This window comes from Oscillospiraceae bacterium (assembly GCA_034925865.1).
GTDB lineage: Bacteria > Bacillota > Clostridia > Oscillospirales > SIG627 > SIG704.
In genome coordinates, this window is record JAYFRN010000027.1 from 1 (window position 1) to 93,581 (window position 93,581).

The following is a 93,581-nucleotide window of genomic DNA, read 5'->3' on the forward strand; positions in this document are numbered from 1 at the left end:
TGTATCACTTCTGCTCCGCTTTGTCAAGCACTTTTTTAAGATTCTTTTCATCTTTTTTCGTGCCTATCAGCCCCTTGCTTCCGTGCGCCGCTCCGTTTTCGGCGGCTTTTGTATTGTAACATGCACGTATGCTTTTGTCAAGCCCTTTTTTGATATTAATTCATTTTTTTGTTTATTTTAATGTTATTCGCGCTTTTCTTACTCGTGTATTCCTTTTCAGTAATGTAATAAGACCGTTAATCGTTTTAAATAGCAGTCCATGTCCCTCTTTCTATATATAAAGAAGCAGATTTACGAATAAGAGATATCATTCTGTAATTTTCAAGCTCCGATGGTTTTAATAAATAAAAAGCTCAAAAAAACGGTAAAGCCGACGATATTACCCGTCACTCCACCGTTAATACTGATATATTTTTTGTTATTACTTTAAAGCTGTTATTTTTCAAATTTCGGTATACCATCCAGCCGCTTCATGAGCAAAGCAAATTGCTCCGGAGTCAATGCCTGAGCTCCGTCACATTTTGCGCATTCAGGCGATATATGAACCTCTATTATTAATCCGTCCGCTCCGATTGCTTTCGCAGCCGCGGCAAAAGGAGCGACAAAATCTGATTTTCCAGCGGCGTGGCTCGGATCTATTATTACCGGAAGATGCGTCATTTCCTTTAATATCGGAACTGCGCATAAATCAAGAGTAAAGCGCGTTTCAGTTTCAAATGTGCGTATTCCTCTTTCGCATAATATTACATTCGGATTTCCGCCTGCAAGAATGTATTCCGCACTGTAAAGCAGCTCTGATACGGTATTCGCAAACCCGCGCTTAAGCAGAACAGGCTTTTTTATCTTTCCAAGCGCTCTTAAAAGTTCATAATTCTGCATATTACGCGCTCCTATCTGAAGCACATCAATGCTTTCAAACGATTCAAGCTGAGATACATCGGTTATTTCAGAAACAACCGGCAGTCCTGTCAGTGCGCGTGCTGAAGCAAGGAACTTGATTCCCTTTTCTCTCAGCCCGCTGAAAGCATAAGGCGAGGTACGCGGCTTGAATGCTCCTCCGCGTAAAATACGAGCGCCGGCTTCTTTTACTTTCTCAGCTGTCAGCAACAGCGTTTCGCGATCATCAACGGTACATGGACCGGCAATGACGGTAAAACCACCATCGCCGATAGCTGTATTCCCGATTCGCACAACGGTATCCTGAGGGTGGTTATCACGCTTTGACAGTATCAGTTCATTTTCTATGATCATTTTATAATGAAATGCTTCGGCATTCCGTTTACATATTCCAGATTTACTTCTCCGGCAATCAAAGGAAGCAGATATTTAACGCATGTATCGGTTACATTGCTTCCATCCGGTGTTATAAATTCGGCGGGTACTTTTTTTATTTTGTTTGCGACCTCTTCAATTCCAATTAGCTTTGTAACGCATGAATATTTATCTCCCTGCGTTCTGACTAATGCAACAAATTTGCCTGTTTCGCCTTTTATTCCCGCGGCGGCCGCCGTGCGTCCGACCAGGACAGCCTCGGTTATATCGGTAAGCGACGCTATATGAGAAGCGCAGCGCTGCAAAAGGTTGAATTCTATGGATCTTACTTTACAGCCGATACGTTCCCGTACAATCATTTCAAGCGTTTTTCCGGTGCCTGAAAGATATTTGTGCCCGAAAGCATCCTTCATTTCACCGCGTTCCTGTGCGGAAATATACTTGCCGTCTTTATCGCGTATTCCTTCGGAAACCGCGATGAGAACCGAATTTTTCTGTTTTAAAAGCAGCTCTGTCCTGTTTATGAAATTCTCCGTATCAAACGAAACCTCGGGAAGATAAACCAAATCGGGTGCATCAAGCGGATTTATCGCGCGAGGAAGCGCGGCGGCGGCGGTGAGCCATCCGGCGTCTCTTCCCATGATCTCGCAGATCACGACGGATTTAAGATCGTAAACCGGCAGGTCGCGGGCGATTTCTGAAATAGATGCGGCGATGAATTTAGCGGCCGAACCGTAACCGGGCGTATGATCCGTTCCGACAAGGTCGTTATCTATAGTCTTCGGAACTCCTACCGCATATAATTCTTTATGGTTTGCTTTGGCATATAACGAAAGCTTATATACCGTGTCCATCGAATCGTTTCCGCCGATATAAAACAAATATTTAATATCCAGCTCTTCAAAAATATCAAAAATCTTTTCATATAGAGGTCTTGATGCGGAGTCATGCGGATCGGGCAGCTTTTTACGGCACGAACCGAGCGCGGCCGATGGCGTCATTTCTAATTCATGAAGCTCTTTATCTGATGGCAGAATATCAAAAAGCGACGCGAAACGTCTGGCGAGTATACCGTCGATTCCGTTTTTAGCTCCGTATAGCATCCCGATCCTGCCGCTTTCGATGCAACCGCGTATTACCCCAGAAAGTGTCGCGTTAATTGCGGCAGTTGGTCCACCCGATTGTCCGACAACGGCATTGTGTTTTATTATATTATCCATGTCTGCTCCTGCTTTTACCTGTTGGACGAGTATATGTTGTCATTGTTCCTGCACTATCTGAGCCAGGTCATAAGGCGTTTCCTGATATACGAAATAATTCAGCCAATTGGCAAAGAGAAGGTGTGCATGTGATCTCCATCTGTTCAAAGGACGTTTTGCGGGATCGTCATCGGGAAAATAATTATATGGCATTTCTATGTCAAGCCCCTTATCTCTGTCGCGAAAGTATTCTTTCATAAGAGTGTCATAATCATACTCCACATGACCGGTAATGAAAACGTTCCTTCGGCTCTTTGAAGCCACAAGAAAAACGCCGGCCTTATCCGAATAGCTCAACAGCTCCACCTTCGGGCAATTGAGAATATCTTCGGCGGAAACAAATGAATGGCGCGAATGCGGCGCAAGGAACACCTCGTCAAAGCCCTTTACAAGATCGTGAGAAGGATTTACCAAAGCGTGTTCAAATACACCGAACACCTTCTTTTCCGCCGGATATTTATTTATGCCGTAGTTGAAATACAACCCGGCCTGAGCACCCCAGCATATATACATCGTAGAATGAACGTTCTTCTTTGACCAGCGCATCATATCACAAAGCTCGTCCCAATAATCAACTTGCTCAAATTCAAGATTTTCAACCGGAGCGCCTGTTATTATCATGCCGTCAAATTTTTCGTTTTTTATATCGTCAAAGCTCTTATAAAAGCTGTCAAGATGAGAAGAAGGTGTATTTTTCGATATATGAGTATTCATTTTCAACAGAGTGATGTCGATCTGAATCGGTGTGTTCGATAAAAGCCGGAACAGCTGAGTCTCTGTCACGACCTTTGTCGGCATCAAGTTTAAAATCACAATACGCAGAGGACGGATATCCTGATGCTGCGCACGGTTTTCATTCATTGTAAATATATTTTCGTGTTCAAGAATCTCACGCGCGGGAAGCGCGTTTGGAATTTTAATCGGCATTATCGTTATTCTCCATTTTCGCTTTTATCTCGCCGTCATTTTTTAATGCTTTTATTATTGCGTCGAGCTCGTCCGGTTCAAACACATATTTAGCGCCGCAGAAATAACACTCCGCGGTCTGCGGCTTGTTTTCCGCACGCATTTCAAGAAGCTCGTCATTTCCCAATGAACCGAGAGCGGCGGCATATCTTTCTTTTGAACAATCACAAATATAATCGACTTCTATTTCGTCGAATATGTCGAACTCCATTCCTGCAAGGGCAAGCTCTGCTATTTCCGTATTCGTCTTTCCCTCTGAGATCAGCTGAGTCACAGGCTTAAGCGATGAAATATTTTTTTCCACTATATCGGCAGTAGAATCGTCTGCGCCGGGTAAGAGCTGAATGATAAATCCTCCGGCGGCGGCGACGCTTCTGTCACGTCCGACAAGCACGCCGAGAGCGCAGACCGACGGGGTTTGTTCGCTTGAAGCAAAATACTGGGTGATATCCTCTGCGATTTCTCCAGATACAAGCCGCGACATACCGATATACGGCTCTCCGAAGCCCATATCCTTTATAACATACATGGTTCCGGATCCAACAGCTCCGCCAACATCAAGCTTTCCGTTCTGTTTTAAAGGGAGATCGACATTCGGATTAATTATATATCCTTTGACATTTCCCATGTAATCGCCGACGCATACGATTTTTCCGGCAGGACCGTCGCCGTTTATTTGCAGAGTAAGCGTGTTTTCTTTGTCTTTTAAAAGGCAGCTCATCAGAGCGCAGCCAGAAAGCGCACGTCCAAGCGCCGCGCAGGCTGTCGGTGTGAGAGAATGTATCTGCCTTGCTTTTTCCGCTATTCCTGTTGAATTAATAATAAGAATTCTTACGGCTCCGTCACGAGTAACGGCTCTTGTGAGTTTGTTCATGTTTTTATTGCAGCCTTGTCTGTTTTTTTGCGACGAAAATAAGTCTTTCGGGTTTTTCTTCTCCGCGGAGAGGAAATATATCCGCGTCGCTCTTTATATGTGTAATTTCAAATCCGGTTTCGGAAAGAAGCTTCTCAACTGTTTTCGGGCTGTGATACTTCTGCCTGTGCGATTCGGTCATTTTTTTATAAATGCCGTCTCCGCATTTTGCAAATATAGTAAGGTCAAATGTGCAGGTACGTCTTTTCGGCCGGAAATTATTTTCCCATACGCAGTATACATCTCCATAATCGAGAGCAAACACATTGTTTCCGTATATGCTTTCATATCTGTAGAGAGTATTGATGTCGAAAATAAAAATGCCTCCGGGGCAAAGCGCGGAATTCACGCATTGGAAAGCGGAGCGAAGCTCTTTATATGAGGTTAAGTAATTCAGTGAATCATAACAACAGACAGCCGCTTCATACCTGCGTGATGTGCAAAAGGAGCGCATATCCTGCTTTGTAAAGAATATCCCCTCGTCTTCCGTTTTTGCGGAAGCGACAGCAAGCATATCTTCGGATATATCTATTCCGAGTACGGAAAAGCCCTCTGAACGCAGTCTCAGCGTCATTTCGCCTGTTCCGCACGCAAGATCGAGCAATCCGCATCCGGGAATATCGCCGAATTCCTCGCGAAACATATGGCAAATAAATTTTATGTAAGAATTATATTCCGCTCCGTCATTAAGAACATCATAGCAGGAGGCAAGAGTCGTGTATTGATTATAAACAGCCATTTTATTCTTTATCACCGTTTTTGCTTTGACTGTTATCGTTTCCGCAGTTATCTTCTTCAGAAAGGCGTTCTAAAACAGTGCGGTATCCGTCGCTTCCGTATTTAAGGCAACGGTTTACGCGGCTTATTGTGGCGGAGGAAAGACCGGTTTGTAAAGCAATATCGCTGTATATCACGTTTTCACTGAGCATTTTCGCCGCTTTCAACCGTTTTGACATTTCCTTAATTTCGGCGACGGTGCATAAATCCTCAAAAAAATTATAACATTCCTCGATGTTGTCAAGAGTGAGAATTGCCTTGAACATACAGTCGACATCGCTGTCTTTAATCTTTGAATTCATCTTTCAAACGCGCCTTTCCGATTTATATAAATATCTGTTATATATTTGCCGTTTAAAATAACGCGGCCGCCGCCGGAAAAAGGCGGCGGCCGATAATTTTAAAATCTTGCCCTGTCGGCCCAAAGCCCGAGCGCGGGATTGGAGATATAGTATATTCTCTCGCCGTTTTCCAGAGTGTTATATCCGTCCGTAAGCTTTTCGGGATCGTACATTCTGATTGCTTCTTCATACGGAATATAGTCAAAGCAGGCTCCGCGCACTTCTTTTTCGGTCAGATACCGCGTGCAGTAGGTAATGGAAAAACGGCCATCAGAGGAACCGTGTATAAGATGAGCGGCAGCGGAAAGATTACCGCGTAAGTCCTCGTTTTCTTCAACGAGCGTAAGTATTTTTTCGCGTCCGCAATAGCCGTATTTCCGGATCAGTTTATCAATATTAGCGTCTTCGCCGAATTTATCGACTCCGGGAGCGAGAACGATAAGCTCTCCTCCGTCAGCTATCGCCATACGGGTACGGTATACGCTCTTGTTTCCGAGCCATGTGCTTTTAAATTCCTTATCGTCGAGCATTACCACCACTTTTTTAAACGGCTCGTCGACGAATTTCAGATTCTTGCGCTGGCTGAGAGCGACAGCTTCTTCAAAATATTTTCTTTCACGTCCGACGAACAGACCATGAATTTTTATATTGCCTTCAGGCGCCGTGGTCACGGTCAAAACATACTTCAGCGGAATTTCGGACAGAAAATGTTCTTCCGCATAATCGAAAACCTTTCTTACAGGGGAATGATCCTTTCCCATTATACGCTCCATGCCGTAAAAGGCCCCAAGCATATGAGAGGAATTGATCATATCGCTTCCGCCTATTCCGACAAAGATATTCTTGTTACGGTTGGCCATTCCGACAACCTCGTGAGGTACGACCTGTCCGATAGACAGGATGAGATCGTATGAACTGTCTAAAAGACGGCGGTTCACCTCGACAGCTATCGGAGTTTTAATAAGCCCTTCAGAAACTTCTTCGATAAACTTGCCGGGGACTTCTCCGATTTTGGCAATATCGGTGTGCCAGTTGTGATATATAAATTTTTCGAAAGGAATGTCTCCGTACATAGCGCAGACCTCATCCCTCGTCATTGCTACATGCGTTCCGAGAGCGGGAAGAATGTCTATATCACAGCTGTCCTTCAGCAAATCGTAATATATTTTTGTAATTTTTCCGGCTCCGGAATGAAAACGGGTATAATCCGGCGGAATAATCAGTACTTTCTTAAGTTCACCTTTTGACGATGAAAGCGAACGGGCAAGCTCATTTTTCAGCTGTGTGTCGCTTATGCCATCGTCGGTTTCCGCATACACGGAAAAGCCGAAGCTTGACAAATCCATTTTACTATTTCCTTTTCTTTTCTTGAAAAACACGGATGAGTCCGTCAGACAACATATGTGGAAGCGGAGGTATTTCCGCCTTCTCCGGTCCAGTTGGTATGATAGAATTCGCCTCTTTTGCGGTCGGTGCGTTCATAAGTATGAGCGCCAAAATAGTCGCGTTGCGCCTGAAGCAGGTTAGCGGGAAGCCTTTCCGTGCGGTAACCGTCGTAATAATTAAGCGCTGTCATCATAGCCGGAACCGGTATGCCGTTCATAACCGCAGCAGCGCATACGCGGCGCCATCCGTCTTGGGAAGCATCGATAATATTCTTGAAGTACGGATCAAGCAGAAGATTTGTAAGCTCCGGATTCTTGTCAAACGCTTTCTTTATTTCGCCGAGGAAAACGCTTCTGATAATGCATCCGCCTCTCCACATGAGAGCTATGCCGCCGTAATTAAGATTCCAGCCGTATGTCTTGGCAGCGGCGCGCATAAGGGTATATCCCTGGGCATATGAAACAATTTTCGCGGCGAAAAGCGCGCGGCGAATATCATTAATGAACGCGGCTCTGTCGCCTTTGAATGCGGGCTTTGGACCGGTGAGAATTTTAGAAGCGGCGACTCTTTCTTCTTTGAGCGCGGACAGGCAGCGGGCAAATACAGCTTCTCCGATAAGAGTCAGCGGGATACCTTCATCAAGAGCGGCGATTGCAGTCCACTTGCCGGTGCCCTTTTGTCCGGCGGTGTCAAGTATATAATTTACAACATATTCGCCGTTTTCATCCTTTAAAGCGAGTATGTCGCGCGTGATTTCGATCAGATAGCTGTCAAGCTCCGCCTTGTTCCATTCGGCAAAAACATCATGCATTTCGTCAGGGGTCATTCCGAGATAATCACGCATGAGCTGATATGCCTCGCATATGAGCTGCATATCGCCATACTCGATTCCGTTATGAACCATTTTTACAAAATGTCCTGCTCCGCCTTCTCCTACCCAGTCGCAGCACGGAGAACCGTCTTCAACTTTGGCACAGATCGCCTGTAATATCGGCTTTACATAAGGCCATGCGGCGGGAGATCCGCCGGGCATCATGCTCGGGCCCTTGAGAGCGCCCTCTTCTCCTCCGGATACTCCGGTGCCTATATAAAGCATTCCTTTTGATTCAACATATTGACAGCGGCGTATTGTATCCGGAAAATGGCTGTTTCCGCCGTCTATTATGATATCTCCGGCTTCGAGATGCGGGATGAGCTTTTCAATAAAATCGTCAACGGGCTGTCCGGCCTTGACCATAATCATGACTTTCCGCGGCTTTGCAAGGTTTTCACAAAGCTCTTCGATCGAATATGCTCCGATTATGTTCTTGCCTTTTGCGCGGCCTTCGACGAAATTAGTGACTTTTTCCGTTGTGCGGTTATATACCGCGACCGTAAAGCCCTTAGATTCCATATTCATTACGAGGTTTTCGCCCATTACCGCGAGTCCAATGAGTCCGATATCAGCTTTTTTCATATATTATAACTCCTGTTATTATTAACTTTTGTATTGAATCCGGGATCACAGCTCGTGAATGAGCTTGAGCGCGTTTTTATAATAAAGCTTGTCAAGAATTTCTTTATTGAGTCTTCCCTTTATCGTTTCAATAAATTCCTGATGAACATTGTCAAAATAATCGCGGGCATAACATATCCTGTCCTGATATTGCGTCAGGAATTCGACTGCGAAATCCGGATCTCTGGCAAGAGCGTTGCATCCGCTTCCGGCAGACCAGTCACAATAAAGGTTGGGGTATTTATCGAGCATTTGAATAAGCTTTCCGCCGGGAGAGACTTTTCCATTAGGATACGCTCCGTCCTTTGCCGGGTCATATCCGCCGGATATATGAGCCCAAAAGCCGGGCGCATGGCCGAGGAAGTTGGTGTCCGGGCATGCGGCAACCGCGCGCTCAAACGCTTCAATTCCGCCGCCGTACCAGTAATTCGGGCGGGGATACTTTACGGAGCAGTTAAATTCGTAGTCGATGTGTACGGTAACGGGAAGCCCCTTCTCACCGCAGAAACGATACATTCTTATCGCGTCGCAGTTGTCATACATCATTCTGATTTTTAATTCGCCGTAAGCCTTGACTCCGTAAAGATTGATTGCGGAATTAAGAGAGTCTATCGCATCCGGGCGGCGCGGATCCGGCGCATATCCGAGGATAAAACGGTCGGGATATGTTTTCTTATAATATCTGCATCTCTCAAACGCGATCGGTCCGTATTCGATCATGGAATTGACATTTACATTTTTATTATACGACGGATCGTATTCGCTCGACGGGCATTCCCAAGTAAGGATCCATGTTTTGTCGATCCCGTATTTGTCCATATTCTCAACGGTTTTATGTACGTTATAGCCGTACCAATCCGCGTGATTATGTACATCGATAATCATTGTTTTATTACCAATACCTTTCCGAACAAAATTTTTCAAGTTATATTATATTATCAAACGGCCGGTATGTCAAGGGGTTTGAAATTTGTTGTCAAGTCACTTCGCCGATTATTTCATCCGTCATCTTTGGGGGGCTGTCCGAAAATTCAAGCGCGTTTAAAAATTCATCGCCTGCTTCCTTCAAAGTTTCGGGACGGCATGTATGTAAATAAGCGACTGGTTCGCCTTGCTTTACCCGATCGCACGTCTTTTTAGTTAGAATGATTCCGGCGGAATAATCGATTTTATCTTCTTTTTTAACTCGTCCCGCTCCGAGCATCATCGCGGCAGTGCCGATTTTTTCAGTATCCATTTTTTTTATATACCCACAGCTCTTTGAACGAAGCTGATATACAACACCGGCATGAGGCATAAGAGAATAATCGTTTAATACGCGCGCGTCTCCCCCCTGTGCGGATATCATCTCCGCGAATTTTTTCGCTGCGCTTCCGTTTTCCACGGCTCTTCCGGCTTTCCGACGCGCGTCCGAAAGCGATATATTCAAGGACAGAGCAATCATTCTCGCGGCAAGTTCCAATGACACATCGTAAAGCTCCCCCTTAAGTCTGTTGTTCAGTACCTCGCACGCTTCTATAACTTCAAGCGAATTGCCTATCGCATATCCGAGAGGCTTGTCCATATCCGTTATAATGGCGATCGTTTTTCTGCCCGCGCCCTTCCCGATTTCAACCATTTGTTCGGCAAGAAGGCGCGCTTGGGCGGCGGTCTTCATGAATGCACCGCTCCCGGCCTTTACATCAAGCACAATGCTATTGCTGCCGGCGGCAAGCTTTTTGCTCATGATGCTCGACGCAATAAGAGGTATACAGCTGACTGTCGCGGTTACATCGCGCAAAGCATACAGCTTTTTATCGGCCGGTGCAAAATCGCCGCTTTGCCCTGTGACGCATAATCCGATCTTTCTTACACAGCTATAAAATTCGTCAGCGGACAGAGAGGTGGAAAAGCCGGGGATAGAATCGAGCTTGTCAACTGTGCCGCCGGTATGCCCGAGTCCTCTTCCTGACATCTTTGCCACGGTCGTTCCGCAGGCGGCCGCAACAGGTGCCGCGATAAGCGTCGTTTTATCTCCGACGCCGCCGGTACTGTGCTTGTCAACCGTATTTTCAAACATGCTCAGATCAACCTTGTCCCCTGAGTCGGCCATTTCCATCGTCAGGCGTAAAGTCTCTTTTTTCGTCATTGAACGTATATAAATCGCCATCAAAAGAGCGGACGCCTGATAATCCGGTATCTCACCGGACGTATAACCGTGTACAAAATAGCTTATTTCATCGTCGGAAAGCTCTCCGCCGTCACGTTTTTTTGCAATTATATCATACATTCTCATTTTAACAAGCCTCCGTTGAAGCTTTCGGGCATAAGCTCCCCGAGCGTAAAACTTTTAAACTTCGAGCCGTCATATAGATAAAATAAAAAATCCGGACTGCAGAATTCTGTAAACGCCTGTCGGCACATACCGCAGGGAGCGCAAAAGTCGGTTATTATCCCGTTTATGCCTCCTACGACCGATGCAGCCATGAATTTTTTTCGGCCTTCGCTGACGGCCTTATATAAAGCCACTCTCTCGGCACATACCGTAACGGGATAAGACGCATTTTCTATATTGCAGCCTGTTATTATTTCTCCGTCGGAGCAGATAATAGCCGCTCCGACATTAAAGCCGGAATACGGAGCATATGATTTTTTTAATGCATCAACCGCCGCGCGAACAAGTGTTTCGGCTGAAAACTCTTTTTTTAGCATATATTCATAAACACCTTCTGTTATTAAAAAGCAATTAAATAATCCTTGTTTTATAAGAAATAATAGCACACATACAGAACCTTTTTTCTCTTTAACGGTAATTATTTAATTGCTGAGTTAACTATTATTTTAACGCATTAACATTCAGTGCATTCCCAAAGCGTCAGCGGCGATTATACCTATTTTATCAAAACCATATATGGTTTCCAAGTTAACGGAAGCGAGATTTTCGGCATAAACAAGAAGCGGAACTGCCTCGCGCGAGTGATCGGTGCTGGGCGTTTTTGGATCGCATCCATGGTCTGCGGTAATTATCAACAAGTCGCCGCTTTTAAGCTCAGACATAAATTTTCCAAGCCATAAATCAAAATTTGAAAGAGCGGATGCGTATCCGTCCGCGTCGTTTCTATGTCCGTAAAGCATATCAAAATCCACAAAATTAGCAAAGCATAATCCGTGAAAGCTGCGCTTGGCTATTTCCGATACGGCTTCCGCAACGCTTTTGTTACCTTTGACCGGGTAGCTTTGAGTTATTCCCTCGCCGGCGAATATATCGCCGATTTTTCCGACGCCTATGACGTCATAACCTGCCGCCGCGAGTTTGTCAAGCAAATATCCGCGCGTAGGTTTAACAGAATAATCATGCCTGTTCTGTGTGCGGACATAATCGGGATATTCACCGGTAAAAGGCCGTGCAATAACCCTCGCCACACGGTTTTCGCCGTCAAGATGAGCGCGTGCGATGCGGCATAGCTCATAAAGCCTTTCCGTACTGATCACGCTTTCGTGTGCGGCGATCTGAAAAACGCTGTCCGCGGATGTATATACTATCGGTTTTCCCGTTTCTATATGTTCTTTTCCGTATTCTTTTATAACTTCTGTTCCTGAATATGGGCGGTTGCACAGATAGCCGATTCCCCACTCGTCGGTTATTTTCTTCATTAACTCCTCGGGAAAACCGTTTGGATAAGTAGGAAACGGACGTTCTGAGATAATCCCGGCTATTTCAAAATGACCGACTGTCGTATCCTTGCCCTTTGAAAGCTCGAAGCATCTGCCGTATGACGCGACCGGTACCACAGCCCGGCGGCACCATCCGGCTCCTTCTATGTTGAATAAACCAAGTTTTCTTAAATTAGGGGCTTTTAGTATACCCGTTTCAGCAACGCTTTTCAGCGTATTGCTCCCTTCGTCGCCGAAATCCGCAGCGTCCGGCGCGTTCCCGATGCCAAGGCTGTCAAGCACAAATAAAAACACTCTTTCGTATTTCATATTATTTCCTTCCGTTTGTTTTTTAACGTTCTCGTATTAATATTTTAACATCAATATAATTACATAACATATTATCTTCCGCTTTAAATGGAAACAGCCGTATTCAAAGCTATAGTGATCATTTGGGTAAAGGTTTTCTGACGTTCCTCCGGAGTACATTCCTCGCCTGTAAACGGGCAGTCAGAAACTGTGCATATTGTCAGAGCACGTTTTCCGAAGCGCGAAGCCGTCATATAAAGTGCCGCACATTCCATTTCCACAGCCAATACTCCCATTTTGCGCCACTCTGACAGCTTTCCGGAATCGTCATAAAAGGTGTCGGACGAGAGAACACTTCCAACTGCGGGAGCTATTCCTTCCTCTTCCGCACATTTTACCGCGGCAGAAAGCAAGCCATAATCCGCGACAGGCGCAAATACGCCGGGAAGACTATACTGTGAACCGAACGATGAATTCGTACACGCTCCCATTGCGAATATAATATCCCTCAGCTTCAATGAATCAGAAAGGGCACCGGCCGATCCTACTCGGATAATATTATCAACTCCGTAATAATTATACAGCTCGTATGAATATATCCCGATAGACGGCATTCCCATTCCGCTCGCCATCACTGATACTTTTTTACCCTTGTATTCACCTGTATATCCCCTTACTCCCCTTATATCGTTGACTAGACGTGGCAATGTTAAAAATGTTTTAGCGATAAATTCGGAACGAAGCGGATCACCCGGCATGAGCACGGTCTTCGCGAAATCACCGATCTCGGCGGAAATATGAGGCGTTGACATTTATATACTTCCTTTCAAATATTATTTAGCGTCTATATCCAAATCTATATTCAGTTCCTTCACCGCTTTGACTATTCTGCTCGTTCCGAGCCTTGACGCGCCCAGAGCGATCATATCGCGCGCATCGTCAATGGATGATATGCCGCCGGCAGCTTTTATTTTTAAATGAGGCGCGACATGTGCTTTCATCAGCGCGATATCATCTCTAGTCGCTCCTCCTGTTGAAAATCCAGTCGAGGTTTTTATGAAATCAGCTCCGGATTGAGAAACAACCTCGCACATATTTATTTTTTCTTCTTCCGTAAGCAGGCATGTTTCAATTATTATTTTTAATATTCTTTCGCCGCATACAGATTTAATTTCTTTTATTTCTGTTATTATTTTATCATATTGGCGATTCTTTATCCAACCGATGTTCACTACGGAATCAATCTCATTTGCACCTTCGCGTATTGAAGCCTCCGCTTCGAAGCATTTTGACGATGAAAATGAATAACCGTTGGGGAATCCGATTACCGTACATACCGCGATCCTTCCGCAAAGGCACTCTTCGGCATATGAAACATATGACTGAGGAATACACACTGACGCGGTTTTATATTTAACCGCATCCAAACAGAGAGCTTTAATCTGATATGAAGTGGCAGCAGGTGAAAGCAGCGTATGATCCACCTTCGATAATATTGATTTTATTTCATTGTTGTTTATATTCATATTTTACAATACCTTTCGTTATACTGTTATTATTTTACAGATCCGCTTTAATTATAAAAATGTAATACTCACCGTTTAAAGAGAGAAAAGACTTTGATATATGTGCTTTTCTCTCTTATAAAACATGAATTATTAAATTGCCGTTTTAATAACAGCTCTTTTTGTTTATAAGACACGGTATTATCTGATGCTATAAAATATACTTCGTCGCTTATCTTTAAAATTTAATAACATATAAGTAATCAATACTTCATTTATAGTATATCAAATTTTAATATCAATATCAAGTATTAAATATTTCCCGACAATTATTATAATGGCATTAAATATGCTGTGTCATATTATTAAGAAAAGTCAATAATAAGTGTTTCTTCTCTTTATTAGCTGTAACTAAAGTTATTCAGCTATTTTGTTTTTAGCTCTAAGCTTTAGCTGACGATTTAATACTCATCTTTAAGAAAAGCGTTTTTGACCAGCCATTTTGCAACGCCATCATCTGTATTGCCTGATATTACATCGGTCGAATGAGCCTTGAGTTCTGTCACCGCATTTGCCACGGCATAACATTCATCCCCGGCTTTAAACAGTGAAATGTCGTTGTGATTATCTCCGAAGGTAACTACTTTGTCAAATTTATATTCGTGACGAAGATATTCGACAGCACTGTATTTGGATGCTTTTGCAGAACATACCTCCATATACCACAAGCCCAGATCGTAAATATCTTTATAGTATATGATATTCATATTTCCCGCCGCTCTCAGTTCATTAACAACCGGATCAAGCTTTTCGCGTTTGTCGCATACAGAAAAATATATAATATTACGATTGCTGTCTTGAGCTTCGGCAAAGGAACCAAGCTTTTCAAATGGTTTGGCGTATTTTCTGACGCGTTCGTCATAAAACGTTCTTGATTGAGGAGTACTCAATTTTGTATAACAAGCAGATAGCATTTCGTTCTTTAAAGAATATATAAATCCCGACAGATCATATTTCACTGCTGCATTTATAAGCTTTTCAAGCGAATCTCCTATAATTGAATGCGAATAAACATATTTATTCGATCTCATATCGTAGAGACATGCTCCGTTCATTAATACGGCAGGAACATTTACTTCAGCACCGGCGAAAATGATCTTTACGGTTTCACGCGTTCTCGCAGTGGCTATACTGAAATAACCTCCTGAGTCCATGAGATTGTTTATTACGCTTTTTGTATATTCCGACAATTCGGCATTATTGTTCAAAAGCGTTCCGTCAAGATCGGATATAAACAGGGTTTTCATATTCACTCCTTATTAGCTCATTATAAAACCGCAATTAATTATGTTTAACAGATTAAATGTTTATTATATTAAAAGCTATTTTAAATATATGCGATGTATATTTCATTGCGGATTTAAGTATTTATACAAAAAAACACCAATCTGGTTTACGACCAAAAGGCTCTGATTGCCCGAGGTGGTTCAAACCAATAATTGATGCTTATTTATTATAGATCATAATGTATAATAAGTCAATAATAATTATATGACATATTAAAAAGAAATAGGTTCTTGACAAAATTTCATTGGATAGAAATCTACAGAAGAGAAAGAAAGATACCTGATGCGGGAAAAAGATCGTCTATGGTTACGCTGACAAAAGAAATCCGAACAAATACCCGTATGGGTCTAAGTTCGGATTTAATGGTGGGCCTTCAGGGACTCGAACCCCGGACCAACCGGTTATGAGCCGGTAGCTCTAACCAACTGAGCTAAAGGCCCTTCTTTATTAAGAAGGTGCTGTATAAGACAGCTTTGATATTATACCAACTGACGCACAATTTGTCAATAGTAAATTTTAATTTTTCTATATTTGCCGTCCGGATATCCGGGCGGCAAATATTACGATAATCAATATTACTTGAGTTCGACTTCTGCGCCTGCAGCAGTAAGCTTTGCTTTGATGTCTTCTGCTTCGTTCTTCGGAATGTTTTCCTTAACGCTCTTCGGAGCGCCTTCGACAAGATCCTTCGCTTCCTTAAGGCCGAGACCGGTGATCTCACGGATTACTTTGATAACATCAAGCTTTTTAGCGCCGAATGCTTTGAGTATTACAGTGAATTCCGTCTTTTCTTCAGCAGCGGGAGCAGCAGCTCCAGCAGCGGCAGAAGCGCCGACAGCGGCAACAGGAGCGGCAGAAACGCCGAATTCAGCTTCAAGAGCTTTTACGAGTTCGGAAAGTTCAAGAATGGTAAGTGTTTTGATTTCATCTAAGATGTTAGTGATTTTTTCGGATGCCATTTTAATTTCCTCCATTGCATTGTGTTTAATAATTTTTCTTTTGGCTTATTTCAGCTAAAAGACGGCATATAATTTATTAATTTATGCCGGTGTTTTTTGTTTTGAGTTATGCTTGCGCTTCTGCGGGCGCAGCTTCTGCAGGAGCAGCTTCGGCCGAAGCCGATGCTTCATTTTCTTTATCAATCTTAGCCTGAAGAACATAGGCAAGACCATAGAGAGAAGACTGTAGACTGCCGAGCAATTTTGCGATAAGCATTTCCTTGGGCGGGATAGCTGCAAGTTCCTTTACGCCGTCGGCGTCGATGACTTCGCCTTCAACATAACCTGCTTTGATTTCATAATCCTTGTGACTATCAGCGAATTTTGAAATAATCTTCGCGGCAATAACAGGATCTTTTTCCGATATTGCGATTGCCGTCATTCCGTTAAGCTGAGAATCCATTGCTTCATATCCGACATTGTTAAAAGCAAAACGAAGCATCGTGTTCTTTATTACTTTATAATCCACACCTGCTTCACGAAGCTCCTTGCGAAGCTTTGTGTCGTCTTCAACAGTTGTTTTGTAATAGTTAACAACAACGCCCGCCGGGGATGCTTTCAGCTGTTCTGTCAGCTTTGAAAGAACTTCCTGCTTATTGGCGAGAATTTTTGCACTTGGCATTTTGTGGTTCACCTCCGGGTTGTTTTTTAGGTAAAAAAAGTCCCTTTGCCATACCGACAAAGGGACACAATTAACCGATAGTTAAATGAGCTCTTCCTCGGCAGGCTGTTTAAAAAAGCGGAACGCTTTTACCTGCTGTCTTAGGTAACTTAAATATTGTAACACGATTATTCCATCGTGTCAATAGTTGATATCAACAATCAACCAAGTTTAGCATAATTAATTTTTATGCCAGGACCCATCGTCGAAGCGATGACGCAACTTTTTATATACTGACCTTTTGATGACGCAGGCTTCGCTTTGATTATCGCGCCTAAAAGCATATCAAAATTTTCTGAGAGCTTGTTAGCGCCGAATGAAGCTTTTCCAATCGGGCAGTGAATAATATTTGTTTTATCAAGACGATATTCGATCTTACCGGCTTTGGCTTCTTTTACAGCCTTCGCGACATCCGGTGTGACTGTTCCGGCCTTAGGGTTCGGCATGAGTCCCTTCGGACCGAGAATTTTACCAAGGCGTCCAATAACGCCCATCATGTCCGGAGAAGCGATGACTACGTCAAACTCGAACCAGTTTTCCTGTTGGATCTTTGCGACCATATCTTCAGCACCGACATAATCAGCTCCTGCTTCCGCCGCGGCGGTAGCTTTGTCGCCTTTTGCGAAAACGAGAGTACGAACCTTTTTACCTGTTCCGTTGGGAAGGACAACAGCGCCTCTGACTTGTTGATCAGCATGACGTGAATCCACTCCGAGACGAACATGAACTTCAATTGTCTCGTCAAATTTAGCCTTTGCCGTTTTGCATACGGTATCAAATGCTTCAGTCGTGTCGTAAAGCTTTGTTTTATCGAAAGATTCTGCGCTTGCTTTATACTTTTTGCCTCTTTGCATCTTCTTACTCCTCCCCTAATTATTCTTCGACGGTCACGCCCATGCTGCGGGCAGTACCGGCGACCATGCTCATTGCAGTTTCAAGAGACGCGGCGTTAAGGTCGGGCATTTTCTGCTCGGCGATCTTCTTGAGCTGTTCTTTTGTGAGTTTTGCGACCTTTGTCTTATTAGGAGTAGCGGATGCGGTTTCGATTCCGCAAGCCTTCTTTATAAGAACGGCGGCAGGCGGGGTTTTGGTAATGAAAGAGAAAGTTCTGTCAGCGTAAATTGTAATGACAACAGGAATTATAAGCCCGATGTCAGCCTTAGTGCGCTCATTGAATTCTTTTGTAAAATTGGGGATGCTCACGCCATGTTGGCCAAGAGCGGGACCGACGGGTGGTCCAGGCATTGCCTTGCCGGCCGGGAGCTGCAGCTTTACGAAAGCCGTAATTTTCTTTGCCATTTTGTTTTCCTCCGTGTGGTATTGATTTCGGGATTTCTCCCTCCCACTTTGCGTTACGTTCAATATTTTATAAACGCATACGCTTTATTGAACGCGAAATTTCGCGGCAATAAACTTATCTGTTAATCATAATTGTCGATTTTCTCGACCCATGATGTATCAAGCTCTATCGGCGTATTGCGCCCATGGAGCGATGCGGTGACTTTAACTCGTTTGAAATCAGGCGATATCTCATCGACCACAGCACTGGTGATATGAGCGGCAAGCGGTCCCTGTATTACGCGAACAAAATCTCCGACTTTGAAACTCAAGCTGACTGAAGTCGTGTCAACTCCGAGTGCCTCCACTTCATCATCGCGAAGCATAACCGGCTGTGATCCTGGACCGACGAAACCGGTGACACCGCTTGTGTTCCGCACAACGTGCCAGCTTTCGTCGTTCATTATCATCTTCACGAGAACATAGCTCGGAAAGAGCTTCCGTTCTTCAACTTTATCTATCGAGGGATCGACTATCTTCTCGATCGGAATTTTAACCGATTGGATCAAATGAGACAATTTTCTGTTTTCAACAATCTTTTCGAGATTTGCCGCCACTCGATTCTCATAACCGGAATAAGTATGAACGACATACCAATGCGGTGTTTCGTTATCTTGAAGCATTTTTATCTCCTGTAATCAGCTAATCTTCCCAAGTAACAGAATAAGCTCGGTCAAGCCTAAATCGAGAAGGCCGACAACGAGTCCAACTCCAACTATTGCAACCAGTACGACACCAGTACTTTTAATGACATCTTTTTTCGGATACCATACGACCTTTTTCATTTCGCTCTTATAATCTCTGAAAAAGCCGGATATCCTTTTGCCTAGTTTCTTCCAGAACGCGGAGAACTTGTTTCCTTGAGCATCACTTTTTTTAACAGATTTTTTATCAGCTTTTTTTTCAGAAACGCTTGTAACAACTCCGGTTGTGTCTTCTGTCGGAATCTTTTCGTCTGCCATAATCATTATCCTTTCATATATTATAATAATCGGTTCGTATAATGCGCGGTAGATTACTTGGATTCCTTATGCATTGTGTGTTTGCGGCAGAAACGGCAGTATTTATTCATTTCGATTCTGTCAGGTGTGTTTTTCTTATTCTTTGTTGTGTCATAATTCCTCTGTTTGCACTCCGAGCATACAAGAGTGATTTTGACTCTGTTTTCAGCAGCCATTTTCGGCACCTCCGTTTATTTCAATACAATTCGTACCTTCCTCAATAAAGGCAAAGATAAATACAAGCTAAAACGACAAATATAATTTGCCATAAAAAAAGACCTTCAAGAGGTAAATATAATATAACACAATATAATAACTTTGTCAATATTTATTTATAAAAAATTCCCGCCATTTATATCGGCGGGAATTTTCTTCTTACAATAATATGTTATTTTGATTTTTTAGCGGCAATAATGCCTGCGCAGGATGCAAAAGCGAGAAGCGCAAATATAACAAGCCCGGTATCACCGGTTTTGGGTGTTTCAGTGGAAGTGTCGTCAGGCTTTTCAATAGCCTTGGAAGCATCGGCAAAAACATAATTTGTAGCACCGTCAACTGTAGAGAAAAAAGCGCCGTCAGAAACAGTCGTCCAATACGAAATTTCTGTCGCTTTTCCGTTGACTACAGCAAAAAGTTTAGAGCCTGCGGAAGGATTGGCAACGCGGATAGGTGAGTTTACTGCCGCGCCGGCAACCTTATATTCCTTGTCTACTTTATTGAAAAGAGTGGCATTTTCATTTACTTCAACAGGTTTAAAAGCATAATCGGTAGCTTTAAAATTGGTTGCGTCTGCGTGATTGATTGCAACTGAATAAGCAGGTTCAACCACTGTGCCTTTGGCGTCAAGGGCGGCAATGGTCGCGCCCTGATCTATAAGAGTTAATGTTCCTGTAAACGCGGAAGCCTGTCCGGTTCCGGCTATTTTATTAATAGTTGCGCCTTCTTTAGCGATTATAGTCAAGTTATTGCTTACATTTCCCAATCCGCCCCATATGGTGCCAGGATTGAAGTTCTTTCCTACAACAAATACTGTTTCGACATCTTGAGCGACTCCGCTATTGCCATTATAGGAAACAAACGAGTGCGCAAACGCGCCGGTTGCATACATTTCCATCGTTCCGGTGCAGTAAATATAGGAACCGGAGCAATTTGAGAAAGTAACAGTGTCTTCAGCAACAAAATTACCTTGGAACGCGTCGAACATCACACGGATTCCGCCGCAATCAATTTCAAGATTTCTGTATATTGTGCTGTCATAATTATTGAATTGAATGGAATTTGCAAAAGTTATTTTCCCGCCGTCGCCGGTGACTATTATGGTATTATCATGACGCGGAAGGTTGATAGTGGTTTTCAACCATTCATCTGTGTAAATGGTTTTTCCTGATTCGTCCGTTTTTACTGTTCCGTCGTCGTTTTTTTCGGCAACTTTATCAGTAAAGACTGCATCGCCGGCGACATCTCCGGTTATTGTAATGGTACCGCCAGTTTTTGATAGCGCATTATATGCGCTGACAAGATTGTTGAATGGTTTTGCTTTGGTACCATCTCCGTCTGTTCCGGCTGTTCCGTCTACATATACAATTTGATCAGCCGCAAAAGCATTGATGGAAGCTATCGCACAAAAACTAATGATCAAAGCAAACGCAAGAAACATTGATAAAACTTTTTTCATAATTTCCTCCAATTATTAGATTGTGGTAATTATAACACATTATTAAATGATATTCAATACTTAATTTTATTTAAATAAAATTTTCGTATATTTATCTTTTATTTGATATTTGGAATTATGAGCTTCCGTGATTAACACTCCAATACATTATAAGTTTTATTATTTCGCAACTGATCTTTGCAGACAATCAGTCTTTCCAATACATTCCGGTCTATAATAAACAGCTTTTTAAATAATAATATCAACTCGCTTTTTACTTTATCGCCGCAGATACGTTCACCCGCGTCATCCGCGATCCTGTAATTTGATTCCGGTGTCACGCCAAGCAATTCCCATATCTTCCAGCATAGATCATGAAATAGAAAATACTGTTTCGCGGATTCCAGGAATAGTTCTTTTACAACGATATCATCCGTTTTGCAATATAAATCTGAAGCAAAAGCTTCCGCGGTATGCCAGCGGCTTTCCACTGTGTAACCGGCAAGGCAGTTTATCCATTCAGCAGTCTGATGTTTATCTGATCCGCCGTCGTCAAGCGCGTCCACGATTTCCCTTTCAAGCTTTATACCACCGCTATTTTCAAGCATAAATATCATATGTTCAATCAGCGCAGGTAAATCTAATTTTGGTTTCTCACTTGTGATAATAATAGCGCATATAAGAGAATCATACCACTTCCCGGTATAAAACAAGCCCGAGTCTGTATATCCGTCCGGTGTATGAGAAGGCTTTACTGACCAATGGTCGTGAGAATCTATACCATACAGAACATCGCCGTCTGTATCATATCCGGTTACAACATGCCAGTCCTCACCTATGCCATGCTTCATCAGAACAGGCATGCCGCAGTCAACCGAATATGAGATGCGTTTAAATAATTCGGTTTTACGCTCTGCCCGATCAATAATTTCATAATTATATCCGGCGGATTTCATCGCGAAATCGAGAGTGCCTGTCGTGCTTATTTGATCGAAGCTCCATAAAAGGCCGACACCGGTAACTGCTAAATAATAATGATACCGGCTGATATGAAGCCGATTTTCCATCGATTTATTTCCGCATCCGCCGCAATTATCGCATACGGAATGATTTCTACTGCAATAAATTGGAGTGTTACCGCTTGCAATTGTGTTGTTATCTGCTTTTTGTGCCGCAAGAATCGCTGATACAAACGCACAGATGAAGCCGTCGCTTTGCGCATCCACGGGATATTTTATTATGTTCTCGTTTATTTTTTTCATAATGTCTGTTTGTTTCCTGTCTGGCTTATATAATAATTAAATTATATGAAGCTCCGAAAATCTACTTAAAATACGGAATCACTTGTTTCTGCACTGATTATGACTTAAAAAGGTTATTCTGATCATCAAAACATTATTTTGTGTAAATAATTATAGCTTTCCTATAACATGTCCTATATTCTCCGCTGCTTTTAAATCCAGTTTTCTACAATACTCAAGTATAGATACAATCTTCATTCTTGTTTCATGATCTAGTAATTTACTGTCATTATCTCCCGTGACAAGAAAATGTACTTCCCACATTTTATCATGAATCTGGCTAAAAGCCGATACCGCTTCCTGTAAAGAGTTTTTACTCAAATATTCTTCACATTCGGTAAAAAAGGCTGCGGTGTAGCATCTTCTTTCAGCAAGATCAAATTTTTCGGGATTTATATAACGCATTTTGTCCTTTTTCCTGCGATAGTTATCATCATTTTCAATACGGGAAATCCATGTGTCCCACATATATTCACCGAAGCCGTAATCGTATGTATTTTTACCATTTGAAATAAGCATCTGATATCCGCGTTCAAGTGCTCTAATAACAATTTCCCGACGAGATCTTGGTTCCTCCAATCCGTCAATAAAAACCACAGCAAACAGATCATCAGTCCAATTATCATAAATACGGCTGTTTTTCATCATATCAAACGCCTTGCATGAGTTTCCTTTTGAAAAAGGATAAGCTCTGACTTTTTGCCCATTTTCTTCATATCCCATAACAAGCAAATATTTATTATCGTTGTACAGAAATATCATCGGTAAATCATTGTTGATATGCTCAACAAGTTCTTCTGTTTTTACTGTATTCATCACCAGACGGTATTTTATACCCTCCGCATTAAAGCAATCTTTAAGAGGCTCGCCGTTCCACAGTCCTGCTTTTAATATTCCGTGAGGTAGATCAAATAATAACCCGAAGCCTTCTCCCGATACTCCCATTTGAAAAAAATAATCCAGATCGTTCTCCCATGTACGGCCATGAGCCTGTAGCTTTCCAATACGCGGAGGCAGCCCCATAAAGGTTTTCAAAGCGCTTATCATAGCAGGGAATGCCATATCATGCGGACACATCGGGTTTTTATGTTTTTTTCGGACACCGCGTTCCGATATTATATGATTCGATGTGTAATTCATTTTCCCTCCTTTTGCTTTATAGCAGTAAAATAATTCATTTGATTATAACCCAACACTTTTTGCGCATCCTTTGGCGTTATGACGTTGCCCATATCAGGACGTGAAGGATCACGTTCGAAACCGTGAGCGGAAATGAAAGCCTCCACTGCTGCCATTTCTTCATAACTGGATTGTCCGTCGATTCCTGTAACAATCGCATAAAGACCACCTTTAAAATTGATAACCTTTAAGCCATCCGGAACCTTCGTATCTTCTCTGTATATATAAAGCCAGTGAAAACCGCCGGATTCTCCCCATATACCATCCCAGAACAGGTAATCACATGGGAAAACATTATTATCTGTCTGTTCATTCAAATAAAATAAAGTTTTCACTTCCAAACTCCCCAATGCCTGAAGAAACCATCCTGCAGTCCGGAATTCGGCATATTCTTACAGATTCCATATATACTCTCCTTTATTATTGCTTTTTTACTGGTTTGGATGAAAACATCCAGTTGACAGTTCACGCGTCATAAACTATGAATGAGCATTGCGATACTCATAAGTCAGGTACGCGATAAATCCCATCCGGAGAACATCCTGCGAAAATGTTCTCCGGATTTTAAAAAGCTCTTTTCTATAATTATAGAAGCTTTATGGGATTTATTTTCGAAACCCTGCTTAAACCATAATTTATATGGTTTTTGTAAACTTACACAATTTCAGAAATTTTTGCGAAAAACTCATCTTTTGTTTCGCATACTGTGAATACGCCGTTAAGAAATCCGAATACCTTGCCTTCGAGCTCGGGGCATTTGCTTGCACATTTACCAATGCATCCGGTAGTGTAGTCCTTCGTTTTTACCTTTCCCTTGAGCTCGGTCACGTCGAAGCCGGAGCATTTTTTACATACGCGTACTTTTTTCGGTTCAGCCATTTGATTGTCCTCCTTTTTCATTCTATGTAAAAACAGATATCGAGAATTACGTTCCCTTTGTCATCCGGGGTTGTAAAACGCGGGCAGGTATAACGCTCAAAAAACCAATAAGCTCCATTGTCGCTTTGAATGGCATGACCGTTTTCCATGAGTTTTCCCGAACATCTGCCTTCCTGCATATAGACCTCGCCCTTTGTCTCGTCTCCGTAAACCCAGCAAACGCCAAGTATCGACGCGGGAAAGTCGCGGTATTCAAAGCCTTCCGGGACTTCAGTTCCTTCAGGCGTAAAAATACCTATCCAATATTGAAACGGCTCGCCGTCTTTATGCCTCATCAGACCTATATAGGCGCCGCTGTCCTTAAATGTTTCACAGGTCTTCGTTTTGCATGCGCTTTCAATACTTTCAAACCAGCCGTTTTGAAACCATTCACCCCACTTATTGCCGAATCCGCCGTTAACACGGTCAGAATCACCGTATTTTTTTCCTATAAAACGCGTCGCCGGGATTTTTTGTGTGTAACACTTGATAATTTCCGCCATTTTGATCTGCCTCCTATATTTTTTTATTAATATTTGATTGTATAATATTCAATCAATATATTGCAGAATATTAAAAAACTTGCGATAATCCATTATAATCAAACCTTATAGGCTTAATTCCTATTAAAAACCGGATCATATATGTCTTTGTAAGCTCGTCGATTTCTTCAATGACACCCTCGCCAAAAGCTTTGTGCTTTACATTCGTGCCAACAGGTAATATTTTCATTGCGGACGGCTTATGCATTACAGTCTGTAAGGCATGCTCTTCCATAATATCCTCACTGATATGACCAATCCTGGTGATATGTTCATCATTGATATCAAACAGGAATCGGGATGGCGTTTTCATATAGCCACGGAAACCGAAGCCTTCGCTTTCGGTCATGTAAAGCTGCTTTTTCGCACGGGTCATGGCGACATAACAAAGCCGTCGTTCTTCTTCCAGAGCTTCCTCCCTCCTCTCTTCAAGGGAACGGGCGGATGGAAAGATCTTTTCTGAAAGTCCGGAGATAATGACAGTATGAAATTCCAACCCTTTTGAAATATGCGATGTCATGATTTTAACACTATCTTTTTTATCATCTTCCTCGATATCCCGTTGAAGTGACACATCCTACAAAAATGCCGAAAGAGTCAGCGGTTCACCATAATCGGCTTCCAACGCGACAATGGAACGCATTAGTTCGGATACATTATCAAGCCTGTCCATTTCACCGCTTTCACGGATGTATTGTTCATATCCGGTTTCAAATAACAATTTTTGTAGCAATTCGGATACTTGCGCGGTTTTGGCATATTCTTTCATATTCTCGATAATATGTATAAATTCCTTCGCGCCTGAGCCTTTAAATACCGAATTGTCAATATACTTTTGTAAAATATCATACATGGTTACATTATCCGCATCAGCTTGCGATTTTATAAATGCAAGCTTGTTTTTACCCATCTTACGGCGGGGTACGTTCACCACGCGTTTGAAAGACAGATCATCGCTGTATTCCACAAGCCGGAGATACGACAGCACATCTTTTATCTCCCTTCGCTCATAAAATCCTACACCGCCGAATACCACATACGGGATATTTTGTTTTAAAAATCCTTGTTCAATAAACCGCGAAACATAGGCGGAACGATATAGAACCGCAATATCGGAGTATTTACCGCCTTTTTTTACATGATCTTTAATTTTACCTGCGATATAACCGATCTCATCGGTATCGTTTTTACCATGATAATGCTCGACCGCCGCACCGCTTTCATTCTGCGTATGTAATTCCTTTTCAATACGGTTCTGGTTTTTGGCAATAAGGTCATTTGAAGCTTCCAAAATTTCTGGTGTCGATCGATAATTCTGATTGAGGAATATTGTTTTAAAATCAGCCTTTAGCGCCCCGATTTCGTGATCCGCGAAATATGACGGTGCTTCTCCGGAAAAATATTTACGGATATTATCTTCAAATTCCAATAAAACTTCCATACGTGAGCCGCGCCATTCGTAAATATTCTGATCGGGATCGCCCACAACAAAGAAATTCTGATGAAGGTCTGTCAATGTGCGGATAAGCTTGAATTCCTTCATGGTAATATCCTGAAATTCGTCTACCATCACATAATGCAGCCGCTTCTGCCATTTTTGCAGGATATCCTCATGCTTCTTGAATAAATATATCGTAAAATTGATAAGATCGAAGAAGTCCAGCCCAAAATACTTTTTCTGCTTTTCCATGTAACGAAATATAACTTTTTGACGCAAATCCTTTGGTTCCACCATGCCAATTTCATTACCCGGGACAGCCATGTAATTCATGTAATCGCCCAGATTCTTTTCGTATCGAATTTGGTCGATCATAAATTCAAAGGTAGCGGTATCCATTTTTATACCGAGTTCTTCATACACTTCTTCTAAAATACTTTTTTGATCGGTATTATCCAAAACAACAAAGCTTTCAGGATAAAATAATCGCCCGATGTCCTCACGTAAAACACGGGTGCAGAAAGAATGAAGCGTAGACACGAACGAAGTATCTATGCCGTCGCCAAGCAGCCGGCGCAGCCTGACTTTCATTTCGCGTGCAGCCTTGTTTGTGAAGGTTATGCAAAGAATGCCGGCAGGAGAAACTCCCAGCTCCTCTACAATATAAGCGTATCTAGCTGTCAGAGCACGTGTTTTGCCGCTGCCTGCGCCGGCAATGACACGGACATATCCTTCGGTTTGAATAACCGCTTGTTTTTGCTGTTCATTCAGGCTTGATATGATTTCATCTATATTCATGTTATTACATCACTTCGTTCGGTGTCTATAAAAACGGCAATTATAGAAGTTTATATAAGAGAGAAAAGTCCATATACCAAAGCCTTTTCTCACTTTAAGCGGTAACTATTTAATTGCCGAGTTAATAATTGTTCTCAGGCCAGAAAGCCAGATTTGAATTCGAGCGGCCTGAATTTATATCCTTGTATGATCAATGTTCTTACTTTAATCGCCAATAAATTTATATCCGTGTACATTGCGCGTGAAAGCTGTTCCGCGCTCAGTCCTGTTTTAATCAGCTCAAGCAACTCATCTGTATCAATAAGCAGCTCTGAAGCAAAAACATTTGCCTCAAGCTCCGTTTTATTTTCTATTCTGTACAGATCATATTCATGGAGCGTATCCTTTGACGCAAGATCGCGGTGCAGCATATCATGTCCCAGCTCATGCGCGCATACGATTTTTTGCAAAGTTTCATTTAAATTTGAGTTAATAAAAATAAACCGACTTCTCTTTATGACTCTGTACATACCTTTTAGTTCAGTAAAATTGTCTCTTTTCAGAACGTGAATATTCAGAACACGGGATATCGCGAACGGATTTCTCGTTTCATATTTTCTTTGAAGTTCATTTGCGATTTCGGTGATTTCATCATAATCCATATTTTGATTATGCCTTTCTTTATTGTCATATGAATCATTTATCTTCAGTGTTCTTTTTTGGTGAATACTTTCTGCAGTCGTTTTTGGCTATCCAATAAGCCTCACTCAAGGCCTGCATCGCCGCATCCCTGTCTTCATCGGATAACTTACCGCCCGCAAATAAGCCCGCCACTTCGGATACGAGCTTTTTTATTTCTTTTTGTTCGGTATATCCTCCTTTTTCTCCGGCCTCCACTATATATCCGCCTTCTTCTCCAAGCAAATATTCAGTCGTCGTGTTCAATGCAGAGGCAAGCCTGAGGACAATATCAAGGCTGTTAGGATATCTCTTTCCGGATTCATAATTTTGAACTGAACGAAGATGAACCCCCGCGCAATTTGCGAGCTCCGTCTGGCTCAGTCCAGCCTCGATTCTTTTTTCTTTAAGTCTTTCTGATAACTGTGTCATACAGCATCCTTTCATAGGCGATACGCATTATCGTGTGCTTTTTTATTATACACAAGCACACGATGTTTGTCAATACCGTTTTATATTTATTTTTAAAGCTTATTTGATAATATCAGTTCTCGCTTAGCGGTATATATCGCGACCGATTTTTCAACCACGAAAACCCATATAAATTCCGACATACAAAAAACCGAAGGTTTAATTTCCCTCCGGCTTTAGCTTTGTAACTATTCTATTGATTTTCAAACACTGTAATCAAAAATCGCAATTTATAAAAATGGCTTTGGTATATGGACTTTTCTCACAATTACGAGCGTAAACGCAATTTCGAATGCAATTGTATGTAATGAAAATGAATAATAACCGTGCGTGGAATGAACGGTCAGGCGCTTACAGAATGACGGGCTTTCTGTATTTTTATAACTCCATCGTCCAACAGCTTAACAAATTCCATTGCAAGCTCAGGATCGAACTGCTTTCCCGCGCCGGCGCATATCTGCTGTGAAGCATATTCCAGTGTGTATTCTTTTTTATAGGATCGGATGGATGTCATCGCGTCAAACGCGTCCGCAATGGCAAGACATCTTGCTCCGACAGGTATTTCCTTGCCCTTCAGCTTCCTTGGATAACCGGTTCCGTCCCAACGCTCATGGTGACCGATAACAACAGGTATCACATAATCGAGGCTTGGAAGATGACGAACAATCGCTATTGAATGCTCAACGTGTGTTTTCATTATTTCATATTCTTCATTGTTCAGCATTCCCGGCTTACTGAGAATATGCTCCGGTATTGCGATTTTACCGATGTCATGAAGAAGCGCGGCTTCGTTTATCAATTGAATATGTTCGGGATCGAGGTTTATCGCGCGGGCAAGCGCGGTTGCGTAATAGGCGACATTCTGGCTGTGATTGAACGTATAATGATCCTTTGCGTCTATCGCGGCCGTCAAAGCGTATATCGTCGGTGCGAAGTCATCGTAATTACCAGTGACGAGTCTGTTCTCTTTTCCTTTAACATCGGATAATGTGAGCTCCTGTCTTGAATACACGACGGTCTTATCCTTGCCCGTGCGCTTGGCATTGTAAACAGCCATATCGGTGTATTGTATAAGCTCGTCTACATTCGAAGCGCTGAAAGGAATTGTACAAATGCCGCAGCTGAAAGTAAGTGTTTTAAGTCTGGCGGAGCCGTCGGCGGAATCGGTGGCGGAAATCTGTGCGCGTATCTGTTCGGCAATCGAATAAGCTCTGTGAGTATCCGCGTTGGGAAGACATACCGCAAATTCTTTCCCGCCGTAACGACCGGAAATTCCCGAAGCTCCGACTGTCGAAGATATGATTTCCGCAACGCGGACAAGCGCAAGGTCGCCTTCATGAGAGCCGTAAAGCTGATTATACAGCTTAAAATCGTCAAGATTCAGAAAAATGAGCGAAAGCAACGAGTTCTTGCATTCCTCATATTTTTCGTTCAGCTTTTCCATAAAACAGCGGCGATTAAGCAGCCCGGTGAGATAATCCGTGCACGCGTCCTTCAATGCCTGCTCATATAGCTTTGCATTTTTTATCGCGACAGAAGCAATGGACGATACGGATTCCAGGAAAGATATATCGTCATATGTGTAATCTGTTCCTTTTGTCTTTGAGCTTATCATTATAATACCGATTAGCTCGTTGTCTTTTTTTAATGACAGCATGGCGGCAATCCCGAGATCGGAAAGCAGCTTTTTCTCGCTGTCCCACATTGATTTATAAACCGAAGATCGTTTAAAGTCATGCAGGATCAATGCTTTGTCATGGTCTCTGAGCCATCCCACACATGGGTTATCCACAGAAAGCATAAAGCTTTTTATATCGAGCGGAGTGGTTGAGCATGTTGTGGCGAAAGAAGCGCGATCAGCTGTTTCCAGGCACACATAAACCTTTCTGACGTTTATTCCGTTGATAATTACACCGACCATAAGCTCGGATATTTCGGAAAGATTCAAGCTTCGGGAAACAAGCAGTGAGAAATCTCTCAGCTGTTGAGACTGAACCTGTTCGTCGCGCAGGAATAGATTGTTTAATATACGATGTAGCCCGAAATATGTCACCATTATAATTACGGCAAAGACAATCGAAATCACCAATGTCTTGTTGTTTTCAAACATCGGAAGATAGTCTGAAACAAACTTTTCCATCGGACGAATCAAATATGCGGATAGAGCGGAGCCGAGCACCATGGCCATAAGTAAAACCACACCGCGCGAAACGAGCAGAGTCATTCTAAAAAGGCGTTTGCGGTAAAGCGAATAGAACATACAGAGAGCAAAAGCCGCGCCGGAAAGGGTGTCCCAAGGGAAATAATTATTTTTGATTATCGAAAGCAGATTGCCGACGACAAGAAGCGGAAGCCCCCATATTATAGGTATGAGACTTGAAATCGTAATGTCATTTTTCTTTATTCCGTTTATGACAGTCATCACACCGCAAAATAAAATGAATATGATCAAAAGAGTCGGTACCGCGATACGCCACGTCATAGTGTATTCAAAAATTTTATTGCCGTCTTTTTCAACAAGTATGGGAACATCGAGGAAAAATTCAAAATGAGTAAACACCAGCATCAGTATTGTGCCAGAGCATAAAGTAAACCACATGAACCTGTCTTTTGATTCGACAAAATTATACATAAAGTTGAAAACAAGAAACGGAGCGGCAAACAGCGCCAGCAGCGATACCTCATACCAGAATCTATATCCAGGAGCCACAAAAAGGCGCATAAACATAGATCCGCCTATCCATAACGCAAAGCATACGAGCAGAAGGACAAATGATCTGATCAGCTTGTTCTTTTTTGCGGAAAGCAATGCTATCAGCAAGAACATATACATGGATACCGCAATAATGGGTATCCATACATACGGTATGGTATCGTTCATTAGCCTCCTCCTTTTCTTCCTGTATCATTTGATCCCAGCTTTTCAAATTCGAGCAGATCCGATATATCCAGTGAAGCCGGATTGATGCGGCGGATCGGCTTTCTGCGGTATTCGGTATATTTTTCAAATGTGCCGCATTTGATAATTGTAATCTGAAGCGGTTCGATGCCGAGCATCTTTTTGAGATCGTGGTAATCGGTATCGAAGTATTTAAAATATGTTTCGAGGTGTTCTTTTAATAATCCGGCTGAAACCGCAATAGCCGCAAGGCGTGATTCGTCAATTTCCGCATACAAATGCATAAATGGACGTTTTTGTGAATCATACTCTTTTTTAGCTGTCCAATCAGAAACGGCGACGCCTGACAGTCTTATGACATCAGATATTGATGCCTCGGTTATCCGAGTGAATCCCGCGATATCGATTACGTCGGGAACTCTGTCAATGTATACGAGCCTCGGCAGAGATGTATCCGGATCGCCCGAGCTTCCGACGCAGCGGAACATGTCGCCCACTCTGTATCTCATAAAAGCTCCGCCCTTGAGAACGGAAATAACAAGCTCATATATACCGCCCTCACAAAGCTCGTTTAATAAAACCGTGCGCGGTTCATACGATTTGTCGTCGATGTTTTTATATACCTCGGCTTCCGGTATAAACTCGTAAAAGCAGGTGTCAGGGAAAAAAACCATTCCGTTTCTCGCGGGCGTTTCCGTTCCGATTATGGACGGCTCGGTTCCGGCGAAAATTTCAAGTGGCTTCACGCCCCATTCATCAGCAAGGAAGCTCTTGTATGAAGCGGTGTCCGTACCGGCGCACACCAGTGATTTAAGGCTGAACAGATCTCTGGGCTTAATGTCACGAGATTCCTTCTGCGAAATATATTTCGCGTGTATAAATCGGAACAGCATCTTCGGAGACATTTTAGTTATTTTTTTCAGCAATCCGCTTCCTGTCGAACCGCTTTTCAACATGGATGAAAAATTAACGGTTACGTAATGAATAACGCTGGACATTCCGAAAAAAACGTCTATGCCCTTTTGCATGCCCATCTTAAAGCCGAGTCTGTTTCGTTCGCCAAATGACATTTTCAACGCCTCTGAAACCGGCGGTAAAAAATTAAACTCTATCTCTTCTTTAAATACATGAGGGAACAGTCCCGTCACATACGGCAGCGGGGCGAGACCGAACAGCACCCGGTCTCCGTTTTTCAGGCGTGTGCGCTTATTTGAATCCGCCGAGGAAATCGTCGAAACGCTCATCAGGTTGTTTTTAAAAACTTCAAGCATTGCAGCCGTGTACGGAGCAAGCTTTATCTGGTGCTTTCCGCCTTCCCATGTGGTTTGCAGCCAAATCACCGGCTCGGCCGGGAGCATATCCGAACGCTTCGCGAGGAGAATATCCGCATAATTATAATAATCGGTCAGCGGACATTTTTTCCGGAATTCATCAACGGTCATATTTTGCGTAAAAGAACCGGGAATTATCTCCTTCGCTATTCCGCTTTTCAACCATGCGGAAATCTGTTCTTCAAACAGCCTGTATTGGATACGCATGTATTCATCGATAGAAAGACCCAAAAAATTGCAATATTCGTACCATATCTCATTTTTTTGATTTTTTTGAACACGCTGACCGTAATTCATCGCGGTTTTCCCCCTCTCCGCTTAAATTGATTGTCTTTATAAAACTGTATGCACTTGCCGAGTGAAGCTTTGTTCGGTATGATAAAAGGAACCTCGACACGATATGAACCGTAATCCTCATACAGCTTTGGAAAAAAACATCTGTCCTGAACAAAAACATAAATTGTATTCAGAGCCGTAAAAGCCGCGCCGGCAATCAAAAGCGAAGGCTTTGAAAGAGAAGCTGACGTGAAAACGTAAAAGGCAAAAAGCAGAACCACCCCGGGATGGCGGCACGCGCCATATACACCGGTTCTGCATAACGCGTTCTTTGATCCGCCGACATATGCTCCCCCAAAATCGAAAGCAAAAAAAAGCGTGAATATCAAAAGCGCGAGTGAAAGCATCGCAAGAATCCCGAAGATCGCCGCAGCAGCGGGAATAAGTCCGTAATACAACGGATCTTTACCGAAAACGAGCGCCGCAGACGCAGCGGTGATGAGTATACACCCGATTAAAAAGAACGAACGTGGCAGTTTTCTGTTCTTTGTGATCTGGTTGTAATCATAAAACAGAAAAAGCGGAAACGCGAGGCATCCAAGGCATGTTATCATGGCAGTAATCACAATCATCCGGAAATATAGATATATCAATGTTTATTTTCTCTTGCAAGCAATGCGGTTCAGAGCGTCCATGGCTCAAATTATTAAAGCGAGTATAATCATCGTTTTATAGGAAATCCATTTACCAGTGTTTTTCTCTTAAAACGGTTATTGTATTATAATGTTAATAAACATCAAATAAATAACTGTGATTCTTAGATTTGCCGTGCGATGCACAATTGTCTTATTAAGCGTGATTATTCTATTGCTCATTAATAAACTAAAGCTTTGATAATACCAAAGTAATCAATTTATAATTATAACTATATGTAAATAAATTACAGGAATTGTTGTTTGGCAACAATTCGCAATTTTTCCCTATATTATATATTATAACACATTTCATACGATATTTCAACATAATTTTTAATAAGCTTGGAATAAATTTTTACATTATATTTACAATTAAAGTAGAACAGCAAATGCAAAATTATAGTATAAAAAGTCGCTTAATATCTAAAAGTTAATTTATATTACAGTATTGTTACAAACATTGACATTATTTTCAATATATGGTATATTTATCGAGGCTGTTTCTTGCATATCGTCATTCCTTTATTCAGATAACCCGGAGCATTCCTGTCGACCGGCAGAATATTTTACATTTTATGTATTATTGATTTACAGTTAAAACCATTGCGACCGCTTTTTTAAAGAAAGGCATAAGGTGAATTTTGAAAGCTTACGAAAAAATACCTAACGAGGTTATTGCATCGTTATCCGAAAAGGGCATTTCGGAAAGCGATATATTGTTGTGCGTCCGTTCCGATATGTCGCGGGACGCCTCCTATTGTGATTGTTATGCCGTTCTGACAAATGACGCAATAGCAACACTCGCGGTTTCCGAAGGAATCGCCAGAAACGATGCCGCGCCTTTTTTTACCTTAAAACGAATCAAACCTATTCTGTACGAGTACGGTTTTGAATATTATCCTCTCGATGAGCTCCGCGATCTGAAAATTACGGAATATATCTCATCCGGGCGTCTTTCCGCGCGCGCCGCCACCCCTGAAGAACGCGAAGCGTCAAGGAAAGCCAGAGAGGAAAAGATTAAATCCAAGTCTGCAGAATCCGTTAAAAAGGACCCGGACACAATTCCTCCCGTTCCCGACAAACCCGCCGAACAGGAGAAGTCCGCCTCCGCAGATAAACCCACCGAGCCGGAAAAGCCTTCCGACCGCATTTCAATACTATATTTTACAAACATAAAAAAAGATGAAATATTGACCTTTATCGCCTGTGCGGATAAAGTCAGGGAGGAAGGCTCTTTTCCGGACGAACTGGCTGAAAAAAACCGCGATCAGTTCTGTCCGAAATGCGGCAACCGTTATCCTGATCCCGATAAGAAAATATGCCCGAAATGCATGGACAAGGGCAAGCTTGTAAAAAAGCTCCTGCCGTTTTTCTCGCGTTACAGAAAACAACTACTGCTTGTATTCTTAACGATCATAATAACTACCGGAATGGAGCTTTTATCCCCGTATATCGGAGGAAAGATATTTTACGATGAGGTACTCAGTACCGAAGGCAGCATGTATGGCCAGATAGGGCTTGTCCTGATTATAATGATAGGCACAAGCTTATTATCAAGCGTATTTCAGATGATAAACGGGATAATTAACGCGCGTATTACCGCATCTGTCACATACGACCTGAAAAAAACCATATTCGCCTGCTTCGGACGTCTTTCGCTTGCGTTTTTTACAGGTCGTCAGACAGGCGGACTCATGACTCAGGTAAACGGCGACGCGAATACTCTGTATTGGTTTTTCTGCGATGGATTCCCATATTTGTGTTCAAACATTATAAAGCTGATAGGAATAATTGTGCTTTTATGCGCGATTAATTTAAAGCTGACGCTGATGACGCTGCTTCCCATTCCTATTTTTATCGCTCTTTACCGTATTATTTTAATGCTGTTTGAAAAGCTTTACGCAAGAAATTACTCAAAATACCGCGCATTTAATTCGATAGTGGCGGATGTTCTTTCCGGTATGAGAATAGTGAAGGCTTTTTCCCGCGAATCGGTTGAAATAAAGCGTTTTGATAAAAAAAGCCGTGATTATTCCGACTCTAACGTCCACATCTCGAAAATAGAATACACTGTGTTCCCTTTGCTTTACTTTCTGATGAATCTCGGCTCGTATCTTATATTTATATTCGGCGGATGGTATGTGATCAGATATTCGATAACAGCCGGCGTCGAAGGCATCTCCTATGGTACCTTTATGCTATTTCTTTCGTATATGAACATAATCTACGGTCCTCTCGGCTTTCTTTCCGAGGTGTCAGGCTGGTGGGCCCGCTGTATCAACGCAATACAGCGCCTGTTTGAAATACTCGAAGCAAAAGCCGATGTCGAAGAATCCGCTTCTCCGGCGGCCATCGACGGCGGAGTTAAAGGCAGGATTGAATTTAAAAACGTAGGATTTTCATATATAAAAAATAAAAAAACAATTGACAATGTCTCTTTTACCGTAGAACCCGGAAAAACACTCGGAATTGTAGGGCATACGGGCGCGGGAAAATCCACTCTGGCAAATCTCTTGACTCGGCTTTATGACGCTTCCGAAGGAGAGATATTAATCGACGGCGTCAATATAAAGAATCTGTCATTCAAAGAGCTTCATGACAGCATTGCCATAGTAAGCCAGGAAACATATCTCTTCAGAGGCACAATCCTCGACAATATACGCTACGCGCGTCCGGACGCGACATATGACGAGGTAATAGCCGCCTCTAAGGCTGCCGGAGCGCACGGATTCATAATAAAATATCCGGACGGGTATGACACAATGGTCGGGATGGACTATAAAGGTCTTTCCGGCGGAGAACGCCAGAGAGTCAGTATTGCCCGCGCCATCCTGAAAAATCCGACGGTCCTTATTCTTGACGAAGCGACTGCCGCAATGGATACGCAGACCGAACGTATGATACAAGCGGCTTTATCCGAAATCACCAAGGGAAAGACGACCATCATCATCGCTCACAGACTGTCCACTCTGCGTGACGCCGACAACCTGATTGTAATTGAAAACGGCAAAATGACAGAAAGCGGAACCCATACCGAGCTGTTATTAAAAAAAGGCACCTACAGCAAGCTTTATAAGCTTCAGCTCGAAGCGCTTAAGACCATCGGAATAAACGAATGAGGCGAAAGGAGCAAACACATGGAAGAAAATGACAAATCATTGAAGGATATAATAAGGCTCGGCTTTCTCGATCCCGTCAATAGCAGCTTTTCAATGTCAGAAAACGGATTTCTGATGCTCTGCAGAAAACCCACGGAAAAGCCGGAAACCGAAACTGTATCCGAATCAGGCTCAGAGCCTAAAGCGGATGTCAAAAGCAATGAAAGCACAGAGGAAAGAGTGATCCTTCACCGCGCATTCCCTTTTGACAAGCCTGACGAATATATATCCGTGCTCAATGAAAAGCAGGAGGAAATCGGATTGATAAAATCATTGGGCGATTTTAACGCAGAAACACAGGCGGTTCTCCACGCCGAGCTTGATAAAAAATACTTTGTATTTTTTATCAATTCAATCGAATCCGTCAAGGAGAGATTCGGATATTCATATTGGATATGTGAGAGCGATTGCGGGAAAATCCGTTTTACGCTCAGAGACACCTTCAGAAGCATAGTGAAGATCACTCCAGACAGGATCTTCATGCAGGATGTCGACGGCTGCAGATATGAAATAAAAAGCCTTGCAGCTCTTGACGCAAAAAGCTTTCATAAAATAGAGCTGTATATCTGACAGTCGGAGGAACATGAAGAAACCAAACAAAGCAGCCGTACATCACGGAAAGGGAAAGCCGCGTGAATCGGCGATGGACGTCCTTTCCCTTGAGGAACGCGCGGCACAGCTAATTGAGATAAAATTCAAAGCAAAATGCGCCTTCGTTCTCGCCACAGATTTAAACCATGAAAACGAGATTGGCCCCGGTTGTTTCTGTGTATGCGAAAACGCTTTATACACTGTTCGAGATGATCCGGCAGGAGGATATGAAGTAACCGAAATCGCAAAACAGCCGTTGTCCGATGTGAAATTCAATCCTTATGTCGGCTATATCGCAATAGAATGTAAAAAAGAAGGAAAGCCTTACGAGCTTTGCCGTTCTACATACCGCTGTAAACTCGCTTTTTCCGAAGCGGCAAAATGGATGAGAATCTATTTAGCAGGCGAAATACCGTTTTCACAAATTAAGTATAAAAAGCGCCGAAGCACGTGTCCGAAATGCGGAATGCCCTACGTAGGTGAAAGTGAAGTATGTTATGACTGCACGGACAAAAAGGCAACCGTTAAACAACTTTTCAAAGTCGCGAAGCCTCAGCTTCCTCTTTTCGCAGTTTCAATATTTTTATTCATTATAACTACCCTTCTCGGTGTTGTCATACCCAATATCCAGCGTGTGGGAATCGACGATTACATAAAGAGCCCTTCTCCTGAAACCGTTACTTTTTCCTCGCTGCTGTTGGTGGTGCTTTCAATTGCCGGGATAGCATTGCTTATTCAGTTATTATCAATTCTGAGAAACAATCTGCTTGCCACAGTCGGCAATAAAACGGTAATCACGCTGCGCAGCATGCTTTATCAGAAAATACAGTTGATGTCGGTGGCGAGTATTTCACGACGTTCCGCAGGAGAATTGATAAACAGAGTAACCGGAGACACGCAGCAGATAAGCGATTTCATGACGTGGAATCTGCCGAGCATTATCGAACAGACTCTCATGTTTGTAGTCGTCGGTGTTGCCATGTTTATTTACAACGCTCCACTTGCCCTGCTCATACTTATTCCTGTTCCTCTTGTTGTGCTGATGTTTAAATCAATATGGCATTATGCTCACAGAGTGTATCATCGCCAATGGATAGCCGACGCCAACGCGAGTACTGTTCTCCATGATATATTTCAAGGAGTACGCGTCGTTAAGGTGTTCGGGACCGAACAGCGCGAGATCGAAAAATATAATACTTCCATAAAAACTGTCGCGGACATTCAAATCAAAAACGAAACTATATGGAACACGATAATGCCATATGCAAATTTCTTGCTCGGCGCAGGCAGCTTTATCGTACTGTATTATGTCGGCGGCAGAATTCTGGCCGGCGAAATGACTCTCGGCGAGATGCAGATGTTTTCGTATTACACAGGCATTTTATACGGTCCTCTTCGCTGGGCAGCGCATCTCCCGAGAATGATCCAACAGGCGCTTACTTCAATTTCAAAGGTTTTCGAGATAATCAATGAAGAAACGGATGTAAAGGATACTGTCAAGCCGGTTGATTTGAAAATACGCGGCGAGGTAGAATTTGATAACGCTTCCTTCGGATATACCGAAGTAGAGGATGTTCTAAAAAACATAACCCTGAGTATCAAGCCCGGCGAAATGCTCGGAATTGTCGGAAAATCCGGCGTGGGTAAAAGCACACTGATCAATCTCGTCATGCGTCTCTACGATGTCAGAAGCGGATGCGTTAAAATCGACGGCGTGGATATACGCGATATATCCCAAAGCTCGCTCAGAAGCCAGATCGGTGTCGTACTGCAGGAGACGTTTCTTTTTACCGGATCGGTTTATGACAATATTGCATATGCAAAACCCGATGCGACACACGAAGAGGTCATTTCCGCCTCAAAGCTTGCCAATGCGCACAATTTCATAATGAAGCTGCCAGATTCATACAATACCTATGTCGGGGAAAAAGGGTATACTCTGTCAGGCGGCGAACGGCAGCGCATAGCCATTGCGCGCGCCGTTCTCCATAATCCAAAGATACTGATACTTGATGAAGCCACAAGCGCGCTCGACACAGAGACAGAAAAAATGATCCAGGACTCTCTTGCCGAGCTTACTAAAAACAGAACTACGCTTGCCATAGCGCACAGGCTGTCAACTTTGCGCAACGCAACAAAGCTCGTCGTACTTGACGAGGGACGCGTCGCCGAATTCGGCACGCATGAAGAGCTGATGCATAAAAACGGCATTTACTACAACCTTGTTATGGCCCAGAGGCAAATGAACAAGCTCTCGAAGTGACAAGATGTCTTCTGAACAATCAAAAACACATATGGCTGTAAGGAATATACGTAAAACATAATTGTTCAGAAGGGGCTGCAGCAAAACGAAATTTTTGCTACAGCCCCTTTTTAATATTATAAATGGTACGAATAAGGCGTAAAAAAAACGATTATTCACATTTGCAATCAAAAAAACACATATTTTAAAACATAACTCAAAACGAGATTACTCCATTCGGTGTGTATTCATTTTATTTATCTTTTATAAGGACGCGTATCTTCTTTACTTAAAGTGTATGCCAAATAAACCCGCATGGCATAAACCGCGCGGGTTTTAATACGGGACCTATCTCTCTTACAGAGCAAGGAATAATTACCGCATTAATATTCTACATTAAATATTAATCAGCTTCTGTAAAAGTTATATGCTCCAGAATATAAGAATAATCAGAGCTCAAGCTGTCAAATGTGTCAGCGAGATCTCCTAAAGTAATAGCAGTGACTTTGTTGTTAAGCAAGAAATAAACATATATATATTTCATCTCAAAGCTGCCGGCCTTGCAGGTGAACGATGTTTTGACAGCGTCTTTCCCGCCTATCTTTATGTACTCGTTTTCGCCGACTTTTTCAAAACCGGTAAACGTATTCCTGAATATTTCATTGGCTTCATCAACAATTCCGTCAAGAGTTTTTTTGCTGAAGGATTCTTCTTTTATTATTAGGCTTGCGGTATTTTTCATATACTGATGCTCCAGAACGGAGCCTTCAAGCTTATTCCAGCCTTCCGGCAGGGAAACAGCGATTTTTAAATTTGAATCTTCATTGCCGCTTGCAACGTCTCCGCCTGTTATCTGATCAGTGGGGTTTTCCTCTGTTTTTGCTTTCTCGCAGGAAAAAAAAGCACAGAAAATAATCAAAACAGATACTATAATTAAAAATGTTCTTTTCACTGATTTCACCTCTTATATAATTTAATCGTCGCATTGGGGAAGAACGACGTTTGCAAGACTGAATTCGGTGCAGACATAATCGAATCCGCCGCGTTCTCCGTTTGCAGATGCCTCCACCGAATACTTAAGACATACTCCTGTGTCTTTATCTATATAGAATTCTATAGTCGATGAAACTCCCCAGTCGGCGGCATTAAGAACATATTTATCGCATGTGCGTCCGCATACTGTATCGGTGCCTTTACTTGAAAGATCATCCTCATAGTCCTGATAATACGACATAAACGAAAATACAGCTTCCGCGGAGTTTTTTACTTCATCTTCAGTTAAAGTAATACCCTCTAATTTCGAGAATTTGCCGGTTTCTTCGTCCTTTGTGCACAACACATAACCGTCACCTTCCTTCAGATACATGAATTCGCCTCCGTCATTCAGCTCATAATAGTATCCGGTTTCATTCTTCTTTATAGAAACAACGGCTGTGCCTGTTTCTTCATTGTTTTCATAATATGTAAAATTGTATGTTACGGAATAATCGCTTCCGAGATGATCGGATATATATTCGTTATTGTAAGCAAATTCGCTATCTTCGTCGTTTTCGCCATTCTGGAGTGTATCTTCTTCACCATCCTGATATGTAGCTTCTCCGTTATCCTGATGCGTGTTTTCATTGGTTAAAACGCCATTTTGATCATCATTGTCTTTTGTCTTTCCGCCTCCGAAATCAATTTTGAGAGCAGAGCATCCGGCAAACATTAAAACTATAGTAATGCAAAGTAAAGCAGCAAGCAATTTTTTCATGTGTGTTCTCCTAAAATATAGTTATATCACGCGCTGATTATAAGACATTCAAACTGCTTTTTCAATTCAATAATTATAATGAGCCGTTCAAATCGCATAATTAGAACTAATGATATGTGTGTTCAGAGCGGCTTTTTGGCCTGATCGGTAGACTTCTACAGTTCTGTGGGTACAGCAACATAGGACGCCCAAAAACATGCCATAAAATATATGCTGTATCATTCGCCGCCCGAAACAATGGTTTAATATTACGATGAATGCGGCTTCTTATTAGATAAAATGTTATACAAGAGAGAAAAGCCCATATACCAGAGCTTTTCTCTTATAAAGCTGTAATTAATAAATCATTTTTTAATAAGCCGTTTTAACCGATGAACATTTGTGTCCAGTAAGATCCATCCGCAACATATCCGACACCTATCTCAGTAAACGAAGCGTTCAGAATATTCGCACGGTGTCCGCTCGAATTCATCCAGCCGTCAACCACGGCTTGAGGTGTTTTATATCCCTGAGCGATATTTTCTCCGGCTGTCCTGAATGAAATTCCGAAGTTCCTGATCATATCGAAAGGAGATCCGTAAGTCGGGCTTGTGTGTGAAAAATACTTTTTATCGTGCATATCCTGAGATTTATACCTCGCGACTCTTGACAGCTGCCAGTTTGCGGTCAGCTTTGCCAAGCCGTTTTTAACGCGTATCTGATTTACAAGATCGATCACCTGCTGTTCATATGATGTCGTCTGGGTGTTTGTCAGCGGCACATATACCTTGTCGCCGGGGTATATCAGATTAGGATTTTTAAACTGCGGGTTTGCTGATATGATCTCGCTTAATCCGACTTGATATCTCACAGATATTTTCCAAAGGCTGTCACCGCGAACTACCGTATACGTTACGGTTTCGGCGCCCACACAGAAAACGGTTGTGAATGAAGCCAGTATGAGAAAGACCGCAAATAATATTAATTTCTTCTTCATTTATATAAGTCATGCCTTTCCGCCGAACCGCATACTTTTTGACGGTTTCGGCTTGAAAAAAATGCGGTTTCAAACTTTTTTACTTTTATGGTTTATTATTAATGCGTTATTGTTAAACAGTAATTTGAATAATATTTTTAATAGAGAAAAGCCCATATGTATGAGCTTATTTCTCTTTAAACGGTAATTACTTTATGCCTTGTTAATAAATTGCGCATTATTTATAAAAGCCTGTCATAATTATCTGCAGTAATGACGATAAATATACTCCTGTAATATTTAACAGCATTTCATAATAACGCATTTAAATACAATGAATATCAAATCAATTAATGTAAATCGAGCGGTAATATATGCAAAGTGTTCGCAATTCATTGACTTGCTTTTGAATATAAATATAATAATAGTATAGCGTTGATTCACTGCATCAAGGAGGATCAAATGAACGTCAAATTGCTTGTGAGTTCTAAAAATTATAAAGAACTTGAGAAATATCTCAAGGAAAAAGGAATTCAAGTTGACGATGATGCCGAATTTATATTATCGGAATCGAAAAAGGCAATTGATAGCCTAATCGGCAAAAACAACGGAATTATCTACCGTATAGAAACAGAAGATATTATTTATATCGAAAGCTTTGGGCACGATGTCATATTACATACAAAAGATCAAAGCTTCAATCTGTCTGAAAGGCTCTATATTCTGGAAAATCTACTTGATCCTGTAAAATTCATACGAATAAGTAATTCTGTCATTATCTCCAAGAATAAAATCGTTAAGATCACTCCGACATTCTCATCCAAATTTATCTTAACTCTTGCAGACGGGAGCAATGTTGATGTCACGCGCAGTTATTACTGCTTTTTTAAAGAACATATCGGTATATAAGGAGTATTTATCATGTCGAATATTATAACTGCCTGTTTAATATTATTCGCTGTCATCCCTGTCGCTTCTGTAATATATTACTTAATTTATAAAATTGCCATAAACAGAGCGCTTATCGGGGCAGAAAACCACAGCCGGCGTCTGCCTTCCCCGCTTGCTTTTTTTGTCGCCGCCGTGATGATCGCCTTTTTAATATTGAGCGCTGTATTTATAATTTCAAAAATCAAAAGCGACAATATAAATGTCAATGAAAACAAATCATATTTTAATTTCACTCAAGTGCTAAAAAACAATGAGGATAATTACGGAAATATTTATTCGGTAGATTACAACATCGGATATGACAAAAAAACTGAGAAATCAGGAGATATTACCTTCACATATTTTATAAGCAAATCTCCATATGATACTTATCATCCGACATTTATTGTTTTTGCCGAATACAATGGGGACAAAAATATACATCACAGCGGACTGAACGGGACATTTTATAATGTAGACAATAAATTGATCGGCGGTTATGGTTGTTCCGGAGGAAATGGCGACAATTTAATCTGCATTATCGGAGATGCAACCGACGATTGTATTTTTGAATTCACCGCGGCTTTTTCTGCTACTAATAAAAAGGAGGAAAATCTGAAGGATGCTGATGTCTGTGAAACATTGCGGTTCTGTATCGGTAATTAGTACTTTTTGTTATCTCAGCATTTAAATAACTACAGTTAAAGAGAGAAAAACCTCTGGTATATGGGCTTTTCTCTCTAATAAAACAAAGCTTATTTAACGCTACAACGAACGATAGAGATTATACGGAACATTACTAACAAATCAACTTCGTAACAAGCCAAAAATCCACGTAACCCATTGCATTAAAAAGCATTTCATTAGGAACGTGCTTTTAAGGATAAAAAGAATTTGTACATACAAATTCCTGCTTGATAATGTGTGAGACATATAATAAAATTGAACTGAATTTTATCTGCGACTTACTTAACTCATTTACAATCTCCAAGTAAAATATTTTTTATATTTATGTTTATCTCATCTTCACTAATATTCTTTGATATTAGAGGTTGTATTACTTCACGGCTTTCCCTTGTGTGCGGAAGTGTAGACGCAAGTAAATTGGCCTTTTCAGTCTTTCCACACTTTAAATATAAAAAACAGAGTATAGCACGAGATGTTGATTTTTGCTTTTCATTAACAGAAATCGGAAGGCCCTTCTCCATTAAATCTATAGCTTCTTCAGTCTTTCCTTGTAATGCCAGTACTCCTGACAGACCAAGAATCATACCCGGTTTATTCGGATAAATTAGTAATGCATCGCGATAAACCTGCTCTGCTGATTGATAATCACCGCTTTGCTGAAACTCATTTGCAGTTTTATGGATATTATAACGTGTTTTTTCTGCACGAATCGTATCCATACCAACAAGTATGTCAATACTTGTTTCAAATATATTTGCCAAAGCCGGTAAAAAAGTAATGTCCGGATAGCAATCGCCTCTCTCCCACTTTGAAACGCTCTGTGGGGTAATATTGAGGTATTCAGCAACATCCTCTTGAGTTAGGTTTTTTAAAATGCGATATCTCTTTAAATTTTCAGATAAATATAACATGGTAATTCTCCTTACGGTTTTGATCACCTATATATTATCACAAACAAGTATATTTTCAATGACGCATCAGTTGTTATTAATTTCAACCCAATAACAGAGCACGCCGAAAGACCAATACTTCTTTCGGCGTGCTCTGATTCGTCCTTAGGAACGCATCGCATTTGAAGTGTTTTTTTGTGCGTTAATTATCTTCTGAAAGCGACGACTTCGTCTGTCCTTTCCATGCTGAGAATTTTCCCTGTATTATCAAACTCATAACGGTAAACATAGCTTGCTCCGCCTATTGTAAACGAGCTTGTCATCGGAGAGAAAAATGTGTCTGTTATGTTTTCCACACTCCAAATCAAATTCCCTTCATCGCTTATTGACAAAGCGGCGCCGAGGGAGCCTTTAGCAGAGTAAAATTCACGGGGGACGCCGCTTTCAATATCGCATTCAAGCAATACGGCAGTGAAATTATCCCGGACACGCTTCGTCAGCTCATCGTTAGGGATATTCAAATAATTATTGTCAAAGATATAATTCAGCACCGCCGCAATATCATACCGTCCTCCGGCTGTACCTTTACCTTCATTCAGCTTCGGCACAGAATAAGCGCTCAGATATACACTGCCGCCATATTCAATCATTCCGGTAATAAAATATTCATTATCGTCGGACGAATATGTGAAAGAATCCGAAAGAGAGCCGTCAGGATTTACTTTCATCATAATATTTCCGGTTTCATTATTATTCAGTAATATCAAATATCCGTCGCCGAGCTTTACCGCCGACTTTATTGCGGAGTTTCCAATTTCATTTTCTTTGAAACTGATAACAGATCCATTCATATCGAGCTTTGAAAAGCATATGGATTTAAAATCGCAGCGGCTGAATACAGTTATCCTGTCGCCTTCATAAATCACACTCTCGATATATTCGTTTTTTTGCGCGTTTGTAAGGGCTTTTTCCCAAAGGACTTTTCCGTCGGAATCAACCAACGCGATAAATCCGTTCGTTTTCTGTGCCGAAGAATACGTAAGATTTTGTCCAAACGCGATCGTTTTGCCGTCCGCATCAACGCATTTTCCATCCACATAAAATCCAAGCTCAGTTTTCCATACTTCACGTCCGTCGACATATTTGGTCAATATTGTTTTATCGAATACATCAAATCCGAGAACGGAATCAAATTTATTGATCTCCTCGCTTTTATATTCTATTCCTTTCCCGGTTTGCGGGGTGATGATATAATAGCCGTTGTTTTTATAATTCCAAAGATTCTCCAGATCCTCTGGCGTGGGATCTTCTCTGAATATTTCATGTCCGCCGACGTTTTTTTCAATTACTTCCGCGGTTTTGCCGTAAACGAATTTTCCGGTGGAAATATCGCGGTATACATTCTTGATATCGCTTCTCGTAAGCCCGTCCGCGTTCAGATTGTTTTCATTGAAAAACGCGACAGCCGCATTATATTCCCTTTCCTCCGCCGCCGCTGTCAATACGGAAACACCTCCGATAACAAACGTCAGAACAAGAGCTGCCAATATCGCGGCGCGGAGCCTGAATTTTCTTTTTATGGGCGCCGTATATTGCACCTCGGGTGTTTTCAATGCTTCCGGGCAAAATGACAGAATTTTATCTTTGTCCGGCATTGGAATACTGTCAAGCTTTTGTACGATGGTTTTGATCTTTTTGGTTTTCATTTCTGTTCCCTCCCGCTCACTTATATTCGGCTCTGAGTTTCTTGAGGGCGCGCTGGTATCTTTTTTGCGCCGCGGAAACGGTAAAAGACATTATTCCGGCAATTTCCTTATATGACAAGCCGGCATATAATCTGAATATCACAATCTGTTTATCGTCTTCATCAAGAGAACCCAGAATTTCAAACACTTCAAGGCTTGCTGCTTGCGCGTTGTCTTCCGATATATCGATTTCGTTTAATTCGTCCAATGGAATATCTGATTTTCTTTTTCTGACGACGTCAATCGATAGATGGCGGGTCATGGCGAGAATCCATGCCTTCGGATTGCTTCCCTGCCGGTATGTATCAGAATATTTGTATATTTCTATCATGGTATCCTGAAGGACATCCTCCGCGTCATGGTAATCTTTCAGGATTGCGTAAGCGACGGAAAAAATCATTCTTGACATACAATCATATATTACGGAAAGAGCCGTACTGTCGCCCTTCGAAAAATCAGCGATCGCTTTATCACATGTTTTTTCCATATTGCTTCCGATCCCGCTGCCGCCGAAGCCAAAACGCATCAAGTATTCACCTCCTCGTGTTCACTCTATTATATATAGCGTTTCATGATGCCGGTTTCGGACATATATGCAAATTTTTTATACATTACTTCAGAAACTCTTTTAACAAAAGAGAATATATGCGAGAGGATTCGCCCCAGGGATGATATCCAGTTCCGATATAAGCAAATCCGTATTTTTCATAATATCCGATATGATCTGTGTAGACAAATAGCCGTGAAAACCCGAAAGCAGAGAGATATGATTTTCATTTTACTGACTTCCGGTAAATTTATTTTATTATATTACAGGTTATTTTCGCCTTTTAATTGCGTTTTCTCTTGTTTTTATCAGATTCGTCGAGTGCGGCACCCAGCGCAACACCTATCGAGATACCGATACACATTCCTATTGCAATATTATCAAAGGAAGTGCCTATATACATTCCTATGCTCAGCCCAAGGCACATGTAAATACTGACAAAAGAGGATTTAGGTTTTTCAAGCTCAAAAAGCAATTCAGCTTTCTCTTCCTCGCTGCCTGTCTTAATAAATCCGCATTTAACGAGTACTTTTTTCGATGGTATATTTATCGGATCGGATTCTATTTTCGCTTGAATATAATAAACATTCTCCTGAGAAAATGCCCATTCGCACATTTTCTGCAACGCCTCGGCCGCATATCCTTGATTTCGGTATGCTTCGTCGATACCGTATCCTATCTCTGTTTCGTGTCTTTCGTTTGCCGGACCCATAAAGCCGATGCTGCCTATCGATTTGTTTTCGTCTTTTAAAATTATCTGCCAATTAGTATACCATAAATAATCCCTCGGATGAGCCTCACATGAACGGCGCATTTCATCGTAAGCCGTGTTCAAATGCTCATCTCTTATCTCTATAAATTCGTTTGATACGAGTCCAAGGACAGTTTCAAGCTTTTCTCTGCTTTGACATAACAGAGCCATTTGCTCGATCGTAAGCGGAATTATACGCAAACGCTTTGATTTTAATTCCATATATACAGCTCCTTTTCTTATTTTCTCGCTATCGCCCGGTATTGTTCAGAAGAAATATCGGAGAATCCGAGAAACTCCCATGTAGACTTCAGCGTGTCACTTTTATCGCACTTTGGCGAGCCGTTAAATTATTTTCATCTTTTAATCGCTTTCGAAATTATTTATTCATAACCTCATAGCAATCCCACTGTGTATCGTACATACTGCATTCTCCCCGTTTTACGAAACCGCATTTTTTATAAAGCGAAACCGCAGCGGGATTTGTCGGGCTTACGAGAAGAATGACGGCATCAAATCCCTTCGAAAATAAATCATCTTTTATATACCTTACAAGTGTTTCTCCGATTCGTCTGTTGTGCATATCACCGCGAACCGCCACGCGGAACAATCCGCACGGGTTTTTTATTTCCTTGCTCCAGCACCCGATATTTATATGCGCGCGTTCAACTTCGGCGCCGGCGGCCGCGATAATGCCGCCGCAATCATCCTTTATTATATAAAGCGAGTTGTTTCTGATGTTTTGCGCAATATTCTCTGAGGACGGATAATATTCATCCCATGTGCATCCTGGAGTCCCGACAAGAGATTTGTATAACGCCATTATTTCGTCCGAATTTTCGAGTGATGCAAGCATAATTTTCATATGTGTAATTGTCCTCAGCATTTTCAATAAAATTATCTTATATGACGTTAGAGTGATTCTATTAACCCGGTAATTAAATAATGACCGCTTATAGAGAGAAAAGGCTCTAGCATATAGGTTTTTTCTCTTATAAAGCAAGGATTATTTATTGTCGAATTAATAATCAATGCCGCCATTATAAAGTGATTGATTATCATAATATATTAATGATCGGAATTTGTCAATCATATTTACAGTGTCTGGATTTTAATGATATAGTAATTTGCCGTGTAATTATTGCCATTTAATAAGTGACACTTATAATCATATATAAAGCCTTGGCTGCATTTTCCGCAAATCGGACGCATATATTCTATCAGAATAAAACACAAGACATTCAATCTGCGGAGGCGAACATAAACACATCCGATGCTTTTGAATACGCGCTCAGGTTTTTGCCCGAAAACGCCGCGCGCGCGGTCTCATTATTTGAAAACAGACGCGATATATGCGAAATAAGGCTTCGAGAAATGCGTCCCGTTTCTCTTTCCATGAGTTATGGAAACATCTTTATAGATATTGAAGGACAGCGCTGCACTCCGGAAAGCGGGATAGTTTCATCTCAAACAGATATCGCCCGGACAGTAAATCTGCTATGTGAAGGCAGCGTATACCGTCATATTGAAACCATCAGGAACGGCTATATAATAACACCCGGCGGAATACGCGCCGGATTATGCGGAGAAAGCTTTCCGGATACCGAAAGCGGCCGATTTGGTATGTCTTCCTTTACCGGTATAAATATAAGAATACCTCGCTATGTACGCGGCGCGTCAGATAAGCTTGTTTCGTATTTCCGCCGCCATCAATTCGGGTCTATTCTTATATTTTCGCCTCCCGGAGCCGGCAAAACTACAGTATTACGCGATTTCGCAATCAGGCTTTCACGGGGCGATACAGGCCAAATGAAAAAGGTAGCAGTAATAGATGAACGGAAGGAGCTATTTCCGCCTGACTGCGGTTACGAACGCGGAGCGCATCTTTTGGATGTGCTTGGAGGTTATAAAAAAGCGACCGGGATAGAAATAGCTTCTCGGGTTCTGTCTCCCGACGTTATAGTATGCGATGAAATAGGCGCAGCGGAAGATCCTGAAGCTCTGATATCCGCCCACCGATGCGGTGTCAGCTTTGTTGCTTCGGCTCACGCCGTAAATATTAAGGAGCTGATTTCAAAGCCTAATATAAAATGTATGTTTGTAAGCGGAAGCTTTGAATATTACGCCTCGATAAATCATCTCCCCGGCGAAAAATTCAGATCGGAAATCAATGTTTATCCCGCAGACGATTTGAAATGGGAAAGGATATGATATGGAATGATAACGAAAGCGGTTGGGTTGTGTCTTGTATTCATAACGCCTGTTATTGCCGGCTATTATGCCTCAAATCAGGTAAGAGCCGAATGTGCACAGCTTTACGGGTTAATAAAATTAATAAAACACGCAAAGCGTAAGATATCCGGATTCATGACCAGACAGGAGGAAATTTTCGACGATTTTGATGATGTAGCACTCGAAAGGTGCGGATTCTTAGATTGTCTGCGAAATCAGAAGCTCATATCGGAGGATTCTCTTCTGCGTACCGCGGTGGTTTCCTTTGAAAACCGCCTTTCTGTAAGCCCGGCGGCAAAATCGGCGCTGTTCGAATTTTCTGAAAGCTTTGGTAAGCTTTCCGCCGAAGAACAGTCCGAAAGCTGCGATTCGTGTGCCGCGGCGTTGAATGAGCTTTATGATGAGTCAAGATCACGCGCGGATATCCGGGCTAAGTTATGCAGGACGATAGGCTTTTCGGCCGGTGCGGTCGCCGCTATCATGTTGATATGAAAGTCGTAAATCAATTAGAACGGGGATAACAATGGAAGTAGGTTTGATTTTAAAAATCGCCGGCATCGGTTTAATTGTCGCCGTCGCTTATTCGGTGCTTTCAAGAAGCGGACGGGAAGAACAGGCCGCGCTCGTTTCTCTGGCCGGCGTGGTTATTGTACTGTTTATGATAATATCCGAGATAGACCGCCTGTTTACCTCGGTAAAAGATATTTTCGGTTTATGACTGTTTTTAAAATATGCCTTGTCGCGTTATGCGCGCTTTCGATTATTCTGATTGTACGACAGTATAAGCCGGATTACGGTGTTTTCATTTCACTGTGCGCCGGAATAGCCGTACTTACATATGCGCTTTCACAGATTGTACCTATTTTCGAATTCGCATCGGCAATGGCGGAAGACACAAGCTTTTCCGATTATTTCGGAATAATGCTTAAAGCCGTCGGCATCGGCATTGTTTCGTCATTTACATGTGAGCTTTTACGCGACGCGGGAGAAACATCGCTGGCATCTAAGGTTGAGCTTTGCGCCAAAGCTGCGATTCTTTTGCTCGCCCTTCCGGTTTTCAGCGCTTTGATTAACGGCGCTATCGGCAATGTACAAACAGGTGCATAAGCTCACAGTCGTTGTCGCCGCGGTTTTTATCGTCTTATTTTTAGCGCAAGGAGCATATGCGGCAGATAATCCCGATACCGTAACGGAGCAATCGGATATAGGTGTTTCCAATGAGCTCGGCGATATGATAAGCGAGGCCGCCGGAGCGGACAAACTCAATGAATTTATTCCGGATTCGATAAAGGATTCGGCTCCGGACGCGGATGTTCTTTCAGGAGACAAGGCATACGAAACGCTTTTCTCGATGTTCCTCGGAGTTTTTGCAAATTCGCTTAGGGGAGAGCTAAAGTTTTTCGCCGGATTATGCGGATTCATAATGCTAAGTGCGCTTATATGCGCGCTTCGACGGACATATACCTCAGATATGGAGCTTTTTGAAATCGTCTCGGTGTTATGCCTGTCGGCATATGCTTACAGCATTGTCGGAACTGCATTTGATGCCGCTTCTCACTACATAAAGGAGCTTAATATCTTTATAAAGTGTATGCTCCCGGTAATGACATCTCTTTATACTCTCGGGGGCAATGCCGCATCCGCCGCCGTTCAGAACACAGGCATATTTTTAGCTTGTGAGCTTCTCGATACGCTGTGTGCTGAAGTTTTACTGCCGCTGCTAAGAATAGGATTTGCATTTTCTCTCGCTTCAGCCATATCTCCCGCTCCTCTTGCGGGAATTTCCAAATTTTTAAAAAACTTAATGAGCGGCCTTTGCGTTGCGATGATGACGCTTTTCGGAACTGTATTGTATTTTCAGACCTCTCTTGCCTCGGCTGCGGATACCGCACTTTTACGGACAGCGCGGTTTGCCGCGGGAACTTTTATTCCCGTCGTTGGTTCGCTCGTAGGCGAAGCCGCTAAAACAGTCGGAGGCGGTATATCCGTAATTAAATCAACTACAGGCTTTTTTGGCATTGCCGTTATCATTTATATACTCGCAGTCCCGATCATAGGAATTTTCACGAAAAAGCTGTCGATAGGATTCGCTTCTCTTTGCGCCGGACTTGTCGGCGCCGCCCGTGAAGAAGCATTTTTAAAAGAACTCGGAGAGCTTTTTAATATACTTTTGGCATTTTTGTTTTCGACGGGCATATATTTTATTATAGCTCTTACAATATTTATCAAAACGGGGGTATCGGTTTGATCGAAGCGATATCCGGGTGGGTCGTATCGGTGCTTACAGCCGCGTTTTTATGCGCCGTTGCTTATTACATAACACCGGAAGGTAAAACAGGTACGGCGCGTACTGTTAAATTCGTTTCATCGCTGATAGTGGCCGCAATAATCGTGATACCCGTTTCACGAGCGATATCCCATACGGATGATATATGCCGTATGGCAGAAAAATTCGCCGCCGGTCCCGCAAATGAAGCTATGCCTCTATCCACCGGTAATGCTGATAAGCTCTACGCCGAATGGACAGCTTCACAAAGCGCGCAGCTTATCGCAGACGGCGTGAGTCAAAGTGTGTATGAAAAATTCGGAAGAGAGGATTTTGAAATTAAAGTCATATCTGAAACCTCCGGGCTTCAAACAAAGATCACCAAAATTATTGTATTTTACGGCTCTGACAACTTTCCGGTGTCGCAAATCACGGAATACATAAGTGAGACATATCAAATTCCATCGGAGGCAATCAAAACAAATGAAACAGGCTGAGCATGAAACGCCCGAAAGCGCCCGCGTCCCCGGTTTAAAAGGGCTGTTCCTATCGGTAAACCGTAAGGAAGTCTGGATTTTCGTGCTGTTGTTTATTCTTGGCATCGCACTCATTCTGCTTTCACGCGGGGGAGACGAAGCTGCCGTGTCAGCGGTTCCGGAATCCAGTGAATTCAACACAGAGGAATTCACATCTCGGGTAGAGCAAAAGCTAGGCTCAATGATATCCGGAATCAAAGGAGCGGGCAGAGTCAGTGTCATGGTTACGATCGATACCGGCACAAGAAAAATATACGCAGCCCAAACAAATACAAAATCCTCCGGAGTCCAAAACGAATCAAGTGAGGAATTTGTCTGGTCTCAGGATAAAAGCGGAGCTAAAACGCCAGTATTGATCGCAGAACAGACGCCATCTGTGCGAGGAGTAGCGGTTGTTTGTGAAGGAGCCATAAATTCGGAGGTACGTAAAAAGGTCATTGAACTTGTCTCATGCGCATTGGATTTGCCAACCAATAAAATCTGTGTCACAAATTGAGTGCTTTTTGGAGGAAAATACATGGAAAAATTAGCAAAAATCAACAGGGTGCCGGAATATATAACCGAACCCGAAGCGGAGCCAGCTCTTCTGACAGCTCCGGAGGAAACAAAAGAGGAAGAAAGCGCCGAAGAACCGAAGCGCGGATTTGCGGAGACATTCCGTGCGCTCATTCCAAAAAAGCGTACAATCCCTAAGCCGTTCCCCTGGAAATCAATAAGCGCCAAAAATGTTCTTGTCGTATCATGTATCGCTTTGATTGCCGTCGCCGGATATATCAACATCAGATATTATCTCAACGATGAACCGGTCGATTCACTTAAGACAGGAGACAATCCCGCAGTGGCCACCGGTGAAAATCCATCCGATGTCGCGTCTGAAGATGAAAATTATTTTACCGTTGCCGTTATCAACCGCCAGCGTGTCCGTGACGAAGCCATTGATCTTCTTCAAACATTAATGGACAGCGAATCAACCCCCGCGGAGCGCCGCGATGAAATAATGGTCGAAATGAACCGCATAGCGGACGAGATTACATATGAAGTAAATATAGAAAATCTCGTCAGAGCAAAGGGTATTAATGAATGCGTCGCAGTAATTAACGATGGAAATGCAAATATCATTGTTAAAAGCGCCGGCCTTACCCCCGCGGAAATAGCTCAGATCAAGGAAATCGTCTATGTTCAGACAGGCATAGTGCCAAAGAATATAAAGATAATAGAAAAAAGTGTATGAAAGAAAATATCGGATATACTATCCGACATAATTCTTATTAACGCGGTAAAGAATAAGCTTTGTATATGGGCTTTTGGTCGAGACCGTATTCCCGCATATATTTATACGGGAATGCGGTCTTTTTCATGTTTCATTATGTTTAAATTATATAATCACGCTTTATAAGAGAAAAGAGTCTGGTATATTGGCTTTTATCTCTTATAAAACAAGGCATATTCAAATATTGTTTTAATAAGATCCGCTTTCACCCGCTGTAAAAAAATATTTCTGCTTATTGTAAAAATTAAAAATTTTCTGCTTTTCCTATTGACATATTATAGGTTTTATGTTATTATACTGACTGGTCAGTATAACGTGCTTTGGAGGATATATGAGCAGAGAAAGAATTATTGACGCAGCAATACGCGTATTTTCACGTGAAGGTTATTATCGTGCGAACATGGACGAGATTGCCCGCGAGGCCGATGTCGCTAAGGGAACGCTGTATTATCATTTTCCGACGAAGCTGGAGCTTTTCAAAACTCTCGTAACCGAAGGCATGACCATGATAACAGATAAAATAAAAAAAGAATTCGACGAGAATACTCCGGTCGATATACAAGTGAAAAAGGCCATTGAAGCGAATATTAATATTTATCTTGAGTATGGAGAACTGGCGAAAATATTTTTCAATGAGCTTTCAAGCGGGATCGACTCCGATGCGCTTGCGGAAATTGATTCGCTTAAAAATAATTATATAAGCTTTATCTCGGATATTTTAAAAAGCGCATCAAGTGAGGAAAATAAAAAAATTATAAATTATAACATGGTCGCCGTCGGAATGCTCGGGATGCTTGATACTGAATGCAAGTATTACCTGAAAAACAGCGATAAAACCACACCTGAGGAAATACGTGATTTCATGCTTGAGATTGTTTCCTCATGGCTTTATAAGAGATTCTGAAGCTGCAGCCCGAAAGCTGTAAATTTAATAAATCAGAAGAGGAGAACTTACCATGGAAAACTCAAACAGCAACATCGACACCGTCATAATGCCGCAATCCGCCTGCAGGGGAGATCAGGTTTCCGTTTTGGCTCGTCTTAAGAACATTGCCTCTGAGGTAAAATATGTGGTAATTGAAATCCCTCTGTACGGAATTTCACAAGTCATGAAGCTCCAGAATGACGGATCATACTCATTGTCATATTGCATCCCCTATGACGCGTATTCCGGAAGCTATAGCGTCAGGATCAATGTGACAGACCGGAATTATAACAGCATCGCTTCTTCATCCTTTGACTATATTGTAAAATAACAGAATATTTTATTTCGAAGAGATTCACGGCAACAAAGGTTAAGGACCCTTTTTACTTGATAAGCGAAGTAAAAAGGGTCCTTATAATTTTGAAATCTTTTTTGTTTCAACATCTTAATCAATTTTTATATTTAAAAAGTGGTTCTTCACAGATTATGTAAAAAATTCCGTTTCTCAAACCCGTTTTATAATATTATACGTTAATTTTAATCCTCAATTATAATATTGCTTGTTCCTATATACAACCTGAGCATATCCTTACTCTTTTCAGCATAAAAATACTATATTAAAATGCAGAAAAGAGGCCGGATATGAAGCTATCACGTATAAAACCCGGCGGCTCTGCCGTGATAAAATCAAACAATGCTCCCGGAGCTCACGGAAAGCGCCTTTTAGATATGGGATTCGTTCCGGGAGCGAAAGTGACAGTAATTAGACGCGCTCCGTTCGGTGATCCGGTTGTGGTTACGTTGTTCGGATATACAATAGGGCTAAGAATGTCCGACGCTGATATGATAGAAACAGAGATCTCGGAGGAACAACGGCACATATGATATTAAAACCCACTATACATGTATCACTTGTTGGAAACCCTAACTGCGGGAAAAGCGCGCTTTTCAATCTGTTAACCGGAGGAAATCAGCATGTGGGCTGTTTTCCCGGAGTTACGGTTGAGAAGAAGGAAGGTCGGGTAAAAAATACCGATATGACGGTTACGGATCTTCCCGGTATATATTCCCTCACCGCGTATTCCGCAGAAGAAGCCGTTACCAGAGATTATCTTTTAACAGAACATCCCGATGTGATAATAAATGTCATTGATGCGACAGCACCGATAAAAGGGCTTTATCTGACATTTTCACTGCTTACTCTCGGAATACCTATGGTTATTGTATTTAATATGATCGATGAAGCAGATAGATACGGCTTTGTTTTCGATTTTAACGGCTTGAGCAAAGATCTCAATACGCGTGCGCTGCCATTATCCGCGACCTCAGGAAGGGGCTCTGCTGAGCTTATCAAAGCGACGAAAAGCATATTTGAAATATATAATAATTCGGACATTGACACGGATTATCAGCTCATCGGCAAAAAAAGCGCTGCCGTTATGTCCTGCGGAGGAAAGATCTCACACGCGATATCACAGGTTAAGGAAATTGTATCAAAAAAAGCAAAATCGGCAAGGCTGCCCGCCGCATATGCCGCGCAGGCAGTTTTTGAAGGCGATGAAAGCATAATCGCAATGCTGTCTTTATCCACAGAGGAATCCGTCAGGATAAACGATGTGAAATCGGCAATATCCGGAACCTATACAGAAAACGCTTTTAATAGAACAGCTTCGATACTTGCGGCGGAAAGATACGCGGCGGCAGAAAAACTCGCGCGGCGTTATATAAAAATGCCCGATATGCCTTTATTGAGAAAGGGAGATATCGCGGCAGACAGAATATTAACCTCAAAGCTTCTCGCGGTTCCGTTATTTGCGGCAATAATGCTCTCGGTTTTTTATATTTCGTTTTCCTTTTCGGGCGGAATACCCGGCGCCATGATTGAAAGAGCTTTTACGGCCGCAGGAGAAGCGATATCAGGTCTTATTTCGAAAATGGGCGCGTCAGAGCTTGTCTGTTCACTTTTTACTGATGGTATTGTCAGAGGAACAGGAAGCGTCATATCGTTTCTTCCCGTAATCCTTACGTTGTTTTTCTTTTTGTCGGTTCTGGAAGACAGCGGATATATGGCACGTATCGCATTTATTACGGATGCTCCGTTGAGAAAGCTCGGTCTTTCCGGCAGATCAGTCGTTCCTCTATTGATCGGCTTCGGATGCACGGTTCCGGCGATAATGGCGTCAAGGACGCTTCCGGACAGGCGCAGCCGTGAAATGACAGCTTTTCTGCTGCCATATATGTCATGCGCGGCAAAAATGCCTGTTTATGCGATGTTCGCATTAGCTTTCTTCGGTTCTTTCGCACCCTTGTACATGCTGCTCATATATATTACCGGCATTTGCTTTGGGATAATAGCCGCGTCCATGATGAAATCCACTATTTTTAAAAAAGGTGATGCCGGATTTTTACTGGAAATGCCGCCATACAGGCTTCCGTCGGCAAGAACCGTTTTCCGCGATATGTTAAAAAGAGCCTGGGAGTTTTTAAAAAAAGCCTTTACAATTGTATTATTTACATCTGTTATTATCTGGGCGGCACGTACATATGGCTTTGATCTTCACCCGGTGGACGATATATCTGACAGTATTCTCGCACATATAGGCAAAGCCTTTGCCTATATCCTGCGCCCCACAGGCTTAGGCGACTGGCGCGCGGCAAGCGCTCTTTTGGCCGGACTCGGAGCAAAGGAGAATATAATAAGCACTCTCGGCGTCCTTTTGGGCGCAAATGGCGGAGAACAATTTTATACCGCTCTGCGGAGCATATTCTCTCCCGCCTCAGCTTATTCCTTTATATGCTTCGTGCTTTTATATTCTCCGTGCGCCGCCGCGCTTTATTCTTACCGAAAGGAGCTGTCAGGCAAAAAAGCCGTCGCCGCGATGGCGGCGCAGACCTGCGTTGCGTATATCGCGGCGACAGCGGTATTCTTCTTTGCGAATCTGTTTACATTTTGACTTTTATTTTCAAACTTAAAAAGCGAAATATTTATTTTTCTGCCTGCCGGTGCGACCGTAAAGGGCGCCGAGCGAAGCCGCCGCTTCTTTGGCGTTTTCACCGGTGATATAATCCTTCATGAGTCTTCCCTCTTCAAAACATAACTCATCGTGAAGCGGGAAAAAGTTTTCTATCAGAAATGATCCGTACTTTACAAATCTGTATTCACCCACAAGTCTGTATTCCTTGCTTAAATTATCAACAGCCACGCTGTAATAATTTTTTATCGAATCGACAAGAGCCTCGGCTTTATTTTCGGGTGAAAATACAATTGTCTTTGCAATATCGAAATTGATGTTGTTTATGGTTCCGTGGCTGTCGCTGCTGCCGACAACCGGAACGCGGATACCCTTTGAAAGAGCATCGTAATAATGCGAGGTCTGAAATCCGTTTTGTTCGAAATATCTCTCTCCGCCGAGAACCTCAAAGGCGTCAAAAATTCCGCTGGCAAGCAGATAATCCGTAACCGTTTCCGGAACATGGAACGTGAAATCTATCCAGTTCGGATGCGGGAATATCGCAAGTCCGCCGCCGCGTCTGATATGATCGCATATCCATTTACATACGGCTATCTGATATCGCGGAAAGCCCTCCGGCAGATTAAGCGTTTTTGAGGATTCTAGCATTTTTTCTGTGAATTCCGCGCTTGTCATGACATCGGGACACTTTATTTCTTTATCTTCATTTTCATTTTCATTTTCCATCGAGCGGAATTCCGCTCCGGTTCCGACCTCCTTGGCCTGAGTTCCGTCGGAAATGATGCCGTTTACGCTGTACTTGCTTCCGAAATTCACTATGTGGAACGGATTTGAAGGAAGATGGATTTCTTCTCCCGGAACAATCAGAAAATCATGTTTGATATTTTTATAGGCGTCTATCGCCTTAAGCGACGGATAATAACGGTAATGGTCTGAAATAACCGAGAAATCGTAACCGCATTTTCTGAGATTGGCAGCGACGATCGCAGGATCTTCTCTTCCGTCGGAATAACAGGAATGGACGTGAAGATCACCGATAAACGGATATCTTCCCTTCAAATCCTTTCCGACCGAAAACACCGGCAGAGACGCGATGCGGCTTTCTCCGGAATATATCATTACAAGGTGTTCCTGCTCCTCGTGAAATGTATGTGTGAATCTCAGCGCTCCGTCATCGCCGGGCTTCACATTATAACATGATGATACGGTGGGCAGAGACGAATATGCCAAATCACGCTTGTATAACGGCCATACCGCAACGCGGTATTCGCTGCCGCGGAATTTTACATGACTTCCGAGCGGCTTTATTGTTATTTCCGCCGGTTCTCCGTCAACGGTCACCTTAGGGTAAATATCGTAATACGAAAGCTCCGTTTTCATTGATAAAATGCCTCCGAAATATATTTCATGGTAAACTAAACTCATTATACATCATCAAGCGACTGAGGTCAATTGAAGTTTTGATTATTTTTTAAGTTTTCTTATTAACATGGCAATAAAACAACCGCTCTTATGATAAAAAGGTTTTATTATATGCTTTTTTCTCTTAGGATTGTTATTAAAACGGCATTTAAATAAGCCTTGTTTTATTAGAGAGAAAAGTCCATATATCAGAGCCTTTTCTCTTTTTTAACGGTAATTATTTAAATGCCGAGTTAATAATGCGCATTATCGCGCTTTGTTATAACCAAATGCCTTTCTCTCTCATTTCATTTTCTTTATGACATAAAAGCTGATGAAAAGCATAAAGAGCAATATTATGTTTCAAATAGTATTTTCCCGGTTGAAGCAGAATAAAAATAATGCTATAATATATGATATTAAATCAAAAAGGCAGCAAAACATATGTATTATTGCGATCTTCATCTTCATACGGTGCATTCCTTCGATCACGACGAAAAAGAAGACTGCTCCGTGATAAATCTCTGCAAACAGGCGATTAAAAATGGGCTTTCCGAAATTGCCATAACCGATCATTATGATATAAACGGTATAATAGACGGATTTTATCCTCCGGTAGATATAAATGCGATAAAAACCGACATAATGAACGCCAGAGAATTGTTCGGTAAAAAGCTTGAAATTGTTTTCGGAATCGAGCTCGGACAGCCCGCGCAGAAAAGCGAGGAAGCAAAGCGTTTTCTAACCGAAAACAGCTTTGATTTTGTCATAGGATCGCTTCATAACAACCGCGGGAAAGAGGATTTTTACTTCATCGATTATCCGAATACGCCGCGAAACGAGCTTGTCACACTGTGGAACAACTATCTCGAGGAAACAAAAGAACACATTGTCTGGGGCAGAGGAAAATATCATACAATGGCGCATTTGAATTATCTTCTACGTTATTATAAGCGTTCAGGCAATGACGACATAGTGAATATCCCCGAAAAAGAAGAGGTTTTCAGAGAAATATTTCGACTGCTTATTGATAACAACATCGCTCTTGAAATAAACACCTCCGGACTTCGCCAGGGTCTCGGGGATTTTATTCCTCAAAAAAGCTTGATCGCATTATATGCCGACTGCGGCGGAAGAATGTTCACAGTCGGAAGCGACTCTCACGCTCCGTCGCTGTGCGGCTTCGGCGTGCCGGAGGCATATGATTTAATAAAATCGCTCGGAATAAACCATGTCATGGTCCCGCGCGGCGGATCTCTCGTGGAGCTGACGATATGAAAGATGATTCATTAAAAACGAAATATCCGATCATGCTCGTCCACGGCATGGGATACCGCGACTATTCGCTGATCCCGTATTGGGGACGTATTCCGTCTGTCCTTGAAAAAGGAGGGGCGTCAGTATATTACGGCCATCAGGACAGCCACGGATCCGTATATCACAACGCGATACAGCTACGCCGTTCACTTTTAAATATTCTGAAAGAAACCGGAGCTGACAAAATCAACATAATCGCTCACTCAAAAGGCGGTATCGATGCACGCAGAATGATTGTTATACCTGGAATTGACGAACATATAGCTTCTCTTACAACCGTATCTACACCTCACAGAGGAAGTAAAACAGTTGACCTGCTTTTTAAGTATTTTAAACCGGCCGTTAACAGTATTTGCGCTTTATCCGATTTATGGTTCTCATTCCTGGGAGACGAATTACCCAATTCAAAGAGAGCTTATTATTCTCTTTCCAAAACATTTTCGAAAGGTTTTAATGAAAAAATACTGAACTCACCTAAGGTATATTATCAAAGCTATGCGTGTCAGATGCGAAACGCCTTTTCGGATCCCCTCTTAATGATTCCTTTTACTTTCGTCAAGCACATAGACGGAGAATGTGACGGACTGGTCGCAGTCAAAAGCGCTCGATGGGGTGAATTTAAAGGTGTCGTGTCTTCACCGGGAATCAGAGGAGTGTCTCACTGTGACGAAATTGACCTGCGCAGATCAAAAATTTTCTTCGGAAGCAGAAAATCGGATGAGAATTTTTTAACTGTAGACGATATCACGAAACTTTACATCCACATAGTGTCCGATCTTGTCAAAAAGGGATTCTGACATAACATTTACTTGAATAAGTGGTGCGACATTAGTATATACAATGAAAAATGTAAGGTATGAGCGAATAAGTTTCATTACCTTATGAGCTTTTTCGTTGTGGGAGGAAAATATGACAGTGAAAAACACGGTAGCATGGAAACTGGGTATATGCATGATAATTTCCGCTATTCTGTTTACCGGTTGTCAGAATAACAGTAAGCTGGCCATGACGGAAAGAAGCGATACAGAGCAAAGCGATACAAAGAATACACATGACAAAGAACAATATCAAAATTACAACAAACCAATTACCGCTTTACCGATTTATAATACTATAATATATCAAGGAAACGTGCTTGCAACCTCAAAGGATCTGATAATATGCAAATCGCCGGTTGACGGATATTCAATTTACGCAACTCAAAGCGGTTCTGTCGATCACCGTCTCTATACAAAAATAAATTTAAGCTTACCGTCGGAAATGCAATATGATTCCTGGAAGCTGATTCCCATGATACGCGGAGGAAGCGGAGTTGTTGTCGAAATCACGAGAAAAAGCGAAAAAAGTTATTATATATTTGAACCGAATCTGTCTGATTTTAATTCGGCAAAATTAGAATCCTGCGGCGATTGGCAGAATTTTATTTTTATAGGTGAAATTCCAAAAGATGAAATTACAGAGCTTCTATTAAAAGTCGGCGATACGCCTCTTTCGGCTTTGCCGGCAAATGAAACCGTATTATTTCAGGGAAGCGTGGCGTATACGGAAAAAAAGCTTGTAATTTGCGAATCTGACGATGGCTTATATTCAGTTTACGCGACGCAAAGCGGAAATGACGGGGACAAAGCTTACGCAAAAATGTATCCGATGATCCCGACAAATTTGAAATATGATTCATGGCGGCTGCTTCCGTTGATACGAGGCAGAGGCGAGGTCGTCGCGGAATTTACAAGCAACGGAATAAAAAGTTATTACAGCTTTGCGGTAAATATATCTGATTTTAATTACGCAAAACTGGATGAGGAGGGCAAGTGGCAGCTTTTGTCATTCAAAGGCGAAATACCTGCGGATGTGGTTGCTCAGGCTTTGGACTTAGCAATAAACGGTCCGCCTTCCTCGTTGCCGGATGGTGAAAAGGTAATATACCGCGGCGGATTTATAGGTGATCATGCAACATTGGTTTTATGCAAATCAGCAGCTGATCGTTATTCTGTTTACGCGGCAATATCTGACATCTCCGGGCGTGATTCATATATAAAAATGCGTCTGAATATTCCCGAGGATATGGAATACGACTCATGGGAGCTGCTTCCGTTTGTATATATCAATGAAAGCATCGTCATAAAATTCACCGCAAATGGCGAAAACAGCTATTATCTCTTCGATCCGAATGCTACCGATTATGATTCGGATAACCATTATACAGGCGAATGGCAGGATTTTTATATCGGAGCAGAAAAAACAGAAAAAGAAATATCCCGCATCCTGGACAGAATTGATAAAGGGCCGCTTTACGAGCTTCCGTCAGACGAGTCTATACTATTTAAAGGTCATCTGAATGTAACCTCGTATGACTTGATAATATGCGAATCCCCGTCGGAGGGATATGCGATTTATGTAACTAACAATCACATAAAGAATAAGCGAACATATATCAAAATGGATATTGACATACCGGATGAAATTCAATATGATTCGTGGCGGCCGCTGTTTTACGCGGGAGGCACCGGCGGAAGCGGCGGAGCCGGTGTAATCCTGGAATTCACACTCGGCGGTGAAAAGAGTTATTATGGATTCGAAACTTCAACATACGGCGATGATGTGTATGGGTGGCAGAGTTTTAAAGGCGCCTACAAGCTTGACAAAGACGACGAATTTCTGGCAAGCTTATTGAATCAATAAATGAATGGAAATAAACACTGTACGACATAAACTGTATAATAATATTCCAAGCATATTTACCAGACAGAAATTATTAACGGCATTTATTAAAACGGCATTTAAATAATGTCTACTGAATAATGCCGTTTTCTAACGGCATAGGTTTTGGCAGTTGAAAAACCAGCCAAAACCCTCCAAAATCATTGATTTTGGAGTTCAGCATTCATTGATTGCCGCCTGTTTTCTAAATTGGTCGGGTGTCGACCATTTTAGAAGTGCAAGGTTTTTGAGCTGTAAAGCTTAAAAACCTTGCTCCTGATCAATCATTGTTTTCATCTTTTCCTTACTGTCGTATGTGTTTCATGATTGTTCAGCAGACATTATATAAGTCGTGTTTTATAAGAGAGAAAAGCCCATATATCAGAGTCTTTTCTCTCTTTACATGGTTATTAATATGCATAATTTTTTGTTGTTCGATCATGTCAAAAAAAATTCTGATATAACTTTTACTTAATTTACTCATAAGAAATATATATTTTACTTATGGAGAAAAAGGGATATAATATTAATATAGATACGAAATACGGAGATATGAAAATTTTACTCCGCATTTCTTATGAGGAGAAATATTATATGGTACGCGTCATAGCCGGAGCCCAATGGGGCGATGAAGGTAAAGGAAAAATAATTGATATTCTCGCTTCGCAGGCGGATGTCGTCGTCCGTTCCCAGGGAGGGAACAACGCCGGCCACACTGTCGTTCACGGCGGGAATATATACAAGCTTCATTTGATACCGTCCGGTATATTATATCCGGATACGCTTTGTCTCATCGGAAGCGGTACTGTCATTGACCCAAAAGTCATCCTTTCCGAAATTGACACCCTTGAAGCATCTGGAATAAATGTAAGTAATCTCAGAATTGACAAACGCGCTCACGTCATCATGCCTTATCATATCGCGCTCGATTCCCTTCTTGAGTCGTTCCGCGGAAAAGGAGACATCGGCACGACAAAACGCGGCATCGGTCCTTGTTACACCGATAAAACAGAGAGATGCGGTATTCGCATTTGTGATATTCTCGACGCAAACATTTTCCGCGCGAAGCTTGTCGACGCATTAAAGCTTAAAAATGAAATGCTTACAAAGGTTTTCGGTTCGGAACCTTTCGACGCAGAAAAAATTATAGAAGAATATACCATTTATGCCCGCAGACTTGAGAAATATGTTGACGATGTGTCCGTTTTGACTTATAATGCAATAAAGGCAAACAAAAACGTACTGTTTGAAGGCGCACAGGGCACTCTGCTCGATCTCGATATGGGAACATATCCCTATGTCACCTCCTCTCATCCGCTTACAGGCGGCGCCTGCATCGGAACGGGCATCGGGCCGACACTTATCGATTCCTGTCTCGGAATAGCGAAAAGCTATACAACTCGTGTAGGCAAGGGTCCTTTCCCGACCGAGCTGTTTGATGAGACTGGAGAACGCATTCGTCAAGTCGGCGCCGAATTCGGAACCACCACAGGACGTCCGCGCCGCTGCGGATGGATGGATACTGTTATTCTCCGTCACGCGGTCAGAGTAAACGGGCTCACCGAGATTGCGCTCAATAAGCTCGATACTCTCACAGGAATTGAACAAATCAAGGTATGCGTTTCATACGAGCGTAATGGTAAGAACATTTCAGACTTTCCCGCGACAATAGAGGAGCTTGCCGAATGCTGTCCCCAATACATCACTCTTCCCGGCTGGAACGAAGAAATATCGGGCTTCGCCTCGTTTGACGATCTTCCCGAAAATGCAAAGAATTATGTTCTTGAAATAGAGAAACTTGCCGGATGTAAAATATCGATGGTGGGCGTCGGACCGGACAGAAAACAAAATCTGCTTCGTTAAAATTATGTTTGTTTGCCGTTTTTATTGAAAGGCAGAATATCCGATATTAATACTTATTAAAACGGCATTTAAATAAGTCGTGTTTTATAAGAGAGAAAAGCCCATATACCAGAGTCTTTTCTCTCTTTAAGCGGTAATAATTTAAATGCCGAGTTAATAATAATTAACACCGGTATGCATACTGATTATCATGAATAATAATTACGGTAGATTCGCATCGCTCCTTGCGGTTATATCAATAATAATTTCATTACTCGCCGCTTCGGTGTCCTGTTCAAAAATAATTGAACCGGATACCGATATGTCCGTTTCGGACAGCGGCGGGTATCGTCTTTATAACGGCAATTATTATAAAATAACCGCAAATGAAGACATGTCCTCAAAGGCCAATGACCTTGTAAACTTCTATAATGCCTGCGACAACGCTTCAAAAGCTATGCTGTATGTCGGCATGCCGACGAAATCAATGTTTGCCGGGTTCAAAGATGATTACTCCGCGAAAAATGAATCCGGAATGACCGCCGGAATCAATAGATATTATATGGATGCGCTGCGTCCTTCCGATTTCGAAGATATCGGGCTCGATTCCTTTATGAAAACCTGCGGTTATTACAAGCCCAAAGCCGGCTATTCAATATACAGCAAAATAATGGAGACGATCATAGAGTATTATAATTACAAAGACCGTGATCTTTCGCCTCTCAAGGCTGAAAACCATAAAGCTGTTACGGCAAGCGACTCGTTCACCGGCGAATACGCCGCTTCATATAACGCTGCGTCCGGCGAAACCGCCGAAACTATGAGCGAAGCGGAAACATATTCCGTTCTGCTTCCGGAAAATGACGACATTTTCCGTGTTAAATATAAATCAAGCAATGCTGAATATATAAGCGATTTCACCGAATACAACGGCTCGGTATACAATACCGACACGAAGTTGATGTCTGATAAACGTCTTTTACCCATTCTGTCTGATGATTATACGCAAATGATCTTGTATAATTTAAAGCTTACAAAGCCTATTATTGTTTTTCATAACCTGGAAGACCTTTCGGTAATCGGTCTTTTGTCTCAAACCTTTGGGAAGGTAATATCATATGATCTGACTAAAACCGATCTCGGCACTGCAGAAAAGCTGATCGGGGATAACACAGACGCTCCGCTCGTCCTCGTCCTGATTGATATAACGCGTCCTCTTACCGGGATGCATACAAACACTGATATAAAAAATCTTTCAATAAACGAGGACGGAACCACCACACGCTCCGTAAGGTCAAGTACACGCCGTATGGTAAACCCGCAGCCGCGTGTTTCAACCGCGCCTCATGCCAATAATCTATTAAAGCTAAAGGACAAGCTCGACGGCATGGGATGCGAATTGATGTATATTGCCGCTCCTCCGAAAATCACTCCCGATTATACTCTTTTACCGGAAGGCGCCGAGGATCACACAAGTGAGAATCTTGATGAATTTCTGAGCGCAATTGACGGCAAGGTAGATTATATAGACTGCAGAAGTTATTTCGACTCGATCGGATACGACAAAGAGAAATGGTTTTACGACACTGACCATCACTGGCATGCGGAAAGCGCCTTTATAGCTTATCAAAAATGTATAAATAAAATCAAAGATGAGTATGGATGGTATGATGTTGATCCGCAAAGCCGCAATACCGATATAAATAATTTCACATTTGATTGGCATGAAAAATATTACATCGGGTCAAACACGAGGGATTTCAATATCAATTACGCCGGAAGCGACGATTTCTGCCTGATAATTCCCAAATTTGATACATTAATTAAATATATGCGCACCTTTGAGTCCGGCGGAATTGTACGCACAGGCACATATTATCAGGCGCTAATCGATCAATTCTATCTCGACGAAGCAGATCCGGTAAGCATAAAATACGCGGCATATATCGGCGGAGATCGCAATTCCAATAAAATTGAGAATTATGATTCGACCGCGTCGGATAAAAAAATCCTCATGGTTGAGGATTCGTTCTCGCTCCCTGTCGACTGCTTCATGAGCCTGAACTTCAAGGAGCTTTATACAATTGACATAAGGTTTTATACGGCCAGAAGCATTTCGGCGTTCGTTAAAGCATATGGAATAGATATGGTTGTAATCGTTTATTCCCCGGAAACCATGTCAAATCGCGACGTTCTTTATAAATTTAATTGAGACCGTCCGTGAGCGCAGAACTAAAACCACGGTAGTAAAGCGTTTTCCTCATTTTTGTCCATTCTCGTAAATCCGAGCGGGAAATATACCGATTCCCGCTCGGATTTATCTTCGTAATACATAATTTCATGGAATTGGATTAACTTTTCATATACTGATATTGTCGTACAATGCTTGTTGCAGGCTTTAGTTATAAAAACAGCAATTAAATAATGTCTACTGAAGTTTTGGCAGCAGAAAAACCAGCCAAAACCTGCAGTATACATTGATTGCCGTCTGTACAATCATTGTTTTCATCATTTCTTACTGTTGTATTTGTTTTATGATTGTTCAGCAGACATTAAATAATCATTTACAAGAGAAAAAAGCCAATATACCAAGGCTTTTCTCTCACAAGCAGTTATTAACTAATTGCCACGATATTAAATTTAAATTGCTTTCGATATAAATTCTTTAAAAGAATTTCTTACCGCGGCCGCGTTGTCGCTGATAATCAATACGGCAAACTTGCCACTGGTAAATATTAACGCTTTGTTTACACGCTCTAATTGAGTCGGATCATACTGCTCATACAATTTGATCCGATTTTTTACATGTTCATCCAAAGATTTTTTTGCTTCTTCAATATCGGCGGAATTCTTTACGGTAATAACCGCAATTTCATCCGCTTTCCCCTCCGACGAGTACGCAAGGAAGTAATTTTCAACTTTATTATATGGCATATTGGATAAATATGTAAACATCTCGCTGGCGTCCTCCGCGCTTCCGTTAACAGAGGACATTTCCGGAAGCAAGCTGTCAGCCGCCAACATTGTTTTCTGTAAATCATAAAGACTTACCGCCGCGGTATTATCGGGAGCGCAACTAAATAAAAAGCACATTAAAATCGATGTTATGAGTAAAGACGTACATATTTTGCTTGCTTTTGCTTGTTTAATTATCATAATTCTGTTCACCAATCCTGTCGCGCTTAATTAAAAACTTCATTAATGATTTCTTGTATCTTCTGCGTTTCTTCCTCGGTAACCCCGTTATTTTCCTGTTCAAAACCGTTGACATAGATACAAAGTATGAATTGATTATTTTCTATCGGTATATATTTCCAGGTTATAGTATATTTGTTATACTCATCCGAATATGAAATTTTATCTGATATACCGTTAAGCATTGTTTCTGCTATTTGAGCATTTTCTTCGGTTATTCCCGAATTAAAGCCAATAAACGCATATGCCTTTTTTTCGTCGATAGCTTTTTTAAGTGTTGAAGCTATTTCGTGAACATCATCAATCATAGATTTGTTTTGATACCCGTAGTTATACTTTAAACCGGTTGACGTGGGGAAGAAATCAGTGTTCCAGCTTCTGTCAGAGAACATGGCGTCGTTCTGGTTGAAGCACATATAATTTCTGGTTTCGGCATCTGAATAAATATCAGTGTGATACCACTCGCCGTCCAACTTGATTAAATCCCATGAATGATATCTCTCCGAGTTATGTACAACCATACACTCAATGTTCATCATCTGCATAAACATTCGAAATGTGGTGGCGTATCCAACACAGACGGCATTATGATATTTCAGTACACCATAAGGATTGTCACAATCCGCTTGCGTCGAAGGAATAACCGTGAGAATACCTTTATCCTGGCGAAGCTTATGCGTCATCCAATCGTAAACTGCCAGTTCCTTTTCATAATCCGTCATGCCTTCTTTTATTATTTCCTTTAATATTTCAGATGCCATATCAAGGGTTTCCTTTTCCTTGTCGGTAAGAGCGGAGGCATCATGTGATATATATGCATCGGAAATTTTTTGCGTCGATTTAATCTCATATTCACCCGCTATAACAACATCATTTTCCTGAGCCACATCCTGATCCGTCGACATATTTTCGGAAATCAACGCTTTAAGCTCATCTACATTTTTCATAGTTAAAATACTCGCCGCTGTATTCAGGGATAAGCCGATCACCAATACACCGGCAATGCAAAAAATAGTAATTAATTTTGTCTTTTCTTTCATAAAACAACCCTTTAAACTTTTTATTGTGCAGACTATCGAGTATTATATATAAAACAAAATATAAAATCAAGTACAATATATTAAATTACTTTATACTTAAATTTTTACCAATCGCTAACTCGGTAATTATTAAAACGGCATTTAAATAAGTCGTGTTTTATAAGAGAGAAAAGCCCATATACCAAAGTCTTTTCTCTCTTTAAGCGGTAATTATTTAAATACCGAGTTAATAAATAATCTACTAAAAAGAAAAGGTTCTTGTATTGCTGTTTAATAAATTACGCCGAATAAAAACGAATACTCGTGACAGAGGATTCGTTTTTATTATAGAATTATTTATAATTCGTTCGCAGTTTATTTCTGTATGAGCCTGAACTTTAAGGAGCTTCAAACAATTTATATCAGATTTTATATTACGAGAAGCATTCCGCCATTCGTAAAAGAACTTAGTATTGGCGTGGCCGTGATCGCTTATTTCCGAATACAATGTCCAATCGCAACGTTCTTTATAAATTCATCTCAGTCATTCCGTGAACACAGAACGCATCCGCAACCGCGCACATCTCGTCAAGAGAAAGCGTTTCTCCCCTTCTTTTTCCGTCAATATGTGAAAATTCGAGCGACGCAGATAATGATTCCTTCGAATACCGGTCTAAAAAGTATGACCGCAAGGAATTAGAAAGAGTTTTTCTTCTTTGAGCAAAAGAAGCTCTTATTACTTCAAAAAGCAGCGAAACAGACAACGGATTTACAGGCCTCACATGATTGGGTTTTATTGATATAACAGTTGAAACAACCTTCGGCTGTGGCATAAAATTGCCGGGATTGACATCAAAAAGCTTTTTCATTACAGCATAATACGAGGCGGAGGCAGTGATCGCGCCATATTCCGGAGCTCCGGGCTTTGCGCAAAGGCGCTGTGCCGCTTCCTTTTGTATCATCAGAGTAATTGAATCGAAAAACATATCGTTTCCGAAATAGCGGTCATTTGTCTCAAGAATGTGCATGATAAGCTCGCTTGTAATTGAATAAGGAAGATTGGCGCAGACAGAGATCTTTTTCCCTTTCATTTTTTCCGAAGCAAGTTTATTTAAATCAAGTTTTGTCGCATCGCCGAATACTATCTCTATATTTGTCCTTTCGCCCATGACAACCGGTAAAATGCTTTGTAATTTCTCGTCTATTTCAACAGCGACAACGTTTTCAAATTTATCTGAAAGCTTTAACGTAAGGCTGCCGATTCCGGGTCCTATTTCGACGCACCCGCGAGCAAACGGATCAGAAGCCGCGGCGGCCTCCGCGATCCTTTCGGGAATGGCTTCATTGATCAGAAAATTCTGACCGAATTGTTTTTTAAAAGAAAAGCCCGCCGCTCCGAGCACAACCGATATTTCCTTAGGAGAATAAATATTCATATTTTGTTTTTCTTTATAATTATATATTTTTACAATTAGAATTTTCAAGAAAGATTTGCAAGTGGATTTCCGTTCTGATATAATATATATGGATTTATGAAAACGCCGTTTATCGAAACCGAATATTGAAGATATATATCATCGGAAAATCCGCTTTGTCCTAGCTTTCCGATTATCTGTGATTTATATACCGTATCGCCATCCTGAACGGAAATTGAAGCAAGGTGATAATAAATACTTTTTACACCCAGTCCGTGATCGATTATCAGCGTTTTTCCTCCAAATATCGTGTCTTCGGCGAAAACGACCTTTCCGTCGTTGGCAGCAAGTACCCCACTGCCTTCTTCGTTTACATAATCGACACCGGATTGCCTTATTTCATTGTCGGTTCCGCTGACTTTTATTACAGAGCCGAAGCGTGTCCTGATCCATGTGTCATTGCCGAAAACAGGCAGAATGAATTCCCCGTTCCACAGCTTTTCACCGACAGGAGCGTTGTTCAGTGCCTCCAACTTTGCCTGCAATGAGCCGTATGCCGAAAGATACTCATCCGACGTGCATCCGCATTTCGACGGAGTGACCGTGTTTTCATCAAACTCTTTGCTGTTTACGGTAAAGGACGCGCGTAATGACGATTTTGCTCCGATAAACTCAATAGTCTTTTCACCGGCGCTCGTTTCCGCGGGTATTGCAAGCAGGACAAGCCCGTTTGACCCATATGATATCATAACCGGCTTCCTGGACAAAGCGTCGGTATTGATATCAAACGTTTCACCGGTTGCGTTCATGACCTTAATTATTATTATTTCACCCGGATTAACAGTTAAAGCGCTTAATATCAGAGATGCCGGCTCATCGTATTGAAGAGCCACTTTAAACTTCATCCTGCCGTAGCAATCGCTTTCGCCTGTCTTTTTACTTCCGACTGAATCAACAGCCGTATCTCCTGTGACATTATTATCGGCTTTTTCGCGATACCATTCGGCTTCTATCTCAGCTGTCAGATTTCCGTCATAACCATAGTTAAAGCTGTCAAGCTCTGCTTCGTCTCCGTTAAATACAAGTTCGCCTTTTTCATTATATATTTTAACATTGAGCCAATCCGGCTTTGAGCTGAATTCAAATTTAAGCCGGATATCATCCGATATGGACATGACGCCGGAAGGGTTTTCACCTTTATAGTCGCAGGTTCTGTATTCCCCGCCTGCCGTTTTATAGCTCCAGGTTGCGTCTTCCGGATAAACACGGCTTGATGTCTCTCCGGCTGTCACCGTAAATATGGGCATGCTTGAATACTCATATACAAAAGCAGTTTCCGGAAGCAAAAGCAGCTTCAGCGCGTAATTCTTATTTATTCGGTAATACTCGCCATGCGAATCCACATATAAGCAGTCGTCAGGAGATGACGAAAGAAGAAGCGTATATGAAGAGATCCCGCTGATTTTATTGAATTCAACTCCGATCCGGCTATATTCATCGCTGTCTCTGGCCGGCGCCTTAATCTTCACGCCGGATGAAATTATTCCGGAATAAAACGATATATCCTCTTCGGAATCATATGTATGCTTTTCGTCCTGTATATTCAATATGACTTCGGATATCTGTTTGGGTGAAAGCGACGAAGATGTATAAATAATTAATATCGCCGCCACAATGACAGCCGGTATACAAAGAAGCGCCGCGATCAGCACTATAATCCTTTTTTTACCAGATTTACTTTTCATTGCAGAATTACCCGTCCGGCAACGTGAAGCTCGTCGGTGTCATATATCCTTATCGGATTATAAGCCGAATTCTCAGAAATAAGATAACAACCTCCGTTTCTATATTCAAGACGTTTGCATAAGCTCTCTCCGTTGAGAATAAAAATACCTATCTCGCCGGGTTCGAGGGTGCTTTGCTTTTTAACCCAGACAACAGCTCCGTTTTCAATTACCGGAATCATGCTGTCACCGCGTATTTTAATTCCAAAGCTCGCGTCATCCGGCGCGTTTTCCGCCCAATCCATAGCATAGTCGTCGGTAAGCAGCGGCAGCGCAGCGCCGGCGGCGGCGGGCGCGTCATATACAGGGAGGCGTTTTGGTTTAAGCTTTTGCTTGAAGGCGGATTCCTTTTGTTTCAGGCACGTATTTGATTCGTACTCGGCGGAATTCATAACGGAGCCTCTTGCGCGGTCATCAAGAGAGCGGAACAGCATAACCAATTTCCTTTCTTCATCTGACAGCTCTACCGGAGCCGGCAATATACCGTCGAACACAAGCTCCTCGACGGTAACTTCCAAAAATTCCGCGATTTTAAACACGGAGGCAAGCCTTTCAGTGTCAGATTCCCGCTTGAGCATGCTGTCGAGAGTGGTATACGGTATTCCGGCCGCTTTCGCAAGCTGAGCTTTCGTTATTCCGCGATCTTTCAATAGGACAGATATTTTCCCGCTGAAGGACATATGTATACCAGCCTTTCTTAATGTTTTATTTACATTATATCTTATAATTCAGTATATACTCATATATCATAACATAAATTACGGCCTTTGTAAACAGCATTTTACGATAATACATAATATTTTATACTCTGGTTTGTATATTCGGAGGCAATAATGCGAAAATACATAATTTCAAATGGTTCAACAAGAAAAAAACGCCCGGTATTGTTTAATATTGCGGCAATTTTTGCGGGTGCCGTGGTGCTTACCGCTTTGTCTGCAGCTTTGATGAACGTGATAGTAGTTTCATCCTCAGCTCCGCATATTATTTCATATGGTAAAATTTCTCCGGACACAGAATTATATGACAGTGAATTGATAAAGGAAACGCCGAAATATGACTGTATAATAATTCTCGGCGCAAAGGTCACGGGCACAAGGCTCAGCAACATATTGGAGGACAGGACAAAGGCAGGAATTTTGGCATATAAGGACGGTATGTCCGACAGAATAATAATGAGCGGAGATCACGGTAAAAAGGATTATGACGAAGTCAACGCGATGAGGGAGTACGCGGAACGTCTGGGCGTTTCCACTGACGATATTTTTCTCGATCACGCGGGATTCTCAACTTATGAATCGATATATCGCGCAAAAAATGTCTTCGGAGCGAAACGCGTTCTTATAATAACTCAAAAATATCACCTCTATCGTGCCGTATTTATTGCCCGCAGACTTGGACTTGACGCTGACGGCATTTCTTCCGATTTTCGTGAATATGGCGGCATGCCTATGTTCGAAGTGCGCGAAATAATAGCAAGATGCAAGGATTTTCTTATAACACTTCTGCCTGAACGAAAATATGACGGCGATGTCTATGTCCTTTCCGGCAGCGGAACCGTTACACATGACATGCAGCCCGGAAGCCATGAAGCCTGATTTATCTTCGAAGCTTTTTGTCACAAGGCGGAAATCTATCAAATTTCATATTGGTTTTTTAGCACTCGCTTTGATTTTCTGCTTTAATATGCCCATGAGCAATTGTGAAATTTATGTTAATATTCGGCACAGGTATTGATTTTTTGAGATATGAGGTATAGAATAAACACTGTTCTTGGCACTCGGACACTTCGAGTGCTAATCAATATAGAAAATATTAATACACACTATAAACAGGAGGACATTCAAATGAAATTGAAACCACTTGCAGACAGAGTTATTCTTAAAATGGTCGAGGCCGAGGAAACCACAAAAAGCGGCATTATCCTCGCGGGCGCGGCAAAAGAAAAGCCGTCCGTCGCTCAGGTCATTGAGGTCGGCCCCGGCGGAAACGTCGACGGCAAAGAAGTTGTCATGACCGTCAAAGCGGGTGACAAAGTCATTACCAGCAAATATTCCGGAACCGAAGTAAAGATTGACGGGATCGAATACGTCATCGTCAGACAGAGCGATATTCTCGCGGTCGTCGAATAATCAAACGCATATTAACAAATAATTAAGGAGTAAATATTATGGCAAAAGAAATTATTTACGGCATCGATGCCCGCAACAAGCTCATGGCCGGCATTGACAAGCTCGCCGACACTGTTAAAATTACCCTTGGCCCGAAAGGCAGAAACGTTGTTCTCGATAAAAAGTACGGCTCTCCGCTGATCACAAACGATGGCGTTACGATAGCAAAAGAAATAGAGCTTGACGACGCGTTCGAAAATATGGGCGCCCAGCTCGTAAAAGAAGTCGCAGTCAAGACAAATGATTCCGCGGGAGACGGAACGACAACCGCCACCCTGCTTGCTCAGGCCATCATCCGTGAAGGCATGAGAAACGTCACCGCAGGCGCAAACCCGATGATCATTAAAAAGGGTATCAAGAAGGCCGTGGACAAAGCCGTCGAAGCTATCAAAGCTAACTCAAAGAAGCTCAACGGCTCCGATGACATTGTCAGAGTCGGAACAATATCCGCCAGCGACGAGCTTGTCGGAAAGCTTATAGCCGATGCCATGGAAAAGGTCACATCTGACGGAGTTATTACCGTTGAAGAAAGCAAATCAGCAGACACCTTCTGTGAAGTCGTCGAAGGAATGCAGTTTGACCGCGGATACATTTCTCCCTACATGGTCACCGATACAGATAAAATGGAAGCCAACATAGATGATGCGCTTATCCTTATCACCGATAAAAAGATATCCAATATTCAGGAAATTTTGCCGCTGCTCGAACAAATCGTTCAATCCGGCAAAAAGCTCGTTATAATCGCCGAAGACGTCGAAGGCGAAGCTCTCTCCACCCTTATTGTCAACAAGCTCCGCGGCACCTTCACCTGCGTCGCGGTCAAGGCTCCCGGATTCGGCGACAGACGCAAGGAAATGCTCCGCGATATCGCCATACTCACCGGCGGCGAAGTAATATCCGAAGAACTCGGCCTTGACCTCAAGACCGCAACTCCGGAAATGCTCGGTCACGCAAAGCAGGTTAAGATCAACAAGGAAAACACCATTATCGTCGGCGGAATGGGCAGCTCTGATGAGATTAAAGCACGCATTGCCCAGATTCGTGCCGCAATAGAAATCACAACCAGCGATTTTGACCGTGAAAAGCTTCAGGAAAGACTCGCCAAGCTCTCCGGCGGAGTTGCGGTTATAAAGGTCGGCGCAGCCACAGAAGCGGAAATGAAGGACGCAAAGCTCCGTATCGAAGATGCGCTGAACGCTACTCGCGCAGCAGTTGAAGAAGGTATCATCGCAGGCGGCGGCGTCGCGCTTCTCAATGCGATACCCGCGGTTAAAGCTCTCCTTCCGACTGTTGAAGGCGACGAAAAGCTCGGCGTTTCGATCATTCTCCGCGCTCTTCAGGAGCCCACCAGACAGATCGTTGAGAACGCGGGCTTTGAATCCAGCGTGATCATCGACAAGATCATGAATTCCGGAAAGAACAGCTACGGCTTTGACGCATATACCGAAAAATACGTCGATATGTTCGAAGCCGGTATTATCGACCCGACCAAGGTCACAAAGAGCGCCCTCCTCAACGCGGCTTCCGTCGCTTCCATGGTTCTCACCACGGAAAGCCTCGTAGCCGACAAGAAGGAAGAAGCTCCGGCCGCAGCCGCTCCTAACCCCGGCATGGGCGGCATGGGCGGAATGTATTAATCCAGGAATATAATTATGTTTAACAAGGCGCCGCCGCACCGATTGTGCGGCGGCGCCTTGGGGTTTATATTAAAATAAATTATATACACTGCATAATAATGTTCACAAACTCAGCCATTTTATAGTTGTAATGATTTTGATAGAATATTATCAATTTATTTAATAATTTATATTGACAATAACGCTCAGATGTGTTATATTAATAAAACATATAATCTTCATAATAAAAACTGATCGGAGAAGAATATTATTTTGTATTATAAAAAATCGCCGCTATTGATTATCGATGTTGTGCTAGTGTTTGTAACGGTTTTTTGCTGGGGGTGTACGGTGAATAAAGTAAATAAAAACGATTTCAATATACCCAATATTACCGCAGTTGAAACTATTGATGGTACGCAGGCAAAGGCGCTTCTTTTAGGGTACTCGTGGGATGACTGTGAAGATGGTGTTCAAGCTGATAGCATATCAGCGTATAAGGCAGAATATACCAAAGAAAATACATTGATTATTGACGGAGAAATGGGAGAGAACATTATTGCTCTTTCCGCTGAAAATCCCATGACAGCGAGTTATGAAATCTATCTACCGAACGGAATGGTATACGATAATGGGAAACGAGAATTATATGATTCACTTAACACACGCCTATACTGGACAGATGATAAAACCGGAATTGGCATAATTGCGCCATTTGTGCCAGGTGTCTATATTTATAAGGTGACAATAAAATGGGAACAGAACAATTTAAATGCCATTTATGGAATTAAGGTGGTTATGACTGGTACTCGTAACGCATATGACGAGGCTATAAGCGTAATATGGAATAATTACAATGAAGCGCTTTCTGTTTCTTTTAAGGGTGTTTCAACATTACCAGGCGCCGAATATGCGGGTAATTGCTATATCTTTGAGGTTGAATTGCCAAATGGTACTGTACAAGCCGCTATGTCAAAGAAGAATGGCACATCGTTAATCTATAGCGGTGGTAACTGGCATTTAAATAATAAATCCTAAGACTAAATATGAATATCATGAGCGATAACGATTGAGATTAGAGCATATGAGCATCCGCTTTTTTATTTTTCATATTACTAACCTCATAAAATTAATATGGCAAGGCGCATATCCTATGGATCATGCAGCCTTGCCGTTTATCAATGGATTTACTCTTTTAAGTTTTACTTATTATATCATGAATTGTTTTGTTTGTCAATATGATAATTTTATTTATTCTCTCTCCCGCCGGTTTCCTTGAACAGCAATTTTTTAAAGGCGGGACCGTTAAAGGGAATCAACGGATATAAATAAGATTTCCCGTCTGTTCCTTTTGTAAGGTATAGTATTACATGATTGATTATAAACGCGCCGATAAACCCCCAGACGCCCAGCAATCCTACGCCTATTATCAAAAATATTCTCGCAAATTTAAAGCCGTATCCAAGCTCGTAATTTGTCGGTACAAAATTTGCGATAGCCGTAAACGCAGCATATAAAATAGTCTGAGGCAAAAACCATCCTGATTTTACGGCGAAATCACCGAGCAGAAGACCGCCTACTACGCTCAACGAATTTGACAGCGCGTTCGGAGTATTCAGGGATGCGAGCTTCAGGCCGTCAATGGCGATCTCAATGATTAAAAACTGCAAGAAAAGAGGGACCGTATATTCATCGAGCTTTGTTATAAATCCCATCTGCGACGGGAGAAGAGTCTTATTGCTTACAAACAAAATCCAAATCGGTATCATGTATACCGAAGCTATGAATACAAAAAGTCTAACAAACCTCATATATGTGCCTGTAAACGGAGGAAAGTAATAATCCTCAGCTTCTTCTAGGTACTCGAAAATACTCATGGGAAGGCAAATGACGCTTGGCGTGGTATCGCATATAATGAGCACCTTTCCTTCCGTAAGCATGGCGGCGGCGGTGTCCGGTCTTTCTACATATCTGACTTTAGGTAGGGGGCTAAACTTCTGAATTCCGGTATGGGGAAAAAGAGCTTCCGATAAAGTTTGCTGAGTGAGCGCCAGTGATTTCAGTGTTTTTATTGATTCAAGCTTTTGACGCATTGTATTCACCAAGGTTTCGTCTGCTCTTCCGGATATATAAGTCATCGTCACCTGCGTTGCGGTCAGCTCTCCTATGGAAAAATTCTCAAAGCAAAGCGACGGCGTTCTTATCCGTCGCCGGATAAGCACCGTATTTTCGAAAATGCTTTCCGTAAAGCCCTCATGAGGGCCACGGAGAGTTTTATTCTTTTCGGGCTCGCTGACCGCTCGTCGGGGATAGCTTTTTACGTCGATTATTATCGCCTGTTTATATCCGTCTATGAGTAATGCCGCTTTGCCTCGGAAAACCTCGTCAGCCGTGCTTATCTCGTTGTCTGAAAAACTCACATCCGGAAACGAAAGGTTTTTTATTGCGAAATCCGTCTCGTTTACACAGTTTGCCGTATTTATATCGGAGCAATCCCGCATTACGAATATAAGATCTTTTGGAGATACATATCCTTGCGTAAAATATATAATAGCGCGCCGACCGTCGGCCACAGTATCAACGCTTTTGATATCAAAGCTTTTTGCGCGATTTAACGCGTTATTCATTAAATTTATGTTTTCATCTATTGCCGCAGAGAGCATATAATCACCTTTTCACTTCTGATTTCCGTCAAAAATAATACCTGTTCTATAAAAACACTCAGTGCTTACTCTTAAAATTTTCAGACTGCATCAAGTTTTAGTATAATCCAGATTCGCGGATGACGTATTTAATTATATTCTTTCCTCATGTGCTCTAATTATTCTATATAATATCTGTTGAACAATCATAAAACACATACTTCAGTAAAAGCTTTTAGCAGACAATATAATAATATTTTACGAATGAAAACATTTCCGTGCAAAGCAAAATATTTATTATGCCCGAGAACTCTTGAATTTATTCATTACCAAAGAAAAAATATTGCAAAATATCAATATGCTTGATATAATTCTTATTATTGCATTTCCATTCTACTTTATGCTAAAGGAATAGCTCCAATGAAACGAAAACGTCTTGACAGAGATATTTGGACATCCATAACATCAAAAAGATATATTCAGAAACAGATAAAAAATAGTGACTTCAATGGAATTGTTTCTCTTTTATATATTGATGATGTTTCTACTGCTTCGCGATGGAAATATCCTGATAAAGAAATAACAGTATGCGACAAGGGAATGAAATGGCTTCAAATCATGCCCTTTGATGAATACTATGTTATAACAGCCATGATTAACGATCAAAGCAACATAAATATATGGTATATTGATATGATAGCAAATAAGGGTTTTTCCGAAGATAACGTCGCCTTTTTTGATGATCTTTATTTGGATCTGACTGTACGGCCGAACGGTGATATAGATATTGATGATATGGACGAGCTCGAAGACGCACTCAAGCAAAATGATATTACTGATGATTTATTTAATTTGGCATTAAGTACGAAGGAAAAACTTCAAAAAGGTATATTAACGGATATACCGAAATTCAACGATTTTTGCATTAAGCTCATGCTTGATATAGAAAACATCAATTTACTATAATTTCTGCAAACAAAGCTCATATTTCGACGGAACGTAATGGTCATAATAAGTTTGTATAGTTTCTGTTGAATAAGGCCAATCCATATCATGATTACCGATTTTAAAAATGAAATTAAAGTGAAGAATGTTGACCGGGCGGCATGAACAGCGTATAATAAATTTATATTTAATGCTTGCTAAAGCATAATGTTATGAGCAGTTGTGTTTGCAAACTGTTATTCAACAGGTATTTACAATTTTAAAAGGATCGGTAATATTATTATGATGGGACCTCCTCTACCACCGCCCGGCGGCGGACGCGGACGATTTGAATATAAAAAGGTTACACCGCCCAAATCGTTTAAAGATCTCTCGAGATATTTAAACGAGCTTGTCGGCGGGTTTTTCTTCCGGCTTTTCTATATATTCAGGCTTGTATGGGAAACCGGGCCATGGATATTGTTTGTAATGCTGTTTATGTCGGTTTTCAACGGCGTTATGCCGGTCATAGGTGCTCTTATATCAAAAAATATACTGAACATGTTTCAAAACGTCATGACCGACAAAACAATCGACTTCAACACGATTCTTATTATGTTTGTTTTTCTTTTCCTGTACAGAATCATCAACAATGTTATGTCAAGGTTGAATAACATTTTTACAAGTATATCAGGTGAACGGGTCGTTGATTATATAAAGAGAAAAATAATGAACAAAGCAAAAACCGTCGATCTTTCTTCCTTTGACCGTCCCGAATTCTATGAAAAGCTTGAAAATGCAAACAGAGAAGCGGGCAGCCGCCCGATAGCCATAATGAGTTCGACCTTCGGTATAGTGTCGACGCTTATCAGTATGATAAGCTTTATCGTAATTCTCGCCTCAATAAGCCCTCTTGCGACACTGGTTATAATTGCGATATCCGTTCCATCCGCTATAATCAACTTTGTATACCGCAAAAAAACATTTACTTATATGCGCCGCCGCTCTAAGGAACGGCGTCAGATGGGTTATTTTTCCGGGCTGCTTGTCGACAAGGATCTTGCAAAGGAGCTCAAGCTCTTTGATTTGTCCGACGGCTTTATCGACAGATATAAGAAAGTCTTTAAGGAATACTTCTCCGGAATTAAAAAGCTTATAATCAACGAAGGGCTTTGGCATGCCGGTCTTTCTGTCATTTCCTCTACGGTCAACTTTCTTTTTTACGTCTTTATCGGCTATAAAGTATATTTAGGCAATATTATGATTGGCGATTATTCGCTGTATACCAACGCGCTTCAGCAAGTTGCGAACGGCGTTTCTTCGCTTATATCGATAACATCGAGCATATATGAAGGCACTCTTTTCATCGACAACATGATCGAATTCATGAACGAAAAACAGACCATCGTCCCCCGTCTTATGCCTCCTGTTGTCCTTTCGCACGGAATGTCTCATACGGTTGAATTTAAAAACGTCAGCTTCAGATACCCCGGAACACAGCGGGATGTTCTTAAAAACATTTCGACCGTATTCCGTCCGGGCGAATCAGTCGTGCTGGTCGGTCTGAACGGTTCAGGCAAAACAACTCTTATAAAGCTGTTAACACGTCTTTATGATCCGACAGAGGGAGAAATCCTGCTCGACGGGCGGAATATAAAAGACTATGACCTTAAATCTCTTTATAAAACATTTGGCATCATTTTCCAGGATTTCGGAAAATATGCCGTTACCGCATCGGAAAACATAACCTTCGGTGATGTGCGCCACGAATTTGATCTTCAGGCAGTAAAAGAAGCCGCCCGCCAAAGCAACGCGGACGACTTTATAGAAAAGTTAAACAGCGGATATGAAACGCCTTTGATGAGGATCTTCGAAGCCGACGGAGCGGAGTTATCCGGCGGGCAATGGCAAAAGCTTGCGATTGCCAGGGCTTTTTATTCTAATTCCGATATATTGATACTCGACGAACCCACAGCATCGCTTGATCCGCTTGCGGAGCAGGAAATATTCAATCAATTTGATAATCTTCGCAAAGGCAAAACGACGCTTTTTGTCTCTCACAGGCTTTCGAGCGCGACAACCGCATCGAAAATTCTTGTGCTTCAAAATGGCGTACTGATCGAGGAGGGCAGACACTCCGAGCTGATGGCGAAAAACGGAGTATATAACCTTCTCTTTACAACGCAGGCAAAAAGGTATATCGACGCGGATAACAATAACCCTCAGGCGGAATCCGCCGATTTACCGCAGGAAAAGGCTTTTGAAAAAACAGCCGGGGAAAATGAAGAGGTTAACAATTTTTCAAATATCCATAAGCCAGAACAGGAATGAGCCGTATTTACACATACGAATCCAAAACCTCTTAAAAAAATGAATTTGCACCGTTTTCCGCCAGTACTCTTACAATTTCACGCATTTCATCCTTCGAATTTGCTTCACGTGCTTTTTTAATCACCGTGTCACGCTGTTCTTTTGACATTCTTCCGAATACTATTACCGCATCGCGGTTCTGTGCCAATGCCATACCAAAGCCGAGCGGGACGGTGTCATCTATCATATAATCCATTTGACCATACCTTTCTTTTCTTTTAGATGGTAATAAAATTTGTCAAAGCTATTTATTTATTACCGTTTTATGATAATATGTCTATTGCTTTATTATTATCCGCTTTATAGCGGTATTTTATGCTTATATTGCAAATAAATCGGTAAAATTATATCAACGGAGATTTGTTATAATGAAAAATATCCGGCTCGACAAGCTTTTATCCGAAATGGGGATCTGCTCTCGGAAGGAAGCGGGACGAATTGCCCGAAACGGCAGTATTACCGTTAACGGTGACATATATAAAGATTCCTCCGAAATAATTGACATATCTTCCGAAATCCGCGTTATGGGTGAACGGATCGAATACGATCCTTGCCCGCTTTTTATGATGAATAAGCCGGCAGGGTTAATATGCGCGGCGGATGATCCGCGGGAAAGGACTGTATTCGAGCTTCTGGGAGAACGGGAAAGGCGAATGGAGCTTTTCACGGTGGGCAGACTTGACAAAGACACCACAGGTCTTTTGATCCTCACCAACGACGGCGCTCTTGCTCACAAGCTTCTTTCTCCTAAAAAGCATGTAGACAAAATATATGACGTCACGAGTGATTTGGAGTTTTCTGAAAACGATGTTGCCGCGTTCAAAGAAGGCGTTTTTATTGACCGCGAAACCAAGACCCTTCCCGCCTTGCTTCAAATCGACAGCATCGATCCGCATAAAGCCCTTCTCACAATAAGAGAGGGTAAATTTCATCAAATTAAACGTATGTTAAACGCGGTGGACAAAAATGTAACCGCATTGAAAAGAGTATGCTTTGCCGGAATACCACTGGATCCTTCCCTTCCTGAAGGCGCGTTCAGGCACCTTACCAAAGAAGAAGCCGATATGCTTATAAACAGATAACGGCGTAACACGCGGCGATTATAGCTGAAGTAATTCCCATTGCCGCCTTGACAGCAATATATTTTTTTATCGACAGATCGGTATCCGAAATCACTGATACTGTCTGGCATATTACCGACACCCCGCCGAATGAAATAAAAAGCGCCGTTAAGACAAATCCCGCCGTTCCTGATAAAGAAGCATGTTTTACTCCGCATGTCATCTCAAGCAATCCGCATATAAAAGTTTTAAGTATACCTTTAAGCCCAAGACTGCCGAGCATTCCGGTCAAAAATGAAAAAAACACCACAAAGCCGCAAATATACAATATATTGACAGCCGCCTCCTTTACCGCTGCGCTGAAAGCCGCGGAAATGCCGGGCGGCTCTTTTATTTCGTGTTTCTCACCGCCGGTAAATCCGCTTACGGCCTTAAAATGCTTTTTTCTATATGTAAAGCAAAACAATATACCGGCGCAAATAAGCTGAATTGCATAAAGCGCCGCGCCGGCCGAGGGTATATCGGGAAATGCTTGTCCCGCAACTCCGAATATAAATGCCGGTCCGCACAGATTACACGCAGGAATCAGCATTTCCGCTTCCTTTTTGCCAAAACAGCCTTTTTTATAAAGCTCCTTGACGCATATACCGCCTATAGGAAAGCCGCATATACTCCCCAGCAGGAATGCTTTCGGCGCGCCGGAGGCACGGTTGTTTTCAGAACCCAATGAAATCAACACCGTAGATAAAACCATGAAAGGAAACAGCGCGGAAACGACAGTGCCGCATAGTTTTATTCCCTCATTAGCGCATTCGGCTGCCGTTTTTGGGAACAAAATAGCCGCAATACATGGCAGAAAAAAAATGGCTGAAGCGAAAGCTCTCAATACTGCGCTATTTTTTTGTGTTACGGTGCGGCTGTTCCGCATATATTTTTTATGTGAATCGGATATTGTTTTATTCATTATGTTCATAATATGAAAGGAAACGGTTATTTTAATGCGTAAGGCAGCAGTTATAGGTCCGGAACAATTATATGATGAAAAGCTTATATACATTCATGGAAGGACGCGCCTTCTGATGGAGGGATGTAAAAAAGTCGTTTTCTGCGATGAAACCACAGTAAAGCTTTTGTGCGGATTTAATGTCACCATCCATGGGGATGGCCTGAAAATAATGCATCTCGGAAACGGAAATGTGGCGGTTGACGGGAGAATATCATCAGTCAGTTTTTCCGATGATGAGCTTCGGACGGTGCGTGAATGAAAAAGCCAAAAAGCAAAGATAATAAAAAAGCAATAAAAGATAAAGAAAATAAAGATAAAAAGCTGCGCAGCTTTTTCCCGGGATTTACCGCGCTTGCCGCCGGTTATTCTGAGCTGTTAATAACCGGAAAGAAACCGGAAAGAGTATTGAATCTGGCGATAGCGCATAATATCGACGTTATATACGCGCAGGGATACAATGATTCCATCAAAATAGCCGTGACTCTTTCGGATTCGGCACGCATCATTGAGCTGTGTAAAGCAGAAAATATGCTCGGAGCCGTCATATCTGAAAATAAGCACGGCTTGAGACCGTTTTTTCTTAAATACAAAAGAAGGATCGGGCTGTTCGCAGGGATTATTTTTCTGATTTTTTCATTATACTTATCGACATTATTCATCTGGTGTGTTAAAATAGAAGGGAATGTAAGTTTAACCGAAGAACAGCTTCGGGATATGATACGCAAAAGCGGCATATGTGAAGGCGGTTTGGCGAGATCTGTCGATCCTGACGCGTTCCGCTTGACGCTTATTACGGAGCACCCGGAAATTGCATTTGCCGCCGTCACAATAAGCGGCACCACCGCATATATACAGATAGCCGAACGCACTCCACCGCCAGCAAAGCGCGACATCTCACTCCCGATAAATCTTGTGGCCTCTCGCAGCGGTATAATCAGAAAAACAATCGTCATACGCGGTACCGCCGCAGTAAAGGCCGGACAATACGTAAAAGAAGGCGAGCTTCTCGTCAGCGGCATAACCGCACTGAAGAACAGCGCATTCCGCATTGTCCGCGCCGAGGGAAAGATATATGGGGAAACCTGTCATGCGCCTGAATTCACCGTTCCTACCCAGGCGGACGTAAAGGTTTTTACCGGAAGAGAGATGACGGTTTCTTCTCTCGATATTCTCGGCTCTCAAATACCGTTATATCTGAACGGAACATGCAGTTTTGAGGATTATGATGTCATGCGTTTCCGGGATGAGGCGTTTTTATTTGACATAATAGAGCTTCCGTTCGGAATTATGAACCGTGTTTTTTTGGAATATGAAATAAAACGTGAATGGATATCACCTCAAAGAGCGCAGGACATAGCATATGACCTTCTTGCTGCATATATCAAAAACAAACTCACCGGCGCCGAAATAATAAGTAAGGAAACGGAAATAACCTGTTCTGACACGGACGGCTCCGTCACTCTTCGAGCTTCAATCAACTGTATCGAGGATATAGCTGTAGAAAAGGAATTTACGATAGGACAATGAGTAATTATCTGATTGCCGCTATATTAAACTGCATTTAAATAAACCTTATTTATAAGAGAGAAAAGCCCATATGCCAGAGCCTTTTTTCTCTTTAAGCGGTAATTATTTTATTGCCGAGTTAATAATACAAGCATAATAATAAAGAAAAGGATATCAAGCGATGGCTGAAAGAGTCATATATATTGACAGCACGGAAAGAATAGCGGAAATATTCGGCAGCCGGGATGCGAACGCGTCAATAATCGAACGGGAATTAAATGTCGTTTTAATAAACCGCGATATCGAAATAAAAATAACAGGCAATGATAAATCCGTTTCCGACGCGGAACAAGTCATATCTTATCTCGATAAGCTTCTAAAGCTTTCCGGTCAGCTTACAGAGCAAAATGTTCAATATGCCGTAAGCCTGATCAAAGACGGAAACGGCGCTCTTCTTGATAAAATCAGTACGGACGTGCTCTGCATATCAGCGAAGGGTAAGCCTATAAAGCCCAAAACTCTCGGCCAGAAGGAATATATCGACGCCATAAAGGACAACACGATCACACTCGGAATAGGTCCGGCCGGAACCGGAAAAACCTTTCTCGCGGTCGCGATGGCTATATCGGCACTTCGCCGTAAAGAGGTCAATAAACTTATTATCACACGTCCCGCCGTCGAAGCCGGAGAAAGGCTCGGCTTTTTGCCCGGTGATATTCAAAGCAAAATCGACCCTTATTTGAGGCCGCTGTACGATGCGCTCTATGAGCTTATGGGGTACGAGGGCTTTCAAAGGCAATATGAAAAAGGCATAATTGAGGTCGCTCCGCTCGCATATATGCGCGGACGAACTCTCGATGATTCCTTTATAATACTGGATGAAGCGCAGAATACGACGCCGGAACAAATGAAAATGTTTCTCACACGTTTGGGCTTTAACTCGAAAATGGTCGTAAACGGTGACATAACTCAGATCGATCTCCCCGCCGGTACACGCAGCGGCCTTAAAGACGTAATGAGGATATTGAAGGATATCCGCGATATTAAAATAATAACTCTCACCTCGCGCGATGTCGTGCGGCACAGCCTTGTCAGTAAAATCGTCGAAGCATACGAAAAGCACGCGGCAGAAAAGGCACGTTATAAGCCTGACGCTGACGGCGCGGAAAGATGGGGGAAAGCCCAGGGCAGAGCCTCAGGCGCCTCCTTTACCGGAGCAAAAAAATATATAAAGACGAAATGATTTATTTATATGAAACATTTTACAGATATATCAAACAGACCCGGCTGTTATAACCCGGATGGCGCAATGCGTAAAAAAATTCGGGAAGCCGTAGATGAGACGCTTAATTCAGAAAAAATCGAATTCCATTGCATCATGTCGGTCTGCGTCGTCGGAGACGACGAAATAAAAGAACTGAACAATAAATACAGAAATACGGACAGCGTCACGGATGTTCTTTCGTTTCCAATGTACGGTTCAATGGACGAAATAAGATCCGCGCCGCCGGAAGATTACGAACCCCGTTCAAGAACAAGCGGACTTTCGATCGGCGATATAATATTATGCGAAAGTGTAATAAAAGAACATGCCGAAGAATATTCTGACAGCTTTGAAAACGAGCTGTTATATATGGTTGTTCACTCCGCGCTTCACCTTTTGGGATACGATCATATAAACGGCGGCACGGCAGCCGAAGAAATGAAGCAAAAACAGGATTCAATTTTTGAAAAGATAAGGATTAAATATTTAATATGACTGAAAATAAAATTACTCCAAAAGCTCCCCGCACCGGTTTTGTTGCGATTGTGGGACTTCCTAACGTCGGAAAAAGCACGCTTTTAAATACTCTTCTCGGAGAAAAGCTTGCCGCGGTTTCAAAAAAGCCCCAGACCACGCGCACACGCATAACAGGCATACTGACCAAAGAAAATATTCAGTATGTATTTCTTGATACGCCCGGAGTCCACAGACCGAGGACAAAGCTGGGCGAAATGATGATCGAAGAGATAGGAACTGCGCTGGCGGACGTTTCATGCGTTCTTTTTGTAACCGAACCGCTCGGTCAAATCTCGGAAACAGAAAGAAATATGCTGGCAAAGCTTAGAATCCAGAAACAGAACGTTATATTATTGATCAATAAGATTGATGAATTCAAAAAAAGCGCCATACTCACAACAATGGACGCATTTTCCAAGGAATTTGAATTTGCGTCGATAATACCGATCTCCGCAAAGGAAAACGACGGAATAGACATAATATTCAAGGAGCTTGATCCGTTTATAGGTGAGTGTGACTGGTATTTTCCTTCGGATATGATCACCGATATGCCTGAAAGAAGAATTGCCGAGGAAATTATCCGGGAGAAGCTCCTGAGGCTCCTTGATCAGGAGATTCCGCACGGCACCGCTGTCGTCGTAGAGGAATTCAAGGATATAAGAGGTCACCTTCTGTCGATCCGCGCGGAGATATTCTGTGAAAAACCGTCGCATAAGGCGATAATCATAGGCAAAGACGGCGCGATGCTCAAAAAAATCGGAACATACGCACGCGAGGATATGGAAGCCTTTTTCGGAGTGAAGGTAAATCTCGACCTATGGGTCAAGGTAAAGAAAAACTGGCGCGACGACAGCTCCTATCTGAACGAACTCGGATTTATAAAAAAAGATTGATTTCTGCCAGGACAGATCACAAAAATGCCGGAAGTTGTAAAAGGACTCGTAATAAGAGAAACGCTCGCGGGCGAATATGACAAACTGCTTACCGTGCTTACAGAAACACGCGGCAAGCTGTTTTTCCGTGCTTACGGAGTGCGCTCGCTGATCAACCGCAACTCGGCTTCATGCCGGATATTTTCTTATTCAGAATTTGTTCTTCGTGAAAAAAACGACCATTATTATCTCAGCCAGGCACAGCTGATTAAAAGCTCACTAGAACCCGGCACGGAATTCGATGGAATGTCGCTGGCGTTTTACTTTTTCGATCTCTGCGATTACTGCGCCTCCGACGAGGAAACATGCGGCGGAATGCTTAAAATGCTTATGAACGCGCTTTATATCATTTCGAAGGGCGACAGACCATATGATCTGATCAAGGCTGTTTTTGAGCTCAGGCTTATGACGCTGCTTGGCTTCATGCCGGACATGGCCGGATGCAGTCTATGCGGCCGCGACTGCGGCGTTATGGATGAAAAGAGTGCCTTTCACCTGACGAACGGCAATCTTCGGTGCCGTGACTGCGCGGCAAAAGCGGCAAGAATAGAAATTGAGGATATAATCAACGAGGGTGAAGCAATCAAAGCCGACGATATAGATTCACACATCGTGTATATTTCGCCGGAATGCGTGAGACTTGTCACACGTACTATCAGCGTCTCGGAAAATACGGCATACGCTGTAAATGTTCCGATGACGCTTTTAAAAGAATTTTCGGCTTTTGCCGAAAGATATACTGTAAATCAGCTCGAAAGGACATTCGACACACTTAAATTTTATAAGGATTTTAAACAATGATAAACTCAGACAGCTTTCAAAAAGCGCTTCATACGCTTGAATTTGATAAAATACTTGATATGCTGTGCTCATGCTGCCGGCTCGAATCCGGATGTGAACGGATCAGAAAAACCGTTCCGCTCACAGACGGACATGAGATCCTGCGCCTTTTAAAGCAGACATCCGAAGCAAAGGCTCTGCTTGCCGTAAAGGGTGCGCCTTCCATGTCGGCACACATCAGCATGCCTGATATTGTTTCACGCGCGGAAAAAGGCGCGGTGCTGACTCCGGGAGAGCTTTTACGCGTCGCGTCAATGCTCTCTTCCGCTTCCGCCATAAAGAGCTTCGGTGAAAAAGCGAATGAAAACAGCATGCTGTTCCCTATTTTTTCGCATATGCTTCCGAATAAACAGCTCGATCAGTCGATAACTCATGCAATCGAAAACGAAGATATGATCTCTGACGATGCTTCTGACGAGCTGAATTCTATCAGGCGAAAAATAAGAAACTCCGGAGCACGCATACGCGAAACTCTATCCAAATACACAGGCGGAGCATACTCGACCTATCTCCAGGACAATATTATTACCATACGTAACGGACGATATGTCGTTCCCGTTAAGGTTGAATATAAAAACGAGGTCAAGGGTCTTGTCCACGATACCTCATCCTCAGGAGCCACCGTATTTATCGAACCTCTTGCGGTTGTGGAATTGAATAACGACATCAAAATGCTTGAAAACGAGGAGCATCGCGAAATAGAGCGCATCCTCACACAGCTTTCTTTCGATGTCGCGGCATACGCCGATTCCCTTCTGCTCGACTACATGAATATAACCGAAATGTCTGTTATATTCGCAAAGGCGGAATTGTCCTTTAAGCTTAACGCCGCCGAACCGAAGCTTAATCTCAACGGATATTCCCACTTTATAAAAGCGCGGCATCCTCTCCTTGAAAAGGAAAAGGTTGTTCCGATAGAAATAATGCTCGGAGGAAATTTTGACACGCTCGTTATCACCGGACCGAATACTGGCGGCAAAACAGTTTCTATCAAGACCTTTGCGTTATTGGCGATGATGGCGCAGTCGGGATTTCACATTCCCGCGGACGAAGGAAGCGAATTCTGCGTTTATAAAGATATCCTTTGTGATATCGGCGATGAACAGAGCATAGAACAGTCGCTTTCGACCTTTTCATCACATATGATCAATATTATTTCAATCCTTAAGCGCTGCGGCGAAGGATCGCTTGCTCTGTTCGATGAACTCGGCGCGGGAACCGATCCTGTTGAAGGCGCGGCTCTCGCAGTTTCCATTCTCGAATATGTAAAGCGTTCCGGCGCCAAATGCCTCGCGACTACTCACTACGCCGAGCTGAAAACTTATGCTCTCGAAACCGACCGTGTCGAAAACGCGTCCTGTGAATTTGATATAAATTCTCTTAAGCCGACATACAGGCTGATTATCGGCACACCCGGACGCAGCAACGCTTTTTTGATTTCGGAGCGTCTCGGGCTCGATACCTCTATAATAAAGCACGCCGAAACGCTTATTGATACCTCAAGCCTCAGATTTGAAAAGGTAGTGGAAAAACTCGAAGCGGACAGAATTGCCATGGAGGAATCGCGCCGCATTGCCGAAAAACAGCGCGACGAAACCGGTAGAATGCATAGCGATGCCCTTGAAGAACGCGACAGGCTCATCGCCTCGGCCCAAAAGGAACTTGAACGTGCAAAAACAGAAGCTACGCGCCTTATTAAAACCGCCAAAGCGCAAAGTGACGCAATATTTATCGAGCTATCGGAATTGAAAAATAAATCCACAGATGATCTGCTTAAAGATGATCTTGACGCTAAACGCGCCGCGTTCCGAGACAGTCTAAGGGGTATTGAAAAGGAAATCGACAACCGCGACATGCCAGAACCTGACGACGATTATATACTTCCGCGTGAGCTCGTCAAAGGAGACAAAGTGCTTGTCGTTCTGGGAAACGATAAAAAGAAACATGGCGTCGTGGAAAAAGTAAACGGCGACGAAGCGTCGGTGATATGCGGCAGTATCCGCATGAAGCTGAAAACCAAAGCTCTCCGCCTCGTATCCGGCCTTGCCGCGGCAGAAAGCAACGCCGTAAAACGAAGCGCGACATCTTCTCTGCGTCCCAGCGTTAAAAGTGAGATTGATCTCAGAGGTCTTACCGGAGAGGACGCATGGTTTTCAACCGATAAATACCTTGACGACGCAATCCTTGGCGGGCTTAATTCCGTCACGCTCATTCATGGTAAAGGTACGGGAGCATTGCGAAAAGCAATGTGGGATTATTTAAAGCGCGATTCAAGAGTCGCTTCTTACCGCATGGGAGCATACGGAGAGGGAGACAGCGGCGTCACTGTCGTCGAATTCAAGAAGAAAAAATAATATTAAAAGGGATTTCACATGAACAGCTTTAAAATCAGCGCGTTTGCCGACGAAATAACAACGGATTTTGCCGGGCAGATAGAAACGCTCAAGTCTTTGGGGATCAGTTATATCGAGCCGCGCGGGATCGACGGCGAGAACATATCAGTAATAAGCATGGAAAAAGCCCGGTCAGCCGCCGCGATGCTTGATAAAGCCGGCATCGGAGTGTCATCCATCGGCTCTCCGTGCGGAAAGCAGAATATAACCGAGGATTTCAAGCCGCATTTTGAAATGTTTCGCGGAATATGCGAAAAAGCGAAGATATTCGGGACAAAGAACATAAGAATCTTCAGCTTTTACGTACATAAAGGCGAGGAAGATAAATACCGCTCCGAAATTCTCGCCCGAATGGAAAAAATGCTTGAACACGCTGAAAAAAATTCTCTCACGCTTTGCCACGAAAACGAGACCGGCATATACGGAGAATCTCCGAAAAGATGTCTTGATATAATGACACATTTCAGCGGACGAATGAAAACCGTGTTTGATCCCTGCAATTTTATTGTCGAAAAACATGAATCATATCCGAAGGCTTTCAATATGCTTCGCGAATACATCGAGTATATGCATATAAAGGATGCCGATGCCGAAGGACGCATATGTCCCGCCGCTATGGGAGTAGGCGGCATACCCGAAATACTCACCCAGCTCAAAGCAGATGGAAAGGACGGCATTTTCCTGACGCTTGAACCGCATCTGCTTTCATTTGAAGGCTTAAACCAGCTTTCGATCAACTATGAGGATCTTACGCGCAAATATACTTATTCTTCTCCTCTCGCCGCATTTACAGCCGCCGCGGAGGCATTGAGAAAAATTATATGAACGCTTAAGTACTCTTTTGAAAAAGCACTCTTAAGAATCCCGGAAAACTTAAATTCAATGAATTAATGCTCTCCGGCATCGCTTTAGGATTTATAATTTTCGTGCGCAAATAAAGCCGCTCCGGATTTTTCAACATGAATACGGAGCGGCAATTTAATATGTTCCATTAACAGTCGAAAATGCGCTCAACTTTATGTAAGTGAAGCAGAAATAACATAAACTCGAAAGCCGGTTGAATTTTATTCAAAAAATGAGTTATTGTTTTTCTCGCTCTTTTTTTATACAATAATAACAGAATTCGAATTCAATTATTTACAAAAAGGAATGAAATGAAATGACGATAGGTGAAAAGATAAAAGAATTACGTAAAAAAAATGATCTCACACAGGAAAAACTTGCGGATTATCTTTGCGTATCATATCAAGCAGTATCAAAGTGGGAAACCGGTATTTCAAGCCCAGATTTATCGCTTATTGCCCCACTTACGAAACTACTTCATGTAACATCCGATGAGCTATTGGGGTTAAATGTACAAAAGCAAGATATGCGAAAGTTGGAACTTGAAGAAAAATATGAAGAAACATGGAAAACCGGTGATCTTGATGAACGATGCAAAATTGCCGGAATCGCAGTAAACGAGTATCCTGGAGACATGAAATATCTTGATTGGTATGCATGGGCGATAGCAATGCGTTCATTTGTTTTCAAGGATGACGAAACATATTCTGCTGAACAGGAAAAAGCAATTAAAATGTTTTCAATAGTCATTGATAACACTACTGATGAAAAAATCAAAGCAAGTGCCATACAAGGAATTTCGCAATATTTAAATTTTCGAGGGCGTAAAGATGAAGCATTAAAATATGCAGAGCTTTATCCAGAAAATTATTCTGTAAGTAATGTCTACTGAACAAATACGAATTTCAAATTTCGCTGCGGTAGATGATGTGTTATTAGCAAACAATATAGGAACACAAAAAAGGCGCAAAGAACCTTTTTCAGGTTCAGGACAATAACAGACATAGCGATACA

Annotated in this window: 90 protein-coding genes, 1 tRNA gene and 1 other annotated feature; of the genes, 38 read left to right on the forward strand and 53 right to left on the reverse strand. The window is 42.2% G+C overall.

Features of this window, described 5'->3' with window-relative positions:
• Positions 1 to 435 precede the first annotated feature (435 nt).
• From aroF to VB118_09880, 36 genes are all read right to left on the reverse strand, one after another.
• Entirely contained in the window at positions 436 to 1,251 is an 816-nt protein-coding gene (gene aroF, locus VB118_09705) for a 3-deoxy-7-phosphoheptulonate synthase (GenBank protein ID MEA4832872.1), read from the reverse strand.
• Positions 1,248 to 2,492, reverse strand: a complete 1,245-nt coding sequence (locus VB118_09710; protein MEA4832873.1) for a 6-phosphofructokinase — start codon at positions 2,490 to 2,492, stop codon at positions 1,248 to 1,250. Before VB118_09710 ends, aroF begins: the two co-directional genes overlap by 4 nt.
• Before the next feature lie 39 nt (positions 2,493 to 2,531).
• Complete coding sequence (metA, locus tag VB118_09715; GenBank protein MEA4832874.1) at positions 2,532 to 3,458, reverse strand: homoserine O-succinyltransferase; 927 nt, start codon at positions 3,456 to 3,458, stop codon at positions 2,532 to 2,534.
• On the reverse strand, positions 3,448 to 4,371 hold the full coding sequence (gene hslO, locus VB118_09720; protein ID MEA4832875.1) for an Hsp33 family molecular chaperone HslO: 924 nt from the start codon (positions 4,369 to 4,371) through the stop codon (positions 3,448 to 3,450). Before hslO ends, metA begins: the two co-directional genes overlap by 11 nt.
• Before the next feature lie 4 nt (positions 4,372 to 4,375).
• Positions 4,376 to 5,164, reverse strand: coding sequence for a methyltransferase domain-containing protein (locus VB118_09725; GenBank protein ID MEA4832876.1), 789 nt, complete (start codon positions 5,162 to 5,164; stop codon positions 4,376 to 4,378).
• Complete coding sequence (locus VB118_09730; GenBank protein MEA4832877.1) at positions 5,151 to 5,489, reverse strand: YerC/YecD family TrpR-related protein; 339 nt, start codon at positions 5,487 to 5,489, stop codon at positions 5,151 to 5,153. The genes VB118_09725 and VB118_09730 overlap by 14 nt, the downstream gene beginning before the upstream one ends.
• 98 nt (positions 5,490 to 5,587) lie before the next feature.
• Positions 5,588 to 6,874: a lactate racemase domain-containing protein gene (locus VB118_09735; protein MEA4832878.1), complete on the reverse strand. Its 1,287-nt coding sequence runs from the start codon at positions 6,872 to 6,874 to the stop codon at positions 5,588 to 5,590.
• A gap of 44 nt (positions 6,875 to 6,918) precedes the next feature.
• On the reverse strand, positions 6,919 to 8,370 hold the full coding sequence (gnd, locus tag VB118_09740; protein MEA4832879.1) for a decarboxylating NADP(+)-dependent phosphogluconate dehydrogenase: 1,452 nt from the start codon (positions 8,368 to 8,370) through the stop codon (positions 6,919 to 6,921).
• A gap of 45 nt (positions 8,371 to 8,415) precedes the next feature.
• Complete coding sequence (locus tag VB118_09745; protein ID MEA4832880.1) at positions 8,416 to 9,294, reverse strand: amidohydrolase family protein; 879 nt, start codon at positions 9,292 to 9,294, stop codon at positions 8,416 to 8,418.
• 91 nt (positions 9,295 to 9,385) lie between these two features.
• On the reverse strand, positions 9,386 to 10,684 hold the full coding sequence (locus VB118_09750) for a thymidine phosphorylase (GenBank protein ID MEA4832881.1): 1,299 nt from the start codon (positions 10,682 to 10,684) through the stop codon (positions 9,386 to 9,388).
• Positions 10,681 to 11,100 carry a cytidine deaminase gene (locus tag VB118_09755; protein ID MEA4832882.1) on the reverse strand — a complete coding sequence of 140 codons (420 nt, stop codon included), beginning with the start codon at positions 11,098 to 11,100 and terminating at the stop codon, positions 10,681 to 10,683. Before VB118_09755 ends, VB118_09750 begins: the two co-directional genes overlap by 4 nt.
• A gap of 144 nt (positions 11,101 to 11,244) precedes the next feature.
• Positions 11,245 to 12,372, reverse strand: coding sequence for a phosphopentomutase (locus VB118_09760; protein MEA4832883.1), 1,128 nt, complete (start codon positions 12,370 to 12,372; stop codon positions 11,245 to 11,247).
• An 83-nt stretch (positions 12,373 to 12,455) separates the two neighbouring features.
• Entirely contained in the window at positions 12,456 to 13,163 is a 708-nt protein-coding gene (deoD, locus tag VB118_09765) for a purine-nucleoside phosphorylase (protein ID MEA4832884.1), read from the reverse strand.
• Positions 13,164 to 13,184: 21 nt separating this feature from the next.
• Positions 13,185 to 13,877 (reverse strand): deoxyribose-phosphate aldolase, encoded by a 693-nt coding sequence (gene deoC / locus VB118_09770; protein MEA4832885.1) that lies wholly within the window; start codon positions 13,875 to 13,877, stop codon positions 13,185 to 13,187.
• Between the two features lie 440 nt (positions 13,878 to 14,317).
• Positions 14,318 to 15,163, reverse strand: a complete 846-nt coding sequence (locus tag VB118_09775; protein MEA4832886.1) for an HAD-IIB family hydrolase — start codon at positions 15,161 to 15,163, stop codon at positions 14,318 to 14,320.
• Between the two features lie 403 nt (positions 15,164 to 15,566).
• Positions 15,567 to 15,643 (reverse strand) — tRNA-Ile (locus tag VB118_09780).
• Between the two features lie 135 nt (positions 15,644 to 15,778).
• The gene (rplL, locus tag VB118_09785) at positions 15,779 to 16,162 is read right to left on the reverse strand and encodes a 50S ribosomal protein L7/L12 (protein ID MEA4832887.1); all 384 of its coding nucleotides are present in this window, start codon (positions 16,160 to 16,162) and stop codon (positions 15,779 to 15,781) included.
• A 106-nt stretch (positions 16,163 to 16,268) separates the two neighbouring features.
• A complete protein-coding gene (gene rplJ, locus VB118_09790) occupies positions 16,269 to 16,823 on the reverse strand; it encodes a 50S ribosomal protein L10 (protein ID MEA4832888.1) in 555 nt (184 codons plus the stop codon).
• Between the two features lie 24 nt (positions 16,824 to 16,847).
• Positions 16,848 to 16,986, reverse strand: a sequence feature (ribosomal protein L10 leader region).
• Positions 16,987 to 17,023: 37 nt separating this feature from the next.
• On the reverse strand, positions 17,024 to 17,716 hold the full coding sequence (gene rplA / locus VB118_09795) for a 50S ribosomal protein L1 (GenBank protein MEA4832889.1): 693 nt from the start codon (positions 17,714 to 17,716) through the stop codon (positions 17,024 to 17,026).
• 19 nt (positions 17,717 to 17,735) lie between these two features.
• On the reverse strand, positions 17,736 to 18,161 hold the full coding sequence (gene rplK / locus VB118_09800; protein MEA4832890.1) for a 50S ribosomal protein L11: 426 nt from the start codon (positions 18,159 to 18,161) through the stop codon (positions 17,736 to 17,738).
• A gap of 122 nt (positions 18,162 to 18,283) precedes the next feature.
• Positions 18,284 to 18,823 carry a transcription termination/antitermination protein NusG gene (nusG, locus tag VB118_09805; GenBank protein MEA4832891.1) on the reverse strand — a complete coding sequence of 180 codons (540 nt, stop codon included), beginning with the start codon at positions 18,821 to 18,823 and terminating at the stop codon, positions 18,284 to 18,286.
• Between the two features lie 15 nt (positions 18,824 to 18,838).
• Entirely contained in the window at positions 18,839 to 19,162 is a 324-nt protein-coding gene (gene secE / locus VB118_09810) for a preprotein translocase subunit SecE (GenBank protein ID MEA4832892.1), read from the reverse strand.
• A gap of 53 nt (positions 19,163 to 19,215) precedes the next feature.
• Entirely contained in the window at positions 19,216 to 19,377 is a 162-nt protein-coding gene (gene rpmG / locus VB118_09815; protein MEA4832893.1) for a 50S ribosomal protein L33, read from the reverse strand.
• Positions 19,378 to 19,589: 212 nt separating this feature from the next.
• Complete coding sequence (locus VB118_09820; GenBank protein ID MEA4832894.1) at positions 19,590 to 20,876, reverse strand: hypothetical protein; 1,287 nt, start codon at positions 20,874 to 20,876, stop codon at positions 19,590 to 19,592.
• A gap of 131 nt (positions 20,877 to 21,007) precedes the next feature.
• On the reverse strand, positions 21,008 to 22,117 hold the full coding sequence (locus VB118_09825; GenBank protein MEA4832895.1) for a hypothetical protein: 1,110 nt from the start codon (positions 22,115 to 22,117) through the stop codon (positions 21,008 to 21,010).
• Between the two features lie 150 nt (positions 22,118 to 22,267).
• Positions 22,268 to 23,296: a hypothetical protein gene (locus VB118_09830; GenBank protein ID MEA4832896.1), complete on the reverse strand. Its 1,029-nt coding sequence runs from the start codon at positions 23,294 to 23,296 to the stop codon at positions 22,268 to 22,270.
• Complete coding sequence (locus VB118_09835; GenBank protein ID MEA4832897.1) at positions 23,293 to 23,670, reverse strand: AraC family transcriptional regulator; 378 nt, start codon at positions 23,668 to 23,670, stop codon at positions 23,293 to 23,295. The genes VB118_09830 and VB118_09835 overlap by 4 nt, the downstream gene beginning before the upstream one ends.
• A gap of 319 nt (positions 23,671 to 23,989) precedes the next feature.
• Positions 23,990 to 24,214: a hypothetical protein gene (locus VB118_09840; protein MEA4832898.1), complete on the reverse strand. Its 225-nt coding sequence runs from the start codon at positions 24,212 to 24,214 to the stop codon at positions 23,990 to 23,992.
• 17 nt (positions 24,215 to 24,231) lie between these two features.
• Positions 24,232 to 24,756 (reverse strand): hypothetical protein, encoded by a 525-nt coding sequence (locus tag VB118_09845; protein MEA4832899.1) that lies wholly within the window; start codon positions 24,754 to 24,756, stop codon positions 24,232 to 24,234.
• A gap of 70 nt (positions 24,757 to 24,826) precedes the next feature.
• Positions 24,827 to 25,369, reverse strand: a complete 543-nt coding sequence (locus VB118_09850) for a 3'-5' exonuclease (protein MEA4832900.1) — start codon at positions 25,367 to 25,369, stop codon at positions 24,827 to 24,829.
• Positions 25,370 to 25,372: 3 nt separating this feature from the next.
• Positions 25,373 to 27,031: an ATP-dependent helicase gene (locus VB118_09855; protein MEA4832901.1), complete on the reverse strand. Its 1,659-nt coding sequence runs from the start codon at positions 27,029 to 27,031 to the stop codon at positions 25,373 to 25,375.
• A 134-nt stretch (positions 27,032 to 27,165) separates the two neighbouring features.
• On the reverse strand, positions 27,166 to 27,672 hold the full coding sequence (locus VB118_09860) for an ImmA/IrrE family metallo-endopeptidase (GenBank protein ID MEA4832902.1): 507 nt from the start codon (positions 27,670 to 27,672) through the stop codon (positions 27,166 to 27,168).
• Positions 27,673 to 27,706: 34 nt separating this feature from the next.
• Entirely contained in the window at positions 27,707 to 28,120 is a 414-nt protein-coding gene (locus VB118_09865) for a helix-turn-helix transcriptional regulator (GenBank protein ID MEA4832903.1), read from the reverse strand.
• 382 nt (positions 28,121 to 28,502) lie between these two features.
• A complete protein-coding gene (locus VB118_09870) occupies positions 28,503 to 31,040 on the reverse strand; it encodes a diguanylate cyclase (protein ID MEA4832904.1) in 2,538 nt (845 codons plus the stop codon).
• The gene (locus tag VB118_09875) at positions 31,040 to 32,686 is read right to left on the reverse strand and encodes a GH3 auxin-responsive promoter family protein (protein MEA4832905.1); all 1,647 of its coding nucleotides are present in this window, start codon (positions 32,684 to 32,686) and stop codon (positions 31,040 to 31,042) included. Before VB118_09875 ends, VB118_09870 begins: the two co-directional genes overlap by 1 nt.
• The gene (locus VB118_09880; protein MEA4832906.1) at positions 32,683 to 33,318 is read right to left on the reverse strand and encodes a hypothetical protein; all 636 of its coding nucleotides are present in this window, start codon (positions 33,316 to 33,318) and stop codon (positions 32,683 to 32,685) included. Before VB118_09880 ends, VB118_09875 begins: the two co-directional genes overlap by 4 nt.
• Positions 33,319 to 34,001: 683 nt before the next feature.
• On the opposite strand from VB118_09880, the gene VB118_09885 reads away from it, so the two are divergent.
• The 3 genes from VB118_09885 to VB118_09895 are packed head-to-tail and all read left to right on the forward strand — an operon-like array spanning position 34,002 to position 39,372.
• On the forward strand, positions 34,002 to 36,479 hold the full coding sequence (locus VB118_09885) for an ATP-binding cassette domain-containing protein (protein MEA4832907.1): 2,478 nt from the start codon (positions 34,002 to 34,004) through the stop codon (positions 36,477 to 36,479).
• Positions 36,480 to 36,497: 18 nt separating this feature from the next.
• The gene (locus tag VB118_09890; GenBank protein ID MEA4832908.1) at positions 36,498 to 37,088 is read left to right on the forward strand and encodes a DUF1854 domain-containing protein; all 591 of its coding nucleotides are present in this window, start codon (positions 36,498 to 36,500) and stop codon (positions 37,086 to 37,088) included.
• A gap of 13 nt (positions 37,089 to 37,101) precedes the next feature.
• The gene (locus VB118_09895; GenBank protein MEA4832909.1) at positions 37,102 to 39,372 is read left to right on the forward strand and encodes an ABC transporter ATP-binding protein; all 2,271 of its coding nucleotides are present in this window, start codon (positions 37,102 to 37,104) and stop codon (positions 39,370 to 39,372) included.
• A 382-nt stretch (positions 39,373 to 39,754) separates the two neighbouring features.
• Here the strand turns inward: VB118_09895 and VB118_09900 are convergent, their stop codons facing one another.
• The 3 genes from VB118_09900 to safA form a co-directional block, all read right to left on the reverse strand.
• Entirely contained in the window at positions 39,755 to 40,303 is a 549-nt protein-coding gene (locus tag VB118_09900) for a hypothetical protein (GenBank protein MEA4832910.1), read from the reverse strand.
• Between the two features lie 21 nt (positions 40,304 to 40,324).
• Positions 40,325 to 41,104, reverse strand: coding sequence for a hypothetical protein (locus VB118_09905; protein ID MEA4832911.1), 780 nt, complete (start codon positions 41,102 to 41,104; stop codon positions 40,325 to 40,327).
• Positions 41,105 to 41,468: 364 nt separating this feature from the next.
• A complete protein-coding gene (safA, locus tag VB118_09910; GenBank protein ID MEA4832912.1) occupies positions 41,469 to 42,080 on the reverse strand; it encodes a SafA/ExsA family spore coat assembly protein in 612 nt (203 codons plus the stop codon).
• 441 nt (positions 42,081 to 42,521) lie between these two features.
• Here safA and VB118_09915 point away from each other — a divergent pair, with 441 nt between their 5' ends.
• Together VB118_09915 and VB118_09920 are read left to right on the forward strand one after the other, a co-directional pair.
• On the forward strand, positions 42,522 to 42,968 hold the full coding sequence (locus tag VB118_09915; GenBank protein ID MEA4832913.1) for a LytTR family DNA-binding domain-containing protein: 447 nt from the start codon (positions 42,522 to 42,524) through the stop codon (positions 42,966 to 42,968).
• A 12-nt stretch (positions 42,969 to 42,980) separates the two neighbouring features.
• Positions 42,981 to 43,655: a hypothetical protein gene (locus VB118_09920; GenBank protein ID MEA4832914.1), complete on the forward strand. Its 675-nt coding sequence runs from the start codon at positions 42,981 to 42,983 to the stop codon at positions 43,653 to 43,655.
• Between the two features lie 308 nt (positions 43,656 to 43,963).
• Here the strand turns inward: VB118_09920 and VB118_09925 are convergent, their stop codons facing one another.
• The 5 genes from VB118_09925 to VB118_09945 form a co-directional block, all read right to left on the reverse strand.
• A complete protein-coding gene (locus tag VB118_09925) occupies positions 43,964 to 44,587 on the reverse strand; it encodes a helix-turn-helix domain-containing protein (protein ID MEA4832915.1) in 624 nt (207 codons plus the stop codon).
• A 185-nt stretch (positions 44,588 to 44,772) separates the two neighbouring features.
• Positions 44,773 to 46,272 carry a hypothetical protein gene (locus VB118_09930; protein ID MEA4832916.1) on the reverse strand — a complete coding sequence of 500 codons (1,500 nt, stop codon included), beginning with the start codon at positions 46,270 to 46,272 and terminating at the stop codon, positions 44,773 to 44,775.
• Positions 46,273 to 46,288: 16 nt separating this feature from the next.
• Positions 46,289 to 46,837, reverse strand: a complete 549-nt coding sequence (locus VB118_09935; protein ID MEA4832917.1) for an RNA polymerase sigma factor — start codon at positions 46,835 to 46,837, stop codon at positions 46,289 to 46,291.
• A gap of 304 nt (positions 46,838 to 47,141) precedes the next feature.
• On the reverse strand, positions 47,142 to 47,831 hold the full coding sequence (locus tag VB118_09940; protein MEA4832918.1) for a GNAT family N-acetyltransferase: 690 nt from the start codon (positions 47,829 to 47,831) through the stop codon (positions 47,142 to 47,144).
• Positions 47,832 to 47,988: 157 nt separating this feature from the next.
• Positions 47,989 to 48,474: a GNAT family N-acetyltransferase gene (locus VB118_09945; GenBank protein MEA4832919.1), complete on the reverse strand. Its 486-nt coding sequence runs from the start codon at positions 48,472 to 48,474 to the stop codon at positions 47,989 to 47,991.
• Between the two features lie 317 nt (positions 48,475 to 48,791).
• On the opposite strand from VB118_09945, the gene VB118_09950 reads away from it, so the two are divergent.
• The 12 genes from VB118_09950 to feoB all read left to right on the forward strand — a co-directional run bounded on the left by VB118_09950 (position 48,792) and on the right by feoB (position 57,792).
• Positions 48,792 to 49,820 carry a hypothetical protein gene (locus VB118_09950; GenBank protein MEA4832920.1) on the forward strand — a complete coding sequence of 343 codons (1,029 nt, stop codon included), beginning with the start codon at positions 48,792 to 48,794 and terminating at the stop codon, positions 49,818 to 49,820.
• Positions 49,821 to 49,826: 6 nt separating this feature from the next.
• Positions 49,827 to 50,333, forward strand: coding sequence for a stage III sporulation protein AB (locus VB118_09955; protein ID MEA4832921.1), 507 nt, complete (start codon positions 49,827 to 49,829; stop codon positions 50,331 to 50,333).
• A 31-nt stretch (positions 50,334 to 50,364) separates the two neighbouring features.
• Positions 50,365 to 50,559 (forward strand): stage III sporulation protein AC, encoded by a 195-nt coding sequence (gene spoIIIAC, locus VB118_09960; protein ID MEA4832922.1) that lies wholly within the window; start codon positions 50,365 to 50,367, stop codon positions 50,557 to 50,559.
• Positions 50,556 to 50,948, forward strand: coding sequence for a stage III sporulation AC/AD family protein (locus tag VB118_09965; protein MEA4832923.1), 393 nt, complete (start codon positions 50,556 to 50,558; stop codon positions 50,946 to 50,948). Before spoIIIAC ends, VB118_09965 begins: the two co-directional genes overlap by 4 nt.
• The gene (locus VB118_09970; GenBank protein ID MEA4832924.1) at positions 50,929 to 52,089 is read left to right on the forward strand and encodes a hypothetical protein; all 1,161 of its coding nucleotides are present in this window, start codon (positions 50,929 to 50,931) and stop codon (positions 52,087 to 52,089) included. The genes VB118_09965 and VB118_09970 overlap by 20 nt, the downstream gene beginning before the upstream one ends.
• The gene (locus tag VB118_09975) at positions 52,086 to 52,604 is read left to right on the forward strand and encodes a hypothetical protein (protein MEA4832925.1); all 519 of its coding nucleotides are present in this window, start codon (positions 52,086 to 52,088) and stop codon (positions 52,602 to 52,604) included. Before VB118_09970 ends, VB118_09975 begins: the two co-directional genes overlap by 4 nt.
• Positions 52,591 to 53,139 carry a hypothetical protein gene (locus tag VB118_09980; GenBank protein MEA4832926.1) on the forward strand — a complete coding sequence of 183 codons (549 nt, stop codon included), beginning with the start codon at positions 52,591 to 52,593 and terminating at the stop codon, positions 53,137 to 53,139. The genes VB118_09975 and VB118_09980 overlap by 14 nt, the downstream gene beginning before the upstream one ends.
• A 21-nt stretch (positions 53,140 to 53,160) precedes the next feature.
• On the forward strand, positions 53,161 to 53,874 hold the full coding sequence (locus tag VB118_09985; GenBank protein ID MEA4832927.1) for a SpoIIIAH-like family protein: 714 nt from the start codon (positions 53,161 to 53,163) through the stop codon (positions 53,872 to 53,874).
• A gap of 370 nt (positions 53,875 to 54,244) precedes the next feature.
• The gene (locus tag VB118_09990) at positions 54,245 to 54,817 is read left to right on the forward strand and encodes a TetR/AcrR family transcriptional regulator (protein ID MEA4832928.1); all 573 of its coding nucleotides are present in this window, start codon (positions 54,245 to 54,247) and stop codon (positions 54,815 to 54,817) included.
• Between the two features lie 52 nt (positions 54,818 to 54,869).
• Complete coding sequence (locus VB118_09995; GenBank protein ID MEA4832929.1) at positions 54,870 to 55,169, forward strand: hypothetical protein; 300 nt, start codon at positions 54,870 to 54,872, stop codon at positions 55,167 to 55,169.
• A gap of 311 nt (positions 55,170 to 55,480) precedes the next feature.
• Positions 55,481 to 55,723, forward strand: coding sequence for a FeoA family protein (locus VB118_10000; protein ID MEA4832930.1), 243 nt, complete (start codon positions 55,481 to 55,483; stop codon positions 55,721 to 55,723).
• Positions 55,720 to 57,792 (forward strand): ferrous iron transport protein B, encoded by a 2,073-nt coding sequence (gene feoB, locus VB118_10005; protein ID MEA4832931.1) that lies wholly within the window; start codon positions 55,720 to 55,722, stop codon positions 57,790 to 57,792. Before VB118_10000 ends, feoB begins: the two co-directional genes overlap by 4 nt.
• A gap of 15 nt (positions 57,793 to 57,807) precedes the next feature.
• Here the strand turns inward: feoB and VB118_10010 are convergent, their stop codons facing one another.
• Positions 57,808 to 59,190 (reverse strand): hypothetical protein, encoded by a 1,383-nt coding sequence (locus VB118_10010; GenBank protein MEA4832932.1) that lies wholly within the window; start codon positions 59,188 to 59,190, stop codon positions 57,808 to 57,810.
• A gap of 465 nt (positions 59,191 to 59,655) precedes the next feature.
• Between VB118_10010 and VB118_10015 the strand changes: the two genes are divergently transcribed.
• The 5 genes from VB118_10015 (at position 59,656) to VB118_10035 (ending at position 67,282) form a co-directional block, all read left to right on the forward strand.
• Positions 59,656 to 60,489, forward strand: a complete 834-nt coding sequence (locus VB118_10015) for a histidinol-phosphatase HisJ family protein (GenBank protein ID MEA4832933.1) — start codon at positions 59,656 to 59,658, stop codon at positions 60,487 to 60,489.
• Positions 60,486 to 61,325 (forward strand): hypothetical protein, encoded by an 840-nt coding sequence (locus VB118_10020; GenBank protein ID MEA4832934.1) that lies wholly within the window; start codon positions 60,486 to 60,488, stop codon positions 61,323 to 61,325. The genes VB118_10015 and VB118_10020 overlap by 4 nt, the downstream gene beginning before the upstream one ends.
• 112 nt (positions 61,326 to 61,437) lie before the next feature.
• Positions 61,438 to 63,210, forward strand: coding sequence for a hypothetical protein (locus VB118_10025; protein ID MEA4832935.1), 1,773 nt, complete (start codon positions 61,438 to 61,440; stop codon positions 63,208 to 63,210).
• Positions 63,211 to 63,822: 612 nt separating this feature from the next.
• The gene (locus VB118_10030) at positions 63,823 to 65,091 is read left to right on the forward strand and encodes an adenylosuccinate synthase (GenBank protein ID MEA4832936.1); all 1,269 of its coding nucleotides are present in this window, start codon (positions 63,823 to 63,825) and stop codon (positions 65,089 to 65,091) included.
• Between the two features lie 190 nt (positions 65,092 to 65,281).
• Positions 65,282 to 67,282 (forward strand): hypothetical protein, encoded by a 2,001-nt coding sequence (locus VB118_10035; GenBank protein MEA4832937.1) that lies wholly within the window; start codon positions 65,282 to 65,284, stop codon positions 67,280 to 67,282.
• A gap of 428 nt (positions 67,283 to 67,710) precedes the next feature.
• Here VB118_10035 and VB118_10040 read toward each other — a convergent pair whose 3' ends face one another.
• The 5 genes from VB118_10040 to VB118_10060 form a co-directional block, all read right to left on the reverse strand.
• Positions 67,711 to 68,226, reverse strand: a complete 516-nt coding sequence (locus tag VB118_10040) for a DUF4358 domain-containing protein (protein ID MEA4832938.1) — start codon at positions 68,224 to 68,226, stop codon at positions 67,711 to 67,713.
• 26 nt (positions 68,227 to 68,252) lie between these two features.
• A complete protein-coding gene (locus VB118_10045) occupies positions 68,253 to 69,305 on the reverse strand; it encodes a transglutaminase domain-containing protein (GenBank protein MEA4832939.1) in 1,053 nt (350 codons plus the stop codon).
• A 506-nt stretch (positions 69,306 to 69,811) separates the two neighbouring features.
• Positions 69,812 to 70,720 carry a 16S rRNA (adenine(1518)-N(6)/adenine(1519)-N(6))-dimethyltransferase RsmA gene (gene rsmA / locus VB118_10050; protein MEA4832940.1) on the reverse strand — a complete coding sequence of 303 codons (909 nt, stop codon included), beginning with the start codon at positions 70,718 to 70,720 and terminating at the stop codon, positions 69,812 to 69,814.
• A 44-nt stretch (positions 70,721 to 70,764) separates the two neighbouring features.
• Positions 70,765 to 72,444 carry a M23 family metallopeptidase gene (locus VB118_10055; protein ID MEA4832941.1) on the reverse strand — a complete coding sequence of 560 codons (1,680 nt, stop codon included), beginning with the start codon at positions 72,442 to 72,444 and terminating at the stop codon, positions 70,765 to 70,767.
• Positions 72,441 to 73,163, reverse strand: a complete 723-nt coding sequence (locus VB118_10060) for a S24 family peptidase (protein ID MEA4832942.1) — start codon at positions 73,161 to 73,163, stop codon at positions 72,441 to 72,443. Before VB118_10060 ends, VB118_10055 begins: the two co-directional genes overlap by 4 nt.
• Positions 73,164 to 73,316: 153 nt before the next feature.
• Between VB118_10060 and VB118_10065 the strand changes: the two genes are divergently transcribed.
• From VB118_10065 to VB118_10080, 4 genes are all read left to right on the forward strand, one after another.
• Positions 73,317 to 74,081 (forward strand): ElyC/SanA/YdcF family protein, encoded by a 765-nt coding sequence (locus tag VB118_10065; GenBank protein MEA4832943.1) that lies wholly within the window; start codon positions 73,317 to 73,319, stop codon positions 74,079 to 74,081.
• Between the two features lie 249 nt (positions 74,082 to 74,330).
• Entirely contained in the window at positions 74,331 to 74,615 is a 285-nt protein-coding gene (locus VB118_10070; protein MEA4832944.1) for a co-chaperone GroES, read from the forward strand.
• Between the two features lie 38 nt (positions 74,616 to 74,653).
• Complete coding sequence (gene groL / locus VB118_10075; protein MEA4832945.1) at positions 74,654 to 76,291, forward strand: chaperonin GroEL; 1,638 nt, start codon at positions 74,654 to 74,656, stop codon at positions 76,289 to 76,291.
• Between the two features lie 252 nt (positions 76,292 to 76,543).
• Positions 76,544 to 77,308 carry a hypothetical protein gene (locus VB118_10080; GenBank protein ID MEA4832946.1) on the forward strand — a complete coding sequence of 255 codons (765 nt, stop codon included), beginning with the start codon at positions 76,544 to 76,546 and terminating at the stop codon, positions 77,306 to 77,308.
• A 209-nt stretch (positions 77,309 to 77,517) separates the two neighbouring features.
• Here the strand turns inward: VB118_10080 and VB118_10085 are convergent, their stop codons facing one another.
• On the reverse strand, positions 77,518 to 78,933 hold the full coding sequence (locus tag VB118_10085; protein MEA4832947.1) for a spore germination protein: 1,416 nt from the start codon (positions 78,931 to 78,933) through the stop codon (positions 77,518 to 77,520).
• A 399-nt stretch (positions 78,934 to 79,332) separates the two neighbouring features.
• On the opposite strand from VB118_10085, the gene VB118_10090 reads away from it, so the two are divergent.
• Positions 79,333 to 79,878: a DUF402 domain-containing protein gene (locus tag VB118_10090; protein ID MEA4832948.1), complete on the forward strand. Its 546-nt coding sequence runs from the start codon at positions 79,333 to 79,335 to the stop codon at positions 79,876 to 79,878.
• A gap of 261 nt (positions 79,879 to 80,139) precedes the next feature.
• Positions 80,140 to 82,167, forward strand: coding sequence for an ABC transporter ATP-binding protein (locus tag VB118_10095; protein ID MEA4832949.1), 2,028 nt, complete (start codon positions 80,140 to 80,142; stop codon positions 82,165 to 82,167).
• A gap of 31 nt (positions 82,168 to 82,198) precedes the next feature.
• Here VB118_10095 and VB118_10100 read toward each other — a convergent pair whose 3' ends face one another.
• Entirely contained in the window at positions 82,199 to 82,402 is a 204-nt protein-coding gene (locus tag VB118_10100; protein ID MEA4832950.1) for a hypothetical protein, read from the reverse strand.
• A gap of 172 nt (positions 82,403 to 82,574) precedes the next feature.
• Between VB118_10100 and VB118_10105 the strand changes: the two genes are divergently transcribed.
• Positions 82,575 to 83,288, forward strand: coding sequence for a 16S rRNA pseudouridine(516) synthase (locus VB118_10105; protein ID MEA4832951.1), 714 nt, complete (start codon positions 82,575 to 82,577; stop codon positions 83,286 to 83,288).
• Here VB118_10105 and VB118_10110 read toward each other — a convergent pair.
• Entirely contained in the window at positions 83,275 to 84,102 is an 828-nt protein-coding gene (locus VB118_10110) for a hypothetical protein (protein MEA4832952.1), read from the reverse strand. The genes VB118_10105 and VB118_10110 overlap by 14 nt on opposite strands.
• Before the next feature lie 163 nt (positions 84,103 to 84,265).
• On the opposite strand from VB118_10110, the gene VB118_10115 reads away from it, so the two are divergent.
• The 9 genes from VB118_10115 to VB118_10155 all read left to right on the forward strand — a co-directional run bounded on the left by VB118_10115 (position 84,266) and on the right by VB118_10155 (position 93,459).
• On the forward strand, positions 84,266 to 84,532 hold the full coding sequence (locus tag VB118_10115; protein MEA4832953.1) for a YabP/YqfC family sporulation protein: 267 nt from the start codon (positions 84,266 to 84,268) through the stop codon (positions 84,530 to 84,532).
• Positions 84,529 to 85,800 (forward strand): sporulation protein YqfD, encoded by a 1,272-nt coding sequence (locus VB118_10120; protein ID MEA4832954.1) that lies wholly within the window; start codon positions 84,529 to 84,531, stop codon positions 85,798 to 85,800. The genes VB118_10115 and VB118_10120 overlap by 4 nt, the downstream gene beginning before the upstream one ends.
• Positions 85,801 to 85,960: 160 nt before the next feature.
• A complete protein-coding gene (locus VB118_10125) occupies positions 85,961 to 87,022 on the forward strand; it encodes a PhoH family protein (protein MEA4832955.1) in 1,062 nt (353 codons plus the stop codon).
• Between the two features lie 9 nt (positions 87,023 to 87,031).
• The gene (gene ybeY, locus VB118_10130) at positions 87,032 to 87,538 is read left to right on the forward strand and encodes an rRNA maturation RNase YbeY (protein ID MEA4832956.1); all 507 of its coding nucleotides are present in this window, start codon (positions 87,032 to 87,034) and stop codon (positions 87,536 to 87,538) included.
• Entirely contained in the window at positions 87,535 to 88,452 is a 918-nt protein-coding gene (era, locus tag VB118_10135) for a GTPase Era (GenBank protein ID MEA4832957.1), read from the forward strand. Before ybeY ends, era begins: the two co-directional genes overlap by 4 nt.
• A gap of 24 nt (positions 88,453 to 88,476) precedes the next feature.
• Positions 88,477 to 89,292 (forward strand): DNA repair protein RecO, encoded by an 816-nt coding sequence (recO, locus tag VB118_10140; protein MEA4832958.1) that lies wholly within the window; start codon positions 88,477 to 88,479, stop codon positions 89,290 to 89,292.
• Entirely contained in the window at positions 89,289 to 91,685 is a 2,397-nt protein-coding gene (locus VB118_10145) for an endonuclease MutS2 (GenBank protein MEA4832959.1), read from the forward strand. Before recO ends, VB118_10145 begins: the two co-directional genes overlap by 4 nt.
• Before the next feature lie 18 nt (positions 91,686 to 91,703).
• Positions 91,704 to 92,549, forward strand: a complete 846-nt coding sequence (locus VB118_10150; GenBank protein MEA4832960.1) for a TIM barrel protein — start codon at positions 91,704 to 91,706, stop codon at positions 92,547 to 92,549.
• Positions 92,550 to 92,883: 334 nt separating this feature from the next.
• A complete protein-coding gene (locus tag VB118_10155) occupies positions 92,884 to 93,459 on the forward strand; it encodes a helix-turn-helix transcriptional regulator (protein ID MEA4832961.1) in 576 nt (191 codons plus the stop codon).
• Positions 93,460 to 93,581 lie beyond the last annotated feature (122 nt).

Coding starts and splice junctions, on each gene's coding strand:
- aroF (MEA4832872.1), bottom strand. CDS start 1,251: ATGATCATAGAAAATGAACTGATACTGTCAAAGCGTGATAACCACCCT.
- VB118_09710 (MEA4832873.1), bottom strand. CDS start 2,492: ATGGATAATATAATAAAACACAATGCCGTTGTCGGACAATCGGGTGGA.
- metA (MEA4832874.1), bottom strand. CDS start 3,458: ATGCCGATTAAAATTCCAAACGCGCTTCCCGCGCGTGAGATTCTTGAA.
- hslO (MEA4832875.1), bottom strand. CDS start 4,371: ATGAACAAACTCACAAGAGCCGTTACTCGTGACGGAGCCGTAAGAATT.
- VB118_09730 (MEA4832877.1), bottom strand. CDS start 5,489: ATGAATTCAAAGATTAAAGACAGCGATGTCGACTGTATGTTCAAGGCA.
- VB118_09735 (MEA4832878.1), bottom strand. CDS start 6,874: ATGGATTTGTCAAGCTTCGGCTTTTCCGTGTATGCGGAAACCGACGAT.
- gnd (MEA4832879.1), bottom strand. CDS start 8,370: ATGAAAAAAGCTGATATCGGACTCATTGGACTCGCGGTAATGGGCGAA.
- VB118_09745 (MEA4832880.1), bottom strand. CDS start 9,294: ATGATTATCGATGTACATAATCACGCGGATTGGTACGGCTATAACGTA.
- VB118_09750 (MEA4832881.1), bottom strand. CDS start 10,684: ATGAGAATGTATGATATAATTGCAAAAAAACGTGACGGCGGAGAGCTT.
- VB118_09755 (MEA4832882.1), bottom strand. CDS start 11,100: ATGCTAAAAAAAGAGTTTTCAGCCGAAACACTTGTTCGCGCGGCGGTT.
- VB118_09760 (MEA4832883.1), bottom strand. CDS start 12,372: ATGAAATACGAAAGAGTGTTTTTATTTGTGCTTGACAGCCTTGGCATC.
- deoD (MEA4832884.1), bottom strand. CDS start 13,163: ATGTCAACGCCTCATATTTCCGCCGAGATCGGTGATTTCGCGAAGACC.
- deoC (MEA4832885.1), bottom strand. CDS start 13,877: ATGAATATAAACAACAATGAAATAAAATCAATATTATCGAAGGTGGAT.
- VB118_09775 (MEA4832886.1), bottom strand. CDS start 15,163: ATGAAAACCCTGTTTATATCCGATCTTGACGGAACGCTTTTGAACAAT.
- rplL (MEA4832887.1), bottom strand. CDS start 16,162: ATGGCATCCGAAAAAATCACTAACATCTTAGATGAAATCAAAACACTT.
- rplJ (MEA4832888.1), bottom strand. CDS start 16,823: ATGCCAAGTGCAAAAATTCTCGCCAATAAGCAGGAAGTTCTTTCAAAG.
- rplA (MEA4832889.1), bottom strand. CDS start 17,716: ATGCAAAGAGGCAAAAAGTATAAAGCAAGCGCAGAATCTTTCGATAAA.
- rplK (MEA4832890.1), bottom strand. CDS start 18,161: ATGGCAAAGAAAATTACGGCTTTCGTAAAGCTGCAGCTCCCGGCCGGC.
- nusG (MEA4832891.1), bottom strand. CDS start 18,823: ATGCTTCAAGATAACGAAACACCGCATTGGTATGTCGTTCATACTTAT.
- secE (MEA4832892.1), bottom strand. CDS start 19,162: ATGGCAGACGAAAAGATTCCGACAGAAGACACAACCGGAGTTGTTACA.
- rpmG (MEA4832893.1), bottom strand. CDS start 19,377: ATGGCTGCTGAAAACAGAGTCAAAATCACTCTTGTATGCTCGGAGTGC.
- VB118_09820 (MEA4832894.1), bottom strand. CDS start 20,876: ATGAAAAAAGTTTTATCAATGTTTCTTGCGTTTGCTTTGATCATTAGT.
- VB118_09825 (MEA4832895.1), bottom strand. CDS start 22,117: ATGAAAAAAATAAACGAGAACATAATAAAATATCCCGTGGATGCGCAA.
- VB118_09830 (MEA4832896.1), bottom strand. CDS start 23,296: ATGAATTACACATCGAATCATATAATATCGGAACGCGGTGTCCGAAAA.
- VB118_09840 (MEA4832898.1), bottom strand. CDS start 24,214: ATGGCTGAACCGAAAAAAGTACGCGTATGTAAAAAATGCTCCGGCTTC.
- VB118_09845 (MEA4832899.1), bottom strand. CDS start 24,756: ATGGCGGAAATTATCAAGTGTTACACACAAAAAATCCCGGCGACGCGT.
- VB118_09855 (MEA4832901.1), bottom strand. CDS start 27,031: ATGAATATAGATGAAATCATATCAAGCCTGAATGAACAGCAAAAACAA.
- VB118_09860 (MEA4832902.1), bottom strand. CDS start 27,672: ATGGATTATGATGAAATCACCGAAATCGCAAATGAACTTCAAAGAAAA.
- VB118_09865 (MEA4832903.1), bottom strand. CDS start 28,120: ATGACACAGTTATCAGAAAGACTTAAAGAAAAAAGAATCGAGGCTGGA.
- VB118_09870 (MEA4832904.1), bottom strand. CDS start 31,040: ATGAACGATACCATACCGTATGTATGGATACCCATTATTGCGGTATCC.
- VB118_09875 (MEA4832905.1), bottom strand. CDS start 32,686: ATGAATTACGGTCAGCGTGTTCAAAAAAATCAAAAAAATGAGATATGG.
- VB118_09890 (MEA4832908.1), top strand. CDS start 36,498: ATGGAAGAAAATGACAAATCATTGAAGGATATAATAAGGCTCGGCTTT.
- VB118_09895 (MEA4832909.1), top strand. CDS start 37,102: ATGAAGAAACCAAACAAAGCAGCCGTACATCACGGAAAGGGAAAGCCG.
- VB118_09905 (MEA4832911.1), bottom strand. CDS start 41,104: ATGAAAAAATTGCTTGCTGCTTTACTTTGCATTACTATAGTTTTAATG.
- safA (MEA4832912.1), bottom strand. CDS start 42,080: ATGAAGAAGAAATTAATATTATTTGCGGTCTTTCTCATACTGGCTTCA.
- VB118_09915 (MEA4832913.1), top strand. CDS start 42,522: ATGAACGTCAAATTGCTTGTGAGTTCTAAAAATTATAAAGAACTTGAG.
- VB118_09920 (MEA4832914.1), top strand. CDS start 42,981: ATGTCGAATATTATAACTGCCTGTTTAATATTATTCGCTGTCATCCCT.
- VB118_09925 (MEA4832915.1), bottom strand. CDS start 44,587: ATGTTATATTTATCTGAAAATTTAAAGAGATATCGCATTTTAAAAAAC.
- VB118_09930 (MEA4832916.1), bottom strand. CDS start 46,272: ATGAAAACCAAAAAGATCAAAACCATCGTACAAAAGCTTGACAGTATT.
- VB118_09935 (MEA4832917.1), bottom strand. CDS start 46,837: ATGCGTTTTGGCTTCGGCGGCAGCGGGATCGGAAGCAATATGGAAAAA.
- VB118_09940 (MEA4832918.1), bottom strand. CDS start 47,831: ATGGAATTAAAATCAAAGCGTTTGCGTATAATTCCGCTTACGATCGAG.
- VB118_09945 (MEA4832919.1), bottom strand. CDS start 48,474: ATGAAAATTATGCTTGCATCACTCGAAAATTCGGACGAAATAATGGCG.
- VB118_09955 (MEA4832921.1), top strand. CDS start 49,827: ATGATAACGAAAGCGGTTGGGTTGTGTCTTGTATTCATAACGCCTGTT.
- spoIIIAC (MEA4832922.1), top strand. CDS start 50,365: ATGGAAGTAGGTTTGATTTTAAAAATCGCCGGCATCGGTTTAATTGTC.
- VB118_09965 (MEA4832923.1), top strand. CDS start 50,556: ATGACTGTTTTTAAAATATGCCTTGTCGCGTTATGCGCGCTTTCGATT.
- VB118_09970 (MEA4832924.1), top strand. CDS start 50,929: ATGTACAAACAGGTGCATAAGCTCACAGTCGTTGTCGCCGCGGTTTTT.
- VB118_09980 (MEA4832926.1), top strand. CDS start 52,591: ATGAAACAGGCTGAGCATGAAACGCCCGAAAGCGCCCGCGTCCCCGGT.
- VB118_09985 (MEA4832927.1), top strand. CDS start 53,161: ATGGAAAAATTAGCAAAAATCAACAGGGTGCCGGAATATATAACCGAA.
- VB118_09990 (MEA4832928.1), top strand. CDS start 54,245: ATGAGCAGAGAAAGAATTATTGACGCAGCAATACGCGTATTTTCACGT.
- VB118_09995 (MEA4832929.1), top strand. CDS start 54,870: ATGGAAAACTCAAACAGCAACATCGACACCGTCATAATGCCGCAATCC.
- VB118_10000 (MEA4832930.1), top strand. CDS start 55,481: ATGAAGCTATCACGTATAAAACCCGGCGGCTCTGCCGTGATAAAATCA.
- feoB (MEA4832931.1), top strand. CDS start 55,720: ATGATATTAAAACCCACTATACATGTATCACTTGTTGGAAACCCTAAC.
- VB118_10010 (MEA4832932.1), bottom strand. CDS start 59,190: ATGAAAACGGAGCTTTCGTATTACGATATTTACCCTAAGGTGACCGTT.
- VB118_10015 (MEA4832933.1), top strand. CDS start 59,656: ATGTATTATTGCGATCTTCATCTTCATACGGTGCATTCCTTCGATCAC.
- VB118_10020 (MEA4832934.1), top strand. CDS start 60,486: ATGAAAGATGATTCATTAAAAACGAAATATCCGATCATGCTCGTCCAC.
- VB118_10025 (MEA4832935.1), top strand. CDS start 61,438: ATGACAGTGAAAAACACGGTAGCATGGAAACTGGGTATATGCATGATA.
- VB118_10030 (MEA4832936.1), top strand. CDS start 63,823: ATGGTACGCGTCATAGCCGGAGCCCAATGGGGCGATGAAGGTAAAGGA.
- VB118_10035 (MEA4832937.1), top strand. CDS start 65,282: ATGAATAATAATTACGGTAGATTCGCATCGCTCCTTGCGGTTATATCA.
- VB118_10040 (MEA4832938.1), bottom strand. CDS start 68,226: ATGATAATTAAACAAGCAAAAGCAAGCAAAATATGTACGTCTTTACTC.
- VB118_10045 (MEA4832939.1), bottom strand. CDS start 69,305: ATGAAAGAAAAGACAAAATTAATTACTATTTTTTGCATTGCCGGTGTA.
- rsmA (MEA4832940.1), bottom strand. CDS start 70,720: ATGAATATTTATTCTCCTAAGGAAATATCGGTTGTGCTCGGAGCGGCG.
- VB118_10055 (MEA4832941.1), bottom strand. CDS start 72,444: ATGAAAAGTAAATCTGGTAAAAAAAGGATTATAGTGCTGATCGCGGCG.
- VB118_10060 (MEA4832942.1), bottom strand. CDS start 73,163: ATGTCCTTCAGCGGGAAAATATCTGTCCTATTGAAAGATCGCGGAATA.
- VB118_10065 (MEA4832943.1), top strand. CDS start 73,317: ATGCGAAAATACATAATTTCAAATGGTTCAACAAGAAAAAAACGCCCG.
- VB118_10070 (MEA4832944.1), top strand. CDS start 74,331: ATGAAATTGAAACCACTTGCAGACAGAGTTATTCTTAAAATGGTCGAG.
- groL (MEA4832945.1), top strand. CDS start 74,654: ATGGCAAAAGAAATTATTTACGGCATCGATGCCCGCAACAAGCTCATG.
- VB118_10085 (MEA4832947.1), bottom strand. CDS start 78,933: ATGCTCTCTGCGGCAATAGATGAAAACATAAATTTAATGAATAACGCG.
- VB118_10090 (MEA4832948.1), top strand. CDS start 79,333: ATGAAACGAAAACGTCTTGACAGAGATATTTGGACATCCATAACATCA.
- VB118_10095 (MEA4832949.1), top strand. CDS start 80,140: ATGATGGGACCTCCTCTACCACCGCCCGGCGGCGGACGCGGACGATTT.
- VB118_10100 (MEA4832950.1), bottom strand. CDS start 82,402: ATGGATTATATGATAGATGACACCGTCCCGCTCGGCTTTGGTATGGCA.
- VB118_10105 (MEA4832951.1), top strand. CDS start 82,575: ATGAAAAATATCCGGCTCGACAAGCTTTTATCCGAAATGGGGATCTGC.
- VB118_10115 (MEA4832953.1), top strand. CDS start 84,266: ATGCGTAAGGCAGCAGTTATAGGTCCGGAACAATTATATGATGAAAAG.
- VB118_10120 (MEA4832954.1), top strand. CDS start 84,529: ATGAAAAAGCCAAAAAGCAAAGATAATAAAAAAGCAATAAAAGATAAA.
- VB118_10125 (MEA4832955.1), top strand. CDS start 85,961: ATGGCTGAAAGAGTCATATATATTGACAGCACGGAAAGAATAGCGGAA.
- ybeY (MEA4832956.1), top strand. CDS start 87,032: ATGAAACATTTTACAGATATATCAAACAGACCCGGCTGTTATAACCCG.
- era (MEA4832957.1), top strand. CDS start 87,535: ATGACTGAAAATAAAATTACTCCAAAAGCTCCCCGCACCGGTTTTGTT.
- recO (MEA4832958.1), top strand. CDS start 88,477: ATGCCGGAAGTTGTAAAAGGACTCGTAATAAGAGAAACGCTCGCGGGC.
- VB118_10145 (MEA4832959.1), top strand. CDS start 89,289: ATGATAAACTCAGACAGCTTTCAAAAAGCGCTTCATACGCTTGAATTT.
- VB118_10150 (MEA4832960.1), top strand. CDS start 91,704: ATGAACAGCTTTAAAATCAGCGCGTTTGCCGACGAAATAACAACGGAT.
- VB118_10155 (MEA4832961.1), top strand. CDS start 92,884: ATGACGATAGGTGAAAAGATAAAAGAATTACGTAAAAAAAATGATCTC.